Raw genomic sequence first — 115,343 nt, forward strand, 5'->3', positions numbered from 1 at the left:
GATTCCGGTTGCTCCGGTCTCTCCCGTGATTCCAGTTGCTCCTGTGACTCCAATTGCTCCGGTCTCTCCCGTTGCACCAGTTACGCCCGTGATCCCTGTTGCTCCGGTTTCTCCTGTTACGCCCGTTACTCCCGTAACCCCAGTTGCTCCTGTGACTCCGGTTGTTCCGGTTGTTCCTGTGACTCCAGTTGCTCCCGCTGATGCCAACAACGTATAATCTAGCGACGTATCCGGAGTTCCACTTGGCGATGCCACGTCGGCTATATACAAACTTCCTTCATACGTCACAACTTGACCTGCTGGGTAAAACGGAGCGCTTGCCACGCTAAATGCTTCTACTCCTTCTAATCCAACACCGGTCGCTCCTGTCGCTCCACCAGAAGCAATAAGTGTATAATCCTCTGAGCTTCCTGGTATGCCGCTTGGAGAGTCCACATTTGCTACATACAGACTCCCATCAAATGCAACAAGTTCTCCTGCACGATAAAATGGAGCACTTGCTGCATTAAATGTTACTACTCCCTCATCAAATCCAACCCCTGTTGCTCCTGTCACTCCCTGAGCACCTGTTGGACCTGTTGTACCTGTTGAACCGGCAGCTGCCAAAAGGGTATAATCTGGCGAACTTCCTGGCAGTCCTCTTGGTGAAGCTATATCTGCTATATACAAACTTCCATTATAGGTCACAACCTGACCTGCTGGATAACCTGGGGCAGCTGCTGTACTAAATGGAACAATCCCCTCTAAACCAATCCCTGTTGCCCCTGTCGCACCTGTTGCTCCACGCACTCCTGCTGCAGCAATTAATGTATAATCTGGCGATGTACTTGGTAACCCATTTGGAGAAGCTGTGTTTGTAATATAAAGACTTCCCATATAAGTAACAAGTTGACCTTCAGGATAGTTAAGAGCTTCATTTGGATTAAAAGGAACAACATCTTGTAGACCTATTCCTTGTGGGCCTTGTAGACCTCGTGGACCTCGTGGACCTTGGAGGCCTGGAGGTCCTTGGGGGCCTGGAGTTCCACAATCCCCTCCATCATCATAATCGCAGCCACAATCAAAATCTTCCCAGTCTCTAAATCTATAATGACAACAGCAAAATTCCCTTCTTCTTCTGCAGTTGTTACAACGAAATCCCATAAATTCACCTCCAAAAATAGGATATTCATTAGGCACTACTAGGTGTGAATTTTTTCCACAATCAAAACAAAATAAGAAAGGTGAATTTTTTATGAATTTATAACGATTATCCTCCGAATTTTCTCTACAACTTGTTTAATTTTTTATATTAAGGGTAGTGATAACTAAGGAGAGTGATATGGATGTTATACAGCACAGATCATATTCACGGGTTTACCCTTTCGGCTCAAGACGATGAACTTGGTAGAGTAGAAGATATTTATTTTGATGATGAAAAATGGACGCTACGCTATCTTGTAGCAAATACCAAAAAATGGCTACCAGGTAAAAGCGTACTTATTCCTCCAGCTGCTCTGAACGCTATTAACATGGATGACAAATATTTTGACGTAAATTTAACAAAGCAACAAGTAAAAGACAGCCCTGATATTGATGCTCATAAGCCGATTTCCCGTCAGCATGAAAGAGAACTTCTTACCTATTATGGATTTGTTCCTTATTGGGGGATGACAGGTTTATGGGGAGAAGGATCGTATCCGAAAGATATTTCAAAAAGAGAAAACGAGACTGAAGAAATTGAAACTTCTGCTGCTAATGAGGAAGCTCACCTTCGCAGTGCAGTAGAAGTCATTGGTTATTCTATCCAAGCAACAGACAGCGAATTTGGATATGTAGAAGACTTTATTTTGGAAGAAGATACGTGGAGAATTCGTTATATTGTTGTTAACACAAAAAGCTTCTGGTTTGGCAAAAAAGTGCTTATTTCCCCCAACTGGATTACAAACGTTGATTGGGAAACTCGAAAAGTGTATATAAACCTTTCAAAAGACCAAATCAAGAGTGGTCCAGAGTATGACTCAAATGAGCCGATCACGGAAGAGTTTGAAAAACAGTTAGACGATATGTATAAAAGCCAACATATTTAAAAAAGGAAGCGGTTAGCTTCCTTTTTTATCATACTCACAATGGTTTCTATGTTTGGGCGGCATGAAATTATGCTCTTTTTTCTTTTCATAATGACGCTCGATATGTGCAAGCATCTCTTTTCCTTGTTTCTCTGAAATCACTCCATATTCCATATATTTTGTAATGATTTCCTTTTTCTTTGTGAAAAGCTCTTTTTGTAGCACTGAAATCTCTTTTTTCTGCTCTTCTGTCAACTTTACTTCATTATTCGTATTTTCAGGAGCCCCAAATGTTGTGATAGGAGTCAGAAACCCGAATAGGAAAGAACAGAGAGTAAAAATAAACAAATATTTACGCATAAAACACGCTCCTTTCAAATGACTTTATTGTTAGTATGTGAAAAAAGCGTGTTCTTATACTATTTTTTCCTCTTTATCCTTTACTGTTTATACATGCGATTTCCTGGTGAAAAATGTCCAACATCTTATTCCATGCTTTGTCTATTTGTTCATCTAGGCTAAAAAGTCCCGACCTTCCAATAATGAACACTTCATTTCCTGCTTGTGCAAGCTCCTTAAACGTCCGTTCATTACAAGATCCATCAACTTCAATTAAATAGTTGTATCCTCTCGTTTCTTTCAACTCTTTAGCATGCTTAATCTTTTCTTTCATTTCAGCAATGAACTTTTGCCCTGCAAACCCTGGGTCAACTGTCATAATCGTTAGTTTATCTACAAGATGAATATATTCATTTATACTACTAAGCGGAGTCGCAGGATTTAGAACAACTCCAAATTTCGCTCCTCTATCTTTAATATGATAGATAAGTCTAAAAGCATCCCTAGTAATGGTTTCAGCATGAAGGCTAATATAATCTGCTCCTGCATCAATTGTTGGTTCAACAAAATCTGCTGGATTTTCTACCATAAGATGAGCATCAATAGGAATTGTACTAAGTTTCTTTAATTGTTCAATAAAAAACGGGGAGAGTGTGATGTTTTTCACGTAATGACCATCCATAATATCCACATGATAAAAATCTGCTCTCTTGTTTAGGCACTGAATTTGCTCTTTAAATTTTGTTAAGTCCATACACATTAGCGATGGAGAAAATTTATATACCACTTTTCTCATCCTTTCTTTCACGTTTATCCGAAGAAGCTAAGAAGTTTTCCTAGTAGAATACCAATAATACCAAAGTCTGTATCTCCAAATGTTGTTCCTTCTAACCCAAGTGATCCAAGGACTGGAAGAAGAAGGGCTGGCAAAAACGAGATGATGATACCGTTTACAAAGGACCCAATAATCGCTCCTCTTCTTCCTCCAGTAGCATTTCCGAATACCCCAGCTGTTGCTCCGCAAAAGAAGTGAGGAACAAGGCCAGGAACAATGACAGTTAAACCGACAAGCGGAAGAAGAAAAACGGAAAGAATACCACCAGCAAAGCTGCTTAAGAATCCAATGATAACCGCATTTGGAGCAAATGGAAACACTGTTGGACAATCAAGAGCAGGCTTCGCTCCTTTAACGACTTTTTCTGCGATTCCTTTGAAGGCAGGAACAATTTCTCCGATCGCCATTCGCACACCAGCTAATACGATATACACTCCTGCTGCGAAAGTAACGGCTTGAATGAAGATAAAGACGATAAAATTCGTTCCTCCACTAAGCTCGCTTTCAATAAAAGACGGGCCTGCAAAAGGTGCTACAACTAAAAACAAAATAGCCATTGTTAAAGAGATTGCCACAGAAGTATCACGTAAAAAACCGAGCGACTTTGGCACTTTAATATCTTCGGTTGTTTTTGTCTTATCTCCGACAAGCTTTCCAATAAATCCAGCCATGAAGTATCCAAATGAACCAAAGTGCCCAAGAGCGAAGTCATCACTTCCTGTAATTTGTCTTGTATAACGCTGTAAGATCGCTGGTGAAAAAACCATCATGGCTCCTAATAAAAGAGATCCAATAATAACAAGTGGAACACCTGTTACGCCCCCTGTTACTAAGACAACAGCAAGCATTGCAGCCATATAGAGAGTATGATGACCTGTTAGGAAAATATATTTAAAAGGTGTAAATTTTGCAATCAAAATATTAGCAAGCATTCCAAATACCATAATAAGAGCTGTTTCTGTTCCAAATGACTTTTGAGCAATGGCAGCCATTGCATCTGTGTTTGGCACAACTCCCGCTATTGCGAACGCTTTTTCAAACATTTCTCTGAAAACGCCAAGGGAACCTTCGATAACAGCAGCACCCGCTCCTAGTATGACAAAACCCATTACCGTTTTTAATGTTCCCGAAACCGTATCTGCAGCACTTTTCTTCTGCAAAAGCAAACCAATTAGAGCAAACAAACCAATTAAAATTGATGGGGTTCCTAAAATGTCTTTCATAATAAAATCAACCATGCTGCTTCCCTCCACTTCTTTCTTCCATTACCTCTTTAAATTTTAAAGGTTTTCAGAAAGAGCCTTTTTAATGGCTTCTTGATCAAGTAAATTAACTAAACCTACGATATTTCGGTTTCCATCTTCTAAGTTTTCAACGATATCTTGAGCTCCAAGGTAAAGATCTGCTTCCTCACTTTTACTTGATGCTAAATCGGTATGAGAAACTTCCGCTTGTAGCCCAAGTTCTTCTAACGCTTTTTTGACATTCATTTCTACAATAAAACTGCTTCCTAATCCGTTTCCACATACAACTAATACTTTTTTCATTTTTATCTCTCCCTTTATTTTGAATATTTAGTAATTAGATCGATGACTTCTTCCTTTGAATCTGTATTAATCATTTTTTCAACATTCTCTCGCTCGCTAAGTAATGTTGTGAGCTGTGATAATGCTTTGAGATGTGTTTCATTATCAATCGCTGCTAGAACAATTACAAGCTGAACCCGATGTCTGTCTTTATCTGAGAAAGAAACAGGATTTGATAACGTCATTAAGCTCATGCTCAGCTTGTTGACGCCTTGCTCGGGCCTTGCATGTGGAATAGCTACATCTGTTGTGATTACAATATACGGTCCTAACTCTTCCACATTTTTTATCATTGCTTTTATATACTCTTCTTGTATATCTCCGTTTTCTAGCAGTGGAATAGAAGCATGACGAACTGCTTCTTGCCAACTTGAAGGAGATTCTTTTAGATTAATATTTTCTTTGATTAATAAGTCACTAAGCACAGGCTTACTCCTTTCTCCTTTTCCATGTAGAGTAGGTTGATATAAATGTTCTTTTAACTTTTGATACAAAAGTTTCTCATCTTGAATCTTAGCGTGCTCGCGGATAAGATCCATAATTCCTTCAACAGAATGAGATAGAACATGACTATCTTCAATGATTGTACTCACTTTCTTTAGTAAGCTTGCTTTCTCTCCTTCCGTTAAAATCGGATTAACGAGAAATACTGGACAACCTCGATTCGGAATGGAGACGGTTGAAACAACAAAATCTACATGGAGTGGCATTGTTTCATACTCTCTAAGAGAAACCGTTGTTTGAAAATCCACAGTTGAAAAGAGACTATAAAGCTGTGTTTCTAGCATCCTTGATGTTCCAACACCACTCGCACAAACAATGAGCGCTTTTTTTCTTTTGGCTGGTACTGTTCCCTCTTTTCTCATCCATCCTCCGAAATGAATGGCAATATAGGCGATTTCATCTTCACTCATTTTATTGTGAGCTGCTTTTTCAACGTGATGGACAACTTTTTTCGTAATGTTATAAACATCTTTATAGGTAGATTGAATCGTATGTGAAAGCGGGTTATCTACAGGAAGCCCGTATTTCACCCTATAAAAAGCTGGACGAATATGAATAAGTAAGTTACGTTCTACTTCCTTTTCATTTCGAAACATTACACATGCATATTTTTGAAAATCTGTTACCATACTTCTTACAATCGTTCTAAAGAAAGAAAAATCTTTTTCTTCTAAATTATGAGTTGTGAAATCATTAACTTTTGAACCAAGCAAGTGTGTTGTTAAGTAATATACTTCATCTTCTTGGAAAAGAATGCCCCACTTTTTGCTCAGTTTTTCAGCAATAGTCTCTGCGCTTTGAAATTCCTTTGTTTCTTTCAGCACGTTTTTCTCAACAGAGTCTATTTTTATCCACTTTCCTCTCTTCATTCTTTTTAAAAAAAGCAACGCCTTAACACTAAGCATATAAAGAACATCATCCGTGAATTTTAAGGAGAGCTCTTGTTCACTTTTTATAAAAAGAGAGAACATAGTTGTAAGCTCTTCTAAGAAAGAGGGAGCATAGTGTGCTAACTTTCCTTCAAATCCTTCTCGTCCTTCTTTCACGATAATTTCTTGCAAAAAACAAGAAAGAGATTTTCGCTTCTGTTCTTCTTCCCCACGTATGATATAACCTGTCACCTTTGAAGCCCGTAGCTCTAATTGAAACGCCGAAAGTATTTTTTTTAGTTTTTTCACATCGTCAAGCATTGTGTTTCGACTAACTTTTAAATACGTCATTAAATCGTGAAGATATATTTCTTTTTCTCTAATAAAGATAATAATAGCTGTCCAAGCCACTCTCTCTCTTGGGGAGTAGTCGTAACTGCTTATGATCTCCTCCTTTTCAACACTTCGCTTTGTTTCTTCATCAAGAAAATATCCTGCTCCCCTTACATATTGCAGAGGATAAAGCCCAGTTTCTTGCAGCCAGCTGTTGATTTTTTTAACATCATAGTAAATCGTTCTCTTAGATACGTGGGCAAACTTCATTAATTCTTCTACAGAGATACAAGAGCTTGTTTTTGTTAACGCTCTCAGAATGGCTGAGCTCCGTTGATCTAAGGACATAGCAATCAACTCCTTTTATCTTGATGCATTTTGTTTTACTGCTATCTCCTATGCTTTTACTATATGAGATATTAACTAAAGAAAATAGACCGAATGAAAGCGGCAAAAGTTTGCAAAAATTAGACTTTTGCAAACTTTACTTTCAATATTTGTGATGATTTTCACGAACGTAGATGCTTTAAGATATGATTTAGTTCTCCATATATTTCTACAATATCTTCAAGGCTCATTCTTACAAGACCACTTGAAGAAGGAGCAACAAAATCGATCGTTCCTTCAACAACTCCCTTTCCTTGAATTCCCCAAGGTATTTTACGTTCATTCCGATATTCCTGATATACGCCTTTTCCTACGAAGCATGCAATCTTTGGTTTGAATTTATTAATCTTTCTTCTTAGTTCTTCCCTTCCTTCTTTATATTCTTCTTTTGCAATATCTTCTGCCCCTTTTGTTGGACGGGAAACAATATTTGTAAGTCCATAGTTAAAATCCAAAAGCTTATAATCCTCTGTAGGGTGAAGTTTCCTTGGCGTTAATTTAGCCTTTTCTAAAATAGTCCAAAAACGATTGCTTGGATGTGCAAAATGGTGACCGATATTCCCTGAACGAATGCTAGGATTAAAACCTATAAACAAAATATCAAGATCTTCTTTAAGGTAATCTGCAACTTTTTCCATACAAAAACTCCTTTAAAAATTGTTTTAATTCTTATCATATCGTACTACCTCATATAGAAACAACTCAGAAAACCGATAAAGGAGAAAAGCATCTTTTCTTAACTTTTTTTATAAATTTCTAATGTCCTGTATAACCTCTCCTTTTGAGCCATATAGTGTGGAGAACAAGCTATTTTGTTTGAACAGAGACATTGCGAGCTTGAAGTCAATATGATATATATTGTTAGGGACTAATTAAGATCCTCTTTTTATTATTATATGAAAGAAACGAGTGTTGAAATGAATTTTGAGACGTTAATAAATCAAAATGATGCAACAATAAAACTTGTCATTGAGTACGAATTTCCGGACAAAAGATGTGTAGGTGGAAAATATGTTCCTTCTACAAATTCAATTTTTCTATTTGAACATGATATTGAAATTCAGTGTCGCCAAATGTTTGGCTCACTTGAACATTTAGACTCCTATCGATGGATTGTTTTTGGACACGAATTAGGACATGCGCTTGATCCAGAGCTTTCTTTTCTGAGTAAGAAGCTAGAGGAAACAGGTGATGCTTATTATTTATATAAGATTGAAGAAAATGCGTGGAATATTGCTGAAGACCTTCTTTCCTTTGTTGAGAGAGGAATTTTTCAGAAGGTAAGACAAGAGTCATTAGCTGTTCACACGAAAAAGGTACAAAATATTAGCTAAAAGAAAACTCATATATTTTGAAATAAAAACGAGGAAAGAATATTCTCCCCTCGTTTTTATCTTCCTATCTAAACATATAAGTATTTAAAGTTGCTAAAAGCCCTATCAATTTCGTGTTCCCATTTATTCTTCCTAAGTTATTCATAAGAAATACTTTCTTTTTCATATATACACACCATTTGTAGATTATCTCTATTTTTAACTCTTCTGGGCTAACGATAGTACCTTTTTACACTTCGTAAATAAGGCTCATTACTCTTAATTTATCAATTTACTCCTATACTTTCCTAGACTATAGGATTTTCCGTTCTTTGTAAGCCCTTCCATTTAATGATTCTTTTTGACATTACTTTATGACTTGTACCTTCTAAGTCCTTCATCATACTTCACTTTTTATTATCAACTATTTCAACTCGTTTTACATCTCCTATAATGAATATGTAGGATAATGCTCCAACTAAAGCAACTGCACTAACAAAAATTAATGCTCCATTAAAAGAAGCTGTCCTGCTTACAATCACTCCGATAACAATAGGAGTAACAATAGCGGCTAAGTTCGCTGCAAGGTTGAATACTCCGCCTGCCAGTCCAACCAGCTCCTTTGGCGCCATATCTGAAACAAGCGTCCATGTAATATTGGACATGCCTTGAGCAAAAAAAGCAATGGACATAATCGTAATAACTAAGCCTATGGATTCTGTATAGTTCGCTAATACAATTGAACAAGAGCCTAGAAGCCCAATAATAACAGGCGTTTTCCTGGCAATATTTAAAGATAAACCACGTTTCACCATTTTATCTGACCAGTATCCCCCTAAAAGCACTCCAATTCCTGCTGCAATATATGGGACTGATCCCATAAATCCAGCTTTTAAAAATGTCATTCCTTTTTCTTGAGTGAGATAAGTAGGAAACCATGTTAAAAAGAAATAAAGAGTGGAAGCAATTGAGAACTGTCCCAGGTACATCCCAATAAACTGGCGATATTTGAACAGATGCTGTATGTCTGACCATTTCATTTTATGACTATTTTTGTCCTTTTCTATTTTAACAAGTGCCCCTCCCTCTTCTATATATTTCAACTCTTCTTCATTAATATGCTTGCTTTGCGTTGGCTCACGATAAACCTTAAACCAAACAATCGCAAATAATAGTCCAATAACTCCTGTTACAATAAAAATGGAGTGCCACCCAAAAGATGACAAAAGCCAAAACAAAAATGGAGTAGCTAAGGCTAATCCTACATATTCACCAGCCGTATAGACTCCTGTTGCCAACGCCCTTTCCCGCTGAGGAAACCAGGACGCAACAACACGACTATTGGCGGGAAAAGCAGGTGATTCCGATAAACCTAGTCCAAGTCGGAGACCAAAAAGCGTACCAAAGTTTTTAGCAAATCCTTGAGCAAGAGTGAAACAAGAAAATAAGATGAGAGATAATCCATAGATGAGTCGAGGACCAAATCGGTCTATAAACCATCCCCCAGGAATTTGCATAAAAGCATAGGTCCATCCGAATGCAGAAAGAATGAGTCCCATCGTTGCAGCATTTAACCCTAAATCATCTTGGATACTAGAAGCAGCGACAGCCATGTTTGTACGATCTAAATAGTTAATAGCTGTTCCTACAAATAGGAGAGCAAGAATTGTAAAACGTGCTCGAGATCGTTTTTTTCTTTTAACTTGTTGAATGGGCCTCTCCTTTTGTGTCTCCAATTGATAGCTCATCAATATTCCTCCTTTAAATAAGTCTGTTAAGAAAAGAAGGTATGTTAGCGCAAATTGGTGAATGATACATGCCGTTTTAATTTCTTTATCTTTATGTCTTCTTCACACCCTAATCTCCCTTTCTTATAAGAACGAGACTTCTAATCATAACCCCTTTAAATCAAAGATACTAGAAAGTAAGAAAGAAATGAGTCTACCTTACTTTCTAGAGCAAAACAGATTGTTTCATATAAAAGATTTCCTCTACTCTATATGTGATTTCTTCCTTTCAACATCTATTATTTATTAGGAAACATGCTGTATCACATTTAGGGCAGTGAACACTCTACTACAGTAAGATGAGCTAAAGAAAATTGTCTTTTCCTTTTCTTTGATCCCTCTTCAACACTGCTTTTTAGACCGAGACATGATGAATGGTTTTGTTCGGTGAATATATATCCATAATGTTCCAATGACCTGCTGTCGGAACTGGATTGTTTAACATAGCTACATCAATAACAAACGGTTTATTAGCTGCAATAGCTCTTTCTAGAGTTGGCTTAAATTCTTCTGCAGATTGAATTTTCACTCCTTCTACTCCATAAGCTTTAGCAATCGCTGCATAATCTGGTGAATAGTCTTCACCATCTTTTTTAAACACTGTACCGAGCGTTGTACCGAAGTGTGCCTTTTGCAAACCAGCAATTGTACCAAACGCATAGTTATTCATAATAATCCATATAACCGGAATATTTTCTTCAGCTGCTGTAGCAAGTACGGCTGGATTTTGGCCAAATCCCCCATCACCTACAAGGGAAACAACAACTTTATCTTGTAAAGCAATTTTTGCACCGAGAGCAGCGGGAGCTCCAAACCCCATTGTTGCAAATCCTCCAGGTGTTAAAATACTGCCAGGTTCATAGATTGGAAACTGTTGGCCAACCCCATTCTTATTCCAACCTACATCTGTTGTAATGTAAGCATCTCTTGGAAGTACTTGACGTACTTCTTCTAAAATTCGCTGAGGCTGCATTGGAAAGACATCATCTTGAATAAATTTCATATTGTTCTCTTTAAACGCTTTGCGATATTCTGAGATTTCTTTCTCTAATTCTTTATTAGTTATCCCTTGTGGTATAAGTTCTTTTGCTACCCTATTTAACACTGTTAAAGCTTGTTTTAGGTCAGCAACAACACCCATTTCAACAGGATAGTTTCGACCAATCTCCGTTGGGTCGATATCAATTTGAATGAGTTTTGTTGGTGGGAAATTAAACGTATATTCTGATTCCCAAGAGCTAGAATCAGCTTCTGCAAAACGCGTTCCAAGGGCTAAAATGTAATCAGCCGATTTACATTTATTATTGATAAACTCTGTACCCCAAAAACCCGTCATTCCTAATGTTAAAGCATGGTCATCAGGTAAAGCCGATTTCCCCATTAAAGAATGAGCTACTGGGATACTTAAATGATCGACAAGTTCTTTCAATTCTTCTGCTGCGTGTGCTAACATAATTCCACCTCCTACGTAAAGAAGCGGATTTTTAGCTTTAATAAGCGTTTCAATAATCTTTTTAGCCGTTAAGTCATCAATAGATGGTTTCTGAAAGTTTTTCGTATTGTATTTTAAACGCTGGAATAACGAAACATCTACTTCCTTAGAAAAGATATCCATTGGAACAGATACAAGGACAGGACCAGGGTTTCCATTTTCAGCTATAGCGAAAGCCTTTTCAATAATTTCCGGAAATAATTCAGGGCTGTCTACTCTCCACGCTCTTTTTACAAATGGACGATAAATTTCATACTGGGAAGCATCCGCATGTAAGTTCACTTCTTGATGTGGATGCTTTCCATAATAATGCGTTGGAACGTCTCCAGCAATAACAACCATTGGAACGGAATCAAGAGCAGCATTGGCAACTCCTGTAGCTGCATTTGTCAATCCTGGACCTAAGTGACTCAAAACAACAGAAGCTTTTCTTGTAACTCGAGCATATCCATCTGCTGCATGTGCTGAAATTTGCTCATGTCTAACGTTAATAAATTTAATATTACTTTCTTCCAAAGCTGTTAAAACGGCAATGTTCGTATGTCCGCAAAGTCCAAAAATATGCTCTATGCCACGGTTCTCGAGATACTCTACTAGCTGATGAGAAATTAATTTTTTCATATGTCTACTCCTTTTTTAGGGATAATTAAGCATAAACTAATTGCTCATCCGTTTTAATCATTATCAGAAAGCTGCAACACGATCATTTTTGTTTCTGTCATATCCTCTATCGCATATCGAGGGCCTTCACGTCCAATTCCGCTGTCCTTGACTCCCCCATATGGCCAATGATCAAGTCTGAAATTTGATGTGCCGTTAATAACGACTCCCCCCATGTCTAGCATGTTTGCTACTTTGTAAGCTAAATCAATTTGATTTGTAAAAATTCCCGCTTGTAGACCAAATGAAGAATCGTTTGCTTCTTCAATTGCTTCTTCAATTGTTTCGTATGGAATGATACTAACAATTGGACCAAACACTTCTTCACAAATAACCTTACTTTTTTTAGGAGGATTCAGTAGTATAGTAGGCTCTACCGTTGCTCCAGAGCGATTTCCTCCACAAATGACTTTTGCTCCTAATTTGACTGCTTCTTCAATCCACTCTTTCACACGCATAGCTGCATTTTGATCAACAACACATCCGACATCTGTATCAGGTAAGAGCGGGTCACCTATCTTAAGCTTGAGTACTTCTTCTTTTAACAGAGTTGTAAACTTGTCTACGATTGATTGATGAACATAAATTCGTTGAACAGAAATACAACTTTGCCCAGAGTTACTAAAACCAGTTTTAGCGCACATTTTAGCTGCTCGTGTAATATCTGAATCATCGTGAATAATAGTAGCCGCATTTCCACCAAGCTCAAGTAAAACTTTTTTCATTCCAGCTAGTTTACATATGTTTCTGCTTGCTACCGTTCCGCCTGTAAAGGAGATAACGTTCACACGGTCATCTTTTACAATTTGTTGAACAACTTCTCTTCTGCCAAGCACCATACTAATTGCATTTTTTGGAAAACCTGCTTCAAGTAGCAGCTTAATAAGTTCTGTAGCAACTAAAGTTGTTTGAGAAGAAGGCTTTAAAATGACGGTATTTCCTGCAGCAAAGGCTGGTCCAATTTTATGACAAACAAGATTTAAAGGAGCATTAAATGGAGTAATTGCTGCTACAACTCCTACAGGCACTCGAAAAGTGGAAGCAATAGCTTTTGTTCCTCGTTCAGAAGCATCACCTGGCAACGTTTCTCCCATTAACCTTTTAGCTTCCTCACCTGATAATTCAAATGTTTCAATAGAACGACTCACTTCATCTAAAGTATTTTTTAGAGGCTTTCCTAACTCAAGAGAGATAAGTTTGGCGAACTCCTCTTTTCTTTCTTCTAATAAATAAGCTACTCTCTTCAAAATTTTAGCTCTCTTATGAGAAGGGATAGCTGCTATCTCTTTTTTCGCTTCATAAACAGAGACTAATGCTTTTTCCACGTCTTCTTCAGTTGCTAATAGTTGCTCTCCTATTACCTCATTTGTGTATGGACTTGTAATAGTAACCGTTTCACGTTCTACTGAAATCCACTCTCCCTGAATATAAGGCTGAGATTTTCTAAAGTTTGTTTTTAACATATAAACCACCCATCTTTCTGAATATTTTTTCTTTTTATTCTTTAATACTGCCTTTATTTCGTTGTAGCCTATTTGTTTTTGGCTCTTTTATCATGATTATAAAAGGAACTAAACATTTTCTATGCTACTATCGCTTTCAACAGTATCTCTTAGTGCGCAGACTGCTTCATAAAATAACCAATCTTTCGCAAGGCAAACCTCATATTAAGTATGTTTGTCCTCACCTCCTTCAAAGTACTTTTTATTAAAAGTTTATTATTAAACGCTTACATTTCAACTTTATACTAGTATACAAGATGATCAAGCATACTTATTTTATTAAATTTGGGGATTGAAGAGCTTGCTTAAATCCATAATTTTTAGCATGTTATGGATTTAAGCATCTTTTAGTCTAGTTGAAAATAATCAGGATATTTATCAATCACTTTTTGCAAATAATTAGGAGATTGTCTAAGATGTTTAGTTAAAAGGTCTTCTACTTTAGCAGGATCTTTATTTATGAGAGCATCGAATATCGCTTGATGATCGTCCGTAATCCTGTTAGTATCCTTTCGATCATAGAATTCTAGATATCTTAATCTATTTACATGTCCACGAAGTTGGTTTATGAAAGAAAGAAGTGTTGCATTGTCTACTTCATCCATTACAATCTTATGATAAACTTCGTCCAATCGGAAAAATTCAACGTAATCTTGCTTACGTGATGCTTGTCTTTGTTCTTCTAAATTTTCCACAATACTCTTATACATTTTCTGAAATCGATCTTCTTCAGCATTCCAATCTATTGCCACTTTCTTAAAAGCACTTATCTCAAGACTCTCTCTTACAAACCATGCCTCTTTTACTTTTTTGGTTGAAATATAAGAAATACGAGCCCCTTTTTGAGGCAAGATTTCAATAAACTCTTCATTGACAAGTAATCGGAAGGCTTCCCTCACTGGAGTACGGCTAACTCCGAAATCAGAAGCTACTTCATTTTCATAGATCATTTCACCTGGCTTCAACCGAAGCGAAATAATTTCGTTGCGAAGATGAGCATATATGCTGTCTCCTAGCGTTTTTCGTTGATGAGAAATCTTAAATAACGTCATCTTTTATCACCCCAAATATCCAATATGCTGAATCAAATACTAGTATACAAGCGAATCAGAGAACAAGATTAGACTATTTTCCACTGTTCGACCACTTATCAAACTTTAAAACGGGCTACTGGTTAGTCCAGTTTGATTACTTTTGATATTATCAGAAAATTTAATAAGATGCAAAGGGTATTTTATTTTTTAAAAACATCTTTGAAACAAGAAAGAGAAATTTAATATATCTTAAAACATAATTGTGTTGACAGTTTTAAATTTTCTGAATATAATCTGAATTAATTGGACTAACCAGTGGCCCGGTTTATAATCCAATCAAGGAGGTTTACTCATGAGTAATGAATTATTTTCAAGCGTACGTAATGAAAGAATGTATGAAAAAATTGTTGTACAACTAAGGCAATTAATAGCCGATGGAAAATTAAAACCTGGTGATCGCTTACCAGGTGAACGTGTCCTTTCTCAAACATTGGGATGCAGCCGCACTTCATTAAGAGAAGCATGTCGAGTACTAGAGGCAGAAGGACTTATTATTTCAAAACCTGGAGGAGGCAGGTTTGTTCAACATGTAGAATTAAATACAGATTCCCTCTTCTCTCTTGATCCTATTGATATGCTTGAGAAATCGGCTGTCCTCTATTTTTTAGAAGCAAGAGAAGCAATTGAGCCTAAAATAGCTGAGTTAGCAAGCCAAAGAGCAACATCTGAAGACATAAAAAAAATGGAAGCTGTGCTGCTTAAGATGGAGGAGCAATTAAAACATCCAGATGAAAATGTAGAGATTGATAGTAGCTTCCATCTTGCTATTGCTGAAGCAACTCAAAATTTTGTATTTGTTTCAATGATGAAAGCAAATTTAAGTATGAGCCGACAAGTTCGTAAACAAACACTAAGTTCAGAAGAAAGGTACCTTCTATCTTTAGAAGAACACCGAGCTATTCTGAAGGCTGTAAAAAATAGAGATGGCAAAGAAGCTATAAAAGCTACTTGTCTTCACCTTCAAAATATTAAAGAAAATGTTCTTAAAAACTACCCAACATAACGGAGGAATGCTTCCTATGCTAACAACTAATTATGGACCTTTAACAGGAGTAAAAATTCTAGATATTTCCACCATGATTGCCGCTCCCTTTGGCGCTACTTTGCTAGCGGACTTAGGGGCGGAAGTAACAAAGATTGAGCTACCTAACAAAGGGGATACACTAAGAACAGTTGGTCCCTGGAAAGGCACAGAACCTTTAAGATGGCCAGGACTTGCTCGTAATAAAAAGTCGGTCACTTTAGACATTCGCTCTGATGATGGCAAAGATATTTTAAAAAAATTAATAAGTCAGTCGGATATTTTGATAGAGAATTTCCGCCCAGGCACATTGGAGAAATGGGGATTAGGCTATGAGGAACTGAAAAAAGTGAATCCTAAACTCGTTATGATGCGTGTATCTGGTTATGGACAAACAGGTCCTTACCGAGAAAAAGCCGGATTTGGTACTCCTGGTACAGCATTTAGTGGACATACTTTCTTGCAAGGTTACCCAGACAGACCGCCAGTTAGCCCTTCCTACTCTTTACTTGATTATGTGACAGGCATTTATACAGCGTTCGCTTGTGTAAGCGCTATCTATCATAGAGACGTACAAAATCAACCTGAAGGGCAAGTTGTGGAAATGGGATTATATGAATCTATCTTCCGCATGATGGAGTTTTTAATTGCTGAATATGATCAAAATGGAAAAGTTAGAGGAAGAAGTCCTGGACTTGCTGGACATTCGAGTCCTGCGGGTACGTATGAAACAAAAGACGGAAAGTTTGTTGTACTTGTATGTAGTACAGACTCAACATTCAATCGCCTAGCAGAAGCTATGGAAAGAACCGATATGTTAGAGCATCCTCATTACTACACAAATTCAGAGCGTTTAAAACATGATCATGAAGTTCAGGAAATTGTCTCGAGTTGGATTCGTCTTTTTACACAAGAGGAACTACAAGCAAAATTAGACTCATTCGGTGTACCTGTTAGCCCTATTCACAGTATTGAAGATATCTTTAATGATCCACAGTACAAGGAAAGAGAAAATATCGTAGAAGTTGAGCATCCCCGCTTAGGAAAAATTAAGGTGCCAGGAGTTGTTCCAAAATTTTCACACACACCAGGATCTATAAGACATCGGGCTCCTGAACTAGGTGAGCATAATGAAGAGATTTTAGGCGGAAAACTTGGTCTATCTTCTGAAGAATTAGCTCTTTTAAAAGAGAAAGGAGTTATTTAATGAATAGAGTTGAAGAAATAAAGTTACCCGAAAAAGTTGTGATTTGTGAAGTAGCACCGCGAGATGGGTTTCAAGCTGAAGAGACGTGGATTCCAACTGAACGAAAAATCCACATTGTTCGAGAGTTAGCGAAGACAGGAATTCAATCGATAGAAATTACATCTTTTGTACATCCAAAAGCAATTCCCCAACTAAAAGATGCCGAACAAGTTGTAAAAAGCGTTCAAGATTTAACAGATATTAAATTCCGTGCTTTAGTACCGAATGTAAAAGGAGCACAAAGAGCGATTGATGCAGGAATTACAAAACTAAAACTTATGCTTTCTGCAACAGACTCTCACAGTCTATCAAATGCGAACTGCTCTGTCGAAGAGGCACAACTAGGCTTTGCTCCTATTATTGAACTAGCGGCTAAAAGCGGCGTTAAAGTTGGAGGTTCTATTTCAGTAGCTTTTGGATGCCCTTACGAAGGAAAAGTTCCCTTAGAAAGAATATCCACCATCGTAGAGCGCTACACTGAAATGGGAGTTAACGAAGTTTCATTAGCTGATACAACAGGCATGGCAAATCCTAAACAAATCTATACAACGCTAGGGGTACTTAAGAAAAGCTTTCCACAAATGACATTTTCCATGCATCTACACAATACACGTGGACTTGCTTTTTCTAATGTTTTAGCAGCCTTGCAGCAAGGTATTATTCACTTTGATAGCTCGATCATTGGTTTAGGGGGATGTCCATATGCTCCTGGAGCAAGCGGAAACATCGCAACAGAAGATCTTGCTCATGGATTAGCTGAAATGGGAGTTGAAACAGGAATCAATCTTGATAAACTGACTGTCGCAGCTAGAAACATACGCGAATTGATTGGTCATGATGGCGGAAGTTATATACTACAAGCAGGACCTTTCTCCCAACTCTATGACAAACCTCATGTACAAGAGAAACTTGAAAAATAAAACATGATTAACTTTTTCATTCCTTCTATTTATTAACTCAAATTAAGAAAAAGGGAGAAGTATTAAGCTCCTCCCTCTTTCTTAGTTTAAAATAAAAGAAAACTCCTTCATCTCTTTCTCCACATCTTCAAAGAGCTTTTTAAATTTTTCTGCTCTCTTCCCTAACTCTTTCTCGCTTTCTTGATAATTTCTCCATGATATAGTGAGAGGCTTTGAAGAATAAGCCATTAAAGTGTCCCAAAGTGCATCTAAGTTTCCTCCATAATAGCTTGGGAAATCTAACTCGCTTTTTAAAAAATCATGAAGTTCTTGTTCAGTTCCGATACGTTCTCCAGGAATTTCTACTATCTTCATCCATCAGTATCCTTTCTATCTCATTCTTTCAAATGTTTTGTAATGATCGGTTGTTTTATAAATAAGACCATCATTTGAGTATACAATACGCTTTGCATTACGGTAACCTGACACATAATCTATATCTGCTTCACGCCATACTCTTCCTGATTTCTCCGGGAGGGATCCTTCACGGTTAGAGAAAATATCTCCACCAATACTTTTACCAGGAGCTACTTCAGCTAAATTCCCTTCACTTGGCTCCCACCCTAAATTATATGCTTCACTTTTTGTTATATAATTGTCTGGAAGCTCACCGTATCTATCAATATAATTTGCAACGTCTTCAAATGATGTATAAGAAGCTGCTTCTACGCGCTGGTCTGCACTATTTGATAGAGGACTTTGAAGCGGAGCAAAGGTGAAAAATAAAAGAGCTGCTAACAGAACTGCACTAAACTGAACAACTTTTTTCATTGCTTTTCCTACTGTGTTTTTCATTTTACCACTCCTTTTTTAAATTCACCTCTATAATAGTACAAATTTTAGTAATATTCTTAATTTTAAAATCGAATTAACTTATTTTTAAATTTCACTTTACAATATTAATATCATCTTCAATAATTCAGTACTAATAATCAAAAATACACCCTTTTATTTTACAGCTTATTTTCTTTCTCCGAACCGTGTATAAAGCTCGATATTGAATAAAATGGTGACAGCTTTCACCTTTCCTTTTTCCATCCACTTTACTCTATTAAGCGTAGGTGAGAAAAATCATTTCTCTCCCTAACTCTCCTCAAAACCAAACAGGTGAACGTTCTTAAACCCAAAACTAAACAAAGTAGAAGTGCATAAGTTAGAATTACACTGCTTGATGTACAATGTAAATCCCTTGACTGCCAAGCCCTTGTGAATTGCTTGAATATATGAAAGGGGAAGGTTAAAAGCTGCGTTTTTTCCTACAGCTTTTAACCTTCCCCTTCTTTCTATACATAAAAGTCTCCTCCTAGCCTCAGAATAAGCTTATATATTTTAAGAGGAGGAGGGACAGAATGAGCAGCTGTAGCGCCAAGGGTGCGAAAGAAGAAGGAAATATGAAATGGTGGCAGCTTTCTTTAGTGGGAATTGGCTGTACAATTGGAACGGGCTATTTTCTTGGATCAAGTATTGGCATTCGCTTGACAGGTCCCGCTATTATTTTATCGTTTTTAATTGCTGCATTTAGCACATATATGGTCTACAATCGATTAGCAAAAATGACAGCTGAAGATCCACAAGAAGGGTCTTTCTGCTACTATGCGCGAAAAGCACACGGTCATGGGGTTGGATTTGGGTGTGGCTGGAACTATTGGTGTTCTAATATTTTAATTATGGGAAGTCAGCTTACGGCTCTCTCTATTCTTACACGATTTTGGTTTCCTGATGTGCCTCTTTGGGTCTTTACTTCTATTTATGCAGTTCTCTCTATTATTGTTGTCCTAACAGGCACAAGTGGATTTAACAAGCTTGAGAACCTTTTTGCTGTTATTAAAGTAGCAGCAATTGTGATGTTTATTATTTTAGCAGTTGCTGTGCTATTCGGATGGATTGGAAAACATACGGGTGGTTTTCAGGAACATGATGCTTTTTTCACTTCTGGACTTAAGGGATTTTGGGCTTCTCTTATTTATGCATTCTACGCTTTTGGAGGCATTGAAGTTATTGGCCTGATGGCTATGCAATTAAAGAAGAAAGAAGACGCGCCAAAAGCAGGAACGATGATGCTTCTTTTGCTTGCTATTATTTACGCTGTGTCTATTGGATTAGCGGTCATGATGACGTCTCTTCAACACTTTACAGAAGATGAAAGTCCCTTTGTTACTGCTCTTAATGACGACGGATTGGCCTTTTTTCCTCATGTATTTAACGCTGCAGTTATTATTGCAGGCTTTTCTGCTATGACAGCTTCTCTTTTTGGGGTGACCAATTTACTTGTGACGCTCGCTAAAGACAAAGATGCACCAGCTTTTTTTGAAAAAAAAATAAAAAAACTAAAAGATCTTCCTCTTCCATCTCTAGGATTGGCTACAGTTGGGTTAATTGCTTCTATTATTGCTTCTTTTGCTGTACCAGGAAGAATTTATGAATACATTACAACTGCTGCTGGACTTATGATTTTGTATAACTGGTTTTTTATTATTACTTCTTCCTTACGCCTTATTTCGTCTTCGCTTTTTCAGAAGATACTATCTTGGTTAGGACTTCTTCTCATTTTAGCAGCAGTTGTTGGTACCCTTTTTGAAAAAACAGTACGACCTGGTCTCTATGTAAGCTTACTTTTTGTCGTCGTTATTGCGATTGTTGCTTTTTTTATTCAAAAGAAAGGAAAACAAAACAAGACGGCTTCATAAGCCGTCTTGTTTTTGCAACTATTCTTCCAAACGAGGTGGAACCTCAGGTACTTTTGTCGCTAAAGGAACATCTGCTGGGTTCACTTTAAACGATTTTTTATATTTTTCACCGTTTACAATGCTTTCAGGTTCACAAGATCTCCATGTAAAAAAACAAAGATTACACTGATACACTTCCCAAGCTCCTTCAACAGGAGATTTTGCTACAGTTTCGGCTTTATGTTGATCACAGCGTGGACATTTCATTTTTATCACTCCTTTTATTTTGACAGCATATCCTGAAGTTTTTTCTCCCACTCTTTTGTTGTAAGTGGTTCGTCAAGCGGCTGCGAGTAGTGCCCTCTTGTTTCAGGTGCTGTTGGTGTTGTAGCATCTAAAATCATTTTGTGGGTAATGCCTGCTGGATCTGAGCCAGGATCAAGCGGTAGAACAGATAAATTAGGTATTTGAATAGCATCATGTTTTGGATGCATTTTTGTGGACAGCGCCCACATCACTTGGGGCAAATTGAAAGGATCCACATCTTCATCAACAACGATGACCATTTTACAATAGCCAAGTCCATGTGGTGTTGTTAAAGCCTTCATGCCAACAGCTTTCGCAAATCCTCCATAGCGGCTTTTCGTAGAAATAATGGCAATAAGTCCGTGAGTATACATAGCATTTACAGCTACAATTTCTTCTGGGAATGCTTCTTTTAACTGCTGATAAAGAGGTACACACGTGTTAATCCCAATCATATAATCACATTCTGTCCATGGCATTCCTAGATAAAGGTGTTCAAAAATTGGGTTTTTACGATGATAAACACGTTTAATTTGAATAATTGGCATGCTGCGCCCACCTGAATAGTGACCTGTAAATTCTCCAAAAGGACCTTCGTATTCACGTTCTCCAGCTAAAATCTCACCTTCAAGGACAACTTCTGCTCCCCATGGGATATCAAGATTAGAAAGTTTTGCTTTTACAACTTTATACGGCTCTTGCTGAAGCGCTCCTGCCATCTCATATTCTGATTGATCATATAAAAGCGGTGTTGAAGCTGCTGTTGTAATAACAGGCTCACATCCTAATGCAATGGCTACTTTTAAATTTTCACCGCGCTCTTCCGCCTGTTTTAAATGAATAGCAATATCGTGTTGTGGCACAGGCTGAATTCCTAAGCGATCTTTTCCTTTTACTTGCATGCGGTAAATTCCAACATTTTGTTTTCCAAAATGTTCAGGATCTGTTACATCTCTTGAAATAACGCATGCTTTATCAAGATAAAATCCCCCGTCTCCTTGGTTGATTCTGAAAAGTGGTAAAATATCAAAAAGATTAATATCTTCTGTTATCTCACATTCATGAAATGGCGCACTTTCTTCACGTTGTACAGGAACAGGAGCCTCACTATATCGTTTAGCAAATTCAAAAAACTGCTCTTTAACAGGCGTGTTTTTAGACATTCCTAGCATAAGTGCATGGTTGGACCAGGAGCCAATTACATTTAGGGCAATTTGAGCATTGTTATACCCATAAATATTGTTAAAAAGAAGGCCTGGCGTGTTATCTCCTAAGTTACTAATAGCTCGAGCAGCCGCCCCTAAATCAGGTTCTGGTTTCACTTCTTCATCAATTGTCAAAAGTTGATTTTCTTTTTGTAAAGTGTTTAGAAAATCTCGAAAATCTTTATAAGCCATCTTTTTTCCTCCTTGTTTCTCTTCTTGCCTTACATCTCAGATCATTTTTTCTACATGTTTATGGTACATGAACTTTTTACATATTTGAAATATGTATTAAATATTTATAAAATACTCTTAAGGTATAAAGAAAGGAGAAAGACTTATGGATATTCGTCAAATGACGTATTTTATTGCTATTGCTGAAGAAGGAACAATTACAAAAGCTGCCGAACGACTACATATGGCACAGCCACCTTTAAGTCGACAAGTTCAAGGGATGGAAGAAGAGCTTGGTGTTATGCTGTTTGAGCGTAATAAAAAGAAGCGAATGACGCTCACGCCAGAGGGAGAGCTGTTCCTCAAGCGAGCGCGAGAAGTCGTGAATAAGATGGAAGATACAGTTGAAGAAGTAAAAGAATTTCAAAACAGCGGGGAAGGTAAATTATCTGTTGGAGCAACCATTTATTCGTCTGCCCTGCTCGTAAAAAGTATTGTGTCTTATAAAGAAAAACATCCTAATTTTACATTTCAAGTTTGGGAAGATGAACCAACACGGTTAGAAGAACTTTTAGAAAGCAGGAAAATTGATGTAGTACTAACCACAACCCTCTTCTCAAATGAAAATATCATTACAAAACAGCTTTCTGAAGATCCTTGCGTTGTTGTTGTACCAAAAAATCATCCAAGCACAGAGCCAGTAAGTATGGAAGCTCTTGCTTCCCTTCCACTTGTTTTGCTACGAACCAACTATGGAAAAGGAATTTATGACAGTATTTTAGTAGAGTTTGAACGATTGAATTTACATCCAACGCTTTTTTGTGAATGTCACGACTCTGCCACCCTCTTAAATCTCGTTTCAGCAGGATTTGGGGCAACGATACTTCCTTGCTCAATGCTTTCCTTACACGGATTAAACGACTTAAAAACGCTCTCAATTGAAAACAATCCTTTTATTCTTAAAACGTCACTTATTTACCGAAAAGGATATGTATCAAAAGCCGCACAGGAATTTATACAGGCGTTTGAAAAGTTTCAAGATGGCCCATCTTGAAACTTTTTGTTTCTTTCTTCGTATAAAAGAGAAGAAAGAAAAAAGGAAGTGATATGGATGACAACACTGCAAGAAAAAGTGGAACGTTTTGAAAAAATGTATTTTCACTTAAAGAATGAATTAAAATGGCAAGCTGTTGATAAAAACTATTTAATGATTCTCTCTTCTATATATGGAGAAAGCAATAAAAAAGAAGCGCAAGTTTCGCTTCTTTCGCTCGGAAAAACATTAAAAAAGCAAGTTGGTTTTTTTTCACCCCTTAACTCTAGCTACTCTTTTATGATCGCTGCAATTCTTGATGCGCAATATAACGACCCAGAAGCTAAATTTCAGGAGCTTGATACAATTTATAACAAGCTCGTAGACGCAGGCTTTAAAAAAGATGTATTCACATACCTATGCGCTCTCATTGTTCTTAATGAAAAAACGCCAACGTTTTCAGTTGAAGACTATGCTGACCGAGCCCTTTCTCTTCACAGCTTAATGAAAAAAGCTCATCCTTTTATAACGTCTAAAAGCGACTATCCTCTTGCAATGCTGCTTTCAAGAGAAAACGGCGCTCCTATTCAAATTATCGACCGTGTTGAAAATGTGTATGGAATGTGGGCAAGTAAAGGATGCCGAAAAGGAAACGATTTGCAGTTTTTAAGCCATATTCTCTCGCTTCAGGATACGCAACCGCTTGAAGACCTTTATGAAACGTATGCTAGAATTGAAAACTACTTTTCTAAAAATGGTATGAAAATAAAACCTGCTTACTATACACAATTTGCAATCCTTTCTTTATTAGAAGCTGACGAAAGAAAGCTTGCTCAAATTTACGATATTGCTGCTTATTTCAATAAACATAAAGCTTTCAAATGGAAGCAGCAAACAAATTTTGCAACAGCTGTTAACATTGTGATGAACTATAGTATGGAACATGAAGACATTTTAAAAACAAGCCTCTATACAACGCTAGATGTGGTTATCCAAGCTCAGCAGGCAGCAATGGTAGCTGTGATGGCAAGCGCTGCAGCAAATGCTTCCTCTAGTGATGGCGGCGGTGGAAACTAATCTTTTTGAATGACGTCTATAAAGTGTTTTAACACTCGTCCTGTTAATCCCCATATCACATCGCTGTTGTATTCATAAAAATATTCAGGAAGTGGGCGCTGACGAAAATTATAATTCTCTCCTCCTGGAATTAAATGATATGGAAAATCAGCAGCAGGTTTCACTTCATAATTCATCTCAAATTTCTTTGGAGGATTATGGAGGAGATAAGAAAGAGGCACCGTGAATACGCGCTCTACTTCTTCTTGATTTGGAAGAATCTCAGCTTCTTCAATAAAGCCTACATACGGATAAATAATCATCCCAAAAGGAGATACAAAATAATCGAGAGGCTGTACGTTTGTGATTTTATTAGAGGAAATGCCAAGTTCCTCTGCCGTTTCCCTTATAGCTGCCTCCTGCTCATTTTTATCTCCTTCTTCAATTCTTCCTCCTGGAAAACAAACTTCCCCAGGCTGTCTTCGCATTGTTGAAGCTCGCACTTCAAAGAGAAGATGAAGTTCATCTTGTTTTTGAACTATAGGAATTAAAATAGCATATTTTAAAAAATGTTCGCTTCCTAAAATAGCAGGACGGCGATGCTCTAACTTTTGCTGTAGTTTTTCTAACTCCATATATTTCTTCCTTTCCCTCTAATTTTCCTTATCGTACCATACTGTTTTTCCTTTTGCATCGATTATAAACACCTTAAACTGGGTATGTATCACATAAGGAGGTTGATAACGGTGATTATTATTTTATATGCAAGCATTGCTTTACTCGTTGTATCCATTATTTATCTTGGCTATACAGCTATAAAAGCAATGAAAAACATTAAGCCAAAAGTAAATGAATTAAATACTACAGCAGAGCGGGTAAATGAACGTATGAATGGTATAAAAACAGAAACCGCTGTATTGAATGACACGAAAGATAAGATTTCAGAGGACATTCAGTATAAAAAAGAATCTGTTAACAAAGTAATAGGCGGTGCCAAAGAAACCCCAACTTTATTAAAGAAAGTATGGGAAAACGGAAAAGTATAGTAAAAAAGCGAGGAATCCCTCGCTTTTTTTATTGTTTAACAACTCTTTTAGGGTGTTTCACAATTGCTTCTGTTTGAATATTTCGCTTATGAAAAAGAGCGTTAATCTCTCCTCCAATAACAAGAATGAGTCCTGTTAAATAGAGCCAAATCATAAGGACAATTACGCCTCCTAAGCTTCCATAAGTAGCGGAGTAATTACCGAAATTACTAACGTAAAAAGAAAACCCGAATGAGATTACTTGCCAAAGCACTGTTGCAATAGCAGCTCCTGGAATAACGTGTTTAAAAGCAAAACTTTTATTCGGCGCAAAACGATAAAGACCTGAAAGGACGATAGAAATGACAACAACTGCTACAACCCATCTTAAAATAGTAAATAAAATTTCAAACTGAGAGGATATAGGAACAAAGCTTTTAATCCAATCAACAATTACGTTTCCAAATATAGGAAGAACTAATGAGATAATAAAAGCTACAAGAAGGCCTATTGTTAACACAATAGCGAGCAAGCGTACTTTTATAAATGAACGATTATCTTCCACATCGTATGCGATATTCATCGCGTGAATAAACGCTTGAATCCCATTTGATGCAGACCAAAGTGTGCCGAGAATCCCGACTGTTAACAATCCGCCATTTGGAGTTGTTACAAGATCAATCACATTTTCTTCTAGTAAATTAGCTGTTTCTGATGGAAGAATACTTTTAATAAATGAAACTGCTGTTTGAGGCTCAATTGATAGATAGGGAATGATAGATAGCAAAAGGATGAGAACAGGAAAAATGGATAGCATATAGTAGTAAGCTTGCTCTGCTGCTAATCCTGTTGCTCGATCTTTTTGCATCTCTTCCCCCAAATTTTTCAAAAACCCTTTTGCCGAAGACATACACTTTCTCCTTTCTATCTTTTTTTGTGTTGTCTTATATCTATTGCATACCCGACTTTCTAACTTTTCAACACTGTTTTCAATAGAAAAAAGCCAGTAGAGATCTACTGACTTCTTTCTATTCATACTTTGCTACGCTTGATCTCTTTTTCAAATCGTTTGAAAAAATCTTTCACAATGAATCCTGCTACTTTCTTTAGCACAGGCTTTCCCGCTTTTGTTACTTTCCCATGAATTTCTGCTTCATATGTATAGGAAAGCACTGTTGTATGACCTTTTTCATCGAGATGAATATGATTCAGCATCTTAATTTCTCCTGGTCCCCCTTTTCCACTCATCTTCATGTTATATTGCTCTGGCTCCTTTAGATCCGTTAGCTTAATGGTTATGTCGTAATCCCCTTTTACAGGCAGAAAACCAAGCGAAATATTTGCTTTATATATTCCCTCTTCCACCTTTTCAAAGCGTTTACATCCAACCATACATTCTTTCAATACGTTTGGATCCAAAAGCATCTTAAAAGCACGTTCTCGTGTTGTATGAAGGTCAATTGTTCCTTTTCCTTTCAAACGCATCTTCTCCCTTCAAAGACTTTTTTCTACTTTATGCAAGAAAACAAGCTTTTTATGAAGAAGACACTCAATTTTCAAACATTTTATAAACATCCCCTGCTCCGTAACGTGCCTCTTCTACCATATTTCTGATAAGGTCTTGAACAGATGGGACTGAATCAATGAGCCCGACTACTTGTCCTGCCCAGCCAAATCCCTTATCATCTTCTCCTTCATAAATATATTTTTTATTCGCCTCTCCACTCACTGATTCTTTTAAATCTTCATATGTTGCTCCTTCTCTTTCACGCTGAATAATATGATTTGTATATACGGATTTTAAAACACGCCCAGGAGCTCCCCACGTTTTTTTTATAATAACGGTATCTTGCTCGCTACTAGCAAGAAGCGCTTGTTTATACGTTTGATGCGCATGTACACACTCTTTTGTCGCGATAAAGCGCGTGCCCATCTCAATTCCGTCAGCGCCTAGGGCTAATGCGGCAAGCAAACCTCTGCCTGTGCCAATTCCTCCACTCGCTAAAACTGGGATGGATACAGACTGAACAACACGCGGAATAAGAACCACCGTACCTACTTCATCTCTTCCCAAATGACCTCCACCTTCGTTTCCAACGGCCATCACGGCATCTGCTCCAAGACTCTCTGCTTTTTGTGCTTGTCTTACGTTTGCAACAAGCACAAGCTTTTTCACTTTTTCTCCTTGTAAGCGCTCAAAAATCGGCTTAGGATTTGCTCCTGTAACAGAGATAACAGGAACTTCCTCTTCTATAACAACCTCTAATAATTCTTCATAAGAAGTGGCATGCTGACCAATTGCAAAATTTACACCAAACGGATTTTGAGTTAACTCTTTTGTTTTTCGAATTTCTTTCCTAAGTTTTTCACTTTCTCCTAGCGTCATTGCTGTAATTTGCCCTAGTCCGCCTGCATTAGAAACAGCGGAAGCAAGCTCTGCATACGCTAAATGAGCAAGCCCTCCTTGAACGATTGGATATTGAATATTTAATAACTCTGTTACACGCGTTTTCATTGCTTTATTCCCCCTAAAGCATTATTTATCCCTTTTATTCGTCTTCTTCAAGGTAAATCCTGTTTACTCATATAAAAAAGCTTGAAGTGTGGCTGCACTTCAAGCTTTTTTATATTATGGACGATGAAAGTTGACCGTTTTCCCATCATCTCCTGTTCGTTCAAACCAACCTCTCATTGCCCAGTTAATATAACCTCCATCACCTTCATTAATGAAGGTTCCTTGTTCAAATACCCAAATTCCATATGTTACTCCATCATAGTCTGTTGTATCAAAATATTGTACACCTTGAAGTCCATCTGAGTTATATCCTTGACTTAGATTCATCACAACAACGTTATATTGCTGTCCTGATTCAAAGAACGCTTTCTCCATTGCTCCTTTTACAAATCCACTTCTGTTATCAGCCGAAACTTTTGCATCTTCAATAGCTTGTCCAATTGCAACAGGATCGATTGTAACACTTCCTCCTACTTCAGGCGTCGCAGCAGACGCTGTGTTACCTCCAAAAGGTAGAGCTAATGGTGCGGCTAATAGAGTGACGCTTAGGGCAGATCCTGCTAAAACTCTTTTTGCTTTCTTCATGTGTTCTCCTCCTTATTTTTGGTAATACATAGGGGCTGTACCCGTTAAATAGAAACATAAACAAAAAATTCTAATTATTTTTATAATTTGTTCAATTTTTTAATTATAATTACTTTTTAATCCCTTAATAACAAGATTCAGAGCTTTTTTATTCAAAAACTTTACAATTATTAAAATAATGTTAACCCATTCTTTTAGAACATAGTTTTATAAAATAAAAGAAAAAGCTATCTTTGTTTCAAAGATAGCTTTTTCTTTTAAACACCTAATTTTACAAATACTTTTCCATCCTTAATTTCAAAGTCTTTTATATTTCCGACTGGCACATAGCGAATCTTGCTTATTTCGTTAAGATTGATCGTTAATAAATTTTGACTATAGTGAGATAGAGGTTCATTATGAAATATTTTTCTCTTGAACCAGCTGCTGTTTAACGGCTTTACATAAAGAACTTGAAACGTAAGCGAACGGTTGCTCGCTTTGAAAGGGGAAAGTCTTATTTCAAAAGGAATGGAGATGCCGAGTTTTTTGACTTTACCACTAAAAGCAATTCCTTCTTCCAAAAACGATAAGTGTGGTTCAACAATGGGGAGATTTCCTTTTTTCTCCAAGCACCATAGAAGGACTTCAGGAGTGATTGGAACCCACACCCCACTCTTTTTTAAGTATTCTTTTGTTTTTGACATATAGTTTTTCTCTTTTTGTTCTTTTAACATGCTAACCCATTTCTCACTTACATTTAAAACAATCTTTTTCATGAGGTTCACCTCGCTCAATTGATAAAAAAGCTCCCCATTTATAATATGCGGAAGAAAAGAAGGTGTGCCCGTTTTTATTACAAAGGGAGAAGATGAGTTAGCATAAAAAAAAGCATCCAGCTGGATGCTTTTTCTTACTTTCCTACTTCTTGTTGACGTAACTCTACACGACGAATTTTACCTGAATTCGTTTTTGGCAAATCGTCTACAAATTGAATACGACGTGGGTATTTGTATGGTGCTGTTAGACTTTTAACATGGTTCTGAAGCTCTTTTGTGAGCTCTTCTTCATTGTCTACGCTTGTTCTTGGCACAATAAACGCTTTTACAACATTTCCTCGAATTTCATCAGGGCTTGCTACAACCGCACATTCTTTTACAGCCGGATGTTTCATAAGTGCATCTTCTACTTCAAACGGTCCTATTGTATAACCTGAGCTAATGATAATATCATCGCTTCTTCCTTCAAACCAATAATAGTTTTCTTCATCTTTTGATGCACGATCTCCTGTTAAGAAATAGTCTCCTTTATAGGCAGATGCCGTTCTTTCAGAATCTTTGTAATATGTTTTAAAAAGCGATGGAAGATCTTTGTGAACCGCAATATTGCCGACTTCTCCTGGTTTGCACGCCTCGCCGTTATCATCTACAATCTCAATGAACTGAGGAATCATTGGTTTTCCCATTGACCCTGCTTTATGTGGAACTCCTTTTAATGTACCAATCAAAAGCGTACTTTCCGTTTGACCATATCCATCACGAACTTGAAGATTAAAATACTTTTTAAATGTATTAATAACTTCTTCATTTAACGCTTCTCCTGCTGAAACAGCGCTATGTAAAGAAGATAAATTATAGGTTTCTAATTCATCAATTTTAGCCATCAGACGATACTCAGTTGGTGTACAACAAAGCACATTGATTTTCTCATCTTGTAAAAGCTGCAAATATTGCTTAGGCTCAAATCTTCCATGATAAACAAATCCTGTTGCACCTCTTCCAAGTACAGATAAAAACGGGCTCCATACCCATTTTTGCCATCCAGGACCTGCAGTTGCCCATACAATATCTTTTTCACTAATATCTAGCCACTCACCGCCTGCAATGCGTAAATGTGCATATGCCCAGCCGTGACTGTGAACAACACCTTTTGGCTGTCCAGTTGTGCCAGATGTGTATGAAAGAAAAGCAATGTCATTTTTTGAGGTTTGCACAGCATCAAATGAGCTTGACATTTCTTTTGTAAGCGCTACCATATCTGTCCACTCGCCATATTCTCCACCAATTACAAGCTTATGTTCTAGCGTTTCCACATCTTCTACCATATCAATTTCTTTACAATATGGCTTATATGCAATAATGGCTTTTGCTTCTGCGTGTTTTATTCGGTACTGTAAATCTTTAGCACGAAGCATTTCAGACGACGGGATAATAACAAGACCTGATTTTAAACAAGCAAAATATGTGACATATGCTTCCACAAGACGTGGCACCATCACTAATACACGATCTCCTTTTTGTAAACCCAGTTTTTTAAACGAGTTTGCTAGCTTGTTTCCTCGCTCAATAAGTTCATTATATGATACTTCTTCACGATGGCCTTCATCGTCTCTCCATTTTAATGCTGTTCTTTCTGAAGCATACTTTTCCATTTCTTCTGTTAAGTTATACTGTTCTGCTGGAATAAGTTCTTCTAATTTCAACATTTCTCTTCCTCCTTCATCCACGTTCTCTTGGATTCAGTTCTCATTTTCATTTAATGTAACTTTATTATATAACTAAATATTAATACCTGCTACTAATTTTTTGCCATACAATGATTAATTGTATCATAAAAATTCAAAATAAGCCCAAATTAAGCTTTTGCATCTTTTAGTTCTTAAGTTCCACGCATTCTTGTTATGCTAAAAAGCCTATGGAAAATTCCATAGACTCCTTTATTTCCGACCAAAATCTGCTTTAATTTCGCCCCACTTTTTAGTTTCCCATTTCATGATTGGATTTTCATAAGAGTGGTGATTCAGCCATTCAATGCTCTTATCAATACGCTCCCATATATGCTGTGTTTCTTCCCTGCGTGGCAAATTCGTATTCACTTTCTTATTTCTAACCCAAGCAAGAGCTGTAATAGAGTCTGTATAAATTGGCGTACTTTTACCTTCCTTTTGAAAAAGAGAGAGAGCATGAACAATAGCTAAAAACTCTCCAATATTGTTTGTTCCATTTTTAACAGGACCATAATGGAAAATTCTCTCCTCCGTTTTTGTATCCACTCCTTGATACTCCATAATCCCAGGGTTTCCGCTGCAAGCAGCATCAACACATATGCTTTCTTCTATATAAGAAGAGGATGTAGATTTAGATGCACGTTTAGGTGCATTTTTTGCAGGTGATCCTCCTCCAGCTTTAAACGCAGATTCGGCTTCCTCTAGCGTTGGAAATGATTTATATCTTGCTCCTTGAAAGCCATGAACTTGTGCTTTACATTCGTCCCACGTTGTATAAATGCCTGTCTTTCTTCCCGCCCAAACAACGTAATATTTTTTCTTTGCCATTTCGTGTATTCTCCTTTAGATAACATTCTTTCTCTACTATAACAAAAGAAGAAATGAAAAAGAACTATACTATTTCTTGCAAAGAAAGAGTATATGACAAATTTTTCATCATTTCTTCGCTAAAGTAATAAAATTGTAATCTATTTTTGGATGTTTTTGTTTTTAAAATCTTTGAAACTCTTTATAATAGAAATAGAGAGAGAAAAGTTTAAAGGTGGAAAAGGGAATGAAGAAAAAAGGCTGTTTAGGTTGCTTAGGGTTTCTCTTAAGCTTCGGCATTATTTTTTTAATTGCGCTTGTTTTTCTAGTAACGCGCGATGGCGGTACAGATAAATTAATGTCAAAACTTGTTGAAAAGCGACTAACGGAATATCAGCCTCTTGTTGAAAGTGAACTAGAAAAGTACGGTTTAAAAGACTACACACCTCTTCTACTCGGAATTATGTATCAGGAGTCGAATGGGCGTGGGAATGACCCAATGCAGTCTTCAGAGTCAAACGGTCTTTCTCGCAACGAAATTGAAGAACCCGAACAAAGCATTGAACAAGGGGTTGCCCATTTTTATGACATGTACAGCTATGCACAGAAAAAAGGCGTCGATTTGGACACAGTTATTCAAAGCTACAATATGGGACCAGGATATATTGACTATGTAGCATCAAACGGGCAAAAACATACAGAAGAGCTTGCTAAAGAGTTCTCTAAAATTCAAGTAGAAAAAAATCCTGACGTGTATAAATGCGGAGGCGATAAAAACAATTTTCGCTATCCTTACTGCTATGGAGACTACACGTATTCTGAAAAAGTAAATGAACGAACATTAACAGTAAAAGAATGGATTGGGAATTCTGCAACAGCAGATGCTAATCAAAGCTAAAAAGGTGACATCCGGAGATGCCACCTTTTTTTATTTTTTGTAGTGTTCGCCAAGTTCGATAATGAGAGCACCCATTCTTTCTTTTTCAGGTACAACAATATTCCGAATTCCCTCTTCTCGACAGGCTTCAGCGGTAATTTTCCCAACTGCCCCAGCAACTATTTCTTTGCCAAAACACGCTCGTAACCTATCATTCATTCCTATTTCTTTTGCAACATCAAAGAGAGCACGAACTTGGATTGCTGTTGTAAAACATACTGCATCAATTTTACCTTCTATAATCTCTCTACAAAGCATTTCAACAACGCTTTTCTCTGGTGCTATATGTTCATATGGAAGAAGTTCAAGGACAGTAGCTCCCTGTGATTCCAATGACTGGATAAGGCGAGGCGCTTTTTCGCCGTGAAGCTGTACAACTACTTTTTCCCCCTTAAAGCTATATCCTTCTAGAGCACGAATAAGCCCTGCAGTTGTGCCATCTTCATCAACGGCATTTACTTTAATATGTAATTTTTTTAACGCTGAAAATGTTTTATACCCTCTTGTTCCAATCTTTGCCTCTTTTACTCTATTTAAAAACTCTTCTTTCATTCCTAATTTCTCCGCCATTCCAACAAGCGTTTCCGTTCCCATACCCGTTGTGAAAAGAAACCAATCTGCTCCTTCTTCTATAACGGTACGCAGTGGCTTTTCTATACTTTCTTCTGCTAAAAAAACGGTACCTTGAAGAGATCGAACAAGAGGAATCCCTCCTTGTTTTTCAATAATAGTGCTCATTTCTTCTGTTTTTCTAGATCCTGCGATTACAATTTTTTTCCCTTCTAATCCTTTTCCCATCATATCCCTCTCTTCTCTTTTTTTCTATCTTATCACAGAAAACAACACAAAAAACCTGCATAAAGCAGGTTTATGCAGATGTCTTTTCTTTTTTAGCTGGTAAGATAGGCATAACTTTATTATAGCGATAGTTTACAAGAGCAGCAGCACAAATACCTACAACAGAAAGGCAAGCATCAAATATAAAGATAATGGAGATATGACCAGTTTGTGACATTTTGCCTGTTGCAAGAGGTAAAAGAATAGATGCTAAGCCTGCAGCTGTTGCGACAATACCTGTAACAGTTCCTTTGTTCTTATAGAAAAACTGCGTCATTACTGTGATTGTGAGCTGAAAAACACCAGCAGTTGAAAAACCTAAAAAGAAAGAAGCTACGATAACAACAGGAACAATATGCACAGTTAAAAGAGTGACAACCGCTGCTAGCGTGATAAGTGGATAAACTAGTAAAACACGAACAGGTTTTACTATATTTTTTAAAAGAAAAGCAAGAATAAGAACTGAAATGAGAGCTCCAATGCTATAGTAACTTAGAAGTTTAACAGAAGCTGTATCTTCCATTCCAAGCACATCTTGTCCAAAAGTTGGCAACCAAATTTGAGCAACTGTGAAAAGAGCGGTTGATGTAAACCCAATCACAACAAGAGCTGCTCCCTCTTTCCACATATTCGGTTCTTCTTTAAACACTTCTTCTTCGTTAGAACCCCTCTTCCCTTCCACAACCATTTTATGATGATTTGGAAACGGAACAAAAAATAAAAAGAGCATATTAACGAAATAAATGAGAGCTGGAATGAAAAATGCGTATCCGTAAAAAAGATCTCGATTAGCAAAAAAAGCAATCATATATGGAAGCAGAGCTGCTCCAATTGAAATAAAGGCTTTTACAAGAACGCTTGCTGAACCAGGAGATTTTGGAAATACTTCAATAAGAGCGGGATACGTCCCTGCATCCATAGCAGAATTTGCAATCCCTGCTAAAATAGCAAATATAAAAGCTATTTGATATGTAGGCGAAAGTGGAATCGCAACTAAAAAGACAGCCATTAATAAGCTTGATGTAATGATAAGCGGTTTTCTTCCAAATTTATCAGATAAAACGCCTGCTATCCAGTAAGATAAAAGCTTTCCTATTCCAATAGCTGAGATAATATAACTAATTCCTGCGCCATCTGTATTAAGCTGACGCGTTAGAAAAGTCATATTGGAAGCTAACATAATGTTAACCATTCCAAGTAAAAAGTAGTTCACATACATTCCAAAAGCTGCATTCATATAACTGTTTTTCATAGTACACTCCCCTAAATTAATAAATGTACAAAAAAATAAACCTCCTTTGTAAAATTAATTTCTATTATTCTAAAAACAACGCACATTTTAAAGCTGTAACGTATAGAATAAGTATGGGTGAAGATAGTTTGAAGAATGATTATCAATGTTAAGCATCTGCCCATTATGGCAGGTTTTTAACATGATAACATTCTTCTTTACATAAATAAAGAAGGTGTTACATAATTAAGCAAAGCTTTTTAAAACCCTTTCATGCTCCAAATATCCCATTATAAAAGATATTTTATCTTCTCTTAGGACATCCTCTGTTAAACTATAATTAAAATATTTTTCTCCATCCTCTTGAAATTAACTTAATTTTCAATTAATTTATAGTTATGTGTTTTCTCTTACAATGTCATATCACAAATTGAGAAGTTGCTTCTTTTGCCAAACTTTTTTAAAAGCGCTTTCACATCGATAACAAGGGGGAGAAAAATGGTCATTTACGGTGTTGCTATTCTTGCAATTAGTATGCTTATTGGTGTTTCAGCCGGAGAGCTTATTGGAACTCTTATCGGAATTGATTCTAACATTGGTGGAGTCGGGCTTTCTATGATAATTTTAATTGTTGCGGTTAACTTACTATCAAAAAAAGGAAGGTTAAAAAAGCCCTCTCAAGATGGGATCGCATTTTGGAGTGCTATTTATATTCCTATTGTGGTAGCAATGGCAGCTCAGCAAAATGTTGTAGCAGCTATTAAAGGAGGTCCACTGGCTGTTTTAGCAGGAGTGCTCGCTGTTTTGATTAGTTTTGCCGCCGTTCCAATCCTAAGTAAAAGTAATAAACCTAAAAAAGAAAGCGCTTCCAAATAAAAATGTCCTAAGATAAGGAGCTGAATTATGGATGGAAATCATTAAAAATGTATTAATTGAAAACAACCTTGTGACAGCTTTCGCCCTCATTGGCTTTACAATGTACTTATCTTACTTCATATCCACAAAGCTCACACGTGGGAAACTTCACGGCTCTGCTATTGCCATTATGATTGGTCTTCTTCTTGCTTATTATGGAGGAACCGTAACAGGAGGAGAAAAAGGACTTGCTGATATAAGTATTTTTGCTGGGATTGGCATAATGGGTGGTGGCATGCTGCGCGATCTTGCTATTATTTCAACAGCTTTTGGTGTGAATTTTAATCAAGTTAAAAGCGCGGGTGTTATTGGGTTCATTTCTTTATTTATTGGCATTTTCCTTTCCTTCTTTATTGGTGTCATTGTTGCTCTTTCATTTGGCTATTCAAGCCCTGTAGACATTACAACAATTGGCGCTGGAACAGCTACTTATATCGTTGGGCCTGTAACAGGATCAGCACTTGGAGCAAGCTCTGAAGTTATTACACTCAGCATTGCAGCAGGGCTTATAAAATCTATGCTCACAATGATTTTCACTCCATTTGCAGCTAAATTTATCGGACTTAATAACCCTCGTTCTGCGATGATTTTTGGTGGACTTATGGGAACAACAAGTGGTACAGCAGCAGGGCTTGCAGCAACAGATCCAAAACTTGTTCCTTATGGAGCAATGACTGCTACATTTTATACAGGACTAGGCTGCTTATTGTGTCCATCTCTTTTATACTTTATTATTCAACTTACTTTTTAACTTTTTGTTGATAATCCTCAATAAAAGCAAGAACGTTTTCTCATAAAAAGAGAGCGTTCTTGCTTTTTTATATACGAAAGCTCTCCTTCAAACTCTCTGTTATGAAATTGTACATAAAATACATTTATTTTATACACAATTTTTCTCATAAATGTTACAATGATGAAACGGAGGGATTTTAACATGACTCGCGAAAGGACTATATTGTTAAAAAAACTTGAAAAGCTAAACCAGTATGAGCAAAATGTGTTGGAAGAAATTCAAGAAGAGCGAAACGCATTAAAAAAGAGACTAAAAGATTTAGACTACATTGAAGGTCGCCATTTTGTGCCTTCACACGTAACCATTAACAGAACCTCTCATAAAAAAATGGAGGCTTATTACGAGGCTACACAACTATTAAAGAACAACCCTGAAAAAGTATTTTTAGCTAAAGAAATTACGGCACATGTTGAACAAGAAACAGGATATAAAATTTCACAATTTGCTTACTTTTATAAAAAGTTGCAAGAAATTGATCCAAATATTATGCGGATTCGACGTGGGTGCTACGGCTATAAATCTGAAAAAAGCACTTGGTAGTAGCTCGTATACATATTTTACATAACAAACACGTATAAACACCGTCTCTTTTGCTCATGAAAGAAAGAGAGGAAAATATATTCCTCTCTTTCTTTCTGCTATATGTTCTACCCCCTACAACCTCCGCTTTTTCTTCATCACTAATTCTTCGCTCAAAAAAACAGAGGTCTACAGACCTCTGTTTTTTATTCTTTTGAGAACTCTTTGACAAGACCGCTAAATACATTTAGCGCATTGCGAATTGGCTCTCCCTCTTCTAAATCAACGCCTGTTCTTTTTAGCAAGTTAAGCGGATAATCAGAGCTTCCGCTTTTTAAAAATTCTAGGTAGTTGTTTTTCGTTTCTTCATCGCCTTTAAGAAGACGGTCTGCAATATGAATGGCTGATGCGTAGCCTGTTGCATACTTGTAAACATAGAATGGACGGTAAAAGTGAGGAATACGGCTCCATCCGTATTTCACTTCATCTCCAAGCTCCAAACTTTCTCCGTGGTAGCTTCCAAAAAGTTCTTCATATACTTCATTAAAAGCTGAAGCATTAAGAGGTTCTTCTTTTTCTGCTTTCTCGTGCACAATTTTCTCAAATTCAGCAAACATAACTTGAGTAAAAAATGTTCCTTTAAACTGATCAATAAAATGATGTAGTAAATAACGTCGCTTCTTATCATCTTTTTCATGATCAATAAGGTGATGCATAAGCAAGACTTCATTCACAGTTGAAGCTACTTCCGCTACAAAAATAGAATATCCTGCCGTTATATGTGGCTGATGTTTATTTGAATAATAGCTGTGCATTGCATGACCCATTTCATGCGTTAATGTAAACAAACTATCTAAGTCATTGCGGTGGTTTAGAAGAACGTAAGGATGCACTCCATATACTCCAATATTGTAAGCTCCAGAACGTTTCCCTGGTGTTTCATGAACGTCAATAACACCTGCAGCCTTCATTTCTTTTAATTGACTTACATAGTCTTCTCCAAGCGGACTTAACGCTTTTAACATCATTTCGTATGCTTCGTCATATGAGATATCGTACTTTACTCCTTCTACAAGTGGAACCCCTAAATCATACGGGCGAAGGTCGTTTACGTTCAAAATCTTTTTCCGCTCTTTTGTGTAAGCATGCAAGGCTTCTTTGCCTTCATGTGCTGCTTGAATGAGCGTCTCATATACTTCTTTTGGTACTTTGTCGCCAAAGAGCGCTTTTTCTAAAGCAGATGGATAGTTTCTTAACTTTGTCAATTTGACGTTGTTTTTCACCGCAGCTGAAAGTGTTGAACCAATTGTATTATGAAGACCTATATATGGTTCATAATAAGCTTCATACGCTTCTTTTCTTTTTTCTCGATCGGAACTTTTGCTTAATAATGCATATTTTCCACGTGTTAGGCGCTCTTTCTCTCCTTTATCATTTGTAATATATCCGAATGTAATGTCTGCATTATTAATCATCCCATACGTATTGCGAGGAGCTTGCAGTGCCTCCCCCATTTCAGAGAGAAGCGCCTCTTTCTCTGCAGATAACACATGTTCTTTATATCGATACGTATCAAATAAATCTTCTTCAAAATATTGAAGTCCCTCTTCTTGCTTAATATACGTAGAAAGTGTTTGCTCATCTAAACTAAGAAGAAAAGGTGTAAAAAAAGACGTAGCGCTGCTTAGTTTTACGCCAAGCTGCTGCACTTTTGAAAGCCTTGCTTGTGACTCGGCAACTCTTGTATCTTCATCATGAGAAAGCATTGCATAAACATAAAGCTTACTATATTTTTGAGAGATTTCTTCTCCTTTTGTTAAGTATGTTAAAAGTTCTTTTGCATTTGTAATATTTCCTTGATAGTGTTTGATATCATCAATACGAGTGGAAACTTCTTCATAGCTCTTTTTCCACCCTTTTTCAGAAGAAAAGATATGTTCTTTTTTCCATTTCTCGCTTTCTGGAATGCTTTTTGTTTCTACCATAACAACACTCTCCTTATGTATGTATTCTTCTATTTTACGTTTTTTTGGAAAAGAAAAAAAGAATACTGCTTCTTAGTTTATGCGTTACTTCCTTTACCATATCCTTAAAGGAAGATAAAAAAACACGAAAAACTTTTGTTTTTCGTGTTTTCATCTTAATAATAAGGAGAAATCATTAAATATACAATAACCCCTGTAAGACTTACATAAAGCCAAAGTGGCATTGTCCATCTTGCAATTTTTTTATGACGCTCATCTTGTCTGCTCAATCCACGTAGAAGTGTAATAAGAGCAAGTGGGACAATAGCAGCTGAAAGCGTAATATGAGTAATAAGAATAAAGAAATAGACGTACTTGATAAATCCTTCTGCTGGGAAGTGCGTGTTTGGAGCAATAGCGTGATACGTAACATATGAAATTAAGAACAAAAACGTTGTTGTAAAGGCCGCAAAAATAAAGCGTTTGTGCGCCGTAATGTTTCGCTGCTTAATCATAATAAGAGCTGAAAGCAAAAAGATAAATGTAAAACTATTTAATACAGCATTTAACAATGGTAAGAAGGTAACATCGAGATGACTGAACTGCTCAAGCTTTGGCATAAAGAAAAGAAGAGCAATAAGTCCGTTAATGACGATTGTCAGCGTCACAACAATCCCAGTATAATTTTTTTGACTCTGTGTGGGTTTCATTCCTGTAACTCCTTTGAAATAGTGTGCTTCTCAAATATCGTATTGAATAAAAAGACAAGTGTCAACAAATAGCCTTGAACGTTTTAAAATCCTTCACAATTTTTCCTTTTCTCTCCCTTTCTCCTCTTTATTCTACACACTTTTCTCTCTTTTCATAGAAAAAGCTTATGACTTAAGAATAAGCCATAAGCTTCTGCGATTTATAACTGTTGCGACTTATAATAATCTTCCTGTAAAGCGCGATTACTTTTCGATTTTCCGCTTCCCACTTCTCATTCTCGATTGGTGGAACAAAGTACTTTTTTCTCATGTATGTGAGCAAATGTGATAGTTTTAAAAACTTGATAGCATGTGTTGTTTTTAAAAGAAGCACTTCTTCATACTGTTTGTTAATCATTGAAAGAGATAACAAATAATCTCTCCTTTTTATTTTGCCTTGACATCTATTGTAACGCTTAAAAATACTTCATGCAACAAGCAAGGAAAAGATTGGTTATAAATATATATATAACTTCTCTAAAGTAGGAATAAATAACCTTGTTTTTTTAAAAATATACCCCCTATAACACTCTTTAAAATTACATACTTTTGTACGATAAAAGAAAAAAAGAGAAAAGGGGTTTTAACAGTGTTAAAGTTAAAGCTGGGGACGAAAATTAATCTTTTAGTTTTTTGTATTGTATTTATATTTTGCAGTTTGATTGGCACCGTATTTTTCCACATTATTACCGATGATATAAAAGAAATTGCTACACAAAAAGCCCAAGGGGATTTAAAAATTAGCTATTCTTATTTAAGCAGTCGTTATAAAGGTGAATGGACTCTAAAAAAAGATGGGTTATATAAAGGGAAAACTCGGATGAATGGAAATTACGATATTGTCGATCAAATTGGAAATCTAACGGGAGATACTGTGACGATTTTTGAAAAAGAGGTTCCTGTTACATCTAACGTTATGATTAACGGAAAGCGGGCGATTGGGACGAAGCTTGATCCTAAAGTAGCGAAAACGATTTTCGAAGACAAAAGACGTTTTTATGGGGAAGCAGACATTGTTGGCGTTCCTTATCAGACCGCATATATGCCTATTCGAGCTAAGAATGGAAATATTATTGGTATTTTTTACGTTGGAGCAAATCAAGATATGATCAAAGAAACAACTCGATCATTTTTTCTTCTTTTCACATGCACTGTTCTCATTATTTTAATCTTATCAGGGATTGCCACTTACCTTTTTACTAATAAAATGAAAAAGCGTCTGAATAAACTTTCTGCTGCTTTTGAAAAAGCTGGAGATGGAGATTTAACAGTAGAATTACAAGATACAACCCATGATGAGCTGACAGCTCTTGCTGATAGTTTTAATAAAATGAAAGAAAATTTACATACGATGATTAGAAAGATTTCGCGCACGTCTGAGCAAGTCGCTTCCTCTTCTGAACAGCTAAAAAACGGAGCACAGGAAGCAAATGAAGCAACTGTTAAAATTACTGAATCCATTCAACTTGTTGCTCATGCTTCTGAAAACCAAATGGCAAGCATGATGGAAAGTGAACAAGCTCTTGAAAACGTCACAGTAGGAATTGAGGAAATTGCAGAGGGTTCTAAAATAATGGCAACGAAAGGAAAACTAACAAACGAACTGGCTTCAGAGGGACGCAATCTAATTGAGTCTTCTTCCTTTCAAATGAAGACAATTGAAGAATCGGTTTTACAAAGCAAACAGGCTATTCAGCTTTTAAATAGACGATCAAAAGAGATTGAAGAAATTTCTGCCTTTATTACAGATGTTGCGAGCCAAACGAACCTGCTTGCTTTAAATGCTTCTATTGAAGCGGCAAGAGCTGGAGAGCATGGTAAAGGCTTTGCAGTTGTTGCTGAGGAGGTTCGCAAATTAGCAGAACAATCTCAGCAGTCTGCTGCTCAAATTTCAAATTTTATTAAAGAAATTCAAAAAGAAATTGTGGCTACCGCTCAATCCATTCATCATGTAAAAGAAGATGTCCAAAATGGATTAACGCTTGTTAGAAAAACAGAAGATACATTCCAAGAAATTACGTCTTTCACAACAAAGCTTGAGCAAACAATCACAAACTCTGCCTCTATTACAGAACATATGACTTCTCATACGCAGGAAGTAACGGCAACGGCTTCCTCCATCACAGAGGTTGCAAAGGAAAATGCTGATCATGTTCAAAGTGTGGCAGTTCTAACAGAGGAACAGCTCGCTTCAATGGATGAAGTTAATGCTTCTGCTCATTCTCTTTCAAAAGTAGCGACAAATCTTCAAAAACTTGTGACGCATTTTAAAATATAAGAAAAACCACCCTATTTGGAGGGTGGTTTTCCTTTATTAATATTAACGAATTTGCCCCGTACCGTTCATCACATATTTTACGGTTGTAAGAGCTGGAAGACCCATTGGACCGCGCGCATGTAGTTTTTGCGTCGAAATCCCAATTTCTGCTCCAAATCCGAGCGCTCCACCGTCTGTGAATCTTGTGGAAGCATTATGATAAAGAGCTGCAGCATCTACAAGTGTTGTAAATTTGTTCGCTGCTTCTTCATTTTCAGTAATAATCGCTTCCGAATGTTTTGTACCGTATTTTTCAATATGCTCAATTGCTTCATCAATGTTACTTACGACTTTAATAGCAAGATCTAAACTTAAATATTCTTCTTTCCAGTCTTTCTCTTCTGCTTTATATCCATCGTTAAAAACAGCAAGCGCTTTGTCATCTCCATGAACAGTAATTCCTGCATCAGAAAGAACTTTTTTCAGTTCTTTTTGATAATTTTGCAACCATTCTTCATGGAGGATGAGCGTTTCTGCTGCGTTACATACAGCAGGACGATCTGTTTTAGCATTAATGATAATATTTAAAGCTTTTTCAACTTCTGCATCACGATCAACGTAAAGATGACAATTTCCTACTCCTGTCTCTAGTACCGGAACGCTTGCATTGTTCACAACAGTATTAATAAGTGAAGCTCCTCCACGTGGAATAAGCACATCAATTTCATCTTTCATTGTAAAAAGTTCGCTCGTTGCTTCTCGGTTTGCGGTTGAAATAAATTGTACAGCATCGCGTGGGATTTTTGTTTGATCTAGAGCCTCATGAATCACATCTACGATAGCTCCATTCGAATGAAGAGCTGATGAGCCACCTTTTAAAATAATGGCATTTCCTGATTTTAAAGCAAGACCTGTTGCATCAACCGTTACGTTTGGTCTTGCTTCATAAATCATCCCAATAACCCCAAGCGGTACACGAACTGTTTTAACACCAAGACCATTATCAAGTGTCCAGCTTGAAAGTTCTTCTCCAACAGGATCGTCGAGCTTGGCAACATTTCTAAGTCCCTCCGCAAATTCATGGACTCTTTCTTTTGAAAGAGCTAAACGATCCATAAAAGCTTCCTCAAAGTTTTGCTCGCGTCCTTTCTGTAAGTCACGCTCATTTGCCTCTAAAATCTTTTCATAATTTTCTTCAAGATGTTGAGCTAATGTTAGCAATGCTCTGTTCTTTTCATCTGTTGTTAATAAACAAAGAGTTTTTGCTGCCTTTTTTGCTTTTTTCCCTTGTTCTTTTACGTTTGATACTTCTTTTGTTAACGTCATGTGTAAAGTAATGCCTCCTAATTTTTTATTTCATAGAATAATCGAACTATATTTACAGCTAAGCTATATTTTAATTGGCGTTATTACTTCTTTATGACAAACTAAGTCTTCAAACTTTACGGCCGCTTCTTTTGCTTCAAGAGCTTCAAGATCTCGGCAAAGCGTTAAATCCTCAGAAGAGTAATTTACAATGCCAAGGCCAATCGCTTCTCCATTCAAATCAGTAATGCGTACAACGCTTTTGCTTTGAAATGTACCTTCAACGCTATAAACATGTGTAGGAAGCAAACTTTCAGAGTTTTCCAAAATCTCTTTCTTCCCTTGTTCATCAACGGTAATTTCTCCTTCAGGACCTGAATTAAAAGCAATCCATTGTTCCTTATGATTTAAGTTTAGCGCTCCTTCTGCACATGTAAAATACGTTCCTTTTGCTTTATTTTGGACAGCATCGTCCAAAATATTTGAAACTCCTGCCTTACCAAGGAAAGTTGGAATACCGGAAGCATTTGCAATCTTAACTGCCTCAATTTTAGATTTCATACCCCCGGTTCCAACACTGCTACCTGAACCACCAGCAGCTGCTTCAATTTCTGGTGTGATTTTGTCAACGGTGCGTAAAAGCTTAGCATCTTGGTTGTTATGTGGATTGTCGTCATAAAGTCCGTCAATGTCGGAAAGAATGATGAGTAAATCTGCATTAACAAGACCTGCTACTTTAGCTGATAGCGTATCGTTGTCACCGAATTTTAAGCGATCAACTGTTACCGTATCGTTTTCGTTTACGATTGGTACAATTCCGCGTTCAAGCAAGATACTTGTTGTGTTACGCACGTTATTATAGCGAGTTTCGTCTGAGAAATCGTTTCTCGTAATTAAAATTTGTGACGTAACATAACCGTGTGATAGAAAAAGCTCTGAATAAGCTTCCATCAATAATCCTTGCCCTATTGATGCGGCTGCTTGTTTTTCAGGTAAAGAACTTGGACGTTCAAGACATCCGAGCTTGCGATAACCCGCCGCAACTGCTCCAGATGAAACAAGCAATACTTCATGTCCCTGATCTTTTAATTGCACAACTTGGTCAACTAATTTTTCTAATTTTCTTCTACTTATTTCTCCATGTCTACTTGTTAGTGAACTGCTTCCAATTTTTATGACAACCCGTTTTACGGTGTCTAATGACATCATCTCACTCCTGTTTTATAGCTAGTTTCAATTTATAGTTTTAATTTACGTTTACTGAGTGACTATTTTTTTATTTAAATTAGCACTGATTTCTTCTGAACGCTGTGCCGCACCTTTAATGGCTTCTGAAATCGCTTCTCCGCCTCCGTGTTTTTCAAGCGCTGCAAGTCCAGCTGCTGTCGTTCCGTTTGGTGACGTTACTTTCTTACGTAAATCAGCAGGTGTATCATCTTGCTCCATCATCATTTTTGCTGCACCAAGAATTGTTTGAGAACCAATTTGACGTGCTGTTTCTTCATCAAGACCGGCTTCTTTCGCTGTTTTTTCAATATGCTCCATCAAATAATAAAAGTACGCAGGACCACTTCCAGCAATTCCTGTAAAGATGTCCATTTTATCTTCTTCAATTACGTAAACTTCACCAATGCAAGCTAGAAGCTTTTTCGCTAATATTACTTTATCCATCGATGTGTGCTTTCCTGGTGAAAGTGCTGTTGCCGATTCTCTTAACATGCTCGATGTATTTGGCATAACGCGAATAACTTGTTGGTCTTCATTTAAATTTTCTTCCATATATGAAGTTGGTATACCTGCTAATACAGATAAGATAACCTGCTCTTTTGTTACTTTATCTTTAATAGATGAAAGAGCCTCATCGATATCTTTTGGTTTCATTGCTAAGATAAAAAAATCTACCGAGCTAAAATCCAATTCTTCACGTTTCATTGCACGAATTCCATATTTATTTCTCAGCTGTTGTAATCTCTCTTCATTGCTTTTATTTGTCGCAATAATTTGTTCAGCAGGAATTAACTCTGCTTCTACAATGCCAGAAATCATTGCTTCTGCCATTGAACCAGCTCCTAAAAAAGCAACTTTTTGATTACTAATCAAAATATCCTCTCCTTTAAAATGGACTGCTGTTTTTTGTGCCAACAACGTAATTAATCGTAACATGGTCATATTCTATGTCAAGGTTGAAACGCCTGTAAGACAAGCCTTTTAGCGTTTTGAAAACGTATACAAAACGGATTTCAGAACACGCTCTAACACTTGTCATTCGTGGGATAGATGAGGAAACTACCTTGGTAAATCCAAGAAACTTTTAAAAATCATAAAAAAATTATCTTTTCCTCATTTGTCAATAGCTTTTTGACAAATAAATATTTTTTCCGTCGTTTTTTTACAAAAAGAGCAACTTGTCCATTGCTCTTTTGTAAAAACTAGAAGCTATCTTCCAAAATTATAAGACGCCAACAAGCTTACTTATATAGGTAATAAGAACAGCTGCTGGAAGAAAGAAGATTTGAGACATTAGCGTCCCTATTAAACGTGAAATCATAAGAAAGATATATGTTCTTGTCATTGCAGAAGACCCTGTATCCTCAATGAGCGCACGCTCTGTCAAAAGTGCTATGTGTGGATCAAGAAATAGCGTAAATAAAATCGTGGCTACTCCGTTAATAATTCCAGCTGACATAATAGATGTTGCACTATGAGCAGGATCGAGAATTGAAGCATACAAAGCTGAAAGAACTCCAGTTGTATAAACAGAGGTTACGAAAATGTTTGTGAGCATCATTCGCTTCGGAATCCCTCCAATGCGAAGTTTTTGCATGACTGTTATTCTTGGCTTTCTTATGTACGAAGGAACATAACGTAATTTTTTAATATTTGTGAGCGTCATTAAATTCATTAGTGATCCTTCTATCTCAAAACGCTTAATAAGTAGAGGAGAAAGTTTCGCCATTGTTGGATAAGCAACTATACTAATGAGTGTTCCGATTGAAGCGCTCAATAAAATAAGACGAAAGGAGAGAACAATACTTCCTTCCATGCCTTCATCAACGCTATCTACCATATTCCCTAAAAGCATAGACTGAGACAAATTCGATGTTCTTGCGATAAGTAAAACAGCACTTGCAATGGAAAGAGATACGGCAATTTTCTTTAACTTCACTCCTCCAAATCGAATGCTGTAGCACGATGTTTCTACAAAGTGAATAACTCCTGTTAAAACTATGATGAGGACTAATATCATAATTGACCAACCTTTTTACCATATTTTTAGAATAGACGTTAACATTTGGTAGAAAGTTGCTCTTTTATCTGAAACAATAAAAAACCAGCCAATTTGGCTGGTTTTTTATTATGAAAGTGTTGGATTATCGACAACTTGAAGAATTTCTACTCCCGACTTCATTTCACTTTCACAAAGCGGGCATGTCGGCGTCTCACTGCTTTTAAAATTATCTCGCACCCAGCAGTTACAATCTTCGGAAACACAGTTCCAAACTTTCGTTTCTGCTGTCACAATTTCAGGGACTTCCTTTTTATTATACATGCGCTCACTCCTTGGTCTTGAAATGGATTCTTTTCCTTTTCATAGCCTTTCCAAAAAAGGCGAAGTTAAGCCATCAAAATGTATTAAAGAAAGATTTCACAAAGAAAATTGTGGATACTAACCCTTTATTATATGCGATGAATTTTCTCTTCATTCAACTTATGATCGAGAGTAACTTCCCAAAACTAGAAACAATGAAAGCCCTACCTCTCTTTCATGCTTACGGCTCCTAGGCCGTGCCTGCTACGAACAAAGTCTTGAGTTTCTTTTTAGTCGGTTTAAATTACTCGTCGCATGTGAGATGTTCATATTCTCGCTATTAGAAAAAGATTTCTTATAGCTTTGTTTCTTCTCACTTTTTAGATATAATGTTCCAGTTATATTTAACGTATTCATACGATTATTTACCCTCGAATATTTAATAGTGTGTTTAAGCTCCGTTTCTCTTATTAAAAAGAGAAATAAACATGTATTAAACTGCTTAAAAAAGAGTCAGTAATATATAAATATACACCTATAAATCACTTAAGTCAACAAAAAAACGAGCATTTCTGCTCGATTTTTTTGTTAAGCATATTGTTTGCGATCACGCAGTACGTTTTTCAATACTTTCCCTACAGGGTTTTTCGGAAGGCTCTCTACAAACTCAACTGCTGGAATTTTGTAGTCAGACAAGCGTCCTTTACAATAAGAAAGAACGTCCTCTTCGCTAAGTGGCGAACCTGGTTGTTTAACAATGAAAGCTTTTGGCACTTCACCAAATGTTTCATCTTTCATCCCAACAACGGCTGCTTCTCGAACTCCTTTAATTGATGTTAATACTTCCTCAACTCCATCTGGATAGATGTTTTCGCCTCCGTATACAATAACATCTTTATAGCGTCCCATAATATATAAGAAGCCATCTTCATCAATCATCCCAGCGTCTCCCATTAGGAACCAGCCGTCTTCAAATGCTTTTTCAGTTGCTTCTTCATTTCCCCAATAACCTTCGAAAACATAGGGGCTTCTGATTAAAATTTCTCCAACTTGCCCTTTTTCTAGAGGTTCATGTGTATCCTTATCCACAATTTTAATCTCAATGTCGTCGACGGGAAGACCAGCAGAATCTGCTTTTTCTCGTCCCATACTTGGTACATATCTTGTTAATACAAATGCTTCTGTACTTCCATAGCCAGAAAGAAGCGGTACATCAATTTCTTTATATTTATCAAATAAAGAGGATGGTACCTTTGTTCCTCCTGTTTGAAGCTGCTTAAGAGATGACGCATCATAATTTCCTTTATGATACTCTTCAATCATATGATTATAAACATATGGAAAAGCCATCATTGAATTGATTTTTTGATCTTGAATGACTTCCCAAATTTGTTTTGGCTCAGATTTCATAGAGCAAACAACTGTCATTCCCATAAAAGCGGCTCCAAATACGCTGATAAGAGAACTCATATGGAAAAGTGGATGAACCGCAAGAAAACGAGCTCCTTCACCTGTATTTTTCCATTTTGAAACATCGCCACTTTCAAAATAGCTTGTATACGTTTTGTGAATAATTTCACAAATTTTAGGTTTTCCTGTTGTTCCTGATGTGAATAAGAAAAGGGCTGGATCTTCTGGATTCACCACAACATTTGGCTCATCCGTTGAATAGCTTTTTAAAAATTGTTGGAATCCTTCTAAGCTTTCATCTTGAGCCATTACAGATTTAAAAATAACATCCCCCTTTTCTTCAATAAGAGGGGCCATCACATTTGCAAATTTCTCATCATAAAGCACAAGTGTAGCTTTGGCAGAATCAATTACATTTTCCATTTCTAAGGTTGTTGACTCACTGTTTGTTGGAATAGCAATAGCTCCTACTTTAAATGATGCAAAAAGGGCTACAGGATAAAATAAGGTATTTTCAAGAAGCAGAGCTACTCTGTCTCCTTTTTTGACCCCTTTTTCCTTCATATAATGAGCAAGTCTGTTTACTTCTTCATTGTATTGTTTAAATGTATAACGGTGTTTTCGGTCCACTAAACCTTCAAAGTTTGGTGTTTCAATAGATCTTTCTACTAAGTAAGAATGAATAGTCTTCATAGCTTTACACACTCCTAAGCTAATGATTTTATTTTTTTATCTTTTGTTCACCTTATTAACTTTATCATAAAGCAAATTCTTTATAAAGTGATGTAGATCAAAAAAGGAAAAAGGACTTAGGAACGGAAAATTCCAGAAAAAGAACCCGCCTCTTTTAGAGTGCGGATTGTAAGCATTTTTATGTTTTTTTTAAACTGGAAACTATTTTCTTTTTAACAACCATTCGTTCTATATATATAAAAGCATTTATTAATGAAAAATATGACAAATTCCCTATTCTAAAATAGAGATTTTCTACCTCAAATTTATTTTCAGTTCTTTTGCTCATGTAAAATTAAAATGTGTTACAAATTTTAAAAAAGTACCTTTTCTCTCTTTTCCTACCGAAATCGTTTAATGCATATATTCGTCCCTGTTAGGTAATGTTGAAAAATAGATATAAATTTGTAGCTGTCTAGTGGTTTTCCAAAATAGATTCTTTTCTATAGAAGAAAGAACACATCCTAGAAAATTATATAAGAAAAGATTCGTTTATCGTTTCTTTTTACCGCCCAAAACCTTTCATACTCTGTTCTAAAACCTTCTCTTGACGCTGATACAAAACGACAATATACTACATAAAGCAATTCATGTTTCAAAAAGACAATTTCATATCGAAGAAAGGGTGATTTTTATTTATGAATAGTATCTTTCGGAAGAAAACGATAGAAGCTCTTTTAGCACAAAGCACACAAAAAGATTTAAAAAGAACACTTAGCGTGTTAGATCTTATCTTCCTTGGTGTTGGCTGTGTAATTGGAACAGGCATCTTTGTTATTACAGGTGTTGTTGCAGCAACAAGCGCTGGTCCTGCTCTTATTTTATCTTTTGTTATTGCTGGAATCGCTTGTGCTCTTGCTGCCTTCTGCTACGCAGAGTTTTCTTCTTCCGTTCCTGTCTCAGGTAGCGTATATACCTATACATATGCTACACTTGGGGAATTTTTCGCTTTCTTAATTGGATGGGATTTGATGCTCGAGTATGTACTTGCAATGGCGGCTGTTTCTACAGGATGGTCCTCTTATTTTCAATCTTTCCTAACAGGTTTTGGGGTTCATTTCCCGACAGCTCTTGGATCTGCTCCTTTAAGTGGACAAGGTGGAATTGTAAACTTACCTGCTGTAATCATTATTCTTCTAATTACAGCTCTTGTTAGCTATGGAGTAAAGGAAAGCGTTCGATTTAACAACGTAATGGTAATTTTAAAAATCGTTGTAATTTTAGCTTTTATTGTGACTGGGATTGGGTATGTTAAACCTGAAAACTGGTCTCCCTTTATGCCTTTTGGAATGAGCGGAGTCATCACAAGTGCTGCAACCGTCTTTTTTGCTTATCTTGGATTTGATGCAATTGCCACAGCATCTGAAGAAGTAAAGCGTCCACAGCGTGATATGCCAATTGGAATTATTGGATCTCTTGTTGTCTGTACAGTGTTATATATTGCTGTATCTGCCGTCTTAACAGGAATTGTTCCATACACAAAGCTCAATGTAGATGCTCCTGTCTCATTTGCTCTTTCCTTTGTTGGACAAGACAAAATTGCCGGTTTTATTTCCGTTGGCGCTGTTATTGGAATGGTTACCGTTATTTTAGCTCTTATTTATGCACAAGTTCGTTTGTCATTTGTAATGAGTCGTGATGGTCTTCTGCCGAAGCCTTTATCGCGTTTAAATAAAAAACGTCAAACGCCATTTTTAAATACGTGGATTACAGGATTTATTGGCGCAGGAATTGCTGGTTTTCTTGATTTAACAACGCTTGCCCATCTTGTTAATATGGGAACTCTTGCTGCATTTACGCTTGTTTCCATTGCTATTATCATTTTGCGCAAGAAATTTCCAGATGTTAAGTCTACTTTTCGCGTTCCATTCGTTCCAGTTGTTCCTCTATTAAGCGCCCTATTTTGTATTTATTTATCACTAAGCTTACCGGGAATTACGTGGATTTCATTTATCATTTGGATTGCTGCTGGAGCTGTTGTTTACTTCTTATATGGGAAAAAACATAGCAATTTAAATGTCAAATCATAATTTTTAAACTGGAGAACGCTTTTTCTTTCAAAAAGCGTTCTCTTCCTTAGGAGTGCATCTATGAATTCACAAAATCAAGAATTAAAAAAAGAAGTTGGTTTATTTTTCGCATTATCTATTGTTGTTGGTACGATTATTGGCTCTGGTGTATTTATGAAGCCTGGCACTGTTTTAACATACTCAGGCAGTGCAAACATGGCTCTACTCGCTTGGTTTCTTGGCGGAATTTTAACACTTGCTGGTGGCTTAACAGTTGCTGAAATTGGCTCGCAAATTCCAAAGACAGGTGGTTTATATACATATATCGAAGAAGTATACGGTGAACTTTGGGGCTTTTTATGTGGATGGGTTCAAACCATTGTTTACGGTCCTGCTGTGATCGGTGCGCTTGGATTGTATTTTGGTTCCTTGCTTACAAATCTTTTTTCATGGAATTCAGCATTAGAAAGTGTTGTTGGAGTTATAACAGTTGTTTTTTTATGTATTGTAAATATTGTTGGTACAAAATATGGAGGCTTTGTTCAAACGCTCACAACAGTCGGAAAATTAGTTCCTATCGTATTTATTATTGTTTTTGGATTATGGAAAGGCAACGAAAATATTGGTTCAACTGTTGACAGCGCGCTTACGGATATGAACTTAGGAGCTGCTATTTTAGCTACGCTTTTTGCTTATGATGGGTGGATTCTCCTTGCTTCAATGGGAGGAGAAATGAAAAACCCCGCAAAACTTCTGCCGCGAGCAATGACAGCTGGCCTTCTTATTGTGACCGCATGTTACCTTTTTGTGAATATTGCACTTCTTCATGTGTTACCAGCTACAGAGATTGTAAAGCTTGGTGAAAATGCAACAGGCACGGCAGCTACGATGCTTTTTGGAGATATCGGAGGAAAAATCATTAGTATCGGCATTATCGTTTCGATTTTTGGGTGTTTGAATGGAAAAATTTTAACCTTCCCGCGTGTAACATTTGCAATGGCAGAACGTGGACAGCTTCCATTTTCCAAAAGTATAGCTAAAATTCATCCTTCCTTTCAAACTCCTTGGATTTCCGTTCTACTGCAGATGATTTTAGCTTCTATCGTCATGTTTGCTAGCAATCCAGATAAGTTATCAGATCTTGCTGTTTTTACTATTTATATGTTTTATATGCTCGCTTTCTTCGCTGTTTTTATACTGCGTAAGAAGAATAAGAGGAAACGGGAATATAGCGTACCTCTTTATCCTATATTACCAATCATTGCGATTATAGGTTCGCTTTTTGTATTAATCAGTACTCTTATGACAAAACCTTTATCATGTCTGCTTTCTATTGGTGTCACTATTATTGGGCTTCCGATATATTACGCTATCAAGAAAAAAAGACAAAGAATATAAAAAAGAAAGAGGAGCTCCTCTTTCTTTTTTTATAATACCGGAGAAAACAAACGCGCAAATGATTCCTTCAATCTTTCTAACAAAGAGCGATGTCTATACGCTTGTTTTTCTACTTTATGGCTATCCTTTATATCTTCATAAAAATTGTGAATAAGCTGTTGAATTGTTTTGCTATGAAGTAAAAATACGTTGATTTCAAAATTAAGCTGAAGACTTCTAATATCTACATTTGCTGTGCCAACAGAGGCAATTTTGTCATCAACAATAAGAATTTTATGATGCATAAATCCTTTTTCATATTGATATATATTTATATTTTCGTTTAACATCTCTCCAAAATAAGAGTTTGTTCCATACTGAGTTAAAAAACCATCATTTTTACGCGGTACCATAATTTTAATATCTACTCCACGAGCAGCCGCAATTTTCAGTGCCGTACGAATATCCTTGTTTGGGACAAAATATGGAGTTGCGATAATAATAGATTCCTTTGCTGATGTTACCATTGCATGATACAAATCACTCATTACACTTTGACTTGAATCAGGACCGCTTGTTACAACTTGTATGCCACCATCCCCGTTTTGTAATTCTTTTGCTTTATACTTAGAAAACGGAAGCTCTTCCCCTGTTATATAAAACCAATCTGATAAAAAAGCAGCTTGAAGAGTTTGCACAACCTCTCCTTTTACTTTCAGATGGGTATCACGCCAAAATGAAAATCTCTTCCCTTCTCCTATATACTCATCCCCAATATTCATTCCGCCTACAAACCCTACTTTCCCGTCAATTACAATGATTTTACGATGATTTCGAAAATTGAGCTTTTGGTTAAAAAAACTTCGACGAAGCGGCAAGAAGCCATGTACACGCACACCACATTCTCTCATTTTTTTAATCGTCCTTCTTGAAAGAGAACTGCCGATAAAATCATGATAAACAAGGACTTCACATCCGTTTTTAGCTTTTTCGCAAAGAATGTCAATAATACTCATCCCAACTTTGTCATCTCTCAACGTATAGTATCCAAGGTGAATATACTCCCGAGCTTTCCTTAGCTCTTCTCGAATAGCTGGAAAAGTCTCATCTCCATTTTTCAACACTTCTGTTTGAGAATAGCAGCTTAGAGGGTGTTGACTTAGCGTTTCCACTAAATCTGCAAACGATTTTTCTTTTTCATTGAATCCTTGTGATAGCTCAGACGGTCTGCAGTGAATCATTTTCTTCATCATTTCAATATGTTTTTCTCGCTTTCTTTTAAACAAATGCCCTTTGACTTCAAGCTGTCCAGAATAAATAAAAAAAACATATCCCACAAGAGGGAAAAAGATAATAGCATACATCCAAAGGAGCGTTTTGTAAGGAGAACGATTTTCAAGCATAATCCCACCACAAATGGAAAGCACAATAACTATGTAGATTAGACCAAATACAATTTTTGTATTTAACGAATAGTTTGTTACCACCACAACTATAAAAGAAACGATCATGCCTAGAAAAAATAAAAACTGTCGAATTTTTTTCATATTTTTCTTCCTCTCTATAAACGCCACTTCGTACTGTTACCATAGCCTATTATGCACTTTTTCAAACTGAGAGAATATGACTTTTTAGCTTAGGACATCTTCTTGACATATTTCTAAGATAAAGTAAAAGAAACGCTTACGAGAAATAAGGAGGAAATAACATGACATCCGTATGGAACGAATCACTTGAAAACCATTCAAACAAACATCGTTATGATCAAGAAACGCTAATTCAGGATCCTGTCCATTCTCATATACAAGCCTTTTTAGAAAGATGGAAAAGAAACAGAGCTAAAAAAGATCAAGCTCTTTTACAACATGCACGAGTTAAGAGACTAATAAGACAGGCTAAGAAACTCGGTATATCAACAGAAAAGCAAACATTCACCCAGCTTCGCAATCAAATTCGTCACAAACATCTATATCAAAAGGCACAAAATGCCGGTATTGAAACAAGCGGAAAAAGCAAACATGAAATTTCTCATCGTCTTTATGCTCTTCATTTAGAAACTGAAGCACAAAAAGTAGGAATCTCGCCTGAAAATCTAGATTTTCTAACTCTTTCAAAATTAGTACGCCAACAAATGATCCTACAAGAAGCGAGTGAGCTTCGTATTTCAGTAGAAGAAAAACCATTAGAAACTCTTGAGGAAGAAATTCGCTGTCAAAAAATAAAGCGCGCAGCTACTCTCCTTGACATAAATGTTGAAAATAAAAACGAACGTGAACTTTTAAAAGAAATTGTAAGAAAGTATCCACATAAAATAAAAGAGCTTGATTTATTTCCTAGAAGTTGTGCGAGAGTCTTTTTTCCATATCATGAATAAGTAAAGCTATTCTCAAGCTTTACTTATTCGCTATAATAGAAGTAGACTTTCAAGGAAGTGAGAACCATGCAAAAAATTTTAATTGTAGAAGATGAACAAACGATAAGCCGAATTCTTTCCGTTTATTTAAAGAAAGCCGGCTACAGTATTGAACAAGCCTTCACAGGGCAAGAAGCTTTTGATAAATTTGACGAGCAAACTTTTCAGCTCGTTTTATTAGACGTGATGCTCCCTGATTATGACGGATGGCACATTTTAAAAGAAATACGTGCCAAAAGCGCTACACCTGTCATTATGTTAACAGCGCTAAGCGATGTGCAATATCGTCTATCAGGTCTTAATGGAGGTGCAGACGATTACATTTCAAAACCTTTTGTAGCTGATGAAGTGGTTGCGAGAGCTCAAGCTGTTTTACGTCGCTCTGTTGGTACGCTTAATAGCGAAGACAGCCAGTATTTTGGTAATTTAAAACTAGACTTTAAATCACATACAGTAACGTTAAATGGGGTCTCTGTCGAACTAACGAGAAGAGATTTATCTTTACTTTTTTTCCTTGCTCAACATCCGAACCAAACATTTACAAGAGATCAGCTTATTGATCAAGTATGGGGGATAGATTACGAAGGAAGTGACAGAGCCGTTGATTTATCTGTTAAGCGTCTTCGTCGAGCATTAGAAAACTGGAACACTGATGAAGGAGAAATTAAGACACTACGAGGATTGGGGTATCAATTTTGTGTATACACAACAAGCTAAACGCTCATCGCTTCTTCGCTATTGGACAACTCGTTATGCTTTAACACTCGTTATTGGTCTTGCTATTATCTTGATTATGAGCGTTCTGTGGATTCGTCATTCAACACTTGAAAATAATTTAAATCTAAACAAATATATGGCAGAAGAAATTGCCGATCGAATGGAAAATAGCGTTGCAAATGATATCGATGGCCCTCTGAAAATCTTTCCTAATATTTTGGAGGATCGCAGCAAAATTCTGAATTCCAAAAAAGAACCTTCTCTTTACATTGTCAATGAAAATGGACAAGTCATTTTCTCAAATGTTCGTTCACCTGGAGTTATAAACAGCTTTGTGTCATCGTCTTTTTTTAGCAGTAAAGATACGGTTAAAAAATTTCGTCTTGATTCTCCTCCATACGATATCTATGTTGTAAAATCAGCTATTGAAATGGAAAATGGAGAAAAAGGATGGGTTCTAGTTGTTCAGCCTGAAAAAGAATTAACCGAAGTTCACCAAGAATATAGTCTTTTACTTATTATGATTATTAGCCTTGGACTTCTAGGCTGGGGGGCTATTTACTTTTTATCACGAAAGTTAACCTCCCCTATTCAAGATGTGTCGAAGGCAGCCAAACGTATTGAAGCAGGACTTTATGACGTAAATTTATCTGAGAACGTACCACAGCAGGAAATGTATGAGCTTATTCACTCTTTTAAAGAAATGGCCCAAAAGCTTGAACGTCTTGAGTCTTTACGTGCTGAACTTCTTGCAGGTGTAACTCATGAATTAAAAACACCCGTCACTTCAATAAGTGGTCTTCTTCAAGCTGTGAAAGACGATGTTGTAACAGGAGAAGAAGCAAAAGAGTTTCTAGACATTTCTGTAAAGGAAACAAGCAAACTTCAAAACATGATTGGAGATTTGTTAGACTTTAATGCTTTTACAGCTCAGGCTATTCCTATTAACATTGAAACTCACGATGCGCTTGATTTAGTTAAAGAAATCACGTATCAATGGCATCTTGCGCAAGGAAATGAAGCTCTTTCATATGATATCAATGCAACCAACAAATCTATACTTGTTGATGTAGATCCAATGCGCTTTCAACAAATTATGACCAATCTTTTAAACAATGCTAAACATGCGATGAAGGAAAGCGGTCATATTACAATAGAGTGTTCAGAAAGCTTAACACAACTACTTATTACAGTTACAAATAACGGACCTCCTATTTCTGAAGAAGAACAACCTTTTATATTTGATCGATTTTTTAGAGGAGAAAAGAAAAAATACGAAGTCCGTGGATTAGGGCTTGGCCTTCCCTTTAGTCAAATGTTAGCACGAGCTATGAATGGAGACTTATTTTTACAAGCTTCCTCTAATGAAGGAACATCGTTTACAATTACACTTCCTCTTCATACAGATTAAATTCAAAAAAGCCATGATTCTCATCATGGCTTTCTTTTACGATTATGTCTTATTTTTATTTTTTGTCTTACTTTCTTTTTTTAGAATGTGATAATAGGTGAAGCCTAAAAGAATAACACCTGAAATGCTGCATACATATTGAATAATTCTCATCGTATCCATTTTATACACCTACCTCTATTAATAGTAATTAGAATGTTCGATTTTCTCTCTTTTATACAGAAAAGGATGATAGAGGAAGTTGTTCAATTAACGATAAGTAATAAGAAAAGTTCTTTTTAAAGTTCTTTTTAAAGTTCTTTTTAAAGTTCTTTTTATTTTTCTACAAATTCATAATCCGTCCATAAAAGTATAGCTAAAGAAATAGAAAAAGCGAAGTGATGATGTTAAACGTTTTTAATCAAACTTCATTTTAAAAACTAGGGGTAATTAAAGAATAATATTTTAGGGATACTAATAGACACAGAAGCATATTTGTTCAGAATGTGAAGATCTTTGGAGTTAATTCCATCTTAAAAAATGAAAAAGGTTAGGTGCCTAAAAGACGACCAACCTCTTTCATTGCCAATAATATATTCCACACATCAGTGGGGATTCTTTGGTTATTCACTTATCGCTGGGAAGAAAATGGGATGCAATTATTCACTTTCTTGAAGCTCCATCTCTACAGTATGTTGTTCCGGCAGGGAGTCCCAGATACTTGTATCAGCCGTTTCAATAGAACGGTCAGCTACCGCTTCAATGGCAGCCATCATCGCTACTTCCCCTTGTTTAATTAAATATTCCTTATCTTTTTGTTCTAAAATAGCAGATCTATTTGGCGAATCAGAAAGTCCTCTATTTTCAAAAAGAAGGGTTGGAATGTCATAACGCGCCGCAAAGTTATTTCTGGCAATGGAGGTCGACGTACTATCACTATGATAACGTGCTAAATTACTGTATTTCTTTGGCTCTATTGCTTTATACACAACAGATCCTAGTTTTTTTGAACTTTCGAGAACTTCATCGTTTACGCCGTCATTTGTCGGATAAAGTATTGCACCGGAAACAAGCTCTCCATCATCAGTAGCCCGATTCGCAATTTGATGATGAAAATCAATGGCATAATCAATGTCATACTGTTGAAGTACATTTTCGTGTAGTGCCTTTGTTTCTGGTTGGGATAATGAATTATGGGTCCGGTTTAAATTAATGCCATTAGCATTATTACGAGTCTGTAGCCCCCCTCTATACAAATGAGAACTATCCCAATCCACATCCCCTTCTGCACCATCAAGATTCAAGCGTGGTACAACGAGAATATTTACCTTATCAATTAAGCTTCTCACTTTCTTGCTATCGGTTGATAACTGACGAATCAATCTAATCGCAGATTCCGTTACTAATGGTTCATTACCATGCTGTTGGGTTAAAAATAATATTGTTGGTTTATTTGGGTCATCTAGATTATCCCCTATTTTCACAAGATGAAGTTTACGTCCCTTTACAGATTCGCCAATCTCTTCTACATTAACGTGTTCTGATTTTCGATCAACGTTCTCGAGAAATCTAAACATTTCGTCGTAGTTTGTTAAACTCTCAATTTTTAAAAGTTCAGGGTGTTGATTTACATCGGTCCTGTTACCAACAGCTTTAACAGAATCATAGAGTGACGGTACTACCAATAGAGATAAAGCTAATGCTGTAGCGGTTCCTGTTTTCACCATTTTTCTCATCATGTTTATCCCTCCATTTTTTAGAATACCTCTTTAATATTATTCAAAACTATAAATAGAATACCTCCCAATAATGTGAAAATCAGATAAATAACTGGTTTTATTTTTTCTTCCATTCATTTTTAGGGATAATGTGACTAAGCTCATTGATGAGTATTAGGGATTTTAATAAAATTCATTTTTTACAACCTTGTAATTGGAATTTAATATCCTTCCATTATATTAATAATTGATAATATTACTAAAACAATCAAATGGAGGGTTATTTTATGAAAAGCACCTTAAAAAAAGTGGCATTAAGTACTTTAGCTCTTGGATCTCTTGTTGTTGGATCTTTTGGAATCTCATTTTCAGAGAATGAACCTAAGGCTGTAGCCTACAGTTCGTATGATGAAGTGTTAAACTTTCCCACTGAACGCTATCCGTTAACTGCCGATCATATCAGTGATGCTATAGCTGCTGGTCACCCTTCAGTTTGTACAATCGATCGTGATGGTGCAGATGCTAATCGAAAAGAATCTTTAGCAGGAATCCCAACAAAATCAGGTTATGATCGTGATGAATGGCCAATGGCCGTATGTGAAGAAGGGGGTGCTGGTGCAAGTGTAAGATATGTGCCCTCCTCTGATAATCGTGGTTCAGGAGCATGGGTCGGCAATGCCATTGAAGATTTCCCAGATGGGACTCGTGTTAAATTTATTTTAAACTAAGATTTTACTATATTGAGAGGGAGTATTATACGTTGAGGAATTCATGGCCTATAGAGGAATTAACGGTTTCTTATTCACAGCTCGTGCTATGTCATAATGGAATAAAAAAACCTTATCTGGAATGGAAAGAAGTAGATCTTAAACGGGGATATATCAGCCAAAATGGGATACTTTCCATTGAAACATTGTCTAATACAACGTGTGAAGTGAGTGTTAGAGTTATCAATGAATATAAAACAACCAAAAAATCGGTCCGTTCCTTTTCACTCCCTTTTGAAGTGCTAGAAGATGGAATTATGATTTCAAGCGTCGGCCAAAAGGGACTATTTTTTGACATACCAAAAGGATCCTATTCTGTTCATTTTGATGCCCTTCCTCTTGAACCTTCAAATGCTGAAGAACTCTATCGTGTAAGGTATATTTTTCAATTTAAAAGAGTTTAAAAATAATTCATTCTTATGATGATATCGTTTGATTTTCTTGCCCGTTTCTCGAAACAATACAAGATTGAAATAAAAAAGAATCTATATAATAGGAGATAGATTAAACAGATGTGGCTCCTTGTCCGCCATCTATTCTATAATAAGATCCACTCGTAAATGATGCTTTTTCTGAAGATAAAAATACCATTAAATCTGCAATTTCTTCTGCAGTTGCGTATCGATTCATAGGGACTGATGCTTCAAATGCTTTTCTTGCTTCTTCTGCCTTTTCGCCCATAGCATTCTTCTCTATACTTCTCATCATTTCTGTATTTACCCCTGATGGAGCCACAGCGTTCACCCGAACTCCATATTCCGCCATTTCAAGTGCAGCTGTTTTATTTAATCCAATGACAGCATGTTTAGATGCCACATATGCGCTCATTCCTGGAGCCCCTAGTACCCCCCGTTAGAAGCTGTATTAACAACTGCACCACTCTTTTGTTCTTTCATCAATTGAAGGACATATTTTAAACCAAAGAATACACCCATTACATTAACTCCAAATACATTTTGGAAGTTTTCTTCTGTTTGCTCTGTTATATCTTTAAATTCTCCATTAATACCAGCATTATTGACAAAAACATCAATTTCCCCATAATAATCTTTCGTCTTTTGAACATATTCCTTCACTTCATCTTCAATTGAGACGTTAGCTGTAAGTAATAAAATGTCTCTTGCATCCACAGACTCAGCTGCCTTTTCTAGTGGCTCCCGCTCCAGGTCTACTAAAGCTAATTTTGCTCCTTCTTTTGCAAATGCTTTCGCAGCAGCAATACCAATGCCACCAGCTCCTCCAGTTATTAATACTACTTTGTCTTCAAATAACATATAAAAAAACCAGAAAAATTTAGATTTATTTCTGGTTTCAAAAGTATTTGTTTGTCGCTTTTTATTTATGAAACAATCATGCGTACAATTCTTTTTCTTCATATATCTTTACTTTATTAATACGTTTCTCATGTCTACCACCTTCAAAAGGTGTTGTTAGCCATACTTTTGCAATTTCACGTGCAAGTCCTGGACCGATAACACGTTCTCCCATTGATAATATATTTGAATCATTGTGTTCTCTTGTCGCTTTAGCACTAAATAGATCATGTACAAGGGCACACCGAATCCCCATTACTTTATTTGCTGCAATACTCATACCAATGCCAGTACCGCAAATTAAAATTCCACGATCTACTTCTCCTCTAGTCACTTTTTCTGCTACTGGAATTGCATAATCTGGATAATCAACTGACGTGTTACATTCACAGCCTAAATCCTCATATTCAATATTCATCTCTTTCATTAACGAGATAATTTCGTTCCGAATCGTAATACCACCATGATCTGATGCAATAGCTACCTTCATTTTCTTCCACTCCTATTCTTATATAACTGTTATAAAAGTTCATTTAACATTACTTTTCTAAAGTACTAGCACTCTTTTTTTTACAGCACTGACACGTAGTAAAAAAAACGCTTACTTTTTTGTCTTCAAAATGATCAACTATTGAATTACATTCTTGACAAATTAGTGTACCCATTTCTCATTCTCCTTTATATATATTAAACAACATGTATACTTGCCTGCTATGTTATGGTAAACGGATGCTATGTTTATTATATATTTGTACAAATATTATTAAATTAACTAAAACTCTTTTCTCGACATGGTGTGGCTTTTTTAGTTTTATTAGAAACTTTATGAGTAAGATTATAAGTGGGAACTAAGATTCATAATGAACTTTAGTTAGTTATTGAGTTATCTTAAAACTTGGTCCCCTTTGTTAAAGGTGCTAAATGTATCTAACAATCCAAATTTTTCATGATGATTAAACAGTATATTGTTTACATTTTCAAGCTCTATGCTTATTATTTTATTTTCTTTAATACCAACCGCAAGGCCGGAATATCCCTCAGTTAACAGTTCTACCGCTTTAACGCCCATCCTACTTGCTAATATCCTATCAAAAGCTGATGGACTTCCTCCCCTTTGTATAAAACCTAATACAGAAGTTCTTACACTAATCTGTAGCCTTTCCTCTATATACTTTTTTAGTTCTTCGATATCATACATCTTTTCCGTAATAATAATTAAGTTGTCCTGTTTGCCACTGCCCATCTTTGAATGTACTTGTGAACAAATCGTAGCAAAATCTAATTTTCTTTCTGGGATAGAGATAATTTCCCCTTCCCCAGCCAGCGCTGAATAAGTAGCTAAATCCCCACAATATCTTCCCATAACTTCGATAATTGTTGTTTTATCATGTGAAAAATCCGTATCTTTAATTTTACTAATAGAATCCAATATGGTATTTAAAGCTGTATCGAATCCTATTGAGTAATCTGTATAAGCAAAGTCGTTATCGATCGTTCCAGGTATACTTATCACATTAATACCTAGACGATGTAATTTTTCTGCTCCTTTAAAGGAACCGTCACCACCTATAACAACTAAAAAGGTTATGCCAAATTCCTCTAGTACTCTTACAGCCTTTTTTCTTCCTTCTTCCTCCATAAACTCTAGGCATCTAGACGTTTTTAATATAGTCCCCCCCTTATCTGCAATCCCATCAACATCAAAAGGAGTTAATCTATCAATATTTCTATCAATCAGGCCCTGGTACCCACCTTTTATTCCCATTGTCTCTATATTCTTATGTTGTGCAGCTATAACAACAGCTCGTATAGCAGCATTCATTCCTGGAGCATCTCCTCCACTTGTTAAGATACCAAGTTTATTCATGGCTGTTCCCTCACTTTCACGTTTCTAATAATTGAGACCTTTGTCTGTTAGGTGCTAATTCATACTAAGTTTATTTACTTCTATTTGATGATAGCGATTGCAACTTTTGGGTAGAAAATACACTTAATTATCAATTTGTATACTTGTCTACTAAGTTGACTTATATACATAGATTACTTATAATATGTGTAGATGTCAATAAATATAATTGATTCTATTTAAATTTATTATCTTTATTGTTCATCATTAAATTTGTTAGATTACTATATTTATAATCTACATAAATCCTAAGGAGGAATTTGAAATGGCATCGATTACATTCTTAAACAAACCTGTTACGTTATTAGGGAACGAGGTAAAAGTTGGGGATACAGCACCTGATTTCACTGTTCTCAATAATGAATTAACTCCAGTAACACTTGAAGATTCCAAAGGTAAAGTTCGCTTAATTTCAGTAGTGCCTTCTATCGACACAGGAGTTTGTGACGCTCAGACACGCCGTTTTAACGAAGAGGCTTCAACTATAAGCAATGCGGAAGTTTTAACAATTAGCGTTGATCTACCGTTTGCCCAGGAAAGATGGTGCGCTTCAAATGGACTTGAAAATGTACATACATTTTCCGACCATCGTACCCTTTCATTCGGTGAAGCGTATGGCGTCCATATTAAAGAATTACGTTTATTAGCACGTGCTGTATTTGTAATTGATTCTAATAATAAAGTCACATATGTTGAATATGTAAATGAAGCAACAAATCACCCTAACTATGAAGCAGCGATTGAAGCTGTAAAAGCAGCGCAATAAAAAGTAAAATGAAAAGTTTCTTTCCTCTCACATAGGAAGTCATACTTCCCTCCAAATATGTAAAAAGAGGTTGCCTAATGGGCAACCTCTCCTCAAGAAGTCATGTGCATGGATGCACGTATCACTCCTTCATTCTAAATAAAAAACTCTGAACTCAACTATCAATCATGAGCTAGACTCCTCTACTGTTTAGAGTATGAAGTCTCTGTTATTTTGACCTTCCTATGACTTTTGCTATAAATCATAAAAATCACACGATAATAGGACTGCCGATAAGCATCGCCAGCCTTTAAACTTTATAACAATGCTTTGATCAGAACAAGGTCTCCGCATTGGAATTAGTAAAGTATCTCAACTCTAAGGTCGTTAATGTATACTAAAATAACTAGACACATGTTAAAGGTTCATAAAATAATCAGAAGAATCTTAGAATGTTAAGCTTTCCAATATCGCTCGTACAAATTTTCCATATGGTTAGTCATCAGCTCTATTGCCTCTTTTTCATTATGATCCGCTATAGCTTTAATTAATAATTGATGTTCTTTGAAATTCACATCTCTATAGTCTGGTCGAGTAACAGTTCGATCTCGAATGAAGTGCCACATCTCTTGCTGCTTCATTGCTGTGCTAATAGCTGACATAAATTTGATAAATAAATCATTATGAGAAGCGATGGCAATTTGATTGTGTAATTTTTCATCTGTTTCAGGTACGTATACTCCAGATTTTGTTTCTTCTTCCATCTTATTTATAGTCTCTTGCAGTGCTTTAATATCGTCATCAGTAGCTCTTAATGCTGCAAACTTTACAATAAGAGGCTCAATATTCATTCTTGCCTCGACAATATCTTCTGGCGATACAGCTTCTAATATAATAGCTGAATGTTGGTCCTCGGAAGCTGATTGATGGCTTTTTACATAAACACCTTCCCCTTGACGTGAATAAATATAGCCGTTTAATTCTAAGGCACTTAAAGCCTGCCTAACTGGAGCACGACTAACCCCAAATTGCTCACATAGTTCTCTTTCAGCAGGAAGCTTATCTCCTACTTTAAATGCCCCTGATTGGATCTCTGAAAGAACTTGTTGATAAATTTGGATATATAATTTATTACTAGAAACTCGATTAAATCTAATATTAACCACTTCTCTCCATTATTTTTTATTCATTACACTCTAAAAGTAATCACCATATCGCACTCTCTTGCTTTAAGAGGGAAGAAAATACATTAAATCATCAATCAACAATCTCATTAAAGTTGTCTTCTTGTCTACTTAGTTAACTATATGTATATTATACAATTTTTTAGTAATTGTAAACTAGGGTTATAATAATTTTCTGCATTCAAGTTGATTTCTCTCCATTTTTAACACAAAGGAGTAAGTATACACACCACCTCTTGGAGTATTTATTATTGAATGACAGAGGGATGGGTCAATAACAATACTCCTTGTATTAAAAGAAAAGAAACCTATTGAATTTTATTCACTCTTTTATATTTAGAAAAATAAGTCTAGTAACATAATGAACCCTAATCCAACTACAGATATGATACTTGAAATAACACTGTAGGTTGCAAATGTTTCTTTCATGCTCATTCCCATATACTCTTTAACTATCCAAAATGCAGCGTCATTTACATGTGATGCCATACAACTACCAGCTCCAGTTGCAAGTGTCACTAGAACTAAGTTGACATCAGGTGTTTGACTAAGAATTGGAATAATTAACCCTGCTGTTGATAAGGTTGCAACAGTACCAGACCCTAAAGCAATACGTAATAGCGCTGCCACGGTCCAGGCAAGTAAGATGGGGGAAATCGAAGAGCCCTCAAATAGCTTAGCGATATAGGTTCCTACCCCTCCATCAATAAGAATTTCTTTAAACGCTCCACCCCCACCAATAATAAGAAGTAACATACCTAATGCATTTATAGATGCAGAACAAGAATTCATCATAGATCTTATCGGAATCTTTCTTGCGATACCCATAGTATAGACAGCTAATAATAGTGAAATCAAAATAGAGACTGAAGCGCTTCCAATAAAACGAATAAAAATGATTAAACCATTATCTGCAAATCCTACGGTTTCTTGAATCATTTCAACAACAGAACCTAATGTGATTAAAATCACAGGAAAAATTGCTGTAAATATACTGATTCCAAACCCCGGGGTTTTATCCAATGCAAACGTTTTTTGTGCACCTATTGATACAACTTCTCGGTTTGTATGGAACATACCTGGAGATAATTTTTCGATAACTCTTGGATACCATATACCAGCTATAATAACCGTTGGAATGGCAATAATAATACCTACAATTAGAACCTTCCCAATATCTGCTCCATATTCAGAAGCAACTGCTGTTGCGCCTGGGTGTGGGGGAAGAAAAGAATGCGTTACTAATAAAGTTGCACTCATAGGAAGTCCTAATTTGATAATTGATATGTTCAATTCTTTTGCAATGGTAAATACGATAGGAATTAAGAGGACAAAAGCAACTTCATAAAATAATGTGATGCCGATAATAAATGAAGCAAATACGACTGCCCACTGTATTTTTTTTTCACCAAATTTGTTAAGTAACGTCATGGCTATGCGGTGGGATCCACCTGCATCCGCAATTAATCTTCCAAGCATGGCACCAAGTCCAAAAATAAGACCTATATGGCCAAGTGTACCTCCTAAACCGCTTTCAATAGAAGTTGCGATTTCTTCTACTGGTATTCCTAACATTAAAGCTACAACAAACGATACAATAATTAATGAAACAAATGTGTTTAATCTCAACACCATTATCAAAATAAGTAGTAATATTACCCCAATAGCTGTAAACAATAATGGCATAGTAGTCCTCCAACATAATAATTTTAATTCTATAAAACAATGCACAGGATATTTTATTTACACAAATAAGATGAGTCCGACCCTTTGGTTTTGAGTCAGACTCAATCCATCTATCCTAGGTATTAATCCATATGTGATCCACCGTTGATATCAATTTCTTCACCCGTAATATAAGAAGCTTCTTCTGAAGCTAGGAAAGCAATAGTTGATGCAATTTCTTCCGTTTCCCCTGGTCTACCCATTGGTATTCCAGCAATAACATTATCAGCATCTTCTTTAGGAAGCGACTTCCAAATCTCAGTATTTACAAGTCCTGGAGCCACGCAATTCACTGTAATCCCTTCTCTTGCAACTTCACGAGCGAGGTTCTTAGAGAATCCTAAAACAGCAGCCTTAGATGCAGAATAGTGTGCTCCACCAAAGACTCCGCCTCCTCTTTTTGCAGATACAGAGGAAAGGCTTACAACCCTACCGAATTTTTGTTTTTTCATTGGTTCTAATACGGCTTGAGTACATAAGAATAATCCAAACATATTTACGTTAAAGACTTTAGCCATATCTTCAACTGTCATATCTTCAACTGTCACTTTTTGTGAAATCCCTGCATTATTAACAAGGATATCAATACGTCCATATTCATTTAAAACGGTTTCAACCATAGTGTCAACTGATTCTTTGCTTGTTACATTTAGTTCTACGCCTAATGCTTTTCCACCCTCATTTTGAATTGTTTGAACAGTATCTTGAATTCCATCGGCGTTTAAATCAGCTACTACAACAGATGCTCCTTGTTTTGCTAGTGTTAAGGCAATTGTACGTCCAATCCCTTTTTTTGATCCACTTCCTGTAACGATTGCTACTCTATCTTTTAATTCAAACATATCTTTATTCGCTCCTCAGGTTAAAATTTCTAAGATTATTTTCGTTTTTTAAAGCATTTCATTTGCAGTACGAACAATATTTTCAACAGTAATTCCGTTAAGTTCCAACAGTTTTTCATATGGAGCAGATTGACCGAACTGATCTTGAACGCCAATTCTCTTTACCTTACCTTTGCCTTCCTCAGCAACTACCTCAGATACAGCGCTTCCAAGTCCATTTAAAATGTTGTGGTCTTCCACTGTAATAATTCGTCCTAACTCTAAACATTCTACTACAGCCTCTCTATCAATTGGCTTAATTGTATGCATATCTAGTAGTTTTACAGAAACACCTTGTTTTTCTAATTCCTTTGTTGCTTCTAAAGCAAGATGCACAGTATCCCCATTTGCAATAATGGCTATATCTTTTCCATCCTTTAATTGTTTTGCTTTACCAATTGTAAACTCTTCCGTTTCATCGTAAAGCATTGGAACTTTATCCCGTGTGAATCGTAAATATACAGGTCCGTTTATCTTTGCAGCCTGCTCTACTAATTTTCTAGTAGATTGATAGTCAGCTCCCATAATAACTGTCATATTTGGGAAACTTCTTAAAACGCCCATATCTTCAATGGCTTGGTGACTTCCTCCATCATTAGCAGGAGTTAATCCTCCATGGGAACAAGCAATCTTAACGTTCAAGTTTGGATAACAAACTTCTTGTCTAATTTGTTCAGCCATTCTTAATGAACCAAATACAGCGTAAGTGCTTACAAAAGGAATCTTACCAGTGGTTGCAAGCCCTGCAGCTAAACCTGCAGCATTTTGCTCGGCAATTCCAACATTAATATGTTGATGGGGTAATTCCTTTATAAAAGTGCTTGTTTTACATGATTTTGCAATATCAACATCAATTACATAAATGTCCTTGTTTTCTTTACCTAATCTTACGATTTCATCACCAAAGGCTTCTCTTGTAGCTTTTTTTGTTGTTAGAGTTTTTTCCATGATACTCATTATTTTAAACCTCCTGCAAGTTCTTCCATAGCTTGTTGATACTCCTCATCGTTAGGAGCAACCCCATGCCATTCAGCGATATCCTCCATATAAGAAACGCCTTTTCCTTTCACAGTATCAAGTACAATACATTTCGGCTTTCCATTTTTTAATTCTCTAATTTCATCTAATGTTTCAACAATGTCCTCCATTGAATGTCCATTAATTCTCTTGGTTTCAAAACCAAAGGCTCCAAATTTCTTCTCTACGTCTTGAAGTGGCATAATTTCGTCACAGAAGCCATCAATTTGAAGACGGTTATTGTCTACAAAAACAACTAAATTATCCAATTGATACTTTACTGCAGTCTGAGCAGCTTCCCAAATTTGTCCTTCTTGACATTCTCCATCCCCTACTAATGAGAACACACGGTAATCCTTCTCATCTCTTTTACCTGCGATTGCCATACCTACACCACATGATAACCCTTGTCCTAGAGAACCTGTTGAAATGTCAATTCCCGGACACTTTTTCATATCTGGATGTCCTTGGAAAGGAGAACCATATTCTCTTAGTGTATAAATCGTTTCATATGGGACATATCCTAATAGAGCTAATGCAGAATATTGGATTGGACAAACATGACCTTTTGAAAGAACAAATCTATCTCGATCTTCATAGTTAGGATTTTCAGGGTCAATGTTCATCTCTTTAAAATATAGCGCTGTCATAATATCAGCTGCAGAGAGTGAACCTCCTGGATGACCAGATTGTGCTTTGTGAATCATTGTTAAAGCAGTTTGTCTCATTTCAATTGCTTTTTCTTTTAATTCCTCAATACTTATGTTTTTCATTTCTGTCACCTCAATTAAGACTTATAAAAAGCGAATGATTTGTAGACTTATATACTTGTCTACTAAGTTGTTCCATGACCATAGTATACACTCCTTATTTCAACTTGTCTACTAAGTATATAAGTTTTTTTATAAATTTTATGAATATTTTATTTATAGGAAAAGAAGGATTCCCTATATTTTTTCTCTTTTTTTCTTCCAATAGAAATAGAGTTAACTTTAGAATCTAATTTTTTATAGTCTTCATCTTGATTTTTAGAGTAATGAATTTAATAAATTTACACAAAAACCAAATAATAAGGATGGAATATACTTGTGGAGGTAATTAACATGAAAAAATATCGGTTCCCTGAAGGATTTTTATGGGGTGGAGCAACTGCAGCTAATCAAATAGAAGGCGGGTATAATGAAGGAAATAAAGGACTCAATATTGCCGATGTTCTTCCAGGTGGAAAAGAACGCTATAAAATATTAATGAATCCAGGTTTCGATTTTGAAATCCATCGTGATCAATATTACTATCCAAATCATGAAGCGATTGATTTTTATCATCGGTATAAAGAGGATATTGGGTTGTTCGCGGAAATGGGTTTCAAGTCATTCCGTATGTCGATTGCCTGGACACGAATTTTTTCGCATGGTGATGAACTAGAGGCTAATGAAGAAGGATTAGCTTTTTATGATCGTATTTTCGACGAGTTACATAAACATGGGATTGAACCAGTCGTAACGATTTCTCATTATGAAATGCCACTTCATTTAGTAAAAGAATATGGAGGGTGGAGAAACCGTCAAGTAGTAACGTTCTTTGAAAGATATGTAAAAGTAATTTTCAATCGTTATAAAAATAAAGTAAAGTATTGGATGACGTTTAATGAAATCAATAGTGGCTTGGTTATGCCGATTCAAGGTCTTGGCTTTTCAATTGAAAAAGAAGAGGACAAATACCAGCCTACCTTCCAAGCATATCATCATCAATTTGTTGCAAGCGCTATTGCGGTCAAAGCGTGTCATGAGATTATTCCTAACTCAAAAATAGGCTGTATGATTCTCTTTGCACCTGTATATGCCTTTGATTGTAATCCAGAAAATGTGATGTATGCCCTTCAAGAGGAACAGCTTTTCAATTACTATTGTGCAGATGTTCAAGTACGGGGAGAGTATCCACCTTTCATGAAGAGATACTTTAAGGAACATAATATTGAATTGGAACTGCACGATGGTGATTTGGATATAATAAAGGAAGGCACTGTTGATTATATTGGCTTCAGCTACTATATGTCACGTACTGAGAAGAAAATGAAAACAGATGAGGAAGCTTCACAAGGGAATATTATTGGCGGCATAAGAAATCCGTTCTTAAAAGCAAGTGACTGGGGATGGGAAATTGACCCAGAAGGATTACGCATTAGCTTAAACAAATTATATGATCGCTATAAAAAGCCCCTATTTGTTGTAGAAAATGGGTTAGGAGCCTATGACAATATAGAAGAAGACGGCACGATAAATGATCATTATCGAATTGACTATCTTCGTGAGCATATAAAAGCAATGGGAGAAGCTATCGAAGATGGAGTTGAATTAATGGGTTATACGAGCTGGGGCTGTATTGATATGGTCAGTATGTCCACAGGTGAGTTCTCGAAACGCTATGGTTTTATTTATGTTGATAAACATGACGACGGCAGCGGGACGTTAGAACGGAAAAAGAAAAAGTCCTTTTTCTGGTATAAAGATGTTATTACAACTAATGGGGACAAGCTATAAATATCAGTTGACTTTATTATTCAGGGCTACTACGGTAGCTCTTTTTGAATTAGAAAAAAAGATGATAAGAAATGTACTTAATGATTTGTTTTTCCCCATATAAAATGCTATTGCAAGCTTTTAATAAATGTTTCTCCCCCAAAAACAAAAAATCCTCTATAAAAGAAGGGCTTATTTAACTTCCCTTAAGCCCTTCCCTTCAAGCATTTCTTGAATGCCTTGTTCACAAACCCCATAAGAACGCCAAGAGCAGTTTTTACAGATGTCTTGAATATCGAAGGGATTGACATGCTTTCGAATACGGGATTCAATATCCTCCCATTTCAAAATTCGTCCGATTTCAAGCTTCATCTTCTTTAAAACTTCAGCATCTCTTTTGTAGATGGTTTCATTTTGACAATGATATTCACCTGAGTTAGGATATTTCTCACACAAGTGATCAGGACCCATTACAAGCTTAATCCTTGTCTGAGGTTGATCTCTTAAGCTTTGATGCAACTTTGTCATATTTTCTACATATTCTGGAGAATAACCCATTCCCCGATAGCCAAGAAGACAAAAAAGATGATGGCCTCGCAGTTTATACATACTTCACCCCACTTCAACAGAATCTATCACTCTTATGTTAACATAAAAATATTATTAGTTAACTTTTATGTTCATTATAGTATATTTGGAAGCTGACTAAAAAATGAATCCACTTCAAACTTCTTATACATGGAGATTAGATATTACATGTATGAAGATCAATTATTCTATATCTAATTAAGAGAAAACGAGATGGGAATGGCTTAATAGAAAATCTAGATCCTAACAAAATATAATATATACTTCAGTACTACTTCTTATCTTGTCTATAAATATTGCTTGTATATTTTGAATCCTCTAGATTTTTATTTCTTATAGAACAAATTATGTTAAGGGAAAAGTAGATACTTTTTATGATGAAGTTAATTTAGGAGAGATAACCAAATAGGTAAGCAGGAATTGAGGAATTTTTTCATAAAAAAAACCGATTCTCATTTTTATCTTTGGGAATCGGTTTGTGGATCAGTTTGACATTCAATATAGATTTTCAATTAAAATCCTCCTTACTTTACTTTTGTTTTTAAAATTGCATTTCCGTAATTATCCATTGATTTACCATATACTTCTCTTACGTTAGAAACTAATTCAACTATTTTTTTCATTTTATTTTCCTCCCTTATGATTTGTTGTTCTCATTATGTCATGTTGGTCTTATTTAGGCAAAGTCGCTGAAAACGGAAACATTATACATGAAAACGGAAACAATGCCTCTAAAAATATATAAAATATCAAATTTTCTTAATATTACTTCTCTTTTCTCTTTTTTTCATAGTTTTTCAATTTAATTTAAAAATTAAAATGGAGCCCTTGGAGTTTTGTTTCTCTCTCAGTATATATTTTCTTTGTTTATATTGATCCCCTATCAGAAAAACAAGGCTCAAGTCCGCTACTACTTTAAAGATTTATTTCTTATAATCCGTATTATGCAAATTAGTTTTGTGTATACGATTTAGAAAACTTCATATAATTGAAGGCTACCTCCATAAATAGGTAGCCCAAGCTATAATAGCTATTAAATTTTGAAAGATTAATGACGTACGTTAGTTGTTCCAGCTTGACCTGATAATTGAGATTGAGCTGTAGCAACAAGACGTTTCGTAATTTCTCCTCCTACAGAACCGTTAGCGCGAGCTGTTTGGTCAGCTCCTAATTGAACACCAAACTCAGAAGCGATCTCATATTTCATTTGTTCAATTGCAGATTCCGCACCTTGTACTACTAATTGGTTACGACCACTATTACGATTTGCCATATCTGTCACCTCCTCACTCTTGTATACTCTTAAGATTCCATTCTTTCCTTGATACATACTAGGTAAATTTTAGGTGAATATAACCAGAAAATTCATACATAATAAGCTATGTTGGGAAGAAGAACGTGACATAAAACTCTTCCTCTCATCTCCTTGTATATGTAAGTCTCATATCCGACATTAGGTTTGCCATGTGCGAAAGAGAAAAGGGATGTTGACCGTTTAGTCACACCCCTTTTTTCATTTCACTAAGTTTCTTCTTATTACATACCGTTTTCAAATGTATGAAGAGCTTCCCCCTGTCTTTAATGCCTATCGAGTGATTCTCTTTTACTCTGCCCCGAATCCCTTTCATAATCATGAGCCCTACTTCTCTACATTTTGTTTTATATAAAATATTCCTATTATTTTGAACCACTCCCCCCCAAAATCATGTTTTTCAACAACTATGTAATCAATTATAAGCCTTCTTTAATCTCTCTAATTTTTCAATAAGGAAAAATTAGCATTATTATGCTCATTTTAAGGAAAGGAATAATATCCAATATTTGGAGCAAACTACTTAAGGTAATATGAGATTTCCAGTCACCTTAAATCTTAGCTTGTTCTAAACAGAAAAAGATATTTAAAGCTGCGGGAATATTGTGGGTTATAGGGAGAATTATCTATGATAAATTTTATTGCTATTACTAATGAGAATAATTTAGAAACAAATATTAATTTGTATCATGCAGATTTATCAAAGTATAAATGGTTCTGGGTAGATTTTAACGAACCTACCGATGAAGAGATAAAACATTTAGCGTACACTTTTCAATTCCATCCACTTGCTATTGAAGATTGTGTTCAGAGGCTTCAACGTCCTAAATTGGACTACTACGATGACTACACTTTTTATGTTACACATATTATTCGAGAAGTAGAAAAAGAAATTTATAAAGAAGAATTGGATTTCTTCGTCGGTGAAAAGTTTATTGTTACCTTTCATCGTATGCCATCAAAGGAGGTTACCCAAGTATGGGACAGGCTTTCAGTACAAAAAAATACTGAAAAGTGGGATACCTTTTATGTGTTTTATCAAATTCTGGACAAAATTGTAGACAACTACTTTCCCCTAATCTATAAAATTGAAGATGAATTAAATAAAATTGAACATAACACAACAAAGAAATCGATGACTGATTTGATGAATGAGTTATTCGATACAAGATCTATGCTATTAAATCTAAGACATACGGTTAATCCTATGCGAGACTTACTTTATCGTATGTTAAACTCTCATCATTTGAGTGGGATTAGAGAAAAAAGGGAATATTTCTCTGATATATATGACCACCTTTTGAAACTATCGGAAATGGTTATGTCCAATAGAGAGGTAACAGCTGATATAAGAGATAGCTACCTTTCACTGAATTCACATCAAACAAATAATGTAATGAAAGTTCTTACAATCATTACCTCTATTTTTGCCCCTTTGACGTTTATTGCGGGGATATATGGAATGAATTTTGAAAATATGCCTGAATTAACTTGGAAATATGGATATTTTCTTTCTCTTGGATTCATGGGGGTTATTGGAGTATTAATGTATCTTTGGTTTAAAAGAAAGGGTTGGTTTAAATAACTCTTGATATTCTCCTTTTCCTAAGGGGAACCTCTAGTGACTAACCTAATCACTATAATCTTAATTCGGGGAAGTAGAGAAGGCGCAAACCTGTTGAACGATAAGGGGTTTGTGTCTTTTCGTTATGCAGAATTTTACACATCATTCATAAGACTCTCTAGATTCCTCTAATAAACAACAGATCTGTATGTTGGTTAAATATTCGGGAAGAATATTATTACTTACATAGATTTGAGGATTCTAACATGGAGATTTTAGTTAAATTAAGAGCATACATTATTACTGGTTTATTATTGATCATTAGCTTTGTTTTCACTACTGTTTTAGTTAAAATGGGGAAGTTTAGTGAATTTGACAAATGGTTATCATCAATTATTCATAATAATCGATCTTCTTTTTTAACCAATATAATGAAAGGTCTTGACTTCATCGGCTCAAGCTATTTTGCTATTGGGATTTCTCTTGTCATTCTATTTTATCTTTATTTTGTAATTAAATGTCGTTTTGCTTCTATTTTGTTTATTATTACAATGCTAGGAGAGCGACTACTTGGGGAAGGACTAAAATATTTACTTAGCCGTTCACGACCAGATGGACCACATTTAGTAGAGATTGATGGTCATAGCTTTCCAAGTCAACACGCTATGAATACCTTTGTTCTTTACGGTATACTTTTATTTTTATTATGGACTCATTTAAATCATTATAAAATAAAGGTTCTATTATCTTTACTGATTGTAACTATAATCTTAGCAATGGGAGTAAGTCGTATTTATCTAGGGGTACATTATCCAAGTGACATTTTTGGTGGATACCTTATTAGTGGATTTTGGCTTACAGTTGTCATACTGTATGCAAGGTATCGTAAAGAAAAGAACAAAAAGACCTAACTAATTTTTAGTCTAAGACGTGCAGTATCCCAGTTATTGCAACGACCTGAGATTTTAACAGATAAATGTGCATACTCTGAAACCGTATTTAAGTCTATATTTGCATAGTTCTGAAATCTCCATCTCTAACTGCGTACTGACTAATTCATAGTATAAAAGGCTAAATAAAGAAGTCCTATTTACGAAAATAGGACTTCTTTTTTATATAAAATGATTTGTTTGTTATTTCAAACAAGATTCATGTGAATAAAAAAAAGTAAAATACAAAAAATATGAAAGAATTTTAAATCATAGTTAAGAAAGGAGTAGTGCCCAAATGAAGGAATGGTTATTAAAATCATTAGGAGGATTATTTGCTATTACGCTTATTACAGGTTGTACAGCAAATGATAATCAAGATTCGCCTCAAGAAGATGAGCAACAAAATGAAGAACAAGCTCCAAATGACGAAGGTGGAAATGATACAAACAATGATAATAATGGCGATGCAGATGATGTGAATTACGAAAATAATGGGGATAGAAATGAGAATGCTCCTGGTGTCGATGAAAATGATACCCTAAACAAAGATGATGAAAAAGACCAAAATCCAGATCCAGAAGATCAAATAGAAGATCAGGAAGATAGACAAGATAAAGATAATAGAGATGATTAATTAAAGGGGGTGGTTCTCTTCAACGGAACCTTCCCCTTTTCCTTTTTGCTAAGAAAGAAGCTCTTCTATCAATAATCTACTATTCCTATTTTATCATTTGTTTTAGAAAACCCAATTACTCTCCGTACCTCTTAAGGAAAACAGCTTTCAATCTTTAGATAAAATGAACCTAAAATCTTAGCATAATAACATTGGGGCTGATAAAAAGTGATTTAAAATATAAAATTGAAGGCTACCTACAGATGTAAGTAGCCTAAGCCATGATAGCTATAGAGTTTTTTGAACAATTAACGAGATACGTTACTTGTTCCAACTTGGCCTGATAATTGCGATTGAGCTGTAGCAACAAGACGTTTCGTAATTTCGCCTCCTACTGAACCGTTAGCACGAGCTGTTTGGTCAGCTCCTAGTTGAACACCAAATTTAGAAGCGATTTCATATTTCATTTGCTCAAGTGCTAGTTCAGCACCTTGTACTAATAATTGATTACGACCACCACTACGATTTGACATGCTTGCCACCTCCTTGCCCTTGGATAATCTTAGAATTCCTTTCTTTACTTAAGACATACTAGGTAAAATTTAGGTAGGTATAACCAAGAAAGTCATACATAATAAGATGTGTTGAAAAGAAGAACGTTACATAGCACTCTTCCTCTCATCTCCTTGTATAAATAACATATAAACTAGGTTTGCCATGTGTAAATAAAAAAACGACTTAAAATAAATTTGTAAAATTATAAGACCTAAAAAGACCATATCCAATTTGGATAATGGTCTTTTGGTTTTTCATTTTATTCGTGCTTTAGAAATGTATCGCACATCCACTTATAAAACTTTTCCTTCTCTTCAAATTGCGGATAGTGTGCGGAGTGATTAAAAGCAATAAACTCTTTGTTATCAACTTCAAGTTTATCAAAATAATCTTTTGCAGCATGAGACGAAGTCATATAGTCATACTTTCCCATCACGAAATAGCACGGTAGTTTAAGTTCTGTGATCTTAGTAGGCAATGGCTTTTTTAAGACTTCCTTTAATAAAGTTTCTTGAGAATAGGATATCCCGTAGTTGTAGCCGATCACGTCTAATAAGTTATACTCACTGCTCAACAACATACCTAGATTATCACCATCTGGACTATCAATTCCTCTTGCTCCCCCACCATATTTGAGTACCAAATTTCTTGGGGTAAACGTCTCACCTTTTATGATTTTTTCCCTCACCCCTTGTAAAGCTGAAATATCATCTGTATTTCCAGCCTTTTTTGCCTTATTCATAACGTAGTTTAAACTGTCAAGCTCACTTTGGACTGTATCACTCATCTGGCCAATCCCAACATATGCTTCATACTTTTGAGGTGCTTTATAGGCAGCCTGCATGCCTATATATGTACCATAAGAATGACCAACAAGGATTACTTTTTCTTTGCCAAGACGTTCTGATATATAATCGGTTATCGCCAATAAGTCCTCGACTAGTAAGTCTGATGAAAGATTAGAATAGTCCTCAAAAAAATGATAGGATTTCCCACTTGCTCTTTGATCATAATTTGCAACTGTAAAGTTCTTTTCTAATAAGTCTTGATATTTCTTCGCATACGGGATTTCCGAACTTCCAGGTCCTCCATGAACAAAAATAATAATAGGATTGTTTTTATCGTGACCCCGTATCATAATTTCATGACTACTTCCATTTATCTCCACTTGTTCTAATGTATTTATACTATTATTTCCTTTTACATGGGCAGTCCAGGTGGAAAAAAAGAGAGCGATAAGGAGTAATAATACAAAACTTAATCCTGTCCATTTCAGTAATCTTTTTATCTTTTTCATCTTATTATTTTAATTCCTCTCTGTTTAATATCATTCGGATAGACAACAATTTAAAATTTGTATAATAAGTTTTATTTCTCTCCTTCCATTTAGCTACTTATATACAAATGGTTACTAACTAACAATGATATATCGTGAAAGAATAGTGCATGATCTAACATACTAAACAACTTACTTTTGGAATAAACAAGCATTTATTAGATGATGTACATTTATTATATATGGTTCATGATGGAAAATTGACCACTTCTATACTTATAAAAAAGTAAGACTGGAGTCGTAACTCACCTGTGTAATCAGGATTTTTAATAATACGGATATATGATGTGAATTCTTTATTAAGTTAAGATCTAAGCATTCTCTATCTCTTCATATATTCTTTAAAAGGATTTAGATTAGGAAGATTTGAAAGATTTCTCTTTAACTTTTGACTTATTTCCTCCTACGTATGAGTTAGTTGTTTTTTCAATACAATGAAAATGACCGTGAAAGTAGACCTCAAGAAAAATAAAAATCCCAAATTCATTACTCCCCAACAAGTTTAAGGCTTTTATGATTTTCTAGAATCACATGATGTGAACTAAATATGTATAGATCAAGAAATAAAAAGAACTGCGCCTCAACTTTAATTAAAGTTGAGGCGCAGTTCTTTCGTTCGTTTAACTTAATAACTTAGCGAGCATGTTTTTTAAATAAATTCACTGCTTCTTCAGGTACATAGAATTTACCATTGCTCTCTACAATAATACTGTCTAAATTATATTCTTTTCCTTTTATACGGATAATATCTTTGTTAACAGGTAGTTCAGCCCTTAAGTTTTTACGTGTAACCACAAGTACTGGATTGGCTTCATCTGTCTTATCAACCTTTACTGTCGCCTTAACTTTTTTAAAGGCTGATTCAGCATCTAGAAATAACTCATCTGTTAATTCTTCTAAGTCAAAGCCCATCGCTTTTGACACTGTTTTAGCAATGTCTGTGTTATCAATTAAACCAGATGGTTTTTGCGGACCATAGGCATATAAGAAAACATCTTCACCTGTATGGCCTCCAGTTGTAAAACCGAGGTTCGCGCGATTTGCTAATAGTTTAGATAAGATTGGTCCTACCTCTTCTTTTGTTTTTGCCGCTTTTAGTTTTTCTTTTTCATCAGTGGTTAAATTTTCTAAACCATAAAGTGCTGCAACTTCTTCTAAATTAGATAAATCATCTTTTAGCTTGCTTGTTGCCCCTTCAATCGTCATTTTTGCTTTTTTCAGCGGCTCAATATATTTAGAGACAGGTGTTGTATCATACCCTTTTGTAGTATTGCTGTTACCGATTGAAATACCACTGTTCCCGTGGTCAGTTACAGCAATCACCATTGTATTTCCATCTTTTTTAGCAAACTCTACTGCTTCTGCAACAGCTGCATCAAAGGCTAACACGTCACTAATCATTCCGATTGGATCGTTCGCATGTGCTGCCCAGTCCGGCTTACTTCCCTCTACAAATAAAGAGAAACCATCTTTATCTTTCGAAAGCGTTTCAATTGATTTACTTGTCATTTCAGCAAGTGCTGGCTGTTCAGGGTTTGTTTCCTCACGATCCATATCATAAGCTAGAGCACTATTAGAAAATGAACCCCAAATTTTATTTGATTTTGAATTTAATAGTTCATCTTTTGTTTCAACAAAATCATAGTCTTTTTCTTGAATAACTTTTATTAAGTCCTCATTGTCCTTACGGCTCTTTTTCCCTGTACCAGGCTGAAGAGCTTCCTTTCCGCCTCCAAGAACAACCTCCATATCTTGGTAAACCTGTTGTTCACCAAGCACCTCAAAGTTATCACGATCAGCGTGATGAGCTGAGAAAGCAGCTGGTGTAGCATGCTGAATTTCAGAAGTCGCAATAATACCAGTTGCACGTCCAGTGCGCTCCGCCCCTTCCATTATATTTGCTACCGGACGAAATTTGTCTTCTTCACTAATTTGTTCTAAACCAGGTGATGTAACGAGTGAAGGCAACACCCCAACATAGCCAGAATTGGATTTGTTTCCTGTTGCTAGTGCTGTTCCAGCAGGAGCCGAGTCTGTAATTGCAGATTCAGCAGAATATGTACGGACTCCCCCTGTCATGATTTCATCCATTGCAAGAGGCTCACCTTTGTACCAACGTGCTAATGTTGTTGCTGTAGAGCTTGTCCCGTCCATGACCATCATAATTACGTTTTCAGGCTGCTTCCCCTTTTGCTTTGATTCACTTTTTGCCTGTGCAGGATGATCCATTATGCTATTACCTACAACTAATGAACCTACTGCTACTGTTCCTGCTATTGTTAGTCCAATCATCTTTTTACGAAGCTTGACCATTGTTCTTCCCCCCACAAAATTTTTTATAACTGATATAAAACTATCATTTTTATGTAAGCCAGATTTTAATTTCTTATTGATTTTTTGTAAATTCACACATCCAATTTCCTATATAAGTAATTTATATACATCATCTTACAAACTAATAGAATTTAGTGGGAAATTATCTACTAAATGTAAAATTTAAGTTTTTTAATACGTGCTATATTAATAGTGTACGAATAAAAACTCTTAATATAGAGGAAGCGGAAGGAAGATCGCCATGAAGAAAAATAATGCACAATATTGGGTATCAAAACTTGGACTACTCCCCCATCCAGAAGGTGGATATTATAAAAGAACCTTTGAATCAGAAGAACGTACGTCCGATCGAGAATTAACTGTTGATTTTGAAGGTGAACGAAAGCTCTATACGAGTATTTACTTTCTTTTAACATCAAATGATGTCTCTCATTTTCACCGTTTAAAATCGGATGAATTATGGTATTATCACGCTGGAAGTTCTTTAACGATTCATATCATTCATGAAAATGGAGAATATGAAGAAATTAAATTAGGCATGGACTTGGATAATGGAGAAGTCCCTCAAGCTTTAGTTCCAAAAAATTCAATCTTCGGATCGTCTGTAGTGGAGGAAGATACTTGCTCTCTAGTAGGTTGTATGGTTTCACCGGGGTTTGAATTCCAAGACTTTGAACTGTTCACACAAGCTGATCTTTTATCAAAGTATCCTCAATACAAAGATATTATTATGAAGTTAGCATACGAAAAAATTCCAGAATAGGATTAGACTTTAATTATGATTTTTCACACTCTCGCAAAAACAATGAGCCAGACAACAGCTTCATTAAAGGTGTCGTCTAGCTTTTTCGTTCAGCAAGGGTACACACCCACCCTTATTAAATTTTTAAATGTAATTTAGAGCAAAAACTTAAAATTGGATTCAGAAAAGAATGGATTTCTTTTATAGAAATCCGTTCTTTATTTTTTCTACTAAAAATATGTCTCAGGCTAAAAAACTAGTGTTTGACTACAATTGTTGTTTAACCACACTAATGATCAGGCATGATAATGTATGTTACTTTGTCTTTTATTCCCTTTTCTTCTCATCGCTAACATAACGATGAAGAACATGACAAGGACCATTAACCCCATCCCTATGATACCGATATGATAGGTTGAAAAGGTTATGATCTTATTTGAAATTGTAAACTTTTCATCTAGAAAAACTCCTGTTAAAGCCGGACCAAAGGTAGCTCCCATAAAGAAAAATAAGTTAGACATACCTATACCTTCCGACATTAAGTTAGAGGGCAAATGTACAGAGGTGAAATTACTTAATTCAGATTGCACAGCAGCAAAACCAACGTAAATGAATAAAAAGGCAACTGAAGTATAAAGGACGGAGTGTCCAATACTTAGTAATAAAACTAATAATCCTATAAATAAGGTGAAAATAGAGCAATTCAGGAAAGTAACACTACCAAATTTCGAAGCACAAACTTCTATCAACTTCATGGATAAAACACTTAAGATGGCACCCGGGAATAAAATAAGGCCAATTTCAATCGATGATAAATGATTTAAATCTTCTAAGTAGATAGGAGTTAAAAAAAATAATGAATTAATCGTGAGCATAAGTAGAAAATTTAGAGTACCAATCTTTATTACTATTTTATTCTTAAGGATCTTAAAATCGATTAGTGAGTTCTGCGTATGATTCATAACCACAAAGATGATCCAAGCCAGAAAGGATATCCCTAAGAATAGAATATGGCCATGCATTCCATATAGGAGTAATAAAAAGGTAATGGTTAATAAGCTTATAGCTATATAAGGGATTTTTCCTTTTTTAACTTTATTATTAGGAATGTATCTAACAAAAGGTAACAAAATAATCATAGAAACAATGACAATGAACGTACTTTTCCAACCAAATAAACTTGTTGTAACTCCTCCAATAATCGGTGACAGACCTGTTCCTAAAGAGATAGCTAACGCGATATAAGTTAATCCTTTCTTACGTTCCTCCTTAGGGAAATACTTATTAATAATGAGCATGGATAATGGAATTGGAGCACCTAGTGCGATTCCCTGAATGACTCTAGCTACAATTAATAGTAATAAGTTAGAAGAAACTAAAGCAATTAGCCCTCCGATAGTTGTGAGCAAAATACATCCATATAGTAACGTTCTTAATTTAAATGCTTGAGCTAACCTACCATAAACAACTGAGCCTACGATAAGCATCACTTCATATCCAATAAATACCCAACTGGATTGGGAGGAATTTAAATGAAAATCTTTTGCTATAAACGGTAAAGCAGGGATAACAAGTGTCCCTCCCATCGGATTAAAGAAACTTAAAATAAATAAAAGAATGATCGTCTTTTTAACATCTTTAATCATCTACACACCTACTTTTTATTATTTTAGTTTCCTAACTAACTATATTTAAATATAAAGTTAGCAGCAAATTAACTTTGCTGCAGGTCTTTTTTCACCACATTCAAAAGATGAATTAGCGATGAATGTTGGTCTTCGGAAAGACTCTTTCCTATCTGTGCTTCCATTTCATTCTTTATGGACCATAATTGTTCCTCGAGAAGCTTCCCCTTTTCTGTTAGGTGTATTCTTTTCACTCTTGCATCCATGTCTCCACTCATCCGTGTAACTAAACCTTTATGCTCTAACACATCAACTAATTTTGTTACAGATGAAGGTTTAATGAGTAAGTCTTGCTGAAGCTCAGATTGAGTAGCTCCATTCTTTATGTAAAGGAGTGTTAACAAACGTTCTTGGGACGAAGTCACTCCTTCCCTTTCTAACTTTTCATTATGAAGTTGAATCACAAGGTGCGAAATTTGCTGTATTAAATAGCCTATATGATTATCTTGAGACTGTCGCATGCATGGCCTCCTAATGATATATGTTTTTTATAACGTTATTTATTTAGATAGAAAACTAAATATACTACGAAGTAAAGATACCACTTCTTGTATATGGCGTCAATTCATCATGATTATTTATGACTCAAAAGATATCCTCATTTAATGACAAGTAAAGTTTTCCCTAAACGTTGTTTGTAAAAGGATACCTAAAGGAAAAGAAAAAGCGTAAATCCGTTGTCACTCAATGGGTTTACGCTTTTTCCAAAGGAACGTTTTCATTAATGGCCACTGATTTGGTCTACATGTGCAATGTGTTTTCGCCCAAATGCAACAACGAGTACGCCTAAAAATACAAATACAGCACCTGTATAGAAAGGAATAGCTGAGGAATACGCTTCAGCAAGCTTAGTTGCAAGCCAAGGTCCGACAGCACCCCCAATAAAACGTACAAAACTGTATGCTGCAGAGGCTGTAGCACGTTCTACTGGCGCAACCTGCATAACCGCTGTAGTGATTAATGTATTATTAGTCCCTAGGAATAGTCCTGCAATAATAACGGAAATAATAATGACTGTTTTTGAGTCTGTCCAAATTCCCATGGCTAAAAGAGTTAAAGCAAACAAAGTTAACATGGCACACATGGATTTGACCGTTCCAAATCTAACTTGAAGCTTTGGAGCAATAAAGACGGAAGTCAAGGCAAGACAAAGTCCCCAACCAAGAAACACATAGCCTAGACCATGCTCATCTAAATCCATAACAAATGGAGCATATGCCATTAACGTAAAAAATCCTATGTTATATAAGAAAGCTGTAAGACCAAGTCTAAACAATCCAGGAAATTTTAAAGCTTTAATTGGATCTAGAATAGAGCTTTTAACTTTCGGTTTTTCCACACGAGGCATTTTCAATAAAAGGGCAAGAAAAGCAATAATCATTAGCACACTTACTCCGTAAAACGGCCCGCGCCAAGAGATTGATCCTAGTTCTCCGCCAAGCAGCGGACCTACAGAAATGCCAAGTCCAATAGCAGCTTCATATAAAATGATGGCTTTGGCAGTACTTCCAATCGCCAATCCTACGATAGCAGATAATGCTGTGGCAATAAACAATGAATTGCCAAGTCCCCATCCACCTCGGAAACTAACAATTTGCCATATTCCATTTGAAGAACCGGCTAAAGCTGAAAAAACAATAATAAATAAAATACCAGTTAATAAAGTCCATTTAATGCCAATCCTACTAGAAACAACCCCTGTGATCAACATCGCTACCCCTGTAATCAAGTTATAGCTTGAAAATAGTAGAGAAACCTGGCTTGGAGTTGCATCAAGTTGTTGTGCAATCGCAGGTAAAATTGGGTCAACTAAACCTAAGCCCATAAAAGAAATAATAGTCGCAAAAAAGATAACCCAAACAACTACTGGCTGTTTAGCCGATTGGGATTGGGCATTCAATGATTGTCCTGGCTCTGAATTCATTTCTAAAAAACTCCTTATCCATTATTTTTAGAATGCATTTAACCTACTCACTTAAATTCTTGTGAGTTATGATCTTTTCCCCCCTTGGTAATTGAAAAATTCATTCATACTTGTCACAAATAACAGTATAAAATCTTTTGACCTTGACGTCAACGTAAACATTTATGTTGTTTTATTAATACAGCCTTTTCTAACCTGTTTACCTTTTTCTGAGAAAATCTTGGATTGCAGTATAATATTTTTTGAACTAAAACCTTTCCTCTGTTAATGTAAGAAGAGAAATGAATAAATGTAGGAGCGAAATTATGAGCGAATTTAAAATAGATGATGTGGCAAAACAAAGTGGTTTAACAAAACGAACAATCAGATATTATGAACAAATTGGACTTCTTCCCTCTCCTCCCCGAAGCAAAGGAGGCATAAGGTTATATTCTCAAGAACATATCGATTTTCTGGAAAAAATCACAAATGCAAAAGAAGTAATGGGCTTTTCCCTTCAAGAACTTCAGCAGTTCATCAAACTCAGCGATATATTGGAACTTCGCAAAGCTGATTATAGGCAGGTAAAAGGTACGAGTGAACAAAAAGAAAAGTTAAGAAAAGTAGTAAACACTGTCGAAGAACAGCTTGAGTTGCTCGTTCAAAAAAAGGAAAATATCTTAAAGGTTGAGGAAAATTTAGTCTCCCTTAGAGACCGTGCCAAAGCAGCGCTGGTTCGATTTGAGAAAGAAGAATCAGAGCAGTAAGATAAAAAAATCCAGCTTTTCACATAGAAAGCTGGACTTTTTTTAATCGATAAGTTTTTCATTGTTCATTTAACATATCATAATTAGAAGTGTGTCTGATTCTTAATCTATTTAGTCCATTTCTGACAATTTAATTAAAATTTACAATTACATTTCTAGGGCAGCTTAAATGGTTCTGTTGCAAAGTTTTTTGAGAAATTACTCTCACAAAACAAAACAGGCTTAACTTAACCTATACTTAAAAAGTACGCGGTGACTTTGATATAGCTTCCAATTAACCCCTATAAGGAGATGAGTTTAATGAAAAGAATTCCACTTAAAATGGTAAGAAAGGAATTATTAAATATTCCTCAATATTCGCTTCCAACTGGATTTCAAATTAGGTTATTTGAAAAAGGTGATGAGCATAATTGGGCTAGCGTTGAAGCAAGTGTAGATGAATTTAAAAACGAGAAAGCTGCACTAGAACATTTCAGTAAAGAGTTTGGACCATATATTGATGAGATGTCCATGCGGTGTGTTTTCATTGAAAATAAAGATGGAGAAGTGATTGGAACGACAACAGCATGGTATGGCGATTTAAATGGTAATGGGGAAATATGGGGTAGAATACATTGGGTAGGTGTTACACCTGAATATCAAGGGGCAAAACTTTCAAAACCTTTACTTAGTGCAGCGATGAATATTTTGGCCCATCATCATTCAAAAGCCTATCTTACATCTCAAACTACGAGTTATCAAGCTATCAATATGTACTTAAACTATGGATTTGAACCTTTCATCACAGGACCAAACTGTTATGAAGCTTGGTCCCTGTTAGAAAATATTCTAAATCGAAAAATATTAAAGTAGCTTTAAACAAAGAGTGGACAAAATTTATCTATTTAAGGGTCATTTGTACATTTCTTAAATGGAAAGACACATTGATAAGGAGAAAAAGGAAACAACTTTCTAGTAATTTTTTAAGTTGAACTGAAACTTATATACCAGTATTAGATGTTTAATCCTTCTCTAATCGATTTTAACGTTACGTCATTCGACCACTCTGGACGATCGGGATAAGTAAAAACAGCGTTTGTGACAATGCCATCAAACTTCATTTCTCTTAGTTTTTGATAAAGCGCCTCAAAGTTGATTTCTCCTTCACCAGGGTTTAAATGTTGGTGAACCGTGACTTTTGCATCTGGCGGATTAACAATGTAACGTAAGCCAAAAGCTGCTTTATGGTTTAGGGTATCTGCAATGAGAACGTGCGCTAATAAATCACCGGCTTCCTCTAGATGTTGCGCAACATCGCCAATGCCATCATCATAGAAGAATGCGTGTGGAACAGAATACACAAGTTTAATCCAGTCTTTGTCCAAAGCACGAATCATCCGAATCGCTTCGATATTTAATTCGATAAAATCATTTGGATGGGATTGAAGGTTTAATTTAATTCCTTCTCTTTCAAAAATCGGCATAAGTTCTTCCATTGATTTCACAAAAGCAGCTTCACTTTCCACAGGGCGACTTATATCCCCACTGAATTCACTGTTCATTAAGTCTACACCTAATTCAGATGTAATTTCGATGCATCGTTTCCAGTTTCTCACTGCAGCTTGTCGCTCCTCCTCCTTTGGGGAAGACCACTGCTGAACAGGTAGGACCGAAGAAATTTTGACCCCTGCATCTGTACAATAGCGTTTTAAATCTTTGATGAGCTGTTTGTCCACTTTTGGATACTCATAAAACCAAATAAAATCTTTACGTGGTGATAACTCTACATACTCATATCCTAATCTTGCAACTGTATCGATCGTATCTTTTAAATTTGTATTATCGCGATAATGCGATGGGTCATAGGCTAAACGCATTATAAATTTCCCCTTTCTGTTTGTTGCATCCATATACAACGTCATTGGTATGTCTAATGATAGATAATTGTAAAGAGGGGGTTTGCCTTTTATTTTTAAAGACATTTTATAAATTCAATCAGCATAAAGAATGCGCTTCCATTTCTATCTGATTAGCCTTTGTGAAAAGAAGCACCTTCCTTAATACAGTAAGTATCCCCTTTGTATAGTCCATTATATAGAACATTTTAATAATAGTAATTACATTTTGGGGACACTTTTTTGTACTTTGGAGACATCTTTCATTAAGAACTAAACTGAAAAAACAATTTTCATGCACTGTTGTACATGAAATAAATATAGATTATTTACTAGCATATGTAGTTGTCTTTCTGTCTACAAATAGAGAGCGAAACCGCCCAGGTGATGTTTGCATCGTAGAAGTAAAAACACGGGTGAAATAGTGAACACTCATAAACCCCGTTTCTTCAGAAATTTCTTTTAACGATAGATCTGTTTTTTTCAATAATATAGTTGCCTTTTTTATTCGTTCGTCTTGAACATATTTTGAAAAACTTACTCCTAATTCAGATACAAAAATACGAGATAAATGCCTAGAAGATATATGGAGGTGCTTCGCAACCTCTGTAAGTTTTAAAGGGTTTGATAAGTTATCATTAATATATAATTGCGCTTGAGTAAGAAGTACAGAATACTGTTCAGGAACATTTTTATGGTCACTCTTATTTAAATCAGCAACAAAATCTTGGAGTATTGACACAATAAGCGAATATGCAATATTCGAAAGCATCTCTTCAAAAAATACATTTTCGTGCTTGGTCGCTTGCATCAGAAGCGCTTTCCATAATAATACGGTTTCGGTTTCAGATTTATCATATAAAATAATATCAGTGCATTGTTTTGCTATCTCCATGATTCTTATCCAACTCTCACTCGATTCTGATTCGATGAGTTGAAATGCAACATATAATAGAGATAACCCCTTCTCACTTTTTATTTGATGTAACACTTCTGGCCTAGATAAAAAAAGTGTATGTTTTTGAAGCGAATAAGTACAATTGTTATCTATATAAGTCCCTTCACCTTCAGCTACATAACATACTTCAAAAAAAGAATGTTTGTGTAGATCATTATTATAATGTTTTGGCATAACTCCCCAATAATGAATTTGAAAAGAAGCACCATTTTGCTTTACATGTTGAATGTAATTATTAAGAGCAGTTTTTCCTGACAAGTATTTATTTAAATCCAACAAAACCACTTCCTTTCCAAGTAACCGACTAGATTCAAGGCTTACCACATAAATTCGTACTTTATAATTTAAATTCATTAAATGAAACAGATCTACCTTACCCGAAAAATTGCATTAATATTTTTCACCCTCATATTAAATAAGCATTTCTACACTTAAAAACGGAATATCCCTTAGACTATCCAACAAATCTTACTATAGCTTTTATTACCCTTAGTTTCATTTTTCTACTTGAACGATGTATAGCAACTCTATCGTAACCATTGAGCAATTTGAAAAGCAGGATAACAGAATATGTATTCCCGCCTCCTTTTTATGTAAAAACCAACATGAAAAGAAAGTCCCGATCGGAGATTTCTCAGGAGTAATATTGTAATAGCTTCCTGAGAAATTCTACATTTAGCTTTATAAATTATAAGAACTATATACAAAAATATCTACTAAATTATAGTTTATGGATAAGCGTAAACTCTTTGTCACTCAACGGGTTTATGCTCTTTTTTTACTTTCTCTAATGGGCATTATGGGAACTAATTTCATCTATAATATACAACTCATAAACATTAAATAGTAAAGAAATCAAAAAACTGAGGGAAAGTCCCTCAGTTTTTTTTCAACTGTACAATGAAGTCATTTAACTTATCTAGTGTGATTAAATTGTGATTACATTTTTGGCTATCTTTGCAAATGTAATTCCCTTTAGTTGTATACGTCTCTTTCCCACTTTTCACTTTTGACATAAACAATCCAACTTCTTCAAATCCATTACATAAAGCACATATTCCCTCTACACTGCTCTTAAATGTTCCTTGTATCCCCATTAACTTTCCATTGTAATCAACAATCAGATGTTTTCTCTCTGAGCGAATATCGTACCAACCCAAATAAGAAATCTCCTTTAAATCCAGATCTTTAAGGGGAGGAACTTGTAATTTTTTGGATTTAGGAAATAATTTTTTTACTGTTTTTTCCGTTATTTGTTTAAACGGAATAACATAAGCTTTTAGATTTGATAGAAATTTTTCTGCTTGAGTTGTTTCTTCTATTTCAACCAGCTTCTCTAGGATAGTCATCTGGTTCTCGCAAATATCAGGAAACACGGTTAATACTTTATCAAGGGAATGGAATTTCAACGCATTAAGAACATCTTTATCTTTAACCGTTGAATTGGCTTGAACGAGATTTTTTGTTTGTACCTTAATAAAGTTATATTGGTCACATCTTATAAAAGATTCCATGTTTATCATAATAGCTTTTTCATTTTTCATTTCTGCCAGCTCCTTATTTTGGTAAAAAATTGAACTTAAATAAGGTGCAAAGCCGATTTATCAGAAATGAGATAAGCTTATTGCCATTGGGCGATTAGTTTAAAGTCCACCCCATGCAAAGTATCGCCTTTCCAATAACAGGCTTTGCATGAGACGCTGCAAACGCTGGTGGATAAATACTCATATTCACCAACTTATATCACCTCCTAAAACATCAATTATTATAACATAAATGTCTACTGTAAGGATCTTTAAAGTCAAATAATCCTTATATTCACGAAGAACATGGGGAGATATAGGCTTTAAAAATGGATCTTATAAAGTTAAATACTTGGCAATGTATGATCGAGCCCTTTACCAATAAGGTTGGCGGAAACAGGCTCTTTGCCTATTTCCCGAGCCCATATTGATAATTGTCCAATGTGATGGATTTCGTGTGCAATCATATGACGTATAACTTCTCCCCAAGCATCAGTAGCTATGCTTCCATCCGGTTGTGGATTATAAAGAATTTGATTTTCTTTTTCAATATTCCAAGAGTTTATAAATTCCCTTACCTCAGGTTGAAACGCTCGATCTAGCTGGCGAACTTTTTCTAAGCTTTGATACTCTTCAAAACTTTCCTCGAAGTCGGTCTTACCTTGAAGTACACGAATCCAACTCCATTCTACATCAACGATGTGAAAGAGAGTATGTAGGATTCCTCCGACTCCCCCTGTGCGTTGTCGGAGTAATTCTTCTAGAGGAACATCTTCACACCATTGATACCACTTTTCTCTAATCAACCAATTATAACGAAACATAGTTTGCAATATGATACCTCCATTTCTCTTCTTAGTATTGTAGTTATTTTTTAATGTCCGGTAAGTATTTCGACAAAACGTTTATAAATACCTAGGTCACCACACTCTAGAATAAATAAATATTACCGAACTTAAACTAATCAGACGCTTTGTAACGATCAATAACTCTTATTACTAAAACTCGTAATGAATGAAATATATGAAAAACTACCTTTTAATGAAAAAAGGTAGTTCTCTCCAAATTAGAAATCTTATCGACAACAAAAAAACACTATGCTATGAGTAGAAATTACTTTATAACAATACTCTTTACGATGTTAATCATCTTTTGTGAGTTGAGCTTACCTTAACGTATGAAATTAACTCCCTTAAAAAGACTAGAATATTATTAAAAAATTTCATAAGCGGCGAGCTTTTTAATTTTTGTAAGAAAGCAGTTCATTTAAATAATTAACATAAAAAAACGAAATACAGACGCTCTTGCTTGAGTGTCCATATTTCGAATAGGTGTTCAATTGAGTGGATACTTTTTCATTCTATTTATTCTTCTCTTTTTTCTGCTTGCCACCATAGTGAATCTTTTGGATTTTCAACAGCTTCTTGATACTCAGACTTAGAAGCAACGGTTGGGTAAGAACCTTTTAGGGATTTTCCTGAAGTACTTTTGAACAAAAATGCTATTACTAAAAACCCAATAATACTCACGGCTGTTAGATAGAAACCAGGTGCTAAGTTATTCCCTGTTTGGTGAACGAGCCATGTTGCAACTAATGGAGTAGTTCCACCAAATATGGAAACCGAGACATTAAAGGTCACAGATAATGTTCGATATCGAATATCTGTATAGAACATCGTTGGTAACGATCCAGGAACAGTGCCTTCATAAGTTGAAAGCAGAACACCTAGAATGAGAATACCTAGCGAAACAAATACTAAAGCATTCAAGTTTATTAAATAAAACGCGAGGGCAGATAATAAGGTCAATCCGCCTAAACCGATTAAGAACACTGTCTTGTTTCCAATTTTATCACTGAGCTTTCCAAACATTAAAGTAAGTGGCACCATAATAATCATGATAACAGTAATTAATACGGTTCCTACTGTACTCGATAATCCAATAATTTCATCTAAATAAGAAGGCATGTAGGATAATAGCATATAGTTTGTAATATTAAAGAAGGCAACAACTACAAAACATACCAAAATATCTTTTTTGTGATTTTTTAAGATAGAGAAGAAACTTTCCTCTTGGACTTCATCATTAGCGAGTTCATTTTCAAAAATCGGTGATTCCTCTAAACTTTTTCTTAAATACAATCCAATGAGCCCTAAAGGTAAGCCGAGTAGAAACGGTATTCTCCAACCCCATGAGGCCATCTGTTCATCAGATAGAATGATAAAGAGTGTACTGGCAAGTAGTGAAGCTAATATATAACCAGTGAGCGTACCAATTTCCAATCCACTTCCAAGCATATTACGTTTATTGTCTGGCGAAGATTCAGCAATATAGACCATTGCTCCAGCGTATTCTCCGCCCGTTGAAAAACCTTGAATAATTCTAGCGATTAATAAGAGGATCGGGGCCCATATCCCAATTTGATTATATGTAGGTAATAAACCAATGAGTAATGTTGAAAAAGCCATTAAAATAATTGTAGTTGTTAAAACGACTTTTCTTCCTAATTTATCTCCAATTCTACCGAAGATAATACCGCCTAATGGACGCATTAAAAAGGCAATCGCAAATGTTGCAAATGTGAACACTAATTTTAGCTCATCATTCTCAACAGCACTAAAAAAGTTTTGACTAATAATAACAGCTAAATAAGAATATAAGCCAAAATCAAACCATTCCATCGCGTTTCCTACTCCTGTAGCAAACACGCTTTTCTTCGCTTTTTGAATATCTACAACGTTAATTTTTTTCTTGTTAAATTTCATTTCATTATGTCAACTCCATGGTATACAATTATACAAAAATAAGAACTACAGACAAACTGGGGACAAAACGAGTCTTCATGTTTTCTCCAATGATAGCTTAGAGAAACTGCTTTTTTTCTTTTAGAACTAGAGATATCTTTCATATGAGACAAACAGATGTATTGAATGGTATTACAGGTTATAAAAGTTCCTATAACAGTACGCACCGAAACTTTTCGATTTGTTGTTTCAGAAATGGTTCTTCTTATATTTATGATTATTGTGTGACAAAAAGTTCTTAATAATACTGATAAAGTTTTAGAAAGAATGAAGGAAGAAAGAAAAGGAAAAGAAAACGGAGCATAAATGGGATTAAACATATAAATTTTACTAAAAAAGCTTTTCACATTTGGTTTGAAAGGCTTTTTTTAACCTAGTAAGGCATGTTTTATATCTACCTAAACCAGCCAGTAAAGCATAGAGTATATATTTTTTATTTCATCAATATATAGATAAATACTTCTATTAGATTCGCCATGAACATAGAGGGCAATTTTTCATCTTTATGTAACGAACGGACCTATACTTATCTCCTTTTCTGTTATGAATTTCCGGGTTTCTAATCTAATACCATCAGGGTAATAAGCTACAAATGAGAATAAATATATTCAACAACTCCCTCCCCAAACATACTATACAATTTTCCATTCATTCAAAAAATACGCAGCTATGGCTCTAATGAGGGCAATGATAATACCTTGTATTACCTCTTCTTTTCAACATACAATAAATACCCTTATGTACCACAATATAAACCTCTATATTTCACCAAATAACAATGTGATTCTTATTACTGTATTAATGGTGAACAAGTTGCTACATCGCTTTAAGCAAATGAAGAGTTCAAAATAGAACTATTTTGATGCTTGTGTGTTTTAGCCCCTAAGACAGATCCTATATTCTTGAAAGTTAAGGAATCAGATCGTGAAATATCTGATCCCTTCCCGCTTGCCATTTTCTAATATAAGGTTATCCTAAGGAAAATAACTTGACTCTCCCCCTAATAAATAGATTACACTCAATTATGAAACGAAATTAGAATGAAAAGAAAATTCCTATTTAAAATTAGGGACGTGCCCAAGGCAGGTTTTACAAATTAAAGGTATAATAAATTTAATTATAAAAAATGTAAGATCAGTTAATATACATAAGTATCATGATTAAAACCTAAAAACTTCTTGATTGTTGTTTAAAAGATGGCTTTTAAGGACAAGTTTGACTTACTATAACCTTATTATGTGTGATTATATAAAATAACTGAACTTTTAATTACTTTAAAGATGGTGATACAAGTATGAAACAATCAAAAAAACAACGGGTCACGTTACAAGAAGTAGCATTACATGCTGGTGTTTCTACTTCAACTGCTTCCCTAGTTGTTCGCAATAATCCTCGGATTTCGGAAGCAACACGAAAAAAGGTTTTAAATTCTATAAATGAATTGGGTTACGTTTACGATAGAGTTGCTGCAAATATGAGATCCAGGAATTCTGATATTGTTGGAGTAATTGTAACGGACATTTCTAATAGTTTTATTTCGGAATTTCTAATAGGTGTTCAATCCACATTAGAAGCGCTTGGATATACAGTTTTATTAGGGACTACCTTTGATTCCGTTTCGAAGCAAGACCATTTACTTTCAACTATGATAGAACATAGAGTAGACGGCTTGATTCTTAACCCGGTCTCTAAAAGTTCAGAAAAAACGGTTAGTCAATTGAATAAAATTGAAATACCAAAGGTCCTTGCTAACAGAGAACTTGCTAATGTCAATTCTGATTATGTAGGAATCGATTATACAACAGGAGCCCTTATGGCAGTTAATCATCTGATAGAAAAGGGGCATAAAAGAATTGCCTTTTTAGGAGGAATCAAGCAATCTTCTACTTGGACGGAAAGAATAAGAGGGTTTCACATAGCTCATGATATAGCAGGCTTAAAAATTGATGAATCCCTTATAATAGATATTGAACCTAATCGAAAAGGCGGGTTAGAGGCGATATTAAAAGTTCTAGAGAATGACTATCCACCTACAGCTGTTTTTTGCTTTAATGACTTGGTTGCATTTGGTGTCATAAAAGGCTTAGCAATGAATGGTATAATACCGGGACAAGATATTGATATCGTAGGATTCGATAATATTCCTGAATCAGAACTTTATCATCCTCCATTAACAACTGTTTCTTCATTTCCAAGATCTATAGGTATTAAGTCCGCAAATCTTTTATATAATCGGATGAATAATGAAAGTAGCGAACTTCAACGTCTTATCCTAAAGCCTGAACTTATTATTCGAGAAACTTCAAAAAAATAAAGCTAAAGAGAAGCCTATTAGAATAAACTAAAAAGCCCAATTTCTCAGCATCAAAATTGAGAAATTGGGCTTTTTTCGTAACTCTATAAATTTTCAGTGGTTGAATCTCTTATATTGTAGTACTTGATATAAACCTTATTGAAAAAATGAAGCATTAGTTCAATGAACATCTATTCCCATAGGTTTTTCTCCAAATTTCCCAATAAAGTCATGCATCTTCTTAAAATAAGTTGTTCTTATCACTTAAGAAAAAATCTTTTTCCTGCGAATAGAAATATATAGTGCTAACACAACGCTTAGTACGGCAATCACCATATCAAAAACAAGCGTCATGCTGATCCCAATAGAGTCTACAAGAGAACTTGTTATAATTGGAACAAGGATAAATGCTGCACTTCCCGCGATGTTGACGTAAGACGTTGTTGTCCCTTTGTTTTTTCTAAAAAAGTCAGTCATAACTGTTAAGGCCAACTGAAATAGTCCTGCTGTAAATAGACCTAGTAAAAATGTGCAAACTATCACAATAGGGTGTGATTCAACAAAGAAAAGGGCCAGCATTGCTACAAAGGCAATAATTGGGTACACAATTAATACCGTAATCGGTTTGATAAATTTGTCTAAAAGGACAGTCAGCAAAAGGACAGAGACAAGCGCACCTATGCTGAAGTAGCTGAGCAGCTGTACAGCTGTGTTTTCACTTAATCCAATAAAACCTTCTCCTAATTCAGGCAGCCATGTTTGCCAAACAACAAATAATGCAGTTGAGGTAAAACCAATGACGATAATAACTAACCCTTCACGCCACATAGATGGTTTTCCCCTCATTACTTGCTTTTCAGAAGTAAGTTCTGCTTTTTCTTCTGATTTATCATCTCCGGCATTATCCACTTTAGGAAATGGCATAAATATAAGATAAATAGCACTTACTGCATAAAGAATACTAAGGATAAAGAATGACCATCCCCAGAAGATGCCGTTTGCCGATAGGAAAGAAATCAGAAATGGCAAGATAGTCGCGCCAACTGATACAAACGCTTTTACAAATACCGATGCCGAGCTTGCGTTTTTCGGAAATGCTTCAATAAGTGCTGGGTATGTGCCAGAATCAAGAAAGGAATTCGCTATTCCTGCTGTAATGGCAAAAGCAAATGCTAAATAGTAGTTAGTTGTGATCGGCATGCCAATTAAAAAGAGTAAGTATAGAAAACCTCCTGCAATGATGATTGGCTTACGCCCGAGTTTGTCTGAAAGCCTTCCGGCGAAAAAGAGCGCCACAAGCTTCCCTATCCCAATTGCAGATACAAGCAAACTAACTTGGGAAACAGAGACATCGTATAGTCTTGATAAATTACCCATATTTGAAGCGATGATGATATTAATCATGCCCAGCATAAAATAATTTAAGTAAAGCCCTATTGATGTTTTCAAATAAGGGTTTTTCATTTTCTTCAACTCTCCTCTCATACTTTTATCATGATTTCCGTATCATATAGTTATTTACTAGAACTAGCTGCTACTGCTGCACGAATACCTAGTAAATAACTTTCTTCACCAAATCCTGAAATTTGGCCAGTTGCAATTTCTGCAAAAACTGATTGATGACGAAATGCCTCACGTGAATGGATGTTTGACATATGAATTTCTATTACTGGTACTGTTAAAATTGCTAAAGCATCACGAATTGCGTAACTGTAGTGTGTCCAAGCACCTGCGTTTAGCACAACTCCGTCTACACCTGTTAAAAAAGCTTCATGAATTTTTTCAACCATTTCACCTTCATGATTTGTTTGGAATGTTTCTACTTCAACCTTTAATTCTTCTGCTAACTGTGCGATATTGTCATTAATTTCATCTAATGTAATTGTGCCGTATTGTTTAGGGTCACGTTTACCAAACATATTATGGTTTACACCGTGTAACATCAAAATTTTATTCATGGATATCTCTCCTTTTGATTTTTTCCAAAGTCTCCTACCTTGTAGGAGAAGTTTTTTATTTTTAGTCGTTTCCAAATAAGATTTCTTTTACTTGTCCGATCGGCATATCAACACCTGTAAACAATTTAAATGCTAAAGCACCTTGCCATAACATCATACCTAAACCATTAATTGCTTTCGCACCAGCTTCTTCTGCTTGAGATAGAAGTTTTGATTTTTGTGGATTATAGACTACATCTGTTACGACTAAGTCTTTGCGTAGTACATCTAAAGTGTCATCTATAATACTTAAGTGATCTAATGGTTTCATTCCAAGGCTTGTACCATTTGCCAAGATAGCACTTTCTGCAATTTCACGGCGAAATGCTTCTTTATCTTCTAATGGAAAGACCGTAGCTTTCACACCGAAGTCTTTCATTTCATTGTTAATATAATTTACGTTTTCTTCCGCTTGAACGAAGAACGCATCATTGCGAGCGAAAATACTGATTTCACGGATACCGGATTGTGCTAATTGAATGGCGATTGGTGTTGCGGCACCACCTGAACCAACAAGTGTTACTTTTTGATCTTCCAGCTTCACACCGTGTTCGGTTAAGTTTTTCACATAACCAAGACCATCTGTGTTATAACCGATTAATTTACCTTCACGATTAACTACCGTATTACTTGCACGTGCGTGTTTAGCTGAATCATCCAGCTCATCAAGGTAATCTAATACCTTCATTTTGTTTGGCATTGATACGTTAAATCCCGCCACACCTGCAGATTTAAAACCGTTAACTGTTGCTTCTAATTCATCATTACCTACTTCAAATGCAAGATAAGCATAGTTTAAATCAGTTAATGTATAACCAAGATTGTGCATACGTGGTGAAAGACTATGTCCGATTGGTGTTGCTAGTAACCCTACTAATTTTGTTTTTCCATCAATGTTTTTTTCGTGTACTTTTGTTGTCATGTTGAAAATCTCCTTTAAATATTTTATAAACTTACTTTTTTAAAAATTAATTAAACTAGACAAAAATCTTTTTGATTCTACCTAATACAAATACTGCAAGTGCAACACTAATAATTGCGATAACTATGCCGAATATTAATGTCACTGAAATTCCCATCGAACTTACTAAACCACTTATAATAAGAGGTACAAGAATGAAAGCTAAGCTCGAAGCAATATTTACATACGAAGATGTTATTGCTTTATTCTCAGGGAAAAGCTTCATCATAATGCTTAAGGCTAGTTGTAAAATACCTGATGTGAATAATCCAATTAAAAATGTACTCACTAACACAATGTCGGGTGATTCCACTATGAACAGTAAAAGCATGGATACAAGAGCACCAATTGGATAAATAATTGCAACCATAATCGGTGAGATAAATTTATCCAATATAATCGCTAACAACAATACGGATACAAGAGCACCGATACTGAAATAAGATAGTAATTGTACCGCTTGATTGGATTCAAGTCCTATAAGTTGGATCCCTAATTGCGGCAGCCATGTTTCCCACACAACAATTAATGCTGTTGAAGTGAAGCCTATTAAGATGACGGCTAATCCTTCACCAAGCAACTTTGGCTGTTCTTTAAAGTCTGTTTGAATCGCATCTCCTCCTTTCGTTGAAACTAATCTATGGTTTGGAAACGGCATGAAAATTAAATAAATGCCATTTAATAGATATAATAAGCCCATTCCAAAGAATGCCCATCCCCAGAAGATATGGTTTGCGACTAAAAATGCCATTATAAACGGCAGTAAGGTTGCCCCAATCGCTACAGATGCTTTTACTAACACAGAAGCAGAACTCGCTGTTTTTGGAAATGCTTCTGTTAATGCCGGATATGTTCCCGAGTCAAGTAATGAGTTAGCAATACCGGCTGAAATGGCAAAGACAAAAGCAAGTACATAACTTGTTGTCGTAGGTATCCCTACTAGGAATAATAAATAAAGAAAATTGGCTGTAATAATCACTGGTTTGCGACCCCATCCATCTGCAAGATGACCAACAAAAAAGAGGGCAATTAATTTACCAATCCCTATAGCTGTTACAAGTAAACTAATTTGTGCAACCGTTACACCATAGCGTTCTGATAAATTTTCCATATTTGCCGCAATAATGATGTTAATCATGCCGAGCATGAAGTAGTTTATATACATTCCCAAAGATGATTTGATATAAGGGTTTTTCATTTTTTCACTCCTATATAAAAACCCTTTATTTAACAAAGGTTTTAACTCTGGTTTTTTACACATCCTAAGTCACTTTGGTATCAATTTCTTTGTTATATCCTCACTCCTTTCAAAGCTAGTGATACCAATAACTAAAGCGCTTTCTTTAATGTCTTCTTCTCATACTTAACAAGCTTTAAAAATGTATTCACACTACAAGTTGGATGATACAACTTACATTTAAACTATTAGTATATCGTTCTACTAAAAATGCTATTTCATTCTTGTTAGTGCTCATTTATGAGACTGAATATATCGGTATGATATAAGGTAGGTAGAACGATATACCATTAACAAATACCTAAGTATTACAAGTTTGATATCTCATAAAAGGGTAAATTTAGTACAACGATATACCAGTATGGAAATTAAGTATATCGTTCTACTAAAAATAGTATTTCATCCTTACTAGTGTTCATTTATAGGACTGAATATATCAGCATGATATAAAGTAAGTAGAACGATATACCTCTACCAATAATTAAGTGTTATAAGTTTGGCATTCCACAAAGAGATAAATTTAGTACAACGATATACTAGATATAAAAAACAACAAATCCACTATACTCCTGAAAATGAAATGTGTCAAGTCTGTGACAAACTGTTTTAATTTAGGGTTTGTAAGCTATTTTACTAATCCAACCTCAAAATTCTAATCCCACCTTAGCATTGACGTGAACGTAAAAAAGATATAGCATTATAATATAAAAATATCATTGTATTTAGTAATTTATTGTCACTACGTTATTAATAGTAACGCAATTAATTAATTTAATCAAATATTTTTAATTAATTATCCTTTACTCATTATTTTAAAATACTTGATTTTTTATGTTCTATTTTAAAAAGCTCACCTTTCTCATGTTCTATAAAAAAAGATACCTAAGAAGAAAGATAAAGCGCAAACTCGTTGTTACTCAATGTGTATGTGCTTTTTTTATTTTCTTGAAATCACTTATACAATGTATAACACAGGAACCATACATATAATTAAGCCGTAACAGACTTATCAAAGAGGAACATTCGTTCAAAATCAAAAAGAATTCATCCATCAACTGTTTGGATTACTTTCATAAGACAACTACTTAAAGAAAACGAATTCTCTACGTTTCTAAATAACAATTTTTACAACAGAACTGTATTTAATATATCAAGGTCCAGGCTTTAAATAAATTTTGCTCATTTATATAGATAGAAATAGTAGTATCATGATAATGTTAGAAAGTATAAAATATTTAAAGCTCCTTGAATTTTATCAGGGAAGAAATGGAGAAAAGAAAAAGAATGACATCTCAACATTATAATAAAAAATCAATTGTTATCCTGCTTATGACAGGCACATTTATCGCCATTTTAAATCAGACGCTTATGATAACGGCCATTCCTCCTATTATGGAAGAAATGAATATTAGTGCGAATACAGCACAATGGCTAACAACGGTCTTTATGCTCGTCAGCGGTGTAATGATTCCAGTTAGTGCCTTTCTACTTGAGCGTTTTTCAACAAGACAACTTTTTATTTCTGCTATGAGTACGTTTATTGTTGGGACTGTGATTGGAGGGATTGCTCCAAATTTTGAAATCTTACTACTGGGCAGAATCATTCAGTCGATTGGTGCTGGTATTCTATTACCACTGATGCAAACCGTATTTTTATTAATTTTTCCTGTTAATAAGCGAGGAACAGCCATGGGATTGGTTGGCCTAGTAATATCTTTTGCCCCTGCCATTGGGCCAGCGCTTTCCGGATGGATAATTGCTAACTATTCTTGGCGCATTTTATTTTTTATCATTTTACCTATTGCCTTATTAGATGTAATTATAGCCATTATTGCCATGAAAAATGTTACAGAATTGACCTATCCAAAAATTGATATATTCTCTATTATATTATCCTCATTTGGTTTTGGAGGCTTGCTTTATGGATTTACCAGTGCAGGTAATAACGGTTGGACAGATGTATTGACTATTATCACTTTAGGAGTAGGAATAATCAGTCTCTGTCTATTTGTTCTCCGCCAAATGAGAATGAACCACCCTATGCTTGAATTCCGAGTATTTAAATCTTTTATCTTTACACTGACGACTATCCTTGGGATGATTGGTTTTATGGGATTGATCGGCGTGGAAACATTAATCCCGCTTTATATGCAAAATATGCGTGATTTTACTGCAATGGAAGCTGGATTAGCCTTATTACCGGGGGCTCTTGTCATGGGCTTTATGTCCCCTATTACTGGGCGTATTTTTGATAAAATCGGGGCTAGGTGGTTAGTCATTACAGGATTAGTTATTATTACTTTCTCAACCTTGGCCTTTTCAAATCTCAACCCCACTACATCGTTTGCATACATAACAATTATGTATTCAGTTCGAATGTTTGGCTTATCTATGGTGATGATGCCAGCTACAACAGCAGGTCTAAATCAACTTCCGAAACGCTTGCTTGCACATGGTGCAGCGATGAGTAATACAATGCGTCAGATTGCTGCATCTATTGGAACAGCTCTTATTGTGACGGTGATGACAACAACGGCACAACATGCTTCACAACAGGCGAAGGTCCTAAATCCTTTGATTCATGGTATAAATGTTGCCTTCATCGTTATTACCGTTCTTTCCCTTATTGGAGTGATTTTAGCGTTTTTCATAAAAAAAGTTCACCCTTCAGTAGAAGAAAAATGGAACAAACCGTTAGATGAGAACAAGAAGATAGGTTCTGGTGCAAGCACTTGAAAAAGATATAAAGCTGATGATGAAGATTGCAAAAGGCATTTAAGATGATTCTTAAATGCCTTTTGCCTATATAAACATAGATGCCGATAAGTGAACATTATATAAAACAATTTTGTATACCACATATATTTTAAAAACACAAAAACACTAATAAAAAAAAGGTTTTTCTTTTGATTTAGTGGTTCCATCTTATAAGAAAGAGGCCTTATTTATTTCTTCTAAAAGCCATTAAAACTGTACACCATTCTTCTACTTTTAGAGCCACAATATTCGCAGATAGTACCTCAAGTTTTGAATTAACTAAAGTCAAATTAGAATCAAAAAATCTACGACGTCATATTTTGGAAATTTCTCTTTCCTATTTCCATAGCTACATCCCTAAAAAATGATTTTGTATTTTGTTTGGGAAGCGTAATTTTCATCTGCAAGAAGAATAATGTCTCCAAAGTCTTCAAATTCGATTGCTCCTGGAGCAACTTGGGTTTCAAATGTTATTCCACCGTGTTGAATTAATTTTTCTCCGTGCATAGGTGGTACACCTTCCACAATATTCGCAGTATAAACGACTATCGCAGGCTCTTCTGTGTATACCTCAACTTTTATTTTCCCGTCAGGACTAATTAATTTCGCTGCCATTTGATTAAGTTCTGCGCAGGTAAGGAAGAATGGATGATCTATCCCTTGAACCTTTTTCACTTCTGCATCAATGGATTCAAAGGTTGATTTTAATTTTTTCGGAGTTCGAAAATCATAAGGCGTTTCAATTACGCTTCGTTTTTCACCAGTTACAGTGGTATCTGTATTTACTGGCGCAAATTCTTCTGAAAATATTTGCAAAGAATGATCATCAATTGGTTTACTTGGATGTCCTGTTAAATTAAAATAAACGTGATTTGTCGGATTAAAAATTGTATCTTTATCACTTTTGGCTTTATAGCTTACTGACCAGATATTTAAGTTGTCTAATGTATAAGTTACACTTACTTCTAAATTCCCTGGAAAACCATTCTCACTATGGGGTGAATTTGTTGAAAAGATGATGGAGGTGCTTTGCTCCTTCTCATTCACTTCATAACTCCAAATTTTCTCATCAAATCCCGGGGTTCCACCGTGTAAAGTATTCCCTGATTGATTTATAGACGTTTTGTAAAGTGATTCACCAAGTGAAAATTCACCATTTTTTATTCTTCCAGCGACTCGTCCTATTGTTGCTCCACAGTATGTTTCTTTCTTGTAATCATCAATAGAGTCAAATCCCAATACTATGTTCTTATGACCTGAATCCGTTGGAACAAAAAGATTGACGATTCTTGCCCCAAAGTTTGTAACTTCTACTATCAATCCATTATCATTTTCAATAGTAAACAGTAAGGCTTCATCCCCAAATGGATGTTGTGTTAATTTCATTTTTTACGGCTCCTTTGATAATTAAAATCTTCATATGTGATTAACCCACGAAGTGAGAACGAACAATTAAACTAATTCTTTATATTTTGCAATGACATTTTCAATTGTGAATCCAAACTTTTCGCAAACAATATTTCCAGAAGCTAAAGCACCAAATGTTTCAATGTTGTCAATTAGGCCATCAAACCACACGTATTTGCCTAACCGAAGCTTGATCCTGCTTCAATTGCTACACATTTTGTAACACTTGATGGTAATACTGCTTCTTTATAGTCAGTAGATTATTGAAATAAGGCCGAAGTAGCAACTCCGACCTCAAGTAAGGAATCCTATGAAAGGACTATTTACGCACTTTTTCCATTATCTTGTTTATTTTCTCCAATTTTTTCAATTTCCTCTAAACTACGACCGCGAGTTTCAGGAACGCTTTTCCGGATAAATAAAACTCCAAGTAAACAAATAATACCGAAGATTGCAAACACAGCTTCTTGAGACATCGTAGCGGTCATGATTGGAAATAGCAATCCAACCAAGAAAGAACCAATCCAGTTAAATGATGAAGCTAATCCTGACGCACGCCCGCGAATTGTCAGTGGGAAAATTTCCCCAACTATGACCCATGTTAAAGGAGCCCACGTGAATGAATAAAGTGCTACATAGATACTTAAAAAAACAACCATCATCATCGGACTTGCATTAGGAATGAGTATATTCAATATTGCCGGCAAAATAAAGGATAGCCCCATAATCGTTCCGCCTACTGTCAATAACGTACGGCGCTTAAATTTATCAGCAATCATTAGGAATACTAATGAACCTAATACGAGAATAACGCCTTGAATAATTGGCCACATCAACGCTGAACTTGCTTCATGCCCTGTTGCGTTTTCTACAATCAAAGGAATGTAATAAAAAATGGCATTTGCGCCCTGGAATTGTTGAAAAGCAGCAACTCCCACACCGGCAATTACTAAATAACGGTATTTACTACTTAAGAGTGTACCCCATGATGCTTTTTGATTTGCCAGCTTTTCTTCTTTGGCAGTTTCTTTAATTTGTCTTATTTCAGAATCAATATCTTCTTTGTTAGAGCGAATATAGCTCAACACCTTACGAGCTTCTTCAAGTTTATTGTTTTTTATTAAAAAACGTGGTGATTCAGGTAACTTTAACATTCCAACATATAAAATGATTGCAGGTACGGCAGCCAAACCAAGCATCAACCGCCATGCCATTGTCCCTGGTAAATCTTTCAATAAATAATCGACAATGTACGAAAGCAACATTCCAGAAACAATCATTGTTTGATTAATTCCTGACAGACGTCCACGTAAACGTGCAGGCGCCATTTCCGACATATAGGCTGGGACCAACGCAGAAGCAGCACCAACAGCCAATCCCAATAAAATCCGAGAAACAATCAAAAAAAGTATTCCATTATGAGGGGCTATTCCTGACAAAATAGATCCAACCACAAAAATTATAGCAGACATTAAAATCATTTTGCGTCGTCCCAAACGATCAGAAAGTTGTCCGGCCAGGGCACCTCCAAAAATAGCTCCAAGCATCACAGAAGAGGTAATCCACCCAATAGCCCCAGCGTTGTTTTGAAGGTTCCAATCATTTTGTAGAAAAGGCAAAGCACCCGTCATAACGCCGATATCATAACCGAAGAGAATGCCGGCAAAAGCACCAAAAAAATAAATGAAACCACTTGAGATTTTCTTTTCATTAACCATTAAAGTTCCTCCTCGAGGTTTTATCCCACTACTAAAAATATCGATGGCTTTATAAGAAATAATAAAAGTATTTTTAAACTGCAATCCGTCAAAAAACTGAGTTTTCCATAAACCACATTGTTTCACTTCGCTATATTAAGCGCTTTCAACTCATCCTAAAAAACGTGATTGCGCTTACAATTAAAAGGACCATGAATAACTTGTTAAGGGTTTCCATTTTCATTCTTCAACTTCTGGAACATCTATTTTTCACCTCCAAGGAAGCAGCACCTCCTCGGAGGATAAAGGCATTACTTAATCACTACATATTCTAAGTCAACAAGTTTTGCATAGGTGATAATTTGGTCTGTTGTTAAATTTAATGAAACAACTGTATGGTGACCGCCACCATTCTCAATCCAAGCTTTAACTCCATCCTGGAAGTTTGGCTTAATGTCCCAAAGCACACGAGCTACTGGAAGTTTTGGTGCTGGAACAGTTGGCTCAAATAAAGAAACTTCGTTAATCAAAAGTTTGTAATGAGTGCCAAAGTCAGCCATTGAAACAACCACACCGTCCCCTGCTTTACCGTCGAATACTAAACGTGCTGGATCTTCACGATCGCCAATACCTAATGGAGATACGATGATTTTTGGTTTGCTACTTGCTAAAGTTGGGTCTACTTCAAGCATATGAGATTGAAGGACTGACTCTTGACCAGCAGCTAATTCATATGTGTAATCTTCCATAAAACCAGTTGATTGGTTATGGCTCATCACTTTGAGTAAGCGATCAATCGCTGCAGTCTTCCAATCTCCTTCACCAGCAAAGCCATATCCTTGTGCCATCAAACGTTGGACTGCAAGACCAGGAAGCTGTTTCATACCATATAAAACTTCGAAGTTAGTTGTGAAGGCATTGTAACCACCATCATCAAGGAAACGTTTAATGGCAATTTCATAGCTTGCTTGTACTTTTACGCTCTTCTCCCAATCTTCCTTACTGTAAGTACCATAATCAAATTCATAAAGATCTGCATATTCTATCAATAAATCATCGATTTCTTCGTCCTTAACAGCATTCACGTATTGAACAAGATCGCCAATACCAAAATAGTCAACTGTCCATCCAAATTGAATTTGAGCCTCAATTTTATCTCCTTCAGTGACTCCAACGTTACGCATGTTGTCACCAAAGCGAGCGACTTTAATGTTGAAGCTTTCGTTATAAGCAACCGCTACGTCCATCCAATCTGCAATTTGCTGTTGCACTTCAGCTCGTTGCCAGTAACCTACGACAACTTTATTTTGTTTGTTCAAACGAGCATTGATAAAACCGTATTCACGATCACCATGAGCGGATTGATTTAGGTTCATGAAGTCCATATCAATCGTTGTCCAAGGAATACTTTCATTGAATTGTGTTGCTAAATGAAGTAATGGTTTTTGTAATAATTTTGTTCCGCGAATCCACATTTTTGCAGGCGAGAAAGTATGCATCCAAGTGATAACACCGGCAACCTCGTCACGATAGTTGATTTCTTTCATGATACTTGTGATTTTATCTGCACTAACAGCTAAATCTTGCAATACAAGTCGGTAAGGTAAAACACCGCTTTCATTTAATGCATCGGTCATTGTTTGTGCGTGTGCTTTGACTTGTGCTAACGCTTCTTCCCCATAAAGATGTTGTGAACCTACGACAAACCAAAATTCTTTTTTTTCTGTTGTTAACATAATAACCCTCTTTTCTTAATTTGATAGTTTGATAGTTTGCATTACTTTTGCCCATAATAGGCATTTTTCCCATGCTTTCGTAAATAGTGTTTATCTAAAATACGTTGTGGTAATTCTTCAGCAAAATGATTTAGTTCTCGTGCAAATAAATTCATTTTCGCAATCTCATCTAATACCACACTATTTATTACTGCTGATTTTGCATCTTTGCCCCAAGTAAATGGACCATGACCATGAAGTAAGACACCCGGAACTGCTAAAATATCTAACCCACGCTCTTCAAATGTTTCGATGATTACATTACCCGTTTCCACTTCGTAACCGCGATCAATTTCCTCCTGTGTCAAGAAGCGCGCGCATGGTACAGAACCATAAAATGTGTCCGCATGAGTGGTCCCCATCGCTGGAACATCAAGGCCTGCTTGAGCCCAGATTGTTGCCCAAGTTGAATGGGTGTGCACAATACCACCGATTTCTGGGTAATGCTTATAAAGTACTGCGTGAGTTGGTGTATCTGATGAAGGGTTCAACTCTCCTTCTACAACATTGCCATCTAAATCAACAACGATCATATCACTAGCTTTCATCGTTTCATAATCAACACCACTAGGTTTGATAACAAATAAACCGCTTTCATGATCAATAGCGCTTGCATTTCCCCATGTGTATTTCACGAGTCCATGTTTAGGTAAGTCCAAATTTGCTTGAAACACTTCTTCTTTCAGTTGTTCTAACACATCAATCCCTCCCGTTTTCCATTCATAAAATCAAATTATCTACAGCGGCCTGTTCAACCGCTAAACCTTTTTTGTATCGTTCAATAAATTCTTCAAATCCTTTAACATCAAATCTATCAGGATAAATTTCTTGTCTATCAACCCCTTCAAAGACTTTTTTGTCAAGGAAGTCTTCTAAGCTTTCTCTTTGATCTTTATTTATCATGTAAGAAGCAAGAATAGCAATCCCCCACGCACCGCCTTCTCCGGCTGTTGCCATAATCGAAACAGGAGCATTCATTGCAGCTGCAACAATTTTTTGTCCAACAACAGGGGTTTTAAATAAACCACCATGAGCTAAAATGCTATCAATTGCAACATTCTCTTTATCTTTTAAAATATCCATTCCGATTTTCAAAGCACCAAAAGCAGTAAAAAGATGAGTCCGCATGAAGTTTGCTAAATTGAAATTACTTTCAGGTGAGCGAACAAATAATGGTCGGCCTTTTTCTAATCCAGTAATATTTTCACCTGAGAAATACCCGTAGCTAAGTAAACCACCACCATCTGGATCGGCTTCCAAAGCTTTATTTAATAACACATGGAATAATTTATTCATCTCAACCTTTTGTCCCATTGCCTCAGAAAATTCACGGAACAGTCCTAGCCAAGCATTGAGATCACTTGAACAGTTATTCGCATGAACCATTCCAACTGGACTACCGTTTGGTGTAGTTACCAAATCGATTTCTGGGTATACTTTTGAAAGTTCTTTCTCTAATACAATCATTGCAAAAACTGAGGTTCCTACTGAGACGTTTCCAGTACGTTTTCTCACACTATTCGTAGCAACCATCCCTGTTCCAGCATCACCTTCTGGCGGACAAAGTGGAATGCCTGGTTGTAAGTTTTGTGATTTATCTAAAATTTTCGCTCCAATTTCGGTTAATTCCCCTGCTTGCTCTCCTGAGACATAAACTTTAGGAAGAATATCCTTTAGCTTCCAAGGATAACCTTTGTTCGCAATTAGTTCATCAAACTGCTCCACCATCAATTCATTGTAATCCTGCGTTGATTCATTAATGGGGAACATGCCTGAAGCATCTCCAATGCCAATTGCTTTATTACCAGTCAATAACCAGTGAATATATCCAGCTAAAGTTGTAATAAGATCAATACGAGGTAAATGTTTTTCTTCGTTTAGTATTGCCTGATAAAGGTGAGCAATACTCCATCGTTCAGGGATATTGAATTGGAATCTATCAGTTAATTCCTTTGCTGAAACACTTGTTGTTGCATTACGCCAAGTTCGAAATGGAACAAGTAGCTCACCAGTGTGGTCAAAAGCCATATATCCGTGCATCATGGCAGAAAATCCAATAGAACCAATTGTTCGAATTGTGATGCCATAATTTCGTTCAACTTCTTGCTTCATTTCACTATAAGCTGCTTGCAAACCAGTGATAATATCCAATAAGTTGTACGTCCAAAATCCATCTTCCAAGAGGTTTTCCCATTCATAACTCCCAGATGCGATTGTTTCAAAACGATTATCAATTAACACTGCTTTGATACGTGTAGATCCGAATTCAATTCCAAGTGAAGTTTCTCCCTTAGTAATCGCTTGTTTAATGTGTACTCGATTCGTTTTCATATTAATCCCCTCCCCTGACAGCGGTTTCAATATCTATAATTGAAAGGAAGCGCTTTCCTTTTCGCTTGATTTTATTAACAACCTCAGTATATTTTTTGTACGTACATTTGTCAATATAAATATTATACATACTTACAAATTTTATAAAGACACCACTGCCACAAAACCCCTTATAACCCTATAATAAAAGAGATTATTATGACATAAAACCCAAATAAAAAAATTATAATTGTTTGGTGATTTATATGAAAATAAGGTAAAATCTTTTAAAACATTCAAAACTACGTTAAAATATGTACGTATAAATATTTCCGAACGAATAAATTTGAATGCGAACAACTATAAAGGAAGTGAGTTTAATGAAACCAAAGTATCAGGTCATCATTGATAATATAAAAAGTAAAATTCTTTCAGGCGATTACAACGTAGGAGAAAAAATCCCTACTGAATCCTCCATTCAGAAAAAGTACAAAGTTAGCCGACACACTGTTCGAAAGGCCATTTCAGAACTATCGACAGAGGGATTCTTAAGAAGTGAAAAAGGATCTGGCACTTATGTTAGTAACCAATACCAATCGAAGTCTGGTGGAAATTCCAATAGTAAAATAATCGGTGTAATCACGACCTACATTTCTGATTATATTTTCCCTTCTATTATTCGTGGAATTGAAGGGAGATTGAATGAGGATAATTATTCGCTACTATTAGCTAGTACAAATAATGATGTTGAACAAGAAAAAAAAGCTTTGGAAATGATGTTGTCATTTGGCGTGGATGGTTTGATTGTTGAACCTACGAAAAGCAACCTATACAATCCCAATATTTCTTACTACCTATCGTTCAAAGAACAAGATGTTCCTTTCATAATGATCAATGCTCATTATGAAGAATTAGATGTTCCTTTCTTTTGTCTTGATGATGTACAGTCTAGCTATCTTGCAACAAAAGAGTTGATTTCGAAAGGACACACACAAATTGGACTCATTTCAAAGATGGATGATTTACAAGGAAAGTATCGAATGAAGGGATATATAAAAGCGCTTGGAGAAGCCAAATTACGATTTCAGCCAGAGCAAGTGCTTTCGTTCGATACAGAGACAAAGCTGGACCTATACACTAACTTGAAGGAGTTCCTAAATGAAAATAGAGACGTGCTGACTGCAATTGTTTGCTATAACGACGAAGTAGGATTGGAAGTAGCAAATGTATGCAGACAACTTGATATTTCTGTTCCAGAAAAACTATCAATTATTGGCCAGGACAATTCTTATATTTCCAAAAATGCGAATATCAACCTAACGACATTAACCCATCCCCAAGAACAAATGGGACGCGATGCAGCTGATTGGGTCATTAAGAAGCTACAAGGAAGAAAAAATTTGCCAAAAGAAACCTATTATCAACCAGTGTTAATTGAAGGAGAAACTGTAAAAGCGTTAGAAGTAAATGAGACATTCAGGAAGGATTAAAAGCGTATAAACACGGCGACTATGCAATACTAGATGAGCACTTAAAAGACGTCGGTTCCATTGAATCTAATGTTTAAACTTGTTCATACGAGAAAAGTTGAGTAAATATATCAAAAGCCTGGGCAAACCGATACGTAGGAGAATAGACAATATTCTAATAATAGGTTGACGGATACTAGTGTTAAACGATTATAAGGACATTTTCTAGAAACGGAACAACAATTACCGAGCTATTCCTTATGTTGATTAGAGAAACATTATTATTATCATTTTGAAAAACGGGAGCCTCGAGGATATTTACAAAGAATAAGCGCGATTAATCAGTTGATTAGCGTTTTTATCTTCTTTTATACGAAAACCTCCTTTTGATTCACTTAACTCGGTATTGTTCATACACAACATATCTTAGGAAAGACTAAAACATACAACTCTTTCTAAACCTCAGGTTCTAGTCATATCAATAAAAAGAAAAAGCGCAAACTCGTTGTTACTGAGCAGGTTTGCGCTTTTTTTCTTCTGATAACTTAAATTATGTGAAGTGAGAATTTTTTATAGAAGTTAACTTTTTCTCCTGTCATCATTACCTCTTCAATATACCCAAATATTCTTTCCAAGGCCCAACATCTGACCTGTATCTCTCAGCCATTACCCGTACAATTTGAGCAATGTGCGTTAAATCATGAACAACCCATGTAGAAAGCAATTCTTTTAACTTCACTATCCCAAACTCAGGGTGTAACCCCGTTCTTTCAAGATACAAGGGTGATTCAATAAACCCATTAAGTCTGGTTATATTTTGTATTCTAATCGCTTTAAATTCAAACAGTTTTTGTTCAATCGATCTGTCGGACCTTTCGTTTAAATGTGAATAACGATTAAAGGGAGGAAATGGTTTATTCTCACCTTCCTGAAGAATCATTTCTAACCTTGGTATCCAATTATTTTTCTCTCCCTCAATGAGATGCTCAATTACTTCTGAGACATTCCACGTGCCTTCACCTTCATTGCATTGTAACCAGCCTTCAGATACATTAGATAAAAAATATTCCAAAGTTTGTGGTGTACGCTCTAAAACCTCAGTAGCTTCTTTCATATTAAAATTCATCTAACCGCCCCTTTCTTCCCTCAAATAATCTCCTTCAATAACATATCTCTGCTTATGCTTGTCTAAATCTGCTATTGTAAATAAAAATCTTACTTATTTCTATTTAAATTTACCATAAAATTCATTCCTTTATTAAGCTCCCCTGCCCCTTTAATTTCATAAGAAAAACAAGGATTTAACCTACATACCTCTTCCAAATAGATGTAAGCTTTACACCAGAACTATATTGACTATATTTTCGGAATATTCTATTATATATTAAATATATAAAACAACGTTTTATATACAAAACAATATGAAGAAACGTGAATTTTTAAAGATTTATTGATGACAAAATTTAAGAGGGGGATTTTAATGAAGAAGATTTCATTACAAAAGAGATGGTTAGGAGTTTTAGCGCTATTAATGATTGTTATTATTGCCTACATTGATCGAATAAACGTTTCTGTTTTAATAACGAATAATGATTTTTTAAGAGCATTTGAACTCCACGACGATAGAATTCTGCAAGGTCAATTGATGACGATTTTTTTAATAGGCTACGGATTGTCAGCTTTTTTTATAACCCCAATTTTTGAAACTTTTTTAGGATATCGCCGCGGATTGATTTTTAGCATTCTTTTATGGGCTATTTTCACTGCAATCTCACCTCTTGCCGGTTCGATATTTATTTTACTGATTTTCAGAGCTATTCTAGGGGGGAGCGAAGGACCTCTTTTCTCTTTAAAAACGATGTACATTAATGAACACTTTAACTCCCATGAAAGAGGAAAGCCAAATGCAGTTAGTTCAATGGGGGTCTCTATCGGTCTATCCATTGGATTTCCCATTGTCACTTTTCTAATTTATCAATTTAGTTGGGTATCATCTTTCTATATATTAAGTGCTCTTAATATATTAATTGGGCTACCACTCATTTTATTTTTCATTCAACCATCTAAACAACATCAGAATAAGGGTGAAAAATCTGTCAAGCAGTTAACTAATACTTTTACTACCGCGTTGAAAACACCAGGACTTATATGGGTACTCATCATCGAAATCGCTACACTAAGTTATCTATGGGGAAGCAGTTCATGGTTACCAGCATATTTATTAGATGAAAAAGGTTTTTCCATTAAACAGATGGGCATTGTCTCTTCTTTACCATTCATCTTTAGTATTTTATCCAAATTTTTGGGTGGATATATTATTGATCGGATTGCCAATACAAAAATGACCATGATATTTTTTGTTGGCGGATTGGCTACTGCTTTGTCCATCATCTTAACGATTACATCGAACAACATAATCATAATTATTTTAGGACTTATACTAGCCAATGGTTTTTGGGGAATTCAAGGAGCTGCCATTCCAACATTGGTTCAACATTTATCTGATCCCACAAGTGTAGGAAGTACATATGGAATAATCAACGGACTTGGGAACTTTGTCTCCGCCTTTATCCCGGCTATCATGGGCTACATTATTAGCTTAAATGGAAACGACAATATTTCATCTGGCTTTTATGTATTAATTGGTACACAATTAGTCATTGCCATTTGTGGGCTACTTTTTACTAAAACCAAGCATGTAGCTGTGTTAGAACATAATATGACAAACAGTATTGCTACAAAAACTCCTCACTAGAAACATAGAATGTAAACAAAGATGGCTCTTATAAAAGTCATCTTTGTTTTATACCTTGCTAAAATTTCTTTTATGTAAAACTAATTAGTTATAAGTCATATATATAAGACCGCCCTATACACTAATGGATATTGGGCGGCCTTTGCTATACTTACGACTAGGCTAAAGTTTTTTCTAACTATAATTTAATTAGTTACTAAGGTTTGCATTTTTTGATGTAATTCAACAATTTCCTTTGCTAAATCTTTTGTTGTCATAGATGTCATGAGATGATCTTGAGCATGAATGAAGAGCATGGGGATTTCAAATTCTTCTCCACTTGCTTCTTGTTGATTTACATCTATATAATCTCATATTACAAAGATGGCTTTATATTAACTAGTGTTTACACCTTATTACAAAGCATTTGTAGCTACTTTCACATATGTATTATAAGGTTCTAGTGCAGTATAACTATTCCATTTATTGATTATTATTTAAAACAAAAAGCAGGAAAACCAGATAGTCATCTTTTTTCCCTGCCTTTTCATTTAGGCGACTCTATTATTATTCCTGATTTTATTAATCCAATCTTTACCTTCTGTAAAACGTGTAACAAGCATCGCTGTTACTGTATTTCCCGTACTATTTAGCAGTGTCGCAGGAGCATCAATAATCGTTGAAATGACAGCAATGATTGGCAGCACTTCTGGTGAAAAGCCATAAATCGTAATAATTAACATTTCACCAATCATCCCGCCTCCAGGAATAGCTCCCATTACCGCGCCAACCAAAAAGGCTACGCCTAAAATACTGAGAATACTTGGAGCAGACGTCATATCTTTGCCAAATAAACTAAATAAGAAAACAATCTTTAAAATGCCACCGATAACAGAACCATCTTTATGCGTGTTTGCTCCTAATGGAATAACCGTTTCAGCAATATCTAATGGTACACCCATTTTCTTCGTTGCATCTAAATTAACTGGAATAGATGCGGCAGAAGAACAAGTAGCAATAGCTGTAATAGATGGAGCAGCTGCATTTTTCCAAAACAGCTTAATTCCTGCTTTGCCCCCAGCCATCCATGCGTATAGAGTAAAGAAACCAAAATAGTAAACAATTGCAATTAGTAAGTAAAGAATGAATGCCCTAGCATATCCCTGTAAGATTTTTGGACCTAGCTCTCCTACGACAGTAGCAAAATAGCAACCTAACCCAATTGGAGCGTAGTACATGACAATTTTAACAACTTTCATTGATACTTCTTGACCAGAAGTCAAAAATTTAGCCATAGGTTGTCCTTTTTCTCCAGCCATCGTCGTAGCGATACCGAAAATGATGGAAAAGACAATTAATTGTAAAATATGTTCTTTCGAAAATAAATTCACAAAATCAGGGACGGTAAACGTATTAACAAGCTGATTTAAAAATGTTGTTTTCTCTGCTGGAGTTTCACTATCTCCCATTAATTCTTTAATGGCAGAAGTATCTACGTTGTGTAACGGATTATAAAGAGATGCTCCTATAAATCCTAAAACTGCTGAAATAGCAGCAGTAGTGATGAATACAACAGCAATACCTAGCATAATTTTACCAAGGCGTTTCATTTCGTTCATGTTTGCAATCGCAGAAGCGACACTGAAAAAAACAAGTGGCACAATAATCATGAACATTAAATTAAGAAACAAATCCCCAAAGGGCTTCACAAATGCTACGTTTGGCCCGACAGCATATCCTGCTATCCCCCCGATTAAAATGGCGACAAGTAGAATAAGAGATGATCTGTACGTTTTGAATACACTTAAAACCATAACTATACCTCCTCCAAATAACAAGTGCTTACTCATTGACAACACAAGAACTTTTATGATTTACCCCATCGTATAAGAAGTAAAAATATGTGTATATCTTTTCACACCCCATATTTATATATTTCAAATTACATTTTACCATGAGCAGTTAATAAAAATTTGTTCTTGTACAAAAACTTCAATGTAGCCAGATTCTCCATCATTTCCATCGAACTACGAAAGCTCAAGTGGTATCGTAGGTACCATCCAACCTTTAATAACATAATACCATGCTGATAGAGCTTCCTTTTGAACAAATTTTCCTTTTCCATACCGATCATATACCTTTTTTAGAGTAATAGTCCCAGTATGTCCAAGATTTAGAGATTACTTATAACGGCTCTGAAGCTTTTGCCCCAGAGCTAATTCTTTTTCATATAAAATTGAAGTTTATATATTCTAAATAAATGACCGTGGAGCATTCGTAAGAGTATACCTAAAGGAAAAGAAATATTATGTTAACTGAATTTGTATAAGTATGTATGTCTCTAATATCTCGTTCAATAACCTATATTTCTGCTGTTTTTTGCATTATCCTTAAATGTCAAGGTAACCAAAATCCCAAAATAACAAGTCTTTTATTACAAAACAACAAATAGAAAAAATCAGGTATAACCTCTCATGAAAGGATATGTATAATATGTTAAAATTTTTAGAAATATCAAAATATAAAAA

Annotated in this window: 101 protein-coding genes and 4 pseudogenes; 33 read left to right on the plus strand and 72 right to left on the minus strand. The window is 35.6% G+C overall.

What is annotated here, in order from left to right; all coding sequences use genetic code 11:
- A pseudogene (locus ACK3CR_RS16860) lies at positions 1-1,143 on the minus strand (hypothetical protein); the annotation flags it as partial.
- Positions 1,144-1,325: 182 nt separating this feature from the next.
- Between ACK3CR_RS16860 and ACK3CR_RS16865 the strand changes: the two are divergent.
- The gene (locus ACK3CR_RS16865) at positions 1,326-2,069 is read left to right on the plus strand and encodes a PRC-barrel domain-containing protein (protein WP_430236900.1); all 744 of its coding nucleotides are present in this window, start codon (positions 1,326-1,328) and stop codon (positions 2,067-2,069) included.
- A 12-nt stretch (positions 2,070-2,081) separates the two neighbouring features.
- On the opposite strand, the gene ACK3CR_RS16870 is transcribed toward ACK3CR_RS16865, so the two are convergent.
- The 6 genes from ACK3CR_RS16870 to ACK3CR_RS16895 form a co-directional block, all read right to left on the minus strand.
- A complete protein-coding gene (locus tag ACK3CR_RS16870) occupies positions 2,082-2,408 on the minus strand; it encodes a YckD family protein (protein WP_243519540.1) in 327 nt (108 codons plus the stop codon).
- Between the two features lie 73 nt (positions 2,409-2,481).
- Complete coding sequence (alsE, locus tag ACK3CR_RS16875; protein ID WP_328124585.1) at positions 2,482-3,174, minus strand: D-allulose 6-phosphate 3-epimerase; 693 nt, start codon at positions 3,172-3,174, stop codon at positions 2,482-2,484.
- A 23-nt stretch (positions 3,175-3,197) separates the two neighbouring features.
- The gene (gene ulaA / locus ACK3CR_RS16880) at positions 3,198-4,460 is read right to left on the minus strand and encodes a PTS ascorbate transporter subunit IIC (protein WP_268586092.1); all 1,263 of its coding nucleotides are present in this window, start codon (positions 4,458-4,460) and stop codon (positions 3,198-3,200) included.
- 42 nt (positions 4,461-4,502) lie between these two features.
- On the minus strand, positions 4,503-4,769 hold the full coding sequence (locus ACK3CR_RS16885; RefSeq protein ID WP_243519533.1) for a PTS sugar transporter subunit IIB: 267 nt from the start codon (positions 4,767-4,769) through the stop codon (positions 4,503-4,505).
- A 14-nt stretch (positions 4,770-4,783) separates the two neighbouring features.
- On the minus strand, positions 4,784-6,862 hold the full coding sequence (locus ACK3CR_RS16890; protein WP_488975808.1) for a BglG family transcription antiterminator: 2,079 nt from the start codon (positions 6,860-6,862) through the stop codon (positions 4,784-4,786).
- 161 nt (positions 6,863-7,023) lie between these two features.
- Positions 7,024-7,539 carry a mismatch-specific DNA-glycosylase gene (locus ACK3CR_RS16895; RefSeq protein ID WP_243519529.1) on the minus strand — a complete coding sequence of 172 codons (516 nt, stop codon included), beginning with the start codon at positions 7,537-7,539 and terminating at the stop codon, positions 7,024-7,026.
- A 279-nt stretch (positions 7,540-7,818) separates the two neighbouring features.
- Between ACK3CR_RS16895 and ACK3CR_RS16900 the strand changes: the two genes are divergently transcribed.
- On the plus strand, positions 7,819-8,235 hold the full coding sequence (locus ACK3CR_RS16900; protein WP_124048763.1) for a hypothetical protein: 417 nt from the start codon (positions 7,819-7,821) through the stop codon (positions 8,233-8,235).
- 386 nt (positions 8,236-8,621) lie between these two features.
- Here ACK3CR_RS16900 and ACK3CR_RS16905 read toward each other — a convergent pair whose 3' ends face one another.
- From ACK3CR_RS16905 to ACK3CR_RS16920, 4 genes are all read right to left on the minus strand, one after another.
- Positions 8,622-9,962, minus strand: a complete 1,341-nt coding sequence (locus ACK3CR_RS16905; protein ID WP_488975809.1) for an MFS transporter — start codon at positions 9,960-9,962, stop codon at positions 8,622-8,624.
- 394 nt (positions 9,963-10,356) lie between these two features.
- Positions 10,357-12,114 (minus strand): thiamine pyrophosphate-binding protein, encoded by a 1,758-nt coding sequence (locus ACK3CR_RS16910; RefSeq protein WP_243519525.1) that lies wholly within the window; start codon positions 12,112-12,114, stop codon positions 10,357-10,359.
- Positions 12,115-12,167: 53 nt separating this feature from the next.
- Positions 12,168-13,616 carry an aldehyde dehydrogenase family protein gene (locus ACK3CR_RS16915; RefSeq protein ID WP_488975810.1) on the minus strand — a complete coding sequence of 483 codons (1,449 nt, stop codon included), beginning with the start codon at positions 13,614-13,616 and terminating at the stop codon, positions 12,168-12,170.
- Positions 13,617-14,002: 386 nt separating this feature from the next.
- On the minus strand, positions 14,003-14,707 hold the full coding sequence (locus ACK3CR_RS16920; RefSeq protein ID WP_243519521.1) for a GntR family transcriptional regulator: 705 nt from the start codon (positions 14,705-14,707) through the stop codon (positions 14,003-14,005).
- A 334-nt stretch (positions 14,708-15,041) separates the two neighbouring features.
- Between ACK3CR_RS16920 and ACK3CR_RS16925 the strand changes: the two genes are divergently transcribed.
- From ACK3CR_RS16925 to ACK3CR_RS16935, 3 genes are read left to right on the plus strand one after another with little or no spacing between them, the layout of a single operon-like run.
- Positions 15,042-15,752, plus strand: coding sequence for a FadR/GntR family transcriptional regulator (locus ACK3CR_RS16925; RefSeq protein ID WP_040061055.1), 711 nt, complete (start codon positions 15,042-15,044; stop codon positions 15,750-15,752).
- A 16-nt stretch (positions 15,753-15,768) separates the two neighbouring features.
- Complete coding sequence (locus tag ACK3CR_RS16930; protein ID WP_488975811.1) at positions 15,769-16,977, plus strand: CaiB/BaiF CoA transferase family protein; 1,209 nt, start codon at positions 15,769-15,771, stop codon at positions 16,975-16,977.
- Positions 16,977-17,936, plus strand: a complete 960-nt coding sequence (locus ACK3CR_RS16935) for a hydroxymethylglutaryl-CoA lyase (RefSeq protein ID WP_243519517.1) — start codon at positions 16,977-16,979, stop codon at positions 17,934-17,936. Before ACK3CR_RS16930 ends, ACK3CR_RS16935 begins: the two co-directional genes overlap by 1 nt.
- A gap of 81 nt (positions 17,937-18,017) precedes the next feature.
- Here ACK3CR_RS16935 and ACK3CR_RS16940 read toward each other — a convergent pair whose 3' ends face one another.
- Positions 18,018-18,290 (minus strand): barstar family protein, encoded by a 273-nt coding sequence (locus ACK3CR_RS16940; RefSeq protein ID WP_019392688.1) that lies wholly within the window; start codon positions 18,288-18,290, stop codon positions 18,018-18,020.
- Between the two features lie 15 nt (positions 18,291-18,305).
- Positions 18,306-18,770: a ribonuclease gene (locus tag ACK3CR_RS16945; protein ID WP_410914518.1), complete on the minus strand. Its 465-nt coding sequence runs from the start codon at positions 18,768-18,770 to the stop codon at positions 18,306-18,308.
- 554 nt (positions 18,771-19,324) lie between these two features.
- Between ACK3CR_RS16945 and ACK3CR_RS16950 the strand changes: the two genes are divergently transcribed.
- Positions 19,325-20,662 carry an amino acid permease gene (locus tag ACK3CR_RS16950; protein ID WP_243519515.1) on the plus strand — a complete coding sequence of 446 codons (1,338 nt, stop codon included), beginning with the start codon at positions 19,325-19,327 and terminating at the stop codon, positions 20,660-20,662.
- Between the two features lie 18 nt (positions 20,663-20,680).
- On the opposite strand, the gene ACK3CR_RS16955 is transcribed toward ACK3CR_RS16950, so the two are convergent.
- Together ACK3CR_RS16955 and ACK3CR_RS16960 are read right to left on the minus strand one after the other, a co-directional pair.
- Entirely contained in the window at positions 20,681-20,908 is a 228-nt protein-coding gene (locus ACK3CR_RS16955; RefSeq protein ID WP_019392685.1) for a non-oxidative hydroxyarylic acid decarboxylases subunit D, read from the minus strand.
- Between the two features lie 14 nt (positions 20,909-20,922).
- On the minus strand, positions 20,923-22,344 hold the full coding sequence (locus ACK3CR_RS16960) for a non-oxidative hydroxyarylic acid decarboxylases subunit C (RefSeq protein WP_488975812.1): 1,422 nt from the start codon (positions 22,342-22,344) through the stop codon (positions 20,923-20,925).
- 145 nt (positions 22,345-22,489) lie between these two features.
- On the opposite strand from ACK3CR_RS16960, the gene ACK3CR_RS16965 reads away from it, so the two are divergent.
- Positions 22,490-23,377 (plus strand): LysR family transcriptional regulator, encoded by an 888-nt coding sequence (locus ACK3CR_RS16965; protein ID WP_488975813.1) that lies wholly within the window; start codon positions 22,490-22,492, stop codon positions 23,375-23,377.
- Between the two features lie 57 nt (positions 23,378-23,434).
- On the plus strand, positions 23,435-24,433 hold the full coding sequence (locus tag ACK3CR_RS16970) for a DUF4003 family protein (protein ID WP_488975814.1): 999 nt from the start codon (positions 23,435-23,437) through the stop codon (positions 24,431-24,433).
- On the opposite strand, the gene ACK3CR_RS16975 is transcribed toward ACK3CR_RS16970, so the two are convergent.
- Positions 24,430-25,047, minus strand: coding sequence for an NUDIX hydrolase (locus ACK3CR_RS16975; protein WP_243519508.1), 618 nt, complete (start codon positions 25,045-25,047; stop codon positions 24,430-24,432). The genes ACK3CR_RS16970 and ACK3CR_RS16975 overlap by 4 nt on opposite strands.
- A 111-nt stretch (positions 25,048-25,158) precedes the next feature.
- Here ACK3CR_RS16975 and ACK3CR_RS16980 point away from each other — a divergent pair, with 111 nt between their 5' ends.
- Entirely contained in the window at positions 25,159-25,458 is a 300-nt protein-coding gene (locus tag ACK3CR_RS16980; RefSeq protein WP_488975815.1) for a DUF948 domain-containing protein, read from the plus strand.
- Between the two features lie 28 nt (positions 25,459-25,486).
- On the opposite strand, the gene ACK3CR_RS16985 is transcribed toward ACK3CR_RS16980, so the two are convergent.
- The 7 genes from ACK3CR_RS16985 to ACK3CR_RS17015 form a co-directional block, all read right to left on the minus strand.
- Entirely contained in the window at positions 25,487-26,347 is an 861-nt protein-coding gene (locus ACK3CR_RS16985; RefSeq protein WP_328124597.1) for a YihY/virulence factor BrkB family protein, read from the minus strand.
- Between the two features lie 122 nt (positions 26,348-26,469).
- A complete protein-coding gene (locus ACK3CR_RS16990) occupies positions 26,470-26,916 on the minus strand; it encodes an SRPBCC family protein (RefSeq protein WP_243519502.1) in 447 nt (148 codons plus the stop codon).
- Between the two features lie 70 nt (positions 26,917-26,986).
- The gene (locus tag ACK3CR_RS16995) at positions 26,987-27,952 is read right to left on the minus strand and encodes an NAD(P)H-dependent flavin oxidoreductase (RefSeq protein ID WP_488975816.1); all 966 of its coding nucleotides are present in this window, start codon (positions 27,950-27,952) and stop codon (positions 26,987-26,989) included.
- 114 nt (positions 27,953-28,066) lie between these two features.
- Positions 28,067-28,537 carry a hypothetical protein gene (locus ACK3CR_RS17000; RefSeq protein WP_019392676.1) on the minus strand — a complete coding sequence of 157 codons (471 nt, stop codon included), beginning with the start codon at positions 28,535-28,537 and terminating at the stop codon, positions 28,067-28,069.
- 257 nt (positions 28,538-28,794) lie between these two features.
- A complete protein-coding gene (locus ACK3CR_RS17005) occupies positions 28,795-29,295 on the minus strand; it encodes a hypothetical protein (protein WP_019392675.1) in 501 nt (166 codons plus the stop codon).
- Positions 29,296-29,429: 134 nt separating this feature from the next.
- The gene (gene mbcS / locus ACK3CR_RS17010) at positions 29,430-31,001 is read right to left on the minus strand and encodes an acyl-CoA synthetase MbcS (protein ID WP_488975817.1); all 1,572 of its coding nucleotides are present in this window, start codon (positions 30,999-31,001) and stop codon (positions 29,430-29,432) included.
- A 231-nt stretch (positions 31,002-31,232) separates the two neighbouring features.
- The gene (locus tag ACK3CR_RS17015) at positions 31,233-31,850 is read right to left on the minus strand and encodes a ribonuclease H1 domain-containing protein (RefSeq protein ID WP_488975818.1); all 618 of its coding nucleotides are present in this window, start codon (positions 31,848-31,850) and stop codon (positions 31,233-31,235) included.
- 226 nt (positions 31,851-32,076) lie between these two features.
- Between ACK3CR_RS17015 and ACK3CR_RS17020 the strand changes: the two genes are divergently transcribed.
- Positions 32,077-32,727, plus strand: a complete 651-nt coding sequence (locus tag ACK3CR_RS17020; protein ID WP_061802550.1) for a lysozyme family protein — start codon at positions 32,077-32,079, stop codon at positions 32,725-32,727.
- A gap of 30 nt (positions 32,728-32,757) precedes the next feature.
- Here ACK3CR_RS17020 and ACK3CR_RS17025 read toward each other — a convergent pair whose 3' ends face one another.
- Positions 32,758-33,564: a uroporphyrinogen-III synthase gene (locus ACK3CR_RS17025; RefSeq protein WP_488976203.1), complete on the minus strand. Its 807-nt coding sequence runs from the start codon at positions 33,562-33,564 to the stop codon at positions 32,758-32,760.
- 70 nt (positions 33,565-33,634) lie between these two features.
- Positions 33,635-34,855, minus strand: coding sequence for an MFS transporter (locus ACK3CR_RS17030; protein ID WP_488975819.1), 1,221 nt, complete (start codon positions 34,853-34,855; stop codon positions 33,635-33,637).
- 477 nt (positions 34,856-35,332) lie between these two features.
- Between ACK3CR_RS17030 and madL the strand changes: the two genes are divergently transcribed.
- The 3 genes from madL to ACK3CR_RS17045 all read left to right on the plus strand — a co-directional run bounded on the left by madL (position 35,333) and on the right by ACK3CR_RS17045 (position 37,082).
- Positions 35,333-35,710 (plus strand): malonate transporter subunit MadL, encoded by a 378-nt coding sequence (gene madL / locus ACK3CR_RS17035; protein ID WP_243519491.1) that lies wholly within the window; start codon positions 35,333-35,335, stop codon positions 35,708-35,710.
- A 31-nt stretch (positions 35,711-35,741) separates the two neighbouring features.
- The gene (gene madM, locus ACK3CR_RS17040) at positions 35,742-36,500 is read left to right on the plus strand and encodes a malonate transporter subunit MadM (protein WP_243519489.1); all 759 of its coding nucleotides are present in this window, start codon (positions 35,742-35,744) and stop codon (positions 36,498-36,500) included.
- A 183-nt stretch (positions 36,501-36,683) separates the two neighbouring features.
- The gene (locus ACK3CR_RS17045) at positions 36,684-37,082 is read left to right on the plus strand and encodes a Rok-like winged helix domain-containing protein (RefSeq protein WP_019392667.1); all 399 of its coding nucleotides are present in this window, start codon (positions 36,684-36,686) and stop codon (positions 37,080-37,082) included.
- A gap of 185 nt (positions 37,083-37,267) precedes the next feature.
- Here the strand turns inward: ACK3CR_RS17045 and pepF are convergent, their stop codons facing one another.
- The 3 genes from pepF to ACK3CR_RS17060 all read right to left on the minus strand — a co-directional run bounded on the left by pepF (position 37,268) and on the right by ACK3CR_RS17060 (position 40,147).
- Positions 37,268-39,046 carry an oligoendopeptidase F gene (pepF, locus tag ACK3CR_RS17050; RefSeq protein ID WP_488975820.1) on the minus strand — a complete coding sequence of 593 codons (1,779 nt, stop codon included), beginning with the start codon at positions 39,044-39,046 and terminating at the stop codon, positions 37,268-37,270.
- A 155-nt stretch (positions 39,047-39,201) separates the two neighbouring features.
- Positions 39,202-39,735, minus strand: coding sequence for a DUF420 domain-containing protein (locus tag ACK3CR_RS17055; RefSeq protein ID WP_328124605.1), 534 nt, complete (start codon positions 39,733-39,735; stop codon positions 39,202-39,204).
- 172 nt (positions 39,736-39,907) lie between these two features.
- Positions 39,908-40,147 (minus strand): hypothetical protein, encoded by a 240-nt coding sequence (locus tag ACK3CR_RS17060; RefSeq protein ID WP_124048790.1) that lies wholly within the window; start codon positions 40,145-40,147, stop codon positions 39,908-39,910.
- A gap of 216 nt (positions 40,148-40,363) precedes the next feature.
- On the opposite strand from ACK3CR_RS17060, the gene ACK3CR_RS17065 reads away from it, so the two are divergent.
- On the plus strand, positions 40,364-42,052 hold the full coding sequence (locus ACK3CR_RS17065; protein WP_488975821.1) for a methyl-accepting chemotaxis protein: 1,689 nt from the start codon (positions 40,364-40,366) through the stop codon (positions 42,050-42,052).
- Positions 42,053-42,094: 42 nt separating this feature from the next.
- Here the strand turns inward: ACK3CR_RS17065 and ACK3CR_RS17070 are convergent, their stop codons facing one another.
- The 6 genes from ACK3CR_RS17070 to ACK3CR_RS17095 form a co-directional block, all read right to left on the minus strand.
- The gene (locus ACK3CR_RS17070) at positions 42,095-43,357 is read right to left on the minus strand and encodes a glutamate-5-semialdehyde dehydrogenase (RefSeq protein ID WP_488975822.1); all 1,263 of its coding nucleotides are present in this window, start codon (positions 43,355-43,357) and stop codon (positions 42,095-42,097) included.
- A 63-nt stretch (positions 43,358-43,420) separates the two neighbouring features.
- Entirely contained in the window at positions 43,421-44,545 is a 1,125-nt protein-coding gene (gene proB / locus ACK3CR_RS17075; RefSeq protein ID WP_410915099.1) for a glutamate 5-kinase, read from the minus strand.
- Positions 44,546-44,593: 48 nt separating this feature from the next.
- On the minus strand, positions 44,594-45,436 hold the full coding sequence (gene proC / locus ACK3CR_RS17080; RefSeq protein WP_019392660.1) for a pyrroline-5-carboxylate reductase: 843 nt from the start codon (positions 45,434-45,436) through the stop codon (positions 44,594-44,596).
- A 349-nt stretch (positions 45,437-45,785) separates the two neighbouring features.
- On the minus strand, positions 45,786-46,583 hold the full coding sequence (locus ACK3CR_RS17085; protein WP_328124608.1) for a lipid II flippase family protein: 798 nt from the start codon (positions 46,581-46,583) through the stop codon (positions 45,786-45,788).
- Between the two features lie 108 nt (positions 46,584-46,691).
- Positions 46,692-46,886, minus strand: coding sequence for a cold-shock protein (locus ACK3CR_RS17090; protein ID WP_019392658.1), 195 nt, complete (start codon positions 46,884-46,886; stop codon positions 46,692-46,694).
- Between the two features lie 567 nt (positions 46,887-47,453).
- Positions 47,454-48,968, minus strand: a complete 1,515-nt coding sequence (locus tag ACK3CR_RS17095) for a class I adenylate-forming enzyme family protein (protein ID WP_243519473.1) — start codon at positions 48,966-48,968, stop codon at positions 47,454-47,456.
- A gap of 677 nt (positions 48,969-49,645) precedes the next feature.
- Between ACK3CR_RS17095 and bcaP the strand changes: the two genes are divergently transcribed.
- Both bcaP and ACK3CR_RS17105 read left to right on the plus strand, forming a co-directional pair.
- A complete protein-coding gene (bcaP, locus tag ACK3CR_RS17100; RefSeq protein WP_328124611.1) occupies positions 49,646-51,037 on the plus strand; it encodes a branched-chain amino acid transporter BcaP in 1,392 nt (463 codons plus the stop codon).
- Between the two features lie 60 nt (positions 51,038-51,097).
- A complete protein-coding gene (locus ACK3CR_RS17105; RefSeq protein ID WP_328124613.1) occupies positions 51,098-52,414 on the plus strand; it encodes an APC family permease in 1,317 nt (438 codons plus the stop codon).
- A 29-nt stretch (positions 52,415-52,443) separates the two neighbouring features.
- On the opposite strand, the gene cls is transcribed toward ACK3CR_RS17105, so the two are convergent.
- Complete coding sequence (gene cls / locus ACK3CR_RS17110; RefSeq protein WP_243519465.1) at positions 52,444-53,940, minus strand: cardiolipin synthase; 1,497 nt, start codon at positions 53,938-53,940, stop codon at positions 52,444-52,446.
- Positions 53,941-54,101: 161 nt separating this feature from the next.
- On the opposite strand from cls, the gene ACK3CR_RS17115 reads away from it, so the two are divergent.
- From ACK3CR_RS17115 to ACK3CR_RS17125, 3 genes are all read left to right on the plus strand, one after another.
- Positions 54,102-54,767, plus strand: a complete 666-nt coding sequence (locus ACK3CR_RS17115) for a hypothetical protein (protein WP_410915227.1) — start codon at positions 54,102-54,104, stop codon at positions 54,765-54,767.
- Positions 54,768-54,833: 66 nt separating this feature from the next.
- Positions 54,834-55,523, plus strand: coding sequence for a response regulator transcription factor (locus ACK3CR_RS17120; RefSeq protein ID WP_243519459.1), 690 nt, complete (start codon positions 54,834-54,836; stop codon positions 55,521-55,523).
- Complete coding sequence (locus ACK3CR_RS17125) at positions 55,504-56,934, plus strand: HAMP domain-containing sensor histidine kinase (protein ID WP_243519456.1); 1,431 nt, start codon at positions 55,504-55,506, stop codon at positions 56,932-56,934. Before ACK3CR_RS17120 ends, ACK3CR_RS17125 begins: the two co-directional genes overlap by 20 nt.
- Before the next feature lie 638 nt (positions 56,935-57,572).
- On the opposite strand, the gene ACK3CR_RS17130 is transcribed toward ACK3CR_RS17125, so the two are convergent.
- On the minus strand, positions 57,573-58,598 hold the full coding sequence (locus ACK3CR_RS17130) for a M14 family zinc carboxypeptidase (RefSeq protein ID WP_488975823.1): 1,026 nt from the start codon (positions 58,596-58,598) through the stop codon (positions 57,573-57,575).
- 320 nt (positions 58,599-58,918) lie between these two features.
- On the opposite strand from ACK3CR_RS17130, the gene ACK3CR_RS17135 reads away from it, so the two are divergent.
- The gene (locus tag ACK3CR_RS17135; protein ID WP_243519450.1) at positions 58,919-59,359 is read left to right on the plus strand and encodes a NucA/NucB deoxyribonuclease domain-containing protein; all 441 of its coding nucleotides are present in this window, start codon (positions 58,919-58,921) and stop codon (positions 59,357-59,359) included.
- 32 nt (positions 59,360-59,391) lie between these two features.
- The gene (gene comJ, locus ACK3CR_RS17140; protein ID WP_410915367.1) at positions 59,392-59,802 is read left to right on the plus strand and encodes a competence protein ComJ; all 411 of its coding nucleotides are present in this window, start codon (positions 59,392-59,394) and stop codon (positions 59,800-59,802) included.
- Positions 59,803-59,902: 100 nt separating this feature from the next.
- Here comJ and ACK3CR_RS17145 read toward each other — a convergent pair.
- From ACK3CR_RS17145 to pfkA, 4 genes and pseudogenes are all read right to left on the minus strand, one after another.
- Positions 59,903-60,672, minus strand: a pseudogene (locus tag ACK3CR_RS17145) (SDR family NAD(P)-dependent oxidoreductase).
- A 76-nt stretch (positions 60,673-60,748) separates the two neighbouring features.
- The gene (gene rpiB, locus ACK3CR_RS17150) at positions 60,749-61,201 is read right to left on the minus strand and encodes a ribose 5-phosphate isomerase B (RefSeq protein WP_243519444.1); all 453 of its coding nucleotides are present in this window, start codon (positions 61,199-61,201) and stop codon (positions 60,749-60,751) included.
- A gap of 49 nt (positions 61,202-61,250) precedes the next feature.
- A complete protein-coding gene (locus ACK3CR_RS17155; protein WP_243519441.1) occupies positions 61,251-61,376 on the minus strand; it encodes a GapA-binding peptide SR1P in 126 nt (41 codons plus the stop codon).
- 218 nt (positions 61,377-61,594) lie between these two features.
- Positions 61,595-62,578, minus strand: coding sequence for a 6-phosphofructokinase (gene pfkA / locus ACK3CR_RS17160; RefSeq protein ID WP_488975824.1), 984 nt, complete (start codon positions 62,576-62,578; stop codon positions 61,595-61,597).
- A 304-nt stretch (positions 62,579-62,882) separates the two neighbouring features.
- Here pfkA and tpx point away from each other — a divergent pair, with 304 nt between their 5' ends.
- On the plus strand, positions 62,883-63,383 hold the full coding sequence (tpx, locus tag ACK3CR_RS17165; RefSeq protein ID WP_243519435.1) for a thiol peroxidase: 501 nt from the start codon (positions 62,883-62,885) through the stop codon (positions 63,381-63,383).
- A gap of 434 nt (positions 63,384-63,817) precedes the next feature.
- Here the strand turns inward: tpx and ACK3CR_RS17170 are convergent, their stop codons facing one another.
- The 5 genes from ACK3CR_RS17170 to ACK3CR_RS17190 form a co-directional block, all read right to left on the minus strand.
- Positions 63,818-64,528: a FadR/GntR family transcriptional regulator gene (locus ACK3CR_RS17170; RefSeq protein ID WP_243519432.1), complete on the minus strand. Its 711-nt coding sequence runs from the start codon at positions 64,526-64,528 to the stop codon at positions 63,818-63,820.
- Between the two features lie 354 nt (positions 64,529-64,882).
- Positions 64,883-66,232 (minus strand): gluconate:H+ symporter, encoded by a 1,350-nt coding sequence (locus ACK3CR_RS17175; protein WP_243519430.1) that lies wholly within the window; start codon positions 66,230-66,232, stop codon positions 64,883-64,885.
- 122 nt (positions 66,233-66,354) lie between these two features.
- Entirely contained in the window at positions 66,355-67,113 is a 759-nt protein-coding gene (locus ACK3CR_RS17180; RefSeq protein ID WP_243519428.1) for an SDR family NAD(P)-dependent oxidoreductase, read from the minus strand.
- A gap of 48 nt (positions 67,114-67,161) precedes the next feature.
- Positions 67,162-68,109: a transketolase family protein gene (locus ACK3CR_RS17185; protein WP_243519426.1), complete on the minus strand. Its 948-nt coding sequence runs from the start codon at positions 68,107-68,109 to the stop codon at positions 67,162-67,164.
- Positions 68,109-68,942, minus strand: a complete 834-nt coding sequence (locus ACK3CR_RS17190) for a transketolase (RefSeq protein WP_488975825.1) — start codon at positions 68,940-68,942, stop codon at positions 68,109-68,111. The genes ACK3CR_RS17185 and ACK3CR_RS17190 overlap by 1 nt, the downstream gene beginning before the upstream one ends.
- Positions 68,943-69,272: 330 nt before the next feature.
- Between ACK3CR_RS17190 and ACK3CR_RS17195 the strand changes: the two genes are divergently transcribed.
- Entirely contained in the window at positions 69,273-70,709 is a 1,437-nt protein-coding gene (locus tag ACK3CR_RS17195; RefSeq protein WP_488975826.1) for a glycoside hydrolase family 1 protein, read from the plus strand.
- Between the two features lie 171 nt (positions 70,710-70,880).
- Here the strand turns inward: ACK3CR_RS17195 and ACK3CR_RS17200 are convergent, their stop codons facing one another.
- Together ACK3CR_RS17200 and ACK3CR_RS17205 are read right to left on the minus strand one after the other, a co-directional pair.
- Positions 70,881-71,297 carry a DUF1284 domain-containing protein gene (locus tag ACK3CR_RS17200; RefSeq protein WP_243519420.1) on the minus strand — a complete coding sequence of 139 codons (417 nt, stop codon included), beginning with the start codon at positions 71,295-71,297 and terminating at the stop codon, positions 70,881-70,883.
- Positions 71,298-72,324: 1,027 nt separating this feature from the next.
- On the minus strand, positions 72,325-72,549 hold the full coding sequence (locus ACK3CR_RS17205) for an alpha/beta-type small acid-soluble spore protein (protein WP_019392631.1): 225 nt from the start codon (positions 72,547-72,549) through the stop codon (positions 72,325-72,327).
- A gap of 667 nt (positions 72,550-73,216) precedes the next feature.
- Here ACK3CR_RS17205 and corA point away from each other — a divergent pair.
- From corA to ACK3CR_RS17220, 3 genes are all read left to right on the plus strand, one after another.
- A complete protein-coding gene (gene corA, locus ACK3CR_RS17210; RefSeq protein WP_328124630.1) occupies positions 73,217-74,173 on the plus strand; it encodes a magnesium/cobalt transporter CorA in 957 nt (318 codons plus the stop codon).
- Between the two features lie 245 nt (positions 74,174-74,418).
- Positions 74,419-75,063, plus strand: coding sequence for a phosphatase PAP2 family protein (locus ACK3CR_RS17215; protein ID WP_243519414.1), 645 nt, complete (start codon positions 74,419-74,421; stop codon positions 75,061-75,063).
- A 316-nt stretch (positions 75,064-75,379) separates the two neighbouring features.
- Complete coding sequence (locus ACK3CR_RS17220; RefSeq protein ID WP_328124632.1) at positions 75,380-75,718, plus strand: hypothetical protein; 339 nt, start codon at positions 75,380-75,382, stop codon at positions 75,716-75,718.
- 287 nt (positions 75,719-76,005) lie between these two features.
- Here ACK3CR_RS17220 and ACK3CR_RS17225 read toward each other — a convergent pair whose 3' ends face one another.
- The 3 genes from ACK3CR_RS17225 to ACK3CR_RS17235 form a co-directional block, all read right to left on the minus strand.
- Positions 76,006-76,230, minus strand: a complete 225-nt coding sequence (locus ACK3CR_RS17225; protein ID WP_243519408.1) for an alpha/beta-type small acid-soluble spore protein — start codon at positions 76,228-76,230, stop codon at positions 76,006-76,008.
- Positions 76,231-76,511: 281 nt separating this feature from the next.
- Positions 76,512-77,549: an alpha/beta hydrolase gene (locus ACK3CR_RS17230; RefSeq protein ID WP_488975827.1), complete on the minus strand. Its 1,038-nt coding sequence runs from the start codon at positions 77,547-77,549 to the stop codon at positions 76,512-76,514.
- A gap of 672 nt (positions 77,550-78,221) precedes the next feature.
- Positions 78,222-79,901, minus strand: coding sequence for an alkaline phosphatase (locus ACK3CR_RS17235; RefSeq protein WP_488975828.1), 1,680 nt, complete (start codon positions 79,899-79,901; stop codon positions 78,222-78,224).
- A 262-nt stretch (positions 79,902-80,163) separates the two neighbouring features.
- Here ACK3CR_RS17235 and ACK3CR_RS17240 point away from each other — a divergent pair, with 262 nt between their 5' ends.
- Positions 80,164-80,685 carry a cupin domain-containing protein gene (locus ACK3CR_RS17240; RefSeq protein WP_488975829.1) on the plus strand — a complete coding sequence of 174 codons (522 nt, stop codon included), beginning with the start codon at positions 80,164-80,166 and terminating at the stop codon, positions 80,683-80,685.
- Between the two features lie 275 nt (positions 80,686-80,960).
- Here the strand turns inward: ACK3CR_RS17240 and ACK3CR_RS17245 are convergent, their stop codons facing one another.
- The 3 genes from ACK3CR_RS17245 to ACK3CR_RS17255 form a co-directional block, all read right to left on the minus strand.
- The gene (locus ACK3CR_RS17245) at positions 80,961-82,310 is read right to left on the minus strand and encodes an MFS transporter (RefSeq protein WP_488975831.1); all 1,350 of its coding nucleotides are present in this window, start codon (positions 82,308-82,310) and stop codon (positions 80,961-80,963) included.
- Between the two features lie 68 nt (positions 82,311-82,378).
- Positions 82,379-82,810, minus strand: a complete 432-nt coding sequence (locus ACK3CR_RS17250) for a MarR family winged helix-turn-helix transcriptional regulator (protein ID WP_488975832.1) — start codon at positions 82,808-82,810, stop codon at positions 82,379-82,381.
- 260 nt (positions 82,811-83,070) lie between these two features.
- On the minus strand, positions 83,071-84,273 hold the full coding sequence (locus tag ACK3CR_RS17255) for an MFS transporter (protein ID WP_328124637.1): 1,203 nt from the start codon (positions 84,271-84,273) through the stop codon (positions 83,071-83,073).
- Positions 84,274-84,578: 305 nt separating this feature from the next.
- Between ACK3CR_RS17255 and ACK3CR_RS17260 the strand changes: the two genes are divergently transcribed.
- Positions 84,579-85,019: a MerR family transcriptional regulator gene (locus ACK3CR_RS17260; protein ID WP_243519391.1), complete on the plus strand. Its 441-nt coding sequence runs from the start codon at positions 84,579-84,581 to the stop codon at positions 85,017-85,019.
- Between the two features lie 300 nt (positions 85,020-85,319).
- Complete coding sequence (locus ACK3CR_RS17265) at positions 85,320-85,871, plus strand: GNAT family N-acetyltransferase (protein ID WP_488975833.1); 552 nt, start codon at positions 85,320-85,322, stop codon at positions 85,869-85,871.
- Positions 85,872-86,011: 140 nt separating this feature from the next.
- Here ACK3CR_RS17265 and ACK3CR_RS17270 read toward each other — a convergent pair whose 3' ends face one another.
- The 5 genes from ACK3CR_RS17270 to ACK3CR_RS17290 form a co-directional block, all read right to left on the minus strand.
- Positions 86,012-86,875, minus strand: a complete 864-nt coding sequence (locus ACK3CR_RS17270) for a sugar phosphate isomerase/epimerase family protein (RefSeq protein ID WP_488975834.1) — start codon at positions 86,873-86,875, stop codon at positions 86,012-86,014.
- Between the two features lie 343 nt (positions 86,876-87,218).
- Positions 87,219-88,127 carry an AraC family transcriptional regulator gene (locus ACK3CR_RS17275; RefSeq protein WP_488975835.1) on the minus strand — a complete coding sequence of 303 codons (909 nt, stop codon included), beginning with the start codon at positions 88,125-88,127 and terminating at the stop codon, positions 87,219-87,221.
- Positions 88,128-88,729: 602 nt separating this feature from the next.
- Positions 88,730-89,395: a FusB/FusC family EF-G-binding protein gene (locus ACK3CR_RS17280; RefSeq protein ID WP_488975836.1), complete on the minus strand. Its 666-nt coding sequence runs from the start codon at positions 89,393-89,395 to the stop codon at positions 88,730-88,732.
- Positions 89,396-89,718: 323 nt separating this feature from the next.
- A complete protein-coding gene (locus ACK3CR_RS17285; protein ID WP_243519374.1) occupies positions 89,719-90,207 on the minus strand; it encodes a DinB family protein in 489 nt (162 codons plus the stop codon).
- A 531-nt stretch (positions 90,208-90,738) separates the two neighbouring features.
- Positions 90,739-92,139, minus strand: a complete 1,401-nt coding sequence (locus ACK3CR_RS17290; RefSeq protein ID WP_488975837.1) for an MFS transporter — start codon at positions 92,137-92,139, stop codon at positions 90,739-90,741.
- Positions 92,140-93,472: 1,333 nt separating this feature from the next.
- Between ACK3CR_RS17290 and ACK3CR_RS17295 the strand changes: the two genes are divergently transcribed.
- Complete coding sequence (locus tag ACK3CR_RS17295; protein ID WP_243519368.1) at positions 93,473-94,492, plus strand: LacI family DNA-binding transcriptional regulator; 1,020 nt, start codon at positions 93,473-93,475, stop codon at positions 94,490-94,492.
- A 243-nt stretch (positions 94,493-94,735) separates the two neighbouring features.
- Here ACK3CR_RS17295 and ACK3CR_RS17300 read toward each other — a convergent pair whose 3' ends face one another.
- The 4 genes from ACK3CR_RS17300 to ACK3CR_RS17315 all read right to left on the minus strand — a co-directional run bounded on the left by ACK3CR_RS17300 (position 94,736) and on the right by ACK3CR_RS17315 (position 98,627).
- Positions 94,736-95,935, minus strand: coding sequence for an MFS transporter (locus ACK3CR_RS17300; protein WP_243519365.1), 1,200 nt, complete (start codon positions 95,933-95,935; stop codon positions 94,736-94,738).
- 50 nt (positions 95,936-95,985) lie between these two features.
- On the minus strand, positions 95,986-96,429 hold the full coding sequence (gene aroQ, locus ACK3CR_RS17305; RefSeq protein WP_243519363.1) for a type II 3-dehydroquinate dehydratase: 444 nt from the start codon (positions 96,427-96,429) through the stop codon (positions 95,986-95,988).
- A 61-nt stretch (positions 96,430-96,490) separates the two neighbouring features.
- Positions 96,491-97,390: a shikimate dehydrogenase gene (gene aroE / locus ACK3CR_RS17310; protein ID WP_243519360.1), complete on the minus strand. Its 900-nt coding sequence runs from the start codon at positions 97,388-97,390 to the stop codon at positions 96,491-96,493.
- Between the two features lie 55 nt (positions 97,391-97,445).
- Entirely contained in the window at positions 97,446-98,627 is a 1,182-nt protein-coding gene (locus tag ACK3CR_RS17315) for an MFS transporter (RefSeq protein ID WP_488975838.1), read from the minus strand.
- Between the two features lie 1,323 nt (positions 98,628-99,950).
- Here ACK3CR_RS17315 and ACK3CR_RS17320 point away from each other — a divergent pair.
- Positions 99,951-101,402, plus strand: coding sequence for an MDR family MFS transporter (locus ACK3CR_RS17320; protein WP_488975839.1), 1,452 nt, complete (start codon positions 99,951-99,953; stop codon positions 101,400-101,402).
- Between the two features lie 378 nt (positions 101,403-101,780).
- Here ACK3CR_RS17320 and ACK3CR_RS17325 read toward each other — a convergent pair whose 3' ends face one another.
- The 6 genes from ACK3CR_RS17325 to ACK3CR_RS17350 all read right to left on the minus strand — a co-directional run bounded on the left by ACK3CR_RS17325 (position 101,781) and on the right by ACK3CR_RS17350 (position 108,633).
- Positions 101,781-102,809, minus strand: a complete 1,029-nt coding sequence (locus tag ACK3CR_RS17325; protein ID WP_488975840.1) for an aldose epimerase family protein — start codon at positions 102,807-102,809, stop codon at positions 101,781-101,783.
- Positions 102,810-102,875: 66 nt separating this feature from the next.
- A complete protein-coding gene (locus ACK3CR_RS17330) occupies positions 102,876-103,001 on the minus strand; it encodes a hypothetical protein (RefSeq protein WP_488975841.1) in 126 nt (41 codons plus the stop codon).
- A 152-nt stretch (positions 103,002-103,153) separates the two neighbouring features.
- Positions 103,154-104,548: a sugar porter family MFS transporter gene (locus ACK3CR_RS17335; protein WP_243519348.1), complete on the minus strand. Its 1,395-nt coding sequence runs from the start codon at positions 104,546-104,548 to the stop codon at positions 103,154-103,156.
- 290 nt (positions 104,549-104,838) lie between these two features.
- Positions 104,839-106,263, minus strand: coding sequence for an L-arabinose isomerase (araA, locus tag ACK3CR_RS17340; RefSeq protein ID WP_243519345.1), 1,425 nt, complete (start codon positions 106,261-106,263; stop codon positions 104,839-104,841).
- Between the two features lie 41 nt (positions 106,264-106,304).
- A complete protein-coding gene (locus ACK3CR_RS17345; RefSeq protein WP_243519342.1) occupies positions 106,305-107,000 on the minus strand; it encodes an L-ribulose-5-phosphate 4-epimerase in 696 nt (231 codons plus the stop codon).
- Between the two features lie 22 nt (positions 107,001-107,022).
- Positions 107,023-108,633, minus strand: a complete 1,611-nt coding sequence (locus ACK3CR_RS17350; protein ID WP_243519340.1) for a xylulokinase — start codon at positions 108,631-108,633, stop codon at positions 107,023-107,025.
- A gap of 359 nt (positions 108,634-108,992) precedes the next feature.
- On the opposite strand from ACK3CR_RS17350, the gene ACK3CR_RS17355 reads away from it, so the two are divergent.
- The gene (locus ACK3CR_RS17355; protein ID WP_488976204.1) at positions 108,993-110,102 is read left to right on the plus strand and encodes a GntR family transcriptional regulator; all 1,110 of its coding nucleotides are present in this window, start codon (positions 108,993-108,995) and stop codon (positions 110,100-110,102) included.
- Positions 110,103-110,682: 580 nt separating this feature from the next.
- Here ACK3CR_RS17355 and ACK3CR_RS17360 read toward each other — a convergent pair.
- The gene (locus ACK3CR_RS17360; protein WP_328124648.1) at positions 110,683-111,207 is read right to left on the minus strand and encodes a DinB family protein; all 525 of its coding nucleotides are present in this window, start codon (positions 111,205-111,207) and stop codon (positions 110,683-110,685) included.
- Between the two features lie 354 nt (positions 111,208-111,561).
- On the opposite strand from ACK3CR_RS17360, the gene ACK3CR_RS17365 reads away from it, so the two are divergent.
- Entirely contained in the window at positions 111,562-112,836 is a 1,275-nt protein-coding gene (locus ACK3CR_RS17365) for an MFS transporter (protein ID WP_243519334.1), read from the plus strand.
- 185 nt (positions 112,837-113,021) lie between these two features.
- Here the strand turns inward: ACK3CR_RS17365 and ACK3CR_RS17370 are convergent.
- The 3 genes and pseudogenes from ACK3CR_RS17370 to ACK3CR_RS17380 form a co-directional block, all read right to left on the minus strand.
- Positions 113,022-113,168, minus strand: a pseudogene (locus ACK3CR_RS17370) (PTS lactose/cellobiose transporter subunit IIA); the annotation flags it as partial.
- Between the two features lie 198 nt (positions 113,169-113,366).
- Positions 113,367-114,629, minus strand: a complete 1,263-nt coding sequence (locus tag ACK3CR_RS17375; protein WP_488975842.1) for a dicarboxylate/amino acid:cation symporter — start codon at positions 114,627-114,629, stop codon at positions 113,367-113,369.
- Between the two features lie 194 nt (positions 114,630-114,823).
- Positions 114,824-114,940: pseudogene (locus ACK3CR_RS17380) on the minus strand (IS6 family transposase); the annotation flags it as partial.
- Positions 114,941-115,343: the final 403 nt, after the last annotated feature.

The organism is Priestia sp. TRM10, from assembly GCF_057808375.1.

Coding starts and splice junctions, on each gene's coding strand:
- ACK3CR_RS17265 (WP_488975833.1), top strand. CDS start 85,320: ATGAAAAGAATTCCACTTAAAATGGTAAGAAAGGAATTATTAAATATT.
- pepF (WP_488975820.1), bottom strand. CDS start 39,046: ATGGTAGAAACAAAAAGCATTCCAGAAAGCGAGAAATGGAAAAAAGAA.
- ACK3CR_RS17090 (WP_019392658.1), bottom strand. CDS start 46,886: ATGTATAATAAAAAGGAAGTCCCTGAAATTGTGACAGCAGAAACGAAA.
- ulaA (WP_268586092.1), bottom strand. CDS start 4,460: ATGGTTGATTTTATTATGAAAGACATTTTAGGAACCCCATCAATTTTA.
- ACK3CR_RS17180 (WP_243519428.1), bottom strand. CDS start 67,113: ATGTTTGAATTAAAAGATAGAGTAGCAATCGTTACAGGAAGTGGATCA.
- pfkA (WP_488975824.1), bottom strand. CDS start 62,578: ATGAATAAACTTGGTATCTTAACAAGTGGAGGAGATGCTCCAGGAATG.
- ACK3CR_RS17255 (WP_328124637.1), bottom strand. CDS start 84,273: ATGAATTCAGAGCCAGGACAATCATTGAATGCCCAATCCCAATCGGCT.
- ACK3CR_RS17315 (WP_488975838.1), bottom strand. CDS start 98,627: ATGAAAAACCCTTATATCAAATCATCTTTGGGAATGTATATAAACTAC.
- ACK3CR_RS17000 (WP_019392676.1), bottom strand. CDS start 28,537: ATGAAGAAAGCAAAAAGAGTTTTAGCAGGATCTGCCCTAAGCGTCACT.
- ACK3CR_RS17300 (WP_243519365.1), bottom strand. CDS start 95,935: ATGAAAAACCCTTATTTGAAAACATCAATAGGGCTTTACTTAAATTAT.
- ACK3CR_RS16970 (WP_488975814.1), top strand. CDS start 23,435: ATGACAACACTGCAAGAAAAAGTGGAACGTTTTGAAAAAATGTATTTT.
- ACK3CR_RS16930 (WP_488975811.1), top strand. CDS start 15,769: ATGCTAACAACTAATTATGGACCTTTAACAGGAGTAAAAATTCTAGAT.
- aroQ (WP_243519363.1), bottom strand. CDS start 96,429: ATGAATAAAATTTTGATGTTACACGGTGTAAACCATAATATGTTTGGT.
- ACK3CR_RS17155 (WP_243519441.1), bottom strand. CDS start 61,376: ATGGGTACACTAATTTGTCAAGAATGTAATTCAATAGTTGATCATTTT.
- ACK3CR_RS16985 (WP_328124597.1), bottom strand. CDS start 26,347: ATGTCTTCGGCAAAAGGGTTTTTGAAAAATTTGGGGGAAGAGATGCAA.
- ACK3CR_RS17235 (WP_488975828.1), bottom strand. CDS start 79,901: ATGGTCAAGCTTCGTAAAAAGATGATTGGACTAACAATAGCAGGAACA.
- ACK3CR_RS17240 (WP_488975829.1), top strand. CDS start 80,164: ATGAAGAAAAATAATGCACAATATTGGGTATCAAAACTTGGACTACTC.
- ACK3CR_RS17230 (WP_488975827.1), bottom strand. CDS start 77,549: ATGAAAAAGATAAAAAGATTACTGAAATGGACAGGATTAAGTTTTGTA.
- ACK3CR_RS16885 (WP_243519533.1), bottom strand. CDS start 4,769: ATGAAAAAAGTATTAGTTGTATGTGGAAACGGATTAGGAAGCAGTTTT.
- ACK3CR_RS17175 (WP_243519430.1), bottom strand. CDS start 66,232: ATGCCATTATTGTTTACAGCTATTGGGGTAATATTACTACTTATTTTG.
- ACK3CR_RS17030 (WP_488975819.1), bottom strand. CDS start 34,855: ATGAAAAACAGTTATATGAATGCAGCTTTTGGAATGTATGTGAACTAC.
- ACK3CR_RS16935 (WP_243519517.1), top strand. CDS start 16,977: ATGAATAGAGTTGAAGAAATAAAGTTACCCGAAAAAGTTGTGATTTGT.
- ACK3CR_RS17320 (WP_488975839.1), top strand. CDS start 99,951: ATGACATCTCAACATTATAATAAAAAATCAATTGTTATCCTGCTTATG.
- ACK3CR_RS16960 (WP_488975812.1), bottom strand. CDS start 22,344: ATGGCTTATAAAGATTTTCGAGATTTTCTAAACACTTTACAAAAAGAA.
- ACK3CR_RS17070 (WP_488975822.1), bottom strand. CDS start 43,357: ATGACGTTAACAAAAGAAGTATCAAACGTAAAAGAACAAGGGAAAAAA.
- ACK3CR_RS16955 (WP_019392685.1), bottom strand. CDS start 20,908: ATGAAATGTCCACGCTGTGATCAACATAAAGCCGAAACTGTAGCAAAA.
- rpiB (WP_243519444.1), bottom strand. CDS start 61,201: ATGAAGGTAGCTATTGCATCAGATCATGGTGGTATTACGATTCGGAAC.
- ACK3CR_RS17020 (WP_061802550.1), top strand. CDS start 32,077: ATGAAGAAAAAAGGCTGTTTAGGTTGCTTAGGGTTTCTCTTAAGCTTC.
- tpx (WP_243519435.1), top strand. CDS start 62,883: ATGGCATCGATTACATTCTTAAACAAACCTGTTACGTTATTAGGGAAC.
- ACK3CR_RS16915 (WP_488975810.1), bottom strand. CDS start 13,616: ATGTTAAAAACAAACTTTAGAAAATCTCAGCCTTATATTCAGGGAGAG.
- ACK3CR_RS17260 (WP_243519391.1), top strand. CDS start 84,579: ATGAGCGAATTTAAAATAGATGATGTGGCAAAACAAAGTGGTTTAACA.
- ACK3CR_RS17085 (WP_328124608.1), bottom strand. CDS start 46,583: ATGATATTAGTCCTCATCATAGTTTTAACAGGAGTTATTCACTTTGTA.
- ACK3CR_RS17245 (WP_488975831.1), bottom strand. CDS start 82,310: ATGATTAAAGATGTTAAAAAGACGATCATTCTTTTATTTATTTTAAGT.
- ACK3CR_RS17120 (WP_243519459.1), top strand. CDS start 54,834: ATGCAAAAAATTTTAATTGTAGAAGATGAACAAACGATAAGCCGAATT.
- ACK3CR_RS16895 (WP_243519529.1), bottom strand. CDS start 7,539: ATGGAAAAAGTTGCAGATTACCTTAAAGAAGATCTTGATATTTTGTTT.
- madM (WP_243519489.1), top strand. CDS start 35,742: ATGGAAATCATTAAAAATGTATTAATTGAAAACAACCTTGTGACAGCT.
- ACK3CR_RS16925 (WP_040061055.1), top strand. CDS start 15,042: ATGAGTAATGAATTATTTTCAAGCGTACGTAATGAAAGAATGTATGAA.
- ACK3CR_RS17365 (WP_243519334.1), top strand. CDS start 111,562: ATGAAGAAGATTTCATTACAAAAGAGATGGTTAGGAGTTTTAGCGCTA.
- ACK3CR_RS17195 (WP_488975826.1), top strand. CDS start 69,273: ATGAAAAAATATCGGTTCCCTGAAGGATTTTTATGGGGTGGAGCAACT.
- ACK3CR_RS16910 (WP_243519525.1), bottom strand. CDS start 12,114: ATGAAAAAATTAATTTCTCATCAGCTAGTAGAGTATCTCGAGAACCGT.
- ACK3CR_RS16920 (WP_243519521.1), bottom strand. CDS start 14,707: ATGACGTTATTTAAGATTTCTCATCAACGAAAAACGCTAGGAGACAGC.
- ACK3CR_RS17055 (WP_328124605.1), bottom strand. CDS start 39,735: ATGAAACCCACACAGAGTCAAAAAAATTATACTGGGATTGTTGTGACG.
- ACK3CR_RS16870 (WP_243519540.1), bottom strand. CDS start 2,408: ATGCGTAAATATTTGTTTATTTTTACTCTCTGTTCTTTCCTATTCGGG.
- aroE (WP_243519360.1), bottom strand. CDS start 97,390: ATGACAACAAAAGTACACGAAAAAAACATTGATGGAAAAACAAAATTA.
- ACK3CR_RS16865 (WP_430236900.1), top strand. CDS start 1,326: ATGTTATACAGCACAGATCATATTCACGGGTTTACCCTTTCGGCTCAA.
- corA (WP_328124630.1), top strand. CDS start 73,217: ATGATAAATTTTATTGCTATTACTAATGAGAATAATTTAGAAACAAAT.
- ACK3CR_RS17215 (WP_243519414.1), top strand. CDS start 74,419: ATGGAGATTTTAGTTAAATTAAGAGCATACATTATTACTGGTTTATTA.
- proB (WP_410915099.1), bottom strand. CDS start 44,545: ATGATGTCATTAGACACCGTAAAACGGGTTGTCATAAAAATTGGAAGC.
- ACK3CR_RS17270 (WP_488975834.1), bottom strand. CDS start 86,875: ATGCGTTTAGCCTATGACCCATCGCATTATCGCGATAATACAAATTTA.
- ACK3CR_RS17025 (WP_488976203.1), bottom strand. CDS start 33,564: ATGGGAAAAGGATTAGAAGGGAAAAAAATTGTAATCGCAGGATCTAGA.
- ACK3CR_RS16975 (WP_243519508.1), bottom strand. CDS start 25,047: ATGGAGTTAGAAAAACTACAGCAAAAGTTAGAGCATCGCCGTCCTGCT.
- ACK3CR_RS17095 (WP_243519473.1), bottom strand. CDS start 48,968: ATGAAGACTATTCATTCTTACTTAGTAGAAAGATCTATTGAAACACCA.
- ACK3CR_RS17185 (WP_243519426.1), bottom strand. CDS start 68,109: ATGAGTATCATGGAAAAAACTCTAACAACAAAAAAAGCTACAAGAGAA.
- ACK3CR_RS16995 (WP_488975816.1), bottom strand. CDS start 27,952: ATGAAAACGCGTGTAACAGAGTTATTAAATATTCAATATCCAATCGTT.
- ACK3CR_RS17295 (WP_243519368.1), top strand. CDS start 93,473: ATGAAACAATCAAAAAAACAACGGGTCACGTTACAAGAAGTAGCATTA.
- ACK3CR_RS17225 (WP_243519408.1), bottom strand. CDS start 76,230: ATGTCAAATCGTAGTGGTGGTCGTAATCAATTATTAGTACAAGGTGCT.
- ACK3CR_RS17355 (WP_488976204.1), top strand. CDS start 108,993: ATGAAACCAAAGTATCAGGTCATCATTGATAATATAAAAAGTAAAATT.
- ACK3CR_RS17135 (WP_243519450.1), top strand. CDS start 58,919: ATGAAAAGCACCTTAAAAAAAGTGGCATTAAGTACTTTAGCTCTTGGA.
- ACK3CR_RS17045 (WP_019392667.1), top strand. CDS start 36,684: ATGACTCGCGAAAGGACTATATTGTTAAAAAAACTTGAAAAGCTAAAC.
- mbcS (WP_488975817.1), bottom strand. CDS start 31,001: ATGTTGAAATTAGAAGAACTTATTCCAGCAGAACAGTATAACTTAACA.
- ACK3CR_RS17280 (WP_488975836.1), bottom strand. CDS start 89,395: ATGAAAAATGAAAAAGCTATTATGATAAACATGGAATCTTTTATAAGA.
- ACK3CR_RS16940 (WP_019392688.1), bottom strand. CDS start 18,290: ATGAAGATAGTAGAAATTCCTGGAGAACGTATCGGAACTGAACAAGAA.
- ACK3CR_RS17190 (WP_488975825.1), bottom strand. CDS start 68,942: ATGAAAAACATAAGTATTGAGGAATTAAAAGAAAAAGCAATTGAAATG.
- ACK3CR_RS17375 (WP_488975842.1), bottom strand. CDS start 114,629: ATGGTTTTAAGTGTATTCAAAACGTACAGATCATCTCTTATTCTACTT.
- araA (WP_243519345.1), bottom strand. CDS start 106,263: ATGTTAACAACAGAAAAAAAAGAATTTTGGTTTGTCGTAGGTTCACAA.
- cls (WP_243519465.1), bottom strand. CDS start 53,940: ATGAAAAAAATTCGACAGTTTTTATTTTTTCTAGGCATGATCGTTTCT.
- bcaP (WP_328124611.1), top strand. CDS start 49,646: ATGAATAGTATCTTTCGGAAGAAAACGATAGAAGCTCTTTTAGCACAA.
- ACK3CR_RS17015 (WP_488975818.1), bottom strand. CDS start 31,850: ATGGCAAAGAAAAAATATTACGTTGTTTGGGCGGGAAGAAAGACAGGC.
- ACK3CR_RS17200 (WP_243519420.1), bottom strand. CDS start 71,297: ATGTATAAACTGCGAGGCCATCATCTTTTTTGTCTTCTTGGCTATCGG.
- ACK3CR_RS17005 (WP_019392675.1), bottom strand. CDS start 29,295: ATGAAAAAGATTGTTTTAAATGTAAGTGAGAAATGGGTTAGCATGTTA.
- ACK3CR_RS17335 (WP_243519348.1), bottom strand. CDS start 104,548: ATGGTTAATGAAAAGAAAATCTCAAGTGGTTTCATTTATTTTTTTGGT.
- ACK3CR_RS16900 (WP_124048763.1), top strand. CDS start 7,819: ATGAATTTTGAGACGTTAATAAATCAAAATGATGCAACAATAAAACTT.
- ACK3CR_RS17290 (WP_488975837.1), bottom strand. CDS start 92,139: ATGAAATTTAACAAGAAAAAAATTAACGTTGTAGATATTCAAAAAGCG.
- madL (WP_243519491.1), top strand. CDS start 35,333: ATGGTCATTTACGGTGTTGCTATTCTTGCAATTAGTATGCTTATTGGT.
- ACK3CR_RS17325 (WP_488975840.1), bottom strand. CDS start 102,809: ATGAAATTAACACAACATCCATTTGGGGATGAAGCCTTACTGTTTACT.
- ACK3CR_RS17205 (WP_019392631.1), bottom strand. CDS start 72,549: ATGGCAAATCGTAATAGTGGTCGTAACCAATTAGTAGTACAAGGTGCG.
- ACK3CR_RS16905 (WP_488975809.1), bottom strand. CDS start 9,962: ATGAGCTATCAATTGGAGACACAAAAGGAGAGGCCCATTCAACAAGTT.
- ACK3CR_RS16945 (WP_410914518.1), bottom strand. CDS start 18,770: ATGAAAAACACAGTAGGAAAAGCAATGAAAAAAGTTGTTCAGTTTAGT.
- ACK3CR_RS17105 (WP_328124613.1), top strand. CDS start 51,098: ATGAATTCACAAAATCAAGAATTAAAAAAAGAAGTTGGTTTATTTTTC.
- ACK3CR_RS17360 (WP_328124648.1), bottom strand. CDS start 111,207: ATGAATTTTAATATGAAAGAAGCTACTGAGGTTTTAGAGCGTACACCA.
- ACK3CR_RS17250 (WP_488975832.1), bottom strand. CDS start 82,810: ATGCGACAGTCTCAAGATAATCATATAGGCTATTTAATACAGCAAATT.
- ACK3CR_RS16890 (WP_488975808.1), bottom strand. CDS start 6,862: ATGTCCTTAGATCAACGGAGCTCAGCCATTCTGAGAGCGTTAACAAAA.
- ACK3CR_RS17350 (WP_243519340.1), bottom strand. CDS start 108,633: ATGAAAACGAATCGAGTACACATTAAACAAGCGATTACTAAGGGAGAA.
- ACK3CR_RS16965 (WP_488975813.1), top strand. CDS start 22,490: ATGGATATTCGTCAAATGACGTATTTTATTGCTATTGCTGAAGAAGGA.
- ACK3CR_RS16950 (WP_243519515.1), top strand. CDS start 19,325: ATGAGCAGCTGTAGCGCCAAGGGTGCGAAAGAAGAAGGAAATATGAAA.
- ACK3CR_RS17115 (WP_410915227.1), top strand. CDS start 54,102: ATGACATCCGTATGGAACGAATCACTTGAAAACCATTCAAACAAACAT.
- ACK3CR_RS17220 (WP_328124632.1), top strand. CDS start 75,380: ATGAAGGAATGGTTATTAAAATCATTAGGAGGATTATTTGCTATTACG.